Origin of the sequence: Celeribacter baekdonensis (assembly GCF_900102315.1) — a bacterium.
GTDB lineage: Bacteria > Pseudomonadota > Alphaproteobacteria > Rhodobacterales > Rhodobacteraceae > Celeribacter > Celeribacter baekdonensis.
Genome location: NZ_FNBL01000001.1, coordinates 489,356 through 600,388, shown reverse-complemented (window position 1 = coordinate 600,388; position 111,033 = coordinate 489,356). Strand labels below are relative to the sequence as shown.

General features: G+C 58.4%; 114 protein-coding genes and 1 tRNA gene (1 of these 115 running past the window's edge). 62 read left to right on the top strand and 53 right to left on the bottom strand.

Annotated features, from left to right (window positions below; translation table 11 throughout):
- Positions 1-149: 149 nt before the first annotated feature.
- A complete protein-coding gene (locus BLT54_RS02970) occupies positions 150-1,010 on the bottom strand; it encodes an aminoglycoside phosphotransferase family protein (protein WP_074640868.1) in 861 nt (286 codons plus the stop codon).
- Between the two features lie 83 nt (positions 1,011-1,093).
- Between BLT54_RS02970 and BLT54_RS02965 the strand changes: the two genes are divergently transcribed.
- Positions 1,094-1,576, top strand: a complete 483-nt coding sequence (locus BLT54_RS02965; RefSeq protein ID WP_074640866.1) for an MmcB family DNA repair protein — start codon at positions 1,094-1,096, stop codon at positions 1,574-1,576.
- A 3-nt stretch (positions 1,577-1,579) separates the two neighbouring features.
- On the opposite strand, the gene BLT54_RS02960 is transcribed toward BLT54_RS02965, so the two are convergent.
- Positions 1,580-1,768: a DUF6324 family protein gene (locus BLT54_RS02960; RefSeq protein WP_009572740.1), complete on the bottom strand. Its 189-nt coding sequence runs from the start codon at positions 1,766-1,768 to the stop codon at positions 1,580-1,582.
- A gap of 187 nt (positions 1,769-1,955) precedes the next feature.
- On the opposite strand from BLT54_RS02960, the gene BLT54_RS02955 reads away from it, so the two are divergent.
- Positions 1,956-2,032, top strand: a tRNA-His gene (locus tag BLT54_RS02955).
- Positions 2,033-2,803: 771 nt separating this feature from the next.
- Here the strand turns inward: BLT54_RS02955 and BLT54_RS02950 are convergent.
- From BLT54_RS02950 to BLT54_RS02940, 3 genes are read right to left on the bottom strand one after another with little or no spacing between them, the layout of a single operon-like run.
- Positions 2,804-3,217, bottom strand: coding sequence for a hypothetical protein (locus tag BLT54_RS02950; protein ID WP_074640864.1), 414 nt, complete (start codon positions 3,215-3,217; stop codon positions 2,804-2,806).
- Positions 3,218-3,243: 26 nt separating this feature from the next.
- The gene (locus tag BLT54_RS02945; RefSeq protein WP_074640862.1) at positions 3,244-3,615 is read right to left on the bottom strand and encodes a hypothetical protein; all 372 of its coding nucleotides are present in this window, start codon (positions 3,613-3,615) and stop codon (positions 3,244-3,246) included.
- Entirely contained in the window at positions 3,612-3,938 is a 327-nt protein-coding gene (locus tag BLT54_RS02940) for a hypothetical protein (RefSeq protein ID WP_074640860.1), read from the bottom strand. The genes BLT54_RS02945 and BLT54_RS02940 overlap by 4 nt, the downstream gene beginning before the upstream one ends.
- 95 nt (positions 3,939-4,033) lie before the next feature.
- Between BLT54_RS02940 and BLT54_RS02935 the strand changes: the two genes are divergently transcribed.
- A complete protein-coding gene (locus BLT54_RS02935; protein ID WP_074640858.1) occupies positions 4,034-4,291 on the top strand; it encodes a helix-turn-helix domain-containing protein in 258 nt (85 codons plus the stop codon).
- Positions 4,292-4,555: 264 nt separating this feature from the next.
- Entirely contained in the window at positions 4,556-6,508 is a 1,953-nt protein-coding gene (locus BLT54_RS02930; RefSeq protein ID WP_074640856.1) for a tetratricopeptide repeat protein, read from the top strand.
- A gap of 164 nt (positions 6,509-6,672) precedes the next feature.
- On the opposite strand, the gene BLT54_RS02925 is transcribed toward BLT54_RS02930, so the two are convergent.
- The 8 genes from BLT54_RS02925 to BLT54_RS02890 form a co-directional block, all read right to left on the bottom strand.
- Complete coding sequence (locus BLT54_RS02925) at positions 6,673-6,885, bottom strand: hypothetical protein (protein WP_143026720.1); 213 nt, start codon at positions 6,883-6,885, stop codon at positions 6,673-6,675.
- Positions 6,882-8,768 (bottom strand): DUF927 domain-containing protein, encoded by a 1,887-nt coding sequence (locus BLT54_RS02920; RefSeq protein ID WP_074640852.1) that lies wholly within the window; start codon positions 8,766-8,768, stop codon positions 6,882-6,884. The genes BLT54_RS02925 and BLT54_RS02920 overlap by 4 nt, the downstream gene beginning before the upstream one ends.
- Complete coding sequence (locus tag BLT54_RS02915; protein WP_074640850.1) at positions 8,765-9,664, bottom strand: DUF7146 domain-containing protein; 900 nt, start codon at positions 9,662-9,664, stop codon at positions 8,765-8,767. Before BLT54_RS02915 ends, BLT54_RS02920 begins: the two co-directional genes overlap by 4 nt.
- Positions 9,657-9,914, bottom strand: coding sequence for a hypothetical protein (locus BLT54_RS02910; protein WP_074640848.1), 258 nt, complete (start codon positions 9,912-9,914; stop codon positions 9,657-9,659). The genes BLT54_RS02915 and BLT54_RS02910 overlap by 8 nt, the downstream gene beginning before the upstream one ends.
- Positions 9,914-10,126, bottom strand: coding sequence for a helix-turn-helix transcriptional regulator (locus BLT54_RS02905; RefSeq protein ID WP_009572725.1), 213 nt, complete (start codon positions 10,124-10,126; stop codon positions 9,914-9,916). The genes BLT54_RS02910 and BLT54_RS02905 overlap by 1 nt, the downstream gene beginning before the upstream one ends.
- 131 nt (positions 10,127-10,257) lie before the next feature.
- Positions 10,258-10,932 (bottom strand): hypothetical protein, encoded by a 675-nt coding sequence (locus tag BLT54_RS02900; RefSeq protein ID WP_074640845.1) that lies wholly within the window; start codon positions 10,930-10,932, stop codon positions 10,258-10,260.
- A 503-nt stretch (positions 10,933-11,435) separates the two neighbouring features.
- Positions 11,436-12,695: a site-specific integrase gene (locus BLT54_RS02895; protein WP_074640843.1), complete on the bottom strand. Its 1,260-nt coding sequence runs from the start codon at positions 12,693-12,695 to the stop codon at positions 11,436-11,438.
- Between the two features lie 294 nt (positions 12,696-12,989).
- The gene (locus tag BLT54_RS02890) at positions 12,990-13,310 is read right to left on the bottom strand and encodes a DUF6476 family protein (RefSeq protein ID WP_074640841.1); all 321 of its coding nucleotides are present in this window, start codon (positions 13,308-13,310) and stop codon (positions 12,990-12,992) included.
- Here BLT54_RS02890 and BLT54_RS02885 point away from each other — a divergent pair.
- On the top strand, positions 13,309-14,328 hold the full coding sequence (locus BLT54_RS02885; RefSeq protein ID WP_074640838.1) for an RluA family pseudouridine synthase: 1,020 nt from the start codon (positions 13,309-13,311) through the stop codon (positions 14,326-14,328). The two genes, BLT54_RS02890 and BLT54_RS02885, sit on opposite strands and share 2 nt — an antisense overlap.
- Here BLT54_RS02885 and BLT54_RS02880 read toward each other — a convergent pair.
- A complete protein-coding gene (locus tag BLT54_RS02880; protein ID WP_074640835.1) occupies positions 14,319-14,975 on the bottom strand; it encodes a DUF4386 domain-containing protein in 657 nt (218 codons plus the stop codon). The two genes, BLT54_RS02885 and BLT54_RS02880, sit on opposite strands and share 10 nt — an antisense overlap.
- Before the next feature lie 98 nt (positions 14,976-15,073).
- Here BLT54_RS02880 and BLT54_RS02875 point away from each other — a divergent pair, with 98 nt between their 5' ends.
- From BLT54_RS02875 to BLT54_RS02865, 3 genes are all read left to right on the top strand, one after another.
- A complete protein-coding gene (locus BLT54_RS02875) occupies positions 15,074-15,982 on the top strand; it encodes a LysR family transcriptional regulator (protein WP_074641478.1) in 909 nt (302 codons plus the stop codon).
- A gap of 251 nt (positions 15,983-16,233) precedes the next feature.
- Positions 16,234-17,142, top strand: coding sequence for an RNA polymerase sigma factor RpoH (rpoH, locus tag BLT54_RS02870; RefSeq protein WP_074640833.1), 909 nt, complete (start codon positions 16,234-16,236; stop codon positions 17,140-17,142).
- 114 nt (positions 17,143-17,256) lie between these two features.
- A complete protein-coding gene (locus tag BLT54_RS02865) occupies positions 17,257-18,228 on the top strand; it encodes a Gfo/Idh/MocA family protein (RefSeq protein ID WP_074640831.1) in 972 nt (323 codons plus the stop codon).
- Positions 18,229-18,539: 311 nt separating this feature from the next.
- Here BLT54_RS02865 and BLT54_RS02860 read toward each other — a convergent pair whose 3' ends face one another.
- Positions 18,540-19,718: a dipeptidase gene (locus tag BLT54_RS02860; RefSeq protein ID WP_074640829.1), complete on the bottom strand. Its 1,179-nt coding sequence runs from the start codon at positions 19,716-19,718 to the stop codon at positions 18,540-18,542.
- Positions 19,719-19,893: 175 nt separating this feature from the next.
- Between BLT54_RS02860 and BLT54_RS02855 the strand changes: the two genes are divergently transcribed.
- Positions 19,894-20,211, top strand: coding sequence for a DUF4389 domain-containing protein (locus BLT54_RS02855; protein WP_074640826.1), 318 nt, complete (start codon positions 19,894-19,896; stop codon positions 20,209-20,211).
- Positions 20,212-20,286: 75 nt separating this feature from the next.
- Here the strand turns inward: BLT54_RS02855 and BLT54_RS02850 are convergent, their stop codons facing one another.
- The 3 genes from BLT54_RS02850 to BLT54_RS02840 form a co-directional block, all read right to left on the bottom strand.
- Positions 20,287-22,119, bottom strand: a complete 1,833-nt coding sequence (locus tag BLT54_RS02850) for a M3 family oligoendopeptidase (RefSeq protein ID WP_074640824.1) — start codon at positions 22,117-22,119, stop codon at positions 20,287-20,289.
- Between the two features lie 63 nt (positions 22,120-22,182).
- Positions 22,183-23,133, bottom strand: a complete 951-nt coding sequence (locus tag BLT54_RS02845) for an alpha/beta fold hydrolase (RefSeq protein ID WP_074640821.1) — start codon at positions 23,131-23,133, stop codon at positions 22,183-22,185.
- 5 nt (positions 23,134-23,138) lie between these two features.
- Positions 23,139-23,429, bottom strand: a complete 291-nt coding sequence (locus BLT54_RS02840) for an SCP2 sterol-binding domain-containing protein (RefSeq protein ID WP_074640819.1) — start codon at positions 23,427-23,429, stop codon at positions 23,139-23,141.
- 95 nt (positions 23,430-23,524) lie between these two features.
- Here BLT54_RS02840 and BLT54_RS02835 point away from each other — a divergent pair, with 95 nt between their 5' ends.
- From BLT54_RS02835 to BLT54_RS02810, 5 genes are all read left to right on the top strand, one after another.
- Positions 23,525-24,103, top strand: a complete 579-nt coding sequence (locus BLT54_RS02835) for a tetratricopeptide repeat protein (protein WP_074640817.1) — start codon at positions 23,525-23,527, stop codon at positions 24,101-24,103.
- A 50-nt stretch (positions 24,104-24,153) separates the two neighbouring features.
- Complete coding sequence (locus BLT54_RS02830; RefSeq protein WP_074640815.1) at positions 24,154-27,192, top strand: helicase-related protein; 3,039 nt, start codon at positions 24,154-24,156, stop codon at positions 27,190-27,192.
- Between the two features lie 26 nt (positions 27,193-27,218).
- On the top strand, positions 27,219-27,614 hold the full coding sequence (locus BLT54_RS02825) for an RNA-binding S4 domain-containing protein (protein WP_074640812.1): 396 nt from the start codon (positions 27,219-27,221) through the stop codon (positions 27,612-27,614).
- Between the two features lie 53 nt (positions 27,615-27,667).
- The gene (gene fdxA / locus BLT54_RS02820; protein ID WP_009572708.1) at positions 27,668-28,006 is read left to right on the top strand and encodes a ferredoxin FdxA; all 339 of its coding nucleotides are present in this window, start codon (positions 27,668-27,670) and stop codon (positions 28,004-28,006) included.
- A 473-nt stretch (positions 28,007-28,479) separates the two neighbouring features.
- On the top strand, positions 28,480-28,995 hold the full coding sequence (locus BLT54_RS02810; RefSeq protein WP_009572707.1) for a CarD family transcriptional regulator: 516 nt from the start codon (positions 28,480-28,482) through the stop codon (positions 28,993-28,995).
- Between the two features lie 85 nt (positions 28,996-29,080).
- Here the strand turns inward: BLT54_RS02810 and cobS are convergent, their stop codons facing one another.
- Complete coding sequence (gene cobS, locus BLT54_RS02805) at positions 29,081-29,857, bottom strand: adenosylcobinamide-GDP ribazoletransferase (RefSeq protein WP_074640808.1); 777 nt, start codon at positions 29,855-29,857, stop codon at positions 29,081-29,083.
- Positions 29,858-29,996: 139 nt separating this feature from the next.
- Here cobS and cobT point away from each other — a divergent pair, with 139 nt between their 5' ends.
- Positions 29,997-31,001 carry a nicotinate-nucleotide--dimethylbenzimidazole phosphoribosyltransferase gene (gene cobT, locus BLT54_RS02800; protein ID WP_074641476.1) on the top strand — a complete coding sequence of 335 codons (1,005 nt, stop codon included), beginning with the start codon at positions 29,997-29,999 and terminating at the stop codon, positions 30,999-31,001.
- A 35-nt stretch (positions 31,002-31,036) separates the two neighbouring features.
- Here cobT and BLT54_RS02795 read toward each other — a convergent pair whose 3' ends face one another.
- From BLT54_RS02795 to BLT54_RS02785, 3 genes are all read right to left on the bottom strand, one after another.
- Positions 31,037-32,950, bottom strand: coding sequence for a monovalent cation:proton antiporter-2 (CPA2) family protein (locus tag BLT54_RS02795; RefSeq protein WP_074640806.1), 1,914 nt, complete (start codon positions 32,948-32,950; stop codon positions 31,037-31,039).
- Between the two features lie 166 nt (positions 32,951-33,116).
- Positions 33,117-36,026 carry a hypothetical protein gene (locus BLT54_RS02790; protein WP_074640804.1) on the bottom strand — a complete coding sequence of 970 codons (2,910 nt, stop codon included), beginning with the start codon at positions 36,024-36,026 and terminating at the stop codon, positions 33,117-33,119.
- Between the two features lie 167 nt (positions 36,027-36,193).
- Entirely contained in the window at positions 36,194-37,198 is a 1,005-nt protein-coding gene (locus BLT54_RS02785; protein ID WP_074640802.1) for a hypothetical protein, read from the bottom strand.
- A 107-nt stretch (positions 37,199-37,305) separates the two neighbouring features.
- Here BLT54_RS02785 and BLT54_RS02780 point away from each other — a divergent pair, with 107 nt between their 5' ends.
- Positions 37,306-37,731, top strand: coding sequence for a hypothetical protein (locus BLT54_RS02780; protein WP_074640800.1), 426 nt, complete (start codon positions 37,306-37,308; stop codon positions 37,729-37,731).
- A 7-nt stretch (positions 37,732-37,738) separates the two neighbouring features.
- Here the strand turns inward: BLT54_RS02780 and BLT54_RS02775 are convergent, their stop codons facing one another.
- Positions 37,739-38,464, bottom strand: a complete 726-nt coding sequence (locus tag BLT54_RS02775; RefSeq protein ID WP_074640797.1) for a phytanoyl-CoA dioxygenase family protein — start codon at positions 38,462-38,464, stop codon at positions 37,739-37,741.
- A gap of 74 nt (positions 38,465-38,538) precedes the next feature.
- The gene (locus BLT54_RS02770; protein WP_074640795.1) at positions 38,539-39,315 is read right to left on the bottom strand and encodes a glycosyltransferase family 32 protein; all 777 of its coding nucleotides are present in this window, start codon (positions 39,313-39,315) and stop codon (positions 38,539-38,541) included.
- Positions 39,316-39,642: 327 nt separating this feature from the next.
- Here BLT54_RS02770 and BLT54_RS02765 point away from each other — a divergent pair, with 327 nt between their 5' ends.
- The 6 genes from BLT54_RS02765 (at position 39,643) to BLT54_RS02740 (ending at position 46,544) form a co-directional block, all read left to right on the top strand.
- On the top strand, positions 39,643-40,545 hold the full coding sequence (locus BLT54_RS02765) for a LysR family transcriptional regulator (protein WP_074640793.1): 903 nt from the start codon (positions 39,643-39,645) through the stop codon (positions 40,543-40,545).
- A 90-nt stretch (positions 40,546-40,635) separates the two neighbouring features.
- On the top strand, positions 40,636-41,130 hold the full coding sequence (locus BLT54_RS02760) for a formate dehydrogenase subunit gamma (RefSeq protein WP_176832812.1): 495 nt from the start codon (positions 40,636-40,638) through the stop codon (positions 41,128-41,130).
- Positions 41,127-42,644 (top strand): formate dehydrogenase beta subunit, encoded by a 1,518-nt coding sequence (locus BLT54_RS02755; RefSeq protein ID WP_074640791.1) that lies wholly within the window; start codon positions 41,127-41,129, stop codon positions 42,642-42,644. Before BLT54_RS02760 ends, BLT54_RS02755 begins: the two co-directional genes overlap by 4 nt.
- Positions 42,641-45,574, top strand: coding sequence for a formate dehydrogenase subunit alpha (fdhF, locus tag BLT54_RS02750; protein ID WP_074640789.1), 2,934 nt, complete (start codon positions 42,641-42,643; stop codon positions 45,572-45,574). Before BLT54_RS02755 ends, fdhF begins: the two co-directional genes overlap by 4 nt.
- A 32-nt stretch (positions 45,575-45,606) precedes the next feature.
- On the top strand, positions 45,607-46,344 hold the full coding sequence (gene fdhD, locus BLT54_RS02745) for a formate dehydrogenase accessory sulfurtransferase FdhD (protein WP_245707936.1): 738 nt from the start codon (positions 45,607-45,609) through the stop codon (positions 46,342-46,344).
- Positions 46,341-46,544, top strand: a complete 204-nt coding sequence (locus BLT54_RS02740) for a formate dehydrogenase subunit delta (RefSeq protein ID WP_074640785.1) — start codon at positions 46,341-46,343, stop codon at positions 46,542-46,544. Before fdhD ends, BLT54_RS02740 begins: the two co-directional genes overlap by 4 nt.
- 15 nt (positions 46,545-46,559) lie before the next feature.
- Here the strand turns inward: BLT54_RS02740 and fghA are convergent, their stop codons facing one another.
- Positions 46,560-47,399, bottom strand: coding sequence for an S-formylglutathione hydrolase (gene fghA / locus BLT54_RS02735; protein WP_074640783.1), 840 nt, complete (start codon positions 47,397-47,399; stop codon positions 46,560-46,562).
- On the bottom strand, positions 47,399-48,508 hold the full coding sequence (locus BLT54_RS02730; RefSeq protein WP_074640781.1) for an S-(hydroxymethyl)glutathione dehydrogenase/class III alcohol dehydrogenase: 1,110 nt from the start codon (positions 48,506-48,508) through the stop codon (positions 47,399-47,401). The genes fghA and BLT54_RS02730 overlap by 1 nt, the downstream gene beginning before the upstream one ends.
- A 292-nt stretch (positions 48,509-48,800) precedes the next feature.
- On the opposite strand from BLT54_RS02730, the gene mnmH reads away from it, so the two are divergent.
- On the top strand, positions 48,801-49,850 hold the full coding sequence (mnmH, locus tag BLT54_RS02725) for a tRNA 2-selenouridine(34) synthase MnmH (protein WP_074640778.1): 1,050 nt from the start codon (positions 48,801-48,803) through the stop codon (positions 49,848-49,850).
- A 6-nt stretch (positions 49,851-49,856) separates the two neighbouring features.
- Here the strand turns inward: mnmH and selD are convergent, their stop codons facing one another.
- Complete coding sequence (selD, locus tag BLT54_RS02720; protein WP_074640776.1) at positions 49,857-52,052, bottom strand: selenide, water dikinase SelD; 2,196 nt, start codon at positions 52,050-52,052, stop codon at positions 49,857-49,859.
- A 157-nt stretch (positions 52,053-52,209) separates the two neighbouring features.
- Here selD and BLT54_RS02715 point away from each other — a divergent pair, with 157 nt between their 5' ends.
- On the top strand, positions 52,210-53,439 hold the full coding sequence (locus BLT54_RS02715) for a glycerate kinase type-2 family protein (protein ID WP_074640774.1): 1,230 nt from the start codon (positions 52,210-52,212) through the stop codon (positions 53,437-53,439).
- A gap of 74 nt (positions 53,440-53,513) precedes the next feature.
- Positions 53,514-53,882 carry a hypothetical protein gene (locus tag BLT54_RS02710; protein ID WP_143026719.1) on the top strand — a complete coding sequence of 123 codons (369 nt, stop codon included), beginning with the start codon at positions 53,514-53,516 and terminating at the stop codon, positions 53,880-53,882.
- A gap of 186 nt (positions 53,883-54,068) precedes the next feature.
- Here BLT54_RS02710 and BLT54_RS22095 read toward each other — a convergent pair whose 3' ends face one another.
- The 5 genes from BLT54_RS22095 to BLT54_RS02685 form a co-directional block, all read right to left on the bottom strand.
- Entirely contained in the window at positions 54,069-54,710 is a 642-nt protein-coding gene (locus BLT54_RS22095; RefSeq protein ID WP_143026718.1) for a hypothetical protein, read from the bottom strand.
- A 124-nt stretch (positions 54,711-54,834) separates the two neighbouring features.
- Positions 54,835-55,887, bottom strand: a complete 1,053-nt coding sequence (locus BLT54_RS02700) for a YeeE/YedE family protein (protein WP_074640768.1) — start codon at positions 55,885-55,887, stop codon at positions 54,835-54,837.
- A gap of 36 nt (positions 55,888-55,923) precedes the next feature.
- Positions 55,924-56,253 (bottom strand): ArsR/SmtB family transcription factor, encoded by a 330-nt coding sequence (locus BLT54_RS02695; protein WP_074641471.1) that lies wholly within the window; start codon positions 56,251-56,253, stop codon positions 55,924-55,926.
- Positions 56,254-56,307: 54 nt separating this feature from the next.
- On the bottom strand, positions 56,308-56,814 hold the full coding sequence (locus tag BLT54_RS02690; protein ID WP_074640766.1) for a GlcG/HbpS family heme-binding protein: 507 nt from the start codon (positions 56,812-56,814) through the stop codon (positions 56,308-56,310).
- 20 nt (positions 56,815-56,834) lie between these two features.
- The gene (locus tag BLT54_RS02685) at positions 56,835-57,242 is read right to left on the bottom strand and encodes a thioredoxin domain-containing protein (protein WP_074640764.1); all 408 of its coding nucleotides are present in this window, start codon (positions 57,240-57,242) and stop codon (positions 56,835-56,837) included.
- Positions 57,243-57,403: 161 nt separating this feature from the next.
- On the opposite strand from BLT54_RS02685, the gene BLT54_RS02680 reads away from it, so the two are divergent.
- From BLT54_RS02680 to BLT54_RS02630, 11 genes are all read left to right on the top strand, one after another.
- Positions 57,404-58,159 (top strand): cytochrome c biogenesis CcdA family protein, encoded by a 756-nt coding sequence (locus BLT54_RS02680; protein ID WP_074640762.1) that lies wholly within the window; start codon positions 57,404-57,406, stop codon positions 58,157-58,159.
- Between the two features lie 2 nt (positions 58,160-58,161).
- Positions 58,162-58,761 (top strand): thioredoxin family protein, encoded by a 600-nt coding sequence (locus tag BLT54_RS02675; protein ID WP_176832811.1) that lies wholly within the window; start codon positions 58,162-58,164, stop codon positions 58,759-58,761.
- A gap of 162 nt (positions 58,762-58,923) precedes the next feature.
- Positions 58,924-59,397, top strand: coding sequence for a sulfur oxidation c-type cytochrome SoxX (gene soxX, locus BLT54_RS02670; protein WP_074640760.1), 474 nt, complete (start codon positions 58,924-58,926; stop codon positions 59,395-59,397).
- A gap of 38 nt (positions 59,398-59,435) precedes the next feature.
- Entirely contained in the window at positions 59,436-59,852 is a 417-nt protein-coding gene (gene soxY, locus BLT54_RS02665; RefSeq protein ID WP_009571534.1) for a thiosulfate oxidation carrier protein SoxY, read from the top strand.
- Positions 59,853-59,879: 27 nt separating this feature from the next.
- A complete protein-coding gene (gene soxZ / locus BLT54_RS02660) occupies positions 59,880-60,209 on the top strand; it encodes a thiosulfate oxidation carrier complex protein SoxZ (protein ID WP_009571533.1) in 330 nt (109 codons plus the stop codon).
- A 67-nt stretch (positions 60,210-60,276) separates the two neighbouring features.
- Positions 60,277-61,143, top strand: coding sequence for a sulfur oxidation c-type cytochrome SoxA (soxA, locus tag BLT54_RS02655; RefSeq protein WP_074640758.1), 867 nt, complete (start codon positions 60,277-60,279; stop codon positions 61,141-61,143).
- 122 nt (positions 61,144-61,265) lie between these two features.
- Positions 61,266-62,963, top strand: coding sequence for a thiosulfohydrolase SoxB (soxB, locus tag BLT54_RS02650; RefSeq protein WP_074640756.1), 1,698 nt, complete (start codon positions 61,266-61,268; stop codon positions 62,961-62,963).
- 75 nt (positions 62,964-63,038) lie between these two features.
- Entirely contained in the window at positions 63,039-64,325 is a 1,287-nt protein-coding gene (gene soxC / locus BLT54_RS02645; protein WP_074640754.1) for a sulfite dehydrogenase, read from the top strand.
- Complete coding sequence (locus BLT54_RS02640; RefSeq protein ID WP_074640752.1) at positions 64,306-65,391, top strand: c-type cytochrome; 1,086 nt, start codon at positions 64,306-64,308, stop codon at positions 65,389-65,391. Before soxC ends, BLT54_RS02640 begins: the two co-directional genes overlap by 20 nt.
- Before the next feature lie 77 nt (positions 65,392-65,468).
- Entirely contained in the window at positions 65,469-65,906 is a 438-nt protein-coding gene (locus BLT54_RS02635) for a DUF302 domain-containing protein (protein ID WP_074640750.1), read from the top strand.
- Positions 65,907-65,937: 31 nt separating this feature from the next.
- A complete protein-coding gene (locus tag BLT54_RS02630) occupies positions 65,938-66,594 on the top strand; it encodes a Crp/Fnr family transcriptional regulator (RefSeq protein ID WP_083351654.1) in 657 nt (218 codons plus the stop codon).
- A 4-nt stretch (positions 66,595-66,598) separates the two neighbouring features.
- Here the strand turns inward: BLT54_RS02630 and BLT54_RS02625 are convergent, their stop codons facing one another.
- Both BLT54_RS02625 and BLT54_RS02620 read right to left on the bottom strand, forming a co-directional pair.
- A complete protein-coding gene (locus tag BLT54_RS02625; protein ID WP_074640745.1) occupies positions 66,599-66,802 on the bottom strand; it encodes a YgaP family membrane protein in 204 nt (67 codons plus the stop codon).
- Between the two features lie 181 nt (positions 66,803-66,983).
- Complete coding sequence (locus BLT54_RS02620; RefSeq protein WP_074640743.1) at positions 66,984-68,483, bottom strand: CoA-acylating methylmalonate-semialdehyde dehydrogenase; 1,500 nt, start codon at positions 68,481-68,483, stop codon at positions 66,984-66,986.
- A gap of 179 nt (positions 68,484-68,662) precedes the next feature.
- On the opposite strand from BLT54_RS02620, the gene BLT54_RS02615 reads away from it, so the two are divergent.
- From BLT54_RS02615 to coaD, 3 genes are all read left to right on the top strand, one after another.
- On the top strand, positions 68,663-69,556 hold the full coding sequence (locus BLT54_RS02615) for a LysR family transcriptional regulator (protein WP_074641467.1): 894 nt from the start codon (positions 68,663-68,665) through the stop codon (positions 69,554-69,556).
- A 70-nt stretch (positions 69,557-69,626) separates the two neighbouring features.
- On the top strand, positions 69,627-70,061 hold the full coding sequence (locus BLT54_RS02610) for a CBS domain-containing protein (protein WP_074640740.1): 435 nt from the start codon (positions 69,627-69,629) through the stop codon (positions 70,059-70,061).
- A gap of 117 nt (positions 70,062-70,178) precedes the next feature.
- Positions 70,179-70,673, top strand: coding sequence for a pantetheine-phosphate adenylyltransferase (gene coaD, locus BLT54_RS02605; RefSeq protein ID WP_074640738.1), 495 nt, complete (start codon positions 70,179-70,181; stop codon positions 70,671-70,673).
- Between the two features lie 108 nt (positions 70,674-70,781).
- Here the strand turns inward: coaD and BLT54_RS22480 are convergent, their stop codons facing one another.
- From BLT54_RS22480 to tkt, 7 genes are all read right to left on the bottom strand, one after another.
- Positions 70,782-70,940, bottom strand: coding sequence for a hypothetical protein (locus BLT54_RS22480; RefSeq protein ID WP_176832810.1), 159 nt, complete (start codon positions 70,938-70,940; stop codon positions 70,782-70,784).
- A 141-nt stretch (positions 70,941-71,081) separates the two neighbouring features.
- On the bottom strand, positions 71,082-71,732 hold the full coding sequence (locus BLT54_RS02600; RefSeq protein WP_074640735.1) for a MarC family protein: 651 nt from the start codon (positions 71,730-71,732) through the stop codon (positions 71,082-71,084).
- Positions 71,733-71,894: 162 nt separating this feature from the next.
- Positions 71,895-72,896: a type I glyceraldehyde-3-phosphate dehydrogenase gene (gap, locus tag BLT54_RS02595; RefSeq protein WP_074640733.1), complete on the bottom strand. Its 1,002-nt coding sequence runs from the start codon at positions 72,894-72,896 to the stop codon at positions 71,895-71,897.
- A 173-nt stretch (positions 72,897-73,069) separates the two neighbouring features.
- The gene (locus tag BLT54_RS22475) at positions 73,070-73,213 is read right to left on the bottom strand and encodes a hypothetical protein (protein ID WP_176832809.1); all 144 of its coding nucleotides are present in this window, start codon (positions 73,211-73,213) and stop codon (positions 73,070-73,072) included.
- Positions 73,214-73,351: 138 nt separating this feature from the next.
- Positions 73,352-74,350, bottom strand: coding sequence for a type I glyceraldehyde-3-phosphate dehydrogenase (gap, locus tag BLT54_RS02590; protein ID WP_009571519.1), 999 nt, complete (start codon positions 74,348-74,350; stop codon positions 73,352-73,354).
- A 259-nt stretch (positions 74,351-74,609) separates the two neighbouring features.
- Positions 74,610-75,152 carry an NADPH-dependent FMN reductase gene (locus BLT54_RS02585; RefSeq protein ID WP_074640730.1) on the bottom strand — a complete coding sequence of 181 codons (543 nt, stop codon included), beginning with the start codon at positions 75,150-75,152 and terminating at the stop codon, positions 74,610-74,612.
- Between the two features lie 108 nt (positions 75,153-75,260).
- Positions 75,261-77,282, bottom strand: coding sequence for a transketolase (tkt, locus tag BLT54_RS02580; RefSeq protein ID WP_074640728.1), 2,022 nt, complete (start codon positions 77,280-77,282; stop codon positions 75,261-75,263).
- 361 nt (positions 77,283-77,643) lie between these two features.
- Here tkt and BLT54_RS02575 point away from each other — a divergent pair, with 361 nt between their 5' ends.
- The 3 genes from BLT54_RS02575 to BLT54_RS02565 are packed head-to-tail and all read left to right on the top strand — an operon-like array spanning position 77,644 to position 78,968.
- Positions 77,644-78,201 carry a hypothetical protein gene (locus BLT54_RS02575; protein WP_074640726.1) on the top strand — a complete coding sequence of 186 codons (558 nt, stop codon included), beginning with the start codon at positions 77,644-77,646 and terminating at the stop codon, positions 78,199-78,201.
- A 1-nt stretch (position 78,202) separates the two neighbouring features.
- Entirely contained in the window at positions 78,203-78,610 is a 408-nt protein-coding gene (locus tag BLT54_RS02570; protein WP_074640723.1) for a cell division protein ZapA, read from the top strand.
- Positions 78,600-78,968 (top strand): MliC family protein, encoded by a 369-nt coding sequence (locus BLT54_RS02565; protein ID WP_083351653.1) that lies wholly within the window; start codon positions 78,600-78,602, stop codon positions 78,966-78,968. The genes BLT54_RS02570 and BLT54_RS02565 overlap by 11 nt, the downstream gene beginning before the upstream one ends.
- Before the next feature lie 113 nt (positions 78,969-79,081).
- On the opposite strand, the gene grxD is transcribed toward BLT54_RS02565, so the two are convergent.
- The 5 genes from grxD to BLT54_RS02540 form a co-directional block, all read right to left on the bottom strand.
- A complete protein-coding gene (gene grxD / locus BLT54_RS02560; protein ID WP_074640721.1) occupies positions 79,082-79,441 on the bottom strand; it encodes a Grx4 family monothiol glutaredoxin in 360 nt (119 codons plus the stop codon).
- Between the two features lie 47 nt (positions 79,442-79,488).
- Complete coding sequence (locus BLT54_RS02555) at positions 79,489-79,719, bottom strand: BolA family protein (protein WP_074641462.1); 231 nt, start codon at positions 79,717-79,719, stop codon at positions 79,489-79,491.
- Between the two features lie 77 nt (positions 79,720-79,796).
- Entirely contained in the window at positions 79,797-80,279 is a 483-nt protein-coding gene (locus BLT54_RS02550; RefSeq protein WP_074640719.1) for a hypothetical protein, read from the bottom strand.
- Positions 80,280-80,350: 71 nt separating this feature from the next.
- Complete coding sequence (gene purL / locus BLT54_RS02545) at positions 80,351-82,510, bottom strand: phosphoribosylformylglycinamidine synthase subunit PurL (RefSeq protein ID WP_074640716.1); 2,160 nt, start codon at positions 82,508-82,510, stop codon at positions 80,351-80,353.
- A 450-nt stretch (positions 82,511-82,960) separates the two neighbouring features.
- The gene (locus BLT54_RS02540; protein ID WP_074640713.1) at positions 82,961-83,869 is read right to left on the bottom strand and encodes a LysR family transcriptional regulator; all 909 of its coding nucleotides are present in this window, start codon (positions 83,867-83,869) and stop codon (positions 82,961-82,963) included.
- A gap of 267 nt (positions 83,870-84,136) precedes the next feature.
- On the opposite strand from BLT54_RS02540, the gene BLT54_RS02535 reads away from it, so the two are divergent.
- The 14 genes from BLT54_RS02535 to BLT54_RS02480 all read left to right on the top strand — a co-directional run bounded on the left by BLT54_RS02535 (position 84,137) and on the right by BLT54_RS02480 (position 94,604).
- Positions 84,137-85,093, top strand: coding sequence for a lysophospholipid acyltransferase family protein (locus BLT54_RS02535; protein ID WP_074640711.1), 957 nt, complete (start codon positions 84,137-84,139; stop codon positions 85,091-85,093).
- A 28-nt stretch (positions 85,094-85,121) separates the two neighbouring features.
- Positions 85,122-85,934 (top strand): glutamate racemase, encoded by an 813-nt coding sequence (locus BLT54_RS02530; protein WP_074640708.1) that lies wholly within the window; start codon positions 85,122-85,124, stop codon positions 85,932-85,934.
- 123 nt (positions 85,935-86,057) lie between these two features.
- Positions 86,058-87,086: an N-acetyl-gamma-glutamyl-phosphate reductase gene (gene argC, locus BLT54_RS02525; protein WP_074640706.1), complete on the top strand. Its 1,029-nt coding sequence runs from the start codon at positions 86,058-86,060 to the stop codon at positions 87,084-87,086.
- A 49-nt stretch (positions 87,087-87,135) separates the two neighbouring features.
- Positions 87,136-87,579, top strand: coding sequence for a cytochrome c maturation protein CcmE (gene ccmE, locus BLT54_RS02520; RefSeq protein ID WP_074641460.1), 444 nt, complete (start codon positions 87,136-87,138; stop codon positions 87,577-87,579).
- Positions 87,580-87,674: 95 nt separating this feature from the next.
- Positions 87,675-88,277, top strand: coding sequence for a thermonuclease family protein (locus BLT54_RS21940; RefSeq protein WP_245707935.1), 603 nt, complete (start codon positions 87,675-87,677; stop codon positions 88,275-88,277).
- Between the two features lie 143 nt (positions 88,278-88,420).
- The gene (locus tag BLT54_RS02510) at positions 88,421-89,032 is read left to right on the top strand and encodes a holin-associated N-acetylmuramidase (protein ID WP_074640703.1); all 612 of its coding nucleotides are present in this window, start codon (positions 88,421-88,423) and stop codon (positions 89,030-89,032) included.
- Positions 89,023-89,619 carry a holin family protein gene (locus tag BLT54_RS02505; RefSeq protein ID WP_074640701.1) on the top strand — a complete coding sequence of 199 codons (597 nt, stop codon included), beginning with the start codon at positions 89,023-89,025 and terminating at the stop codon, positions 89,617-89,619. Before BLT54_RS02510 ends, BLT54_RS02505 begins: the two co-directional genes overlap by 10 nt.
- Positions 89,612-89,788, top strand: coding sequence for a hypothetical protein (locus BLT54_RS22470; RefSeq protein WP_176832808.1), 177 nt, complete (start codon positions 89,612-89,614; stop codon positions 89,786-89,788). Before BLT54_RS02505 ends, BLT54_RS22470 begins: the two co-directional genes overlap by 8 nt.
- A gap of 4 nt (positions 89,789-89,792) precedes the next feature.
- On the top strand, positions 89,793-89,930 hold the full coding sequence (locus tag BLT54_RS22465) for a hypothetical protein (protein WP_176832807.1): 138 nt from the start codon (positions 89,793-89,795) through the stop codon (positions 89,928-89,930).
- A complete protein-coding gene (locus BLT54_RS02500; protein ID WP_074640698.1) occupies positions 89,927-90,349 on the top strand; it encodes a hypothetical protein in 423 nt (140 codons plus the stop codon). The genes BLT54_RS22465 and BLT54_RS02500 overlap by 4 nt, the downstream gene beginning before the upstream one ends.
- Positions 90,350-90,509: 160 nt before the next feature.
- The gene (locus tag BLT54_RS02495; protein ID WP_074640696.1) at positions 90,510-92,483 is read left to right on the top strand and encodes a heme lyase CcmF/NrfE family subunit; all 1,974 of its coding nucleotides are present in this window, start codon (positions 90,510-90,512) and stop codon (positions 92,481-92,483) included.
- Positions 92,480-92,929: a cytochrome c-type biogenesis protein gene (locus BLT54_RS02490; protein ID WP_074640693.1), complete on the top strand. Its 450-nt coding sequence runs from the start codon at positions 92,480-92,482 to the stop codon at positions 92,927-92,929. Before BLT54_RS02495 ends, BLT54_RS02490 begins: the two co-directional genes overlap by 4 nt.
- Positions 92,930-93,164: 235 nt before the next feature.
- Positions 93,165-93,725 carry a DUF2087 domain-containing protein gene (locus tag BLT54_RS02485; RefSeq protein WP_074640691.1) on the top strand — a complete coding sequence of 187 codons (561 nt, stop codon included), beginning with the start codon at positions 93,165-93,167 and terminating at the stop codon, positions 93,723-93,725.
- Between the two features lie 102 nt (positions 93,726-93,827).
- The gene (locus BLT54_RS02480; protein ID WP_009571498.1) at positions 93,828-94,604 is read left to right on the top strand and encodes an enoyl-CoA hydratase-related protein; all 777 of its coding nucleotides are present in this window, start codon (positions 93,828-93,830) and stop codon (positions 94,602-94,604) included.
- 318 nt (positions 94,605-94,922) lie between these two features.
- Here BLT54_RS02480 and gltA read toward each other — a convergent pair whose 3' ends face one another.
- Entirely contained in the window at positions 94,923-96,221 is a 1,299-nt protein-coding gene (gene gltA / locus BLT54_RS02475) for a citrate synthase (protein ID WP_074640688.1), read from the bottom strand.
- 296 nt (positions 96,222-96,517) lie between these two features.
- Positions 96,518-97,975: a glutamate--tRNA ligase gene (gene gltX, locus BLT54_RS02470; protein ID WP_074640685.1), complete on the bottom strand. Its 1,458-nt coding sequence runs from the start codon at positions 97,973-97,975 to the stop codon at positions 96,518-96,520.
- A 91-nt stretch (positions 97,976-98,066) separates the two neighbouring features.
- On the opposite strand from gltX, the gene BLT54_RS02465 reads away from it, so the two are divergent.
- On the top strand, positions 98,067-100,217 hold the full coding sequence (locus BLT54_RS02465) for a ComEC/Rec2 family competence protein (protein ID WP_074640682.1): 2,151 nt from the start codon (positions 98,067-98,069) through the stop codon (positions 100,215-100,217).
- A gap of 141 nt (positions 100,218-100,358) precedes the next feature.
- On the opposite strand, the gene lexA is transcribed toward BLT54_RS02465, so the two are convergent.
- The 5 genes from lexA to BLT54_RS02440 form a co-directional block, all read right to left on the bottom strand.
- Positions 100,359-101,072 (bottom strand): transcriptional repressor LexA, encoded by a 714-nt coding sequence (gene lexA, locus BLT54_RS02460; RefSeq protein ID WP_074641456.1) that lies wholly within the window; start codon positions 101,070-101,072, stop codon positions 100,359-100,361.
- Positions 101,073-101,471: 399 nt separating this feature from the next.
- Positions 101,472-102,644 carry a molybdopterin molybdotransferase MoeA gene (locus tag BLT54_RS02455; protein WP_074640679.1) on the bottom strand — a complete coding sequence of 391 codons (1,173 nt, stop codon included), beginning with the start codon at positions 102,642-102,644 and terminating at the stop codon, positions 101,472-101,474.
- Positions 102,641-103,120 carry a cyclic pyranopterin monophosphate synthase MoaC gene (moaC, locus tag BLT54_RS02450; RefSeq protein ID WP_074640677.1) on the bottom strand — a complete coding sequence of 160 codons (480 nt, stop codon included), beginning with the start codon at positions 103,118-103,120 and terminating at the stop codon, positions 102,641-102,643. Before moaC ends, BLT54_RS02455 begins: the two co-directional genes overlap by 4 nt.
- Positions 103,121-103,131: 11 nt before the next feature.
- Positions 103,132-103,938 (bottom strand): indole-3-glycerol phosphate synthase TrpC, encoded by an 807-nt coding sequence (trpC, locus tag BLT54_RS02445; RefSeq protein WP_074640674.1) that lies wholly within the window; start codon positions 103,936-103,938, stop codon positions 103,132-103,134.
- Between the two features lie 52 nt (positions 103,939-103,990).
- The gene (locus BLT54_RS02440; protein ID WP_074640672.1) at positions 103,991-105,175 is read right to left on the bottom strand and encodes a cytochrome P450; all 1,185 of its coding nucleotides are present in this window, start codon (positions 105,173-105,175) and stop codon (positions 103,991-103,993) included.
- A 107-nt stretch (positions 105,176-105,282) separates the two neighbouring features.
- Here BLT54_RS02440 and BLT54_RS02435 point away from each other — a divergent pair, with 107 nt between their 5' ends.
- The 5 genes from BLT54_RS02435 to BLT54_RS02415 all read left to right on the top strand — a co-directional run.
- A complete protein-coding gene (locus BLT54_RS02435; protein WP_074640669.1) occupies positions 105,283-107,097 on the top strand; it encodes a sensor histidine kinase in 1,815 nt (604 codons plus the stop codon).
- Positions 107,094-108,338 carry a sigma-54-dependent transcriptional regulator gene (locus BLT54_RS02430; protein ID WP_074640667.1) on the top strand — a complete coding sequence of 415 codons (1,245 nt, stop codon included), beginning with the start codon at positions 107,094-107,096 and terminating at the stop codon, positions 108,336-108,338. The genes BLT54_RS02435 and BLT54_RS02430 overlap by 4 nt, the downstream gene beginning before the upstream one ends.
- Positions 108,339-108,451: 113 nt before the next feature.
- Complete coding sequence (locus tag BLT54_RS02425; RefSeq protein ID WP_074640665.1) at positions 108,452-109,462, top strand: DctP family TRAP transporter solute-binding subunit; 1,011 nt, start codon at positions 108,452-108,454, stop codon at positions 109,460-109,462.
- Between the two features lie 329 nt (positions 109,463-109,791).
- Positions 109,792-110,796 (top strand): DctP family TRAP transporter solute-binding subunit, encoded by a 1,005-nt coding sequence (locus tag BLT54_RS02420; RefSeq protein ID WP_074640663.1) that lies wholly within the window; start codon positions 109,792-109,794, stop codon positions 110,794-110,796.
- Between the two features lie 106 nt (positions 110,797-110,902).
- A protein-coding gene (locus tag BLT54_RS02415; protein WP_074640660.1) for a TRAP transporter small permease crosses the window boundary here: on the top strand, positions 110,903-111,033 show its start. The gene runs 571 nt beyond the window's last position; 131 of the gene's 702 nt are visible here — the first part of the coding sequence; it begins with the start codon at positions 110,903-110,905; the stop codon falls past the right edge of the window.

Sequence of the window (111,033 nt, the reverse complement as noted above, 5' to 3'; positions counted from 1 at the left end):
GCTCCCGAAGCCTGAATATTCAGGTGGGCGCCAGATAACCAAACCACGGTCTGGACAGAGCCAGCCCCCTTTCGGTTGCTTAAGGCCACCGGAGTCTTGCACCCATATGTACGAAACGAGCAGATCCCGCCACCGCAGGAGATAGTCCGTCAGCGGGCCAAAGACAAGGGGCCGCCCCGCGATAGGCGCAGCAGGCGCGGCAGGCGGATCAGGTCAAGGCGCGGCGGCTGGGCGGCTGGAGCGGCCAAGGTCCAGCAGATGGAGAGCGCGCATTTGACCACTGCCCAGTCCAAAAGCCGCTGACGATCCAGACCGGTTTCATGGGCATAGGCTTCGGCCATCCGTGCGAAACGCGCAACGGACAGGGTTTCGTCCTTTGCCCCCTTTGGATTGCGAAAGGCATTGGCGGGCTCATAATGCGGGTCGCCACAGATCACTTTGGGATCAATCACCGTCCAGTGGCCGGGCGTCCCAATCACATTGTCATGATGCAAATCGCCATGCAGCGGTTGCACCCGTTCCGTGCTGATCAGCAGGGTTTCGATCAAGGCCTTGGCGCGCATCATTGCGGCATGTTCCGAGGCCCGGAGGCGTGGGTCGCCGGCAAAGCGCCTGAGCGCGCGGGTATAGTCGGGCAGGGCGGCAAAGCCTTGGGCCTGTTTTGGTGCGGCGCGCAGAAGAGCGGCGGTCAAACACGCCAACTCTGACGTGGCCCGGTCATCGTGACCGTTTCGCGACAGATCGCCCAAAGGCGCGCCCTCGACCCAGTCGAACAAAAGCGCATCCGAATGGGCCGCGCGCAACCGGGCGATGAGACCCGAGGCCCCAAAGGCGCGGTCCCACGGCTCTGCCGCCCGTTCGCTGCCACCTTTGCCGGGCTGAAACAGTTTGAGCGCGGCGGCTTGCCCTTTTGCGTCCATCACGCGCCAGACATGGGCATGGCCCTCTGTCTTGAGCGGGAGGGGCGCATGTAAAGACCAAAGCGTGAGATAGGGGGACGGATCAAGCATGGGTGAACAATAGAGGGACTGCGGAAACGGGAAAGAGTGAATTTTCGCTTGCGATTTGTTTACGGTTTGTTCACCTTTGGGCTATGCAAACCGATGATCCCGCCCATTTTCCCTGTCCACCCGTTCACACCAAACCCGGCCAGGTTCTGGCGCGCGGGGTCTGTCGGTATTTGCGCACGCTTGATGTCACCTGCGTCGAGGAAATGGTGCCCACACGCGGATTGCGCGTTGATGTGATGGGGCTGGGGCCGAAGGGGGAGATCTGGGTGGTTGAGTGCAAATCAAGCCGCGCCGATTTCATGTCGGACAGCAAATGGCAGGGCTATCTGCCTTGGTGTGATCGGTATTTCTTTGCGGTGGATCAGGTGTTTCCGACGGAGATTTTGCCCGAGGAGACCGGGTTGATCCTTGCTGATGGCTATGGCGCGGAGATTGTTCGGATGCCGGATGAAAACAAGCTGCCCACAGCACGGCGCAAGGTTTTACACCTGAGTTTCGCGCGCCAAGCCGCGCTGCGGTTGCAAAGCTACCGCGATCCGGGCGTGGCGGCGCTGTTTGGTGGTTGAGGCCTATTTCGCCAGTTTGCGCGCTTGGGCGGCGGCGGCGCAAAGCTCTTCGGCGATCTCTTCGGCCTCTTCGGGTTCAAAATCCATCGGGATTTCAACGCCCTTGGCCTCGATGAACAAACGCACCATGCCAAGCGAGGTTGGCCCGATTTGCAGATTTGCTTCGATATCTTGTTCCGAGTTGATGCCCATGCGCTTGGCTCCTTTTCGACCCAAAAGGAAGTACGACTTTGGGCTCTGGATGACAAGAGGGCGCAGGGTCAGCTTAGCCAAGGCGCACCACCTTGGGCGTTTGATCACAAGCCGCTTTGATTTGGGTGGATATTTTCGTAAACTGCCCTTGCATTCAGGTGGAGGGACAGGTAAATCCCCCGCCAGTGCCGCCATAGCTCAGTAGGTTAGAGCGCCTGATTGTGGATCAGGAGGTCCCCCGTTCGAGCCGGGGTGGTGGTACCATTAAAATCAATGACTTACACGATTTGGGCGATGATCCAAAAAACTCTGGCTACCACCGGGCTACCACCGTGCAGAATTTCGCGGTGATTTGAGCCTATAGAATCCCCGCGCCCCGGATGGGCAGGGGGAGAGGTCGCGCTTGCTGTGATCGTGTTCAAGACATGAAGCGGAAAGGGCAATCCGGTCGGGGGGAGATCCCACTTGGTTGACGGGCCGCGCCGGGTGGCGGCGTTCGAAATTCAGACAGGGGGATGCGCCTCAGGTCTGACCCTCAGCGGAAAACCAAATCCGGCGTGACTAAAACCCCTGTTACTTCTGTTACTCTGTTACCTATTCTATAAACTATTGTTATTATTATATTTTATTTGGTTTGGGTGGTAACAAAACCCAATTTAACTTTTGTTACCCTGTTACGCATAACTCATTGAAAATAAACAAAAACTAATTTCACCTTGGTCTTTTTTCCCTATTTACACACTTGCGAAAATAATAGTCCTCTCTCCGGTTCCTAGCCTAAATCCGAGATTTTCAGCATACCCCCCCCCCATATGGCGCAGAGCGGTCAGCCGATGCCCCGAGGGCGCGGACCGCATGGGCTTTTTTGTCTGGGCCTTGGCCTTTCGCGGCAATCCGTGCCGCGCAGTGCTGTAGCCGGATATTTTGGCGCGACAGTGCCACATGCCCTACCGGGGCGCGGGGGATACAGAAAAGGCCCAGAGCGCTTGCCCTAGGCCGTGTTCAATCAAATGGGGAATTTAGGCGGTTGCCGCCTTATCCAATGCCGATGGGCGTCCGAAGCGCCGTGTTCATATGCTCAAGCTCGCCGTGAACCTGTAGAAGGGCATCCGATACCCGCTCAGACACAAAAATCGCCGCGTCTCTTTCTGGGCCAACGCACCCCAACGCGTTCCCGTCCTTTTTGATCATCGCGCCCAGAGCAATAGAAAGGTGCAGGGCCTCAAGAAAGCCACCGCGTTCGTCGGGTTCAATGAGGTCAGAGAGAACCGATATAGCCTCGCGGTTTGCGGCCTCAACCGATGTGGGGAGAGACGCACGATAGGCCGCTTGCCGTTCCCGCAACCTGTCGATCTGTGCAATCTCAGAGGTGTAAACAACATCAGCGGCCAAAGCCAAACCGTGCGTCTCCTGATTTGCGGTGTATGGGATGGGGCGGAGCTTGGTCATGCGCGTTCCTTTCGTTCGCTTGTGGGTTATGCGTCGCCGATCAGGGCGCGGGCTTCATTCCAGATTTGAGTTTGGCCGATGGTCTCAGGCAGGGCGAACAGGCCGAAATTGGTATAGGCGGCAATCTTGCAAAGGAGATCTCGCGGCGTTTGGCTGGGCGTGTCCATGAGCCTGTCCTCAAGCGCTGTGCGTCCCTTCAAAAGCCGCGCGCAAACCTCGTCGCTCTCATCCGCATCATAGGCCGCTTGTTCTTGTGCAATCGCTGTGCGCCATTCGAGAAAGAGGCGCTGGGCGGGTGTGCCGTGGCCCTGTGCATGTCCGGGCGCGGGCAGGGCGGCGGTCACCCCAGCGGCTGGGAGGGAGATCAAGAGGGTGCGGCGGGTCACGCGTTGGGTCATGCGGCGTTCCTTTCATTGGCAAGGGCGGTGCGATACGCCGCGCGCAGGGCGGACAGGCGATGAATGCCGTCAACGCCAAGGCGGCTTTTGTTTTCGAGGCTGAGAATATCCGCGAAGATTACAGCGGCAGGGCGGGCACGTTCGGCCAGATCACGGGCCTTGCGCGCCGCCGCTGCGGCGGCAATGGCGGCGTCCCGTTTGGCGCGCCACCAAACAGACTTGAGCGCGCGGGACAGCAAGTCCCGAAGGGGTTCACCATTGCCCCGAAAGCGCCGGATGATTTTCCATGCTTCGGACATGAGGGTGGAAAGGTTGATTGTCATGGTTGCCTCCTTCACTTGGTGATAACTATATATCACTAGACTGAGGTGATAACAAGTGTATCAGTGAGAAAAAGTTACCACCAAGGAAAGACGCAATGGATCACATCAAAGCACAAATTAAAGCGGGGCGCGTTCTGGCCGGATTGACCCAAGCCCAGCTATGCGAAAGCGCGGGCGTCCCTCTCATCACATTGCGGCGTATAGAGGGGAAGCCAGAACATAAGGGGCTTGTGTCACAAGAAACCGTTGAAGCCGTCAAAGCTGCGCTAGAGGCGCATGGGGTTCAGTTTCTTGATGAGGGAGAGCAAGCGCTGGGCGGGGGTGTGGTGTTAAAGTCCGGCGAAGGAACGTAACCTAAGTCCGGAATGCTCTGCTATGATCGGCTGAAAAGAGGTTTTTTCCAACAGTAAAGGGCTGGGGTTCTTAATTTAGGTGTGGACGGACGGATTCTAATAATACTCTGTGGTGCGAACAAATCGCCCCAGAAGATGGAAAGCAGACCTTCAATGCAGCACTCGCTTCTTTCTACAAGCAAGAACTTTCCAAAAGGGAGATTGAAGCTAAAAGTCTAGACGCAGCTAGGTTAGCTTTTAGCTGAGGCTTGGGAAAATTATTTCATGATCAACGGAGCAATAGTTACAAACATGGCAGAGATAAACGCATTCGTGGGGCACAGTTTCCTGCCAGAAGATGAAGCTGTGGTGAGGAAATTTACTGATTTTTTTGACCAAATTGCCAAGAGCCACAATTTCGATTGGGTTCACGCTACCGATCCACGCCCTGATGAGGTGGCATTTAAGGTACTTGATCTCATCGAAGGCCGGAACTTGTTCATCGGCATTTGCACGCCAAATGAGTGCGTTGCAAAAGACAATAAATTCAACAGTTCGCGGTTTGGAAAACGTCTTAAAATAGAAAAAGAGGACCTCCAAACAAAAACTTCTGATTGGATCATTCAAGAAATTGGTCTGGCGATCGGGCGAAAGATGAAAATCATCATCCTACTTCAAAGGGGCGTAAGACAACCGGGCAGCTTGCAAGGGAATATTGAGTACATTCCGTTCGATAGAGACGCGATTGAAAAGTCATTCAGCAGTATTTTGGGGATGATAACGAACATGCAAGGTTCGCGTGTCGGCCGAGCACGCGCCTCTCTGAGCGAGGGCATCGCATCAGGCGAAGACCATGAAGAAGTAGTAGATCATGGCATAGAAGATCCAAACGCGACGTGGGGCGAGTGGAAGTTTGAATTCGAATATTTCAAGGCGGCGATTGTTGGGGATCAAGAACGCGCGAAGGTTATCTCAGAAGCTTGGCTCGGAAGGGTCGGATCCAATTCTGAGGCAGCGGCTGTTTGGGATGCGTCATGTCATTTAAATAAGACGCGATACACTGATGAGAACCGTTTGCCGGAAATAAAATTGATTGCCGATAAGTATCCAGATAACCCAAAAATTCAGGAAAACTTGGCCCAAGCATACGAGCATTTTGAAGATTACAAGCGGGCGAAGGAGCATTTCCAGAGTGCCTTGGACAATAGTGAAAGCAAACAAGAAAAACGGGGTGCGTTGGCTAACCTTGCAAGAGTGTACCAGACTCTCGGAGACAAAGATGGTGTAGAAACCACAATCTCGGAAATGCGCTCTTTGGTCGAGTCGTCGGAGGACGAAAAATTCCTAATTTCGACGCTGGAGCAATTGCCTGCTTGGCACGATGAAAACAAGATTCTGAAGTTAGCATTGATGGAGCGAGAGTTGGAAATCGATCCCGCAGATACGCAGAAACGGTTTCAACTTGCATATGCGCATTCCGAAAATGATAATAATTCGCTTACAATGTATCACTATGAAAAGATCCCCTATGCCCAACGCGACCCGACCACTTGGAATAATTTGGGTGTAGTTTATCAAAGTTTTTCACTGTCTGGTATGTCTGTATCTGCTTATCAAGCTGCCGCCAACCAAGGCGAGACTCTAGCGATGAGCAACCTTTCAGAGAGACTAATGTCTGCAGGCTTTTTGAAAGAAGCCCAGAACGAACTTCAACGAGCGAAAGATATAGATTCCGCACACGAAAACGTCGCGATCTCACAAGTGCGGCTCGACGCGATTCCCTCGGATGAAAAGAAAAACAAAGCAAATAAACTTGAGGGCGCACCAGAACTAAGCCAGTTTCTATCTGCGGTTGGACATTTCATATGGCAAACCATGCCTTCTGAAATCGGCAAAACATGGATCGATAACGAAGTCTCACTTGTTGTGAGCAAGGAAAATGACCGTGTCGTAGCCAAGGGAAGCTATCAAAGAAACCAAACAGACAATGCTTTTGCGATGACAGGAAGCGCCGAAAAGTCTCCAGATATCTACGATGTTACAGTTTCGGGCCAATTTATCGGATCGGTACTAGTGGGAGAGTACACATCGGAGCGGAGATGGAACAAGTTAAGTTCGGTGAGTTTATTCGGTTCCCTTTCCAACAAACAAGACTTTCTCGCGATATTCGATCCTGAACGCAGCACACTGCGTTGTTTGGTAGGCAAAGACCTAAAGGAGTTTGAGGTTCGGGATTGAACTCGTACAAGTGAAGCACCTTGCGGATAGTGTTGGGATCATGCCGTTGCAGCGAATGTCTCCTGTGACGGCCAATATACAGCATTTCGGAGGGAGTTCGAACGGCGGGTATGGGCCGCTCTCTCATTTGCCTTGGCGCTGTCATCCCTAAATGGGTAACCGCCTTACCGCCACTTGATCCCCCCAAACGCCCGCCGCTCCGCCTCCTCGCGGCTAAACCCGGCGTCGAACTCAAGGATTGCGGCGCGTTCTTCGGCCATGTCGCGGGCAATCTCAGGATCTTGCCGGGGGTCATAGAGCGGCGGTTGCGTCGGGGCGGTTGAGACGGGCGCAAAGACCCGTCTCAGGCGATCCCACTTGTCGGGCGTCATGCTCACGCTGCATCCCCCTCAGAGGCGTCTAAATCATCGCCCAGCGCCGCTGCGTTGATTTGATAGAGCCGGACCTTGCCGCCCGCGTTCGGAACGTGAAAGGTTTTGGTGGGGCCTTTGGTGGGGCCTTGGGCGACGATCACCCCTTGATCCAACAGGCTTGAAACCACGGATTTGAAATCCAACCCGCTGAGGACGGTTTTCAGGCCGCTACTGGTGAAAAACCAATCATATTCCAGCTTGCGCCACCGCCCGACCGCTTCGGCGTCCTCATCCTCTTCCCAGCCTTTGACATAGCCCCAACGGGGCGCAATGACCGCCCGGTCCCGATTGCTCCAATCCTGAAACCGCGCCTGACCATAAATCTCAATCGCCTCCGCAATGCGCCGCCGTGCGTCCGCCACCTCACCCGATCCAATACCGCCCCGCTCAGAAACCCAATCCTTGAAACACCGCAACGCCGCCTCACGCGCGGCACCTGAGGGCCAGCCCGTCACATCAAACACAGAGGCCATTTCCCCCGCAGCGGCCACCAGCGCAAAGCGATCCGCCACCCGGCGCACCTGACCGTCCGCACCGGGCGGCACGGCATCCGCGAGAAAATCCCGGCGCAGCTTTGCCAGTTCGTCACGAAAGCACGGGAGATCCCCGACCAGTTCCCGCAAGAACGCCCGTGCCGCTGTGCCATAATGTGCCCCGGATGCAGCCTTGAGGCGTTGGGAAAACTCCGCAGGGGTGACGCCGTTGGGCACTTGGTCGAAAAGGCCAAGGCCCGCCCCGGCATCGGCGCGCAGGTCGATCAAGCGCACTTCCATGCCCGCCGCCGTTTTGCTGCCCGCCTCATTGAGCTTATCGGCCAAGGACACCTCGCCGTTGCTCAGGAACAGGGTGCGCCACGTCTGTTCCTTTTTCAGGTTGCCCTCTTTGTTTTGACGACCTTTGCCCGTGCCGTTGCCCAGCATGTAAATGGCCTTGTCCGCCGCTTTGGCATCGACCTGAGAAAGCTCATCAAGGCACAGGAGCGCGCCGTTGTGCATCGCGGCCACGCCCTCAAGAGCGTTGTCTGTCGCGCGCCATGTCTTCTTATAGCCGCCCTGATTGCCGCCACCCCAAACAGACCCGGCCACCTCAAGCGCGGTGGATTTGCCAAGCGATGACCCGCCGCGCAGGTGAAACCCGCCGCTCTCATCCCCCGTGATGGTCAAGAGGGGCGCGGCAAAGGCGGCGGAGATAGCCAGCACAAGCCGGGAATTGCCCAAGGACGGAACCGAGATTGCGTCACGCCATGAGGCAAGGGTGCCCTTTTGGTTGTAGGCGTGTTCGAGGCGGGCCGTGCTTTGTAGCACAATCCGCTCTTTGCTCTCGGCATTGGAAAACACCTCATCCGGCAGGACGAAGGTTTCCCCGTGCCAGCCGATCGACCCGACACAGCGCGCCCGCTCTTCGGGGCACGCACAGACCAGGTACTCGGTCAGCCATTCTTTCCATTTGCGACTACCCAGCGCGGGGCGCATCCCAAGCCGCAAGAGTTCGGCCCGCAAGGCCTCACCAGAGGCCGCAAGGAGCGCCTGAGGCATGGGCCATTCATGTTCCTGCCCGTCAGGGTCCACAACCACCAAGAGAAGGCCCCAATCGTCGCTGTCGGGCGATCTGGTGGCGGCTTTGACGTGAACCTCAGAGACAAAGGGCAACCATTTTTTGCGGGTGCCGCCGTCCTCCGTGTTTTCGTCGATTTCGTGCCACACAAAGCCCTTTTCGACCTTGAACGGAAAGCGGCCTTTCTTGGTCCGCGTCTGGGCCTTTCCGCCCCGCCCAGCGCGTCCTTGTTTCTTGGCTTCGGCCTCTTGTGCGGCCTCTTCGACCAGCCGCGCGATGTCTTTTTCGCTCATTGGTCCGCCTCGCTCAAAAGGTCGTTAAAGTCGCTCCCCGGAGAGCGTGGATAGATCACCGACACCGCGCGGCTTTCGCGCTCAAAGCGTTCTGCCGTTTGCTCCGCCGCCGAGATCCCCGCAGGATCATGGTCCGCCGCAATCACGATCACCTCCGCCACGGGAGGCGGCGGCAGGATCAGCCCTTTGAGGCCAGAGGTGGACAAGGTGGCCCAGACCGTCAGGCGGGAGGCCTGAGACACGGACAGAGCGGTCTCAATACCCTCCGCAAGGGCGATCACCCGATTGTCCGGCCCAAAGCGCACAGCGCCCCCGGAGGACGGCCCAAGCATCATCTTTTGCGGCTCAACATCGGCTTTGCCGCTGCCGTCCGGTTTAAGAAAGGTGCGGTGTACGCCCAACGGTTCGCCTTTGGGGCCACGGATTTGCGCCAACATCGCCGGGAGACGTTGGCCGGAGGCCCCGTGAAGGGCAGAAGGATGAAAGCGCAGGGTGCGGGCGATCCGGTTGAACCGCATCCCCATAATGCCGCGCCCCTCAAGGTAGGCTTGTGCGGCGGTGCCCTCGCAAGAGACGCCTTCCGCGAAAAGATCATGGGCCGTCTTGAGGCGCTTGGCCTCGCGTTTGCGCTCTTCGGCCTTGCGGCGCAGGGCCTCTTCGGGATCATAGGGCACGCGGTCGCGCGGTGTGTCGGTCAGATTGCGGGCTTGCAAGTCCCGCAACACATCGCAGCCGCTCTTATGGCAATGCACCAAGAGCCGCCCAGCGCTATCAGAGAGAGACAAGCCCCGTTGATCGCGCCGCCCCTCAGGTTGGCAGATCGGGCAGGGCGCAAGGCCAGAAGAGCCGCGCCATTCGCCCCCAAGCGCGCGGGTAATGCGTTCGGCCTCAGTCATGGGATTTGTCCTCCCGCAGCGGAAGCCCAAGGCTTTCGTATTTTTGGATAACCGTTTCAACGCGTTCAACGGCTTCAATGAAAGCCGCAAAGCGGTTGTAAGCTTTGATTACAAACCCCAGCTTTTCCAGCATGGTTTCGTCGTGATTGGTCAGATCAAGCTTGTGAAAGCGAGTTTGATCCGCCCGCCCTAAGCTCAATTGCCCATCCGACCCGATAAAGATTTTAGGAGTTGGGACGCGGGTGGTCATTATTGCACCTCCTGAGAGGTGGACGTGACCTTGCGGGCCTCAATCCACTCACGCAGATCCCCCACGCGATAGCGGACAGAGCGGCCAATCTTGATCATCGGCGGGCCGTCACCGCGCACAGCGGAGACTTCGAGAAAGCGGCGCGATACGCCAAAGTTCAGTTCTACTTCAGAGCGAGAAAGTAGGCGATCAGGTTGCAAGAGTTCAAACATTGCACAACATCCTTTCCATTTGCGTTGCATGGAATGAAACTGTGCAAGTGCGGCACGATTGTCTTTTCCGAAAACCCTGTTCTTTTTACTGAAAAGCTCTTCTGTTTTTCGCGGAAACTATGTCAACCTGTTTAAGTTATGAAGTTTTTTAAGTATTCGGAAAGGCGATCAATTGCCGCGCGCTCACTGTTTCCAAATACAATTAGCCCGCTCTTTTCAACCCAAGTGTTATGACTTGGCGTGAAGCCAAATGTCGCCACCAGCCGTTTTGCGCACCCGTGGCGGCTTTTCTCTTCGCCGCGCCGCAGTAGATCAATGGCTAATAATTCCATGCCCACATATCGCCATGCGTATGATGGCCTCCCACCTTTGTTCCTAGGAGGCGGCGCGGTTTCCGTATTTGGTGAAGCGACCTCCTCAGGAGTGGGGCGAATAAGCGTGGGAACGACAAGGGAACGGCGCATCCGTTCCGCAGTATCCGTTAAACTATCCGAGAGAGAGGTAAGAGCGGGGAGATTTGGAATAGAAAGGCTGTTTGCGATCTGGTCAAACATCCCCTCTTGCCATTGGATGGTGTTCTTAAAGTCGATTCCTTGAAGATGCGAAGAGAGGCGTTTGGAAAAATCCTTAGGGATTGTCTCACCGATCTGCGTGCTTATGCGTTCCATCGAGCGAGCGGCCAGCGCCAGTTTAGCAGATGTGTTGTCGTCAAATTTATGTGCTGTGTTTATTCGCTCTATAGATTGAGCCACCCGCGCCATTTCCGCAAACGCGCTATCGTCAAACATTTCAAATGCTGTGTTCATGTGCCCCCACACTCCTGTACTCACGCGTTTAGAAGTGGACGACAATGGCGCGTGAGGTCTGCCATGTTCGGGAGCTACCCTAGCCGCCCACACTGTAATATCTCACATCGGAATCGGAGTTGTGAAGGCTGTGGATAAGTTTTTTGTCATCGGTTGAGCACATCGCCAAGACACTATATGTTGTGTTTCATAAAGTCGGAAAAACAGGCGATTTAAGGCGATTTTTGACACCCGCCCAGCGCGGGGCGCTCTTTCATATTCTTGCATCAGGGTGCGCTGGGCGGGTTTGGCGGCTGAAAAAGGTAACAAGTAACAAAACCCAAACTCTTGGTCACAAAAAATAGTTACGATATTTTATATTAAAATCAATAAGTTGATGGTAAGGTAACAGAGTAACAGAAGTAACACGGTTTTAGAGTGTGTATGAGAACGTAACGGCGTGGGAGTGGCCCCTAGATATTGATTGGCCGGGCAGGTGCCGCCCCCTAAATATGCCGCTCAGATCATCCTCTTTTTGGCAACGGGATCACCTCAGCGCCGCCGTCTCCGCCGCGCATTGCGTCAGAAATCCGGGAGGCGATTTGACCCGCCGCCGCCTTCTGAGGATCGTCCGCAAGGTGAGCGTATCGCTGTGTGGTTTGCGTTTCGCGGTGGCCCAGCAAAGCGCCAATCATCGGCAGTGACATGCCCCCGGTGACCGCGACCGATGCAAAGGCGTGGCGCAGATCGTGGAGGCGCACGTCCTCAAGCCCAGCCGCCGTGCGGATCATCAACCAAGGGTCTTTGAGGTTCACCAGAGGGGCCTCAGGGTTTGAGGCGTCACCGCCCCGGATCACAAAGCCTTTGCCGTTGTCGGGCCGCTTTGAGAGGTTCAGAACCTCAAGGGCCGGGGCAGGGAGTTGCAACACCTTTTTTCCGGTCTTTGAATCCGGCAAGTTTGCGCGGCCTGTTTCGGCGTCGATGTATTCCCAACGGAGGGACAAGATTTCGCCAACGCGGGCACCCGTGAAGATTAAGAGACGGATTGCGCGGATGGCTTCGGGGTTCACTCTAATCAAGCGATCCCGGCCCGCCTTTGTCTGCGTCATGGGTTCGCGTTCTGCCCGCGTCAGGGTCTCACCCAAGCGCTGGAACTCAACTGCGCTTAAAAAGCGTTCCCGCGCCTTTTCTTTGAAGCGTTCGACCTTGTAGCAGGGATTGGAGTTGTCGGGCCGCATCCCCCAGACTTCGGCAAGGTTGAACGCCTTAGAGAGTGTGGCAAGGGCGCGGTTGGCTTGGTATGGCGTGGCGGCAAGCGCGTTGTGAAATTTGGCAATGTCCGGGCGGGTCACGTCAGCCACCTTGAGCTTGCCAAGTGCGGGGACGATTATCTTACCCACCTGCCGCTCAATATCCGCCGCCGTGCTTTCCTTGTTCTTTCTTTTGACGTGATCCCTCACATAGCTTTCCAGAAGCTCTTTGACGGTGGGCGCTTTTCTTGCGTCCGCTTTGTCCGTTGCCGGATCACCGCCCTGCGCCACCTCAGAGGCCCAAACGCGGGCCGCGTCACGCGCTTGCTCAGGGGTTAGGGTTCCATGAGTGCCAATCACAGCCCACCGCACACGGCCCGCACGTCCGCCGCCGATGCGATATTTGAGGACATAGGTTTTCTTACCTGTGGGAGAGACGCGAAGGCCAAAGCCCGCGATCTCACTATCCCAGAGGATATATCGCTTTGGCTGAACCTTGGCGGCGTCAACAGTGCGTTTTGTGAGCTTGGTCATTGTCGGGCCTTTCATGTTCTGGCTACCACCGGGCTACCACGCGGCTACCACCGGGCTACCACGGTGCAAGAAAGTCAGTGCAAGCCCATGTGGTGAAAGTACGGCATTAATCTTTATAAAACAATAGGCTATGAGCCTATATGCAAGACCGTGCATTTTGGAGAAAAGTCGGGACCTAGAGATTGTGGATCAGGAGGTCCCCCGTTCGAGCCGGGGTGGTGGTACCACTTAACCCATCCGTTTTATGTGACGCATCTTTAGGTGACAGCTTCAGGGCTGTCGTGCTGTTCGGCGTTATTTCAGCGTCACCGTTTGGCGCAGCGCGCCGTTGTCGGCGTCGTAAATCAAGATCGCATCCCCGGCGACAATCGCCACCCAATCCGAGCCACGGGTAAACGCGGTGGGGGTCATGCCGTCGGGCAAGGTGATCGTTTCGGGCAGATCGAAAGAAATCGCAGGTGGGTTTGGCGCTTTCATATCAGGGAAACGGGTGACAAGCAGTCCAATCAGGACTAGAAACCCGCAAATCATCACGACCAAAAGCCCGGTGACCAGTCGACGCAACAGCGTCACTCCCGCCATGTCTTTTGGGTCCAGCTCAATCGGATCACGCATGTCTGTTACCACCGTTGCTTTCGTCATTGCGGACAACCCGCCCAAACGCCTTGATAAGGCGATTGCCCGCGATGTGCCAGAAGAAGCCACCCTGTCGCGGTCGCGTTTGGCAAAATTGCTGGCCGAGGGGGCGATCACCGTCAATGGCGTGGTCGCCACGGATCAGACCGGCAAAATCGCGGCGGGGGATCGGGTGGAGATCACCGTGGAACAGGCCGCTGAGGTCGAGATCATCGCCGAAGACATCCCTTTGGAGGTGATCTATGAGGATGACGATCTGATCGTGATCAACAAACCCGTCGGCATGGTGGTGCACCCCGCGCCCGGTTCGCCGTCTGGCACGTTGGTCAACGCGTTGATGTATCATTTTGGTGAGAACCTGTCGGGCATCGGCGGTGAAAAGCGTCCCGGTATCGTGCACCGGATCGACAAGGACACATCGGGGCTTTTGGTCGTTGCCAAGTCGGACAAGGCGCATCAAGGCCTGGCCAAACAGTTCGAAAAACACACGGTCGAGCGCAAATATTATGCGCTGGTGTATGGGATGCCCGACATCATGGACCCGCGTCTGCGCGGCGTCAAAGGGGTGAGCTTTGAGGGCTCCAATGTGATGCGCATCACCACCATGTTGGGCCGCCACAAGGCCGATCGGCAAAAACAGGCGGTGTCTTTTAGCGAGGGCCGTCACGCCATCACCCGCGCGCGGGTGGTTGAGATGTATGGCACGCCTGTGCAGCTTTCCCTTGTGGAATGCTGGTTGGAAACCGGGCGCACCCACCAAATTCGCGTGCATATGGCCCATGCTGGGCATGGTTTGGTCGGGGATCAAACCTATGGCGGGCGGCGCAAGCTCAATCACAAAGCCCTCTCAGAGGCGGCGCGCGATGCCGTCGCGGCCTTTCCGCGTCAGGCGCTTCATGCGGCCGTTTTGGGCTTTGTGCATCCTGTGACCGGCGAGGATATGTTGTTTGAGGCGCCTCTGCCCGAGGATATGCAGGATCTTTTGGATCACCTCTGAGGCGAGGTGGTGACGCTTTGGTTGGGGCGTGAGACCAGCAGCCAGAGGGCGAAAAAACTCTCAGATACCAAGGGAATGGCATAGCTCGGTGCGAGGGTCTCGGCAAAGTTTGAGCCCAAAAGAGCCAGAGTGCTGTTGACGCCATAAATCAAGGCCGATAGCATCAGCAAAGGGGGCAAAACCCGCTTGGTCATAGGCGACAGCAGCCCCGATTGGCACAAAAGCTGTGCCATCAGCGCGGTGTTGAGCGCAAAGAACAGCAAGCCAAGATCATAACCATCCGCCTGCGCCGCCATGAGCCAAGCGGCCTGATCCGGGGCGTGAATAGCGGCCAGTTGCAGCATCAAAGACCCGGCAATCACCGCCCCCTGCGTCAGGCGAAACACCATGGCAAAGAGCGATTTGACCGGATCAACCGTGCGAAACACCGCGTAGACTGTCAGTGCGACATAGATGTCGGCGCAGATCATCACGGTGTCGAGCATCGTGCTGATCCGCAGGTTTGCAATCATCTGTACCGCGTCATGGGTCGATCGGGCTGTGGCGCGAAACATCGTTTCGGAACTCATTCCGGCGAGGATGATGACCCAATAGGCCATCCCGGCTCGGCGCAGTCGGGTGGAGAGTGCAGGGGAGGGCGTTAACATCGGGGTCTCCTTCGGGAACAACATGTGATGCCCACTCATACCTATGCGTACATATGTGTCATATTGCCTATATTTGCCATTATGGTATTCATATTTGCATGGATAAACCAAACACACCCCTCACCGACTTTCGCGCCGCCCGCTTTGACTGGACCCATGCGCGCGCCTTTTTGGTCACGGCGGAAACCGGGTCCTTCTCTGCCGCCGCCCGCGCACTCAATATGAGCCAGCCGACGTTGGGGCGGCAGGTGGCGGCGTTTGAGGCGGAGCTTGGCGTGACGCTGTTTGACCGCATTCCACGCGGACTGAGCCTGACCCCGGCGGGGCTGGACCTGTTGCCCCATATCCGCGCCATGGGTGCGGCCGCGACCCAGGCGGCGCGGGTGGCCTCGGGGCAGGCCACAACGCTTGAGGGCAGTGTGACCTTGTCCGTGTCGGAAATCGTCGCGGCCTATTACCTTGCGCCCGTGCTCAGCGCTTTGCGCAGCTCGGCACCCCGGTTGCAAATCGAGGTCCTGGTCTCAAACGAGGCCGCCGATCTGCGTCGTCGCGAGGCCGATGTGGCGATCCGATCCTTTCGCCCGACCCAACCCGACCTGATCGCGCGCAAACTGCGCTCTGAGGCGGTGTATCTCTATGCCGCCAAAGACTATGCCGCCACGCTGGGCCCGAACCCCGCCGATGCGGACCTCTCACAGGCGGATTTCATCGGCTATGACAGTGGCCCGCGGCTGCGCGCCGCGCTCTCGGCGCTTGGGCTTGAGGTGGCGGAGCGCCAGTTTATGCGCCTGTCGAATTCGCATCTCGTGGTGGCGGATATGGTGCGTTCAGGACTTGGGGTTGGGATATTGCCGGAGCGGGTGGCCGCGCAGATGGGGGATCTGGTGCGGGTCGGGGCCTATCCACCGATCCAGTATGATCTCTGGGCGGTGGCGCATAGGGAGTTGCGCACTTCTGCACGGATTCGCGCATTGTTCGACTCTTTGGTGCAATATATAACGGTGTAACAGACGGCACATTGCCGTGAGAGGGATGAAATACCGTGGTGTCACGGCGGAATTTGTTTCACCCTTCGTTAGAAATCTGAATGTAGGACGTCATTGCTGCCATCATGTGCAGCCATAAGGCGCCGCCCTTGAAGGGCGCGTGGTGCGATCCTAAGTCAGGATACGGTGTTTGATGTTAAGTGTTGTAACATGGCGCGCCCCATGTTAAAGGTTGTTACATAAGGCGCAGATGACGCGGGAGAATGTGAACGATGAGCAGCTATACCAATTTGCCAGCCCCAAGCCCGGAACAGGGCCTGAACCGCTACTTGCAGGAAATTCGCAAATTTCCGATGCTGGAGCCGGAGCAGGAATATATGTTGGCCAAACGCTGGGTCGATCATGAAGACAGCTCGGCGGCGCATAAACTTGTGACTTCGCACCTGCGCTTGGCGGCAAAAATCGCCATGGGCTATCGCGGTTACGGTCTGCCGCAGGCCGAAGTGATTTCCGAGGCCAATGTCGGTTTGATGCAGGCGGTCAAACGCTTTGATCCCGAAAAGGGCTTTCGCCTTGCGACCTATGCGATGTGGTGGATTCGCGCCAGCATTCAGGAATATATCCTGCGCTCATGGTCTTTGGTCAAACTTGGCACCACCTCAGGTCAAAAGAAACTGTTCTTTAATCTGCGCAAGGCCAAAGCCCGCATCGGCGCTCTGGAAGAGGGCGATTTGCATCCCGATAACGTCAAACGCATCGCCACCGATCTGGGCGTGACCGAGGCCGAAGTCGTGTCGATGAACCGCCGGATGTCCGGGGGGGACGCCTCGCTCAATGCCACGGTCGGCAGTGACGACGAAGGGTCGGGGCAATGGCAGGACTGGCTTGAGGATGAAAACGCCAACACCGCCGCCGATTATGAGGCACGGGACGAGTTGGAAAGCCGTCGTGCGCTTTTGGTTCAGGCGATGGATGTGCTCAATGAGCGTGAAAAAGACATCCTGATGCAACGCCGTCTTGAGGATCAGCCGGTGACGCTTGAGGAACTGTCAGGCCGCTATGACGTGTCGCGCGAACGCATTCGTCAGATCGAAGTGCGCGCCTTTGAAAAGTTGCAAAACCGGATGCGTGAGCTGGCCAGCAAGGCCGGCATGGAGACCGGGGTTAGCGAAGACGCCTGATCGCCGCGCAGGGTCATAATTGAAGAGATTAAAAAGGGGTGGTCAAGGCCGCCCCTTTTTCTTTGCGTTGGTTTGCGCCATGATGGCGCTAACAGTTTGAGAGGGGAGACAGACATGAGCAATCCAATCCGGTTTGGCGTTTTGGGCGGGGCGAAATTTGCCCTCGACCATATGGCGCGCGCGATCCATGAGGCCGAAGGGGCGCAATTCACCGCTCTTGCCACCTCATCCTTGACCAAAGCCGCGCCGTTTCAGGCGTTTTGTCCGGGGCTTAACGTCTTTACCGATTATGACGCCATGCTCGCCTCTGACGAGATCGACGCGGTTTATATCCCGCTGCCCAATCACCTGCATATCGAATGGAGCCTCAAGGCGCTCGCGGCGGGCAAACATGTTTTGTGCGAAAAGCCGATTGCGATGAAAGCCGCCGAAATTGACGCGCTGATCGCCAAACGCGATGAGAGCGGGTTGATGGCGGCGGAGGCGTTCATGATCGTGCATCACCCGCAATGGGCGCGGGTGAAAGAGATGCTGTCGGCGGGCGAGATCGGCGATCTGATCCGCGTTGATGTGGCGTTTTCCTTTGACAACCCGGACCTCGACAACATCCGCAACAAACCCGGCACAGGCGGCGGCGCGATGGGCGACATTGGCGTTTATGCGATCGGATCAGTGCGCTTTGCCACGGGCCAAGAGCCAGATGTGATCACCTCCGCAAATATCACCTATGAGAATGGCGTCGATGTGACCTCCGCCTTCACCGCGCGCTTTGCGGGCTTTGACTATAGCGCCTATGTCTCCATGCGGATGTCGCCATTCCAAGAGGTGCGGTTTCATGGCCGCACAGGCGTGATCACCGTCAAAACGCCGTTTAATGCCGGCACCTATGGCAGCGCGGAGCTGCATATCCGCACCGCCAATGGCATCACCCGGATCGAGACCTTCCCGACCGTGCGGCAGTATGTTGTTCAGGTTGAGAATTTTGTGCGCTCTGCGCGCGATGGGGCGGACTACCCGTGGAGTTTGGAAAATGCGCGCGGCACACAGGCGATGATTGATGCGGTTTTTGACGCGGATCAAGGCTAACCAAGGCGACTCGGGCTATAGTTAAGATGTTGGAAAGGCAAGGAAAGGAGGGTGACATGAGACTGTCCCGAGGTTCTGGCCAAGACGACACAGGCGATCCGCCCGACATGTGAGGCGGTCCGGGATTTTGGAGGGAAACCGGGCTGCGACCATCAGGGGATGACCCGCGTGGGATGCCCTTCGTGCGATGTCAGGGAGGATTCGGCAGGGAGGATTTGGGGAGGTATATATGTGATGGGCGCCCGTTTGGGCGCCCGTGTTTGTTTTGGGGTGTTGTCGCTTTGGCGCGGCTTACTGCGGTAAAACGCGGCTTACTGCGGCAAAATCTGCCCCAGCACCCGCATCATATTGCCGCCCATGACCGCCGCGATGTCCGTATCGCTCAGCCCCTCATCCATCAGCGCCTGCGTCACCGCGGCCAATTCCGCGACGTCAAAATGGGTCTCCACCGCACCATCAAAATCCGATCCCAGTGCGATGTGATCCACCCCCACCACGCCAATCCCGGCTTTGATCGCGCGGGCGATGCCTTTGGGCGTGGCGTCACAGGTCACATCCTCCCAATAGCCAATGCCAATCACCCCGCCCGTGGCCGCAATCGCGCGCATCAGATCATCCTCGAAATTGCGTTTGACCGCGCAATGGGAATGGATGCCGGAATGGGAGACAATCACGGGGATATTTTGATCCGCGACCATCGCCAAAACATCCTGCGCCATCTGTGGCGACGCATGGGCGAGATCAATGACCATGTGCTTGTCCATCATTTGCGACACCACGTCGCGGCCAAAGGCGGTCAGCCCGGCATTGCCCTCGCCATGCAGCGAGCCGCCAAGTGCGTTGTCAAAGAAATGCGTCAGCCCCATCAGGCGAAACCCGGCGTCATAGATCCGATCCAGATTTTCAATCTCGCCCTCAAGCACATGCCCGCCCTCGGACCCAAGCAGGGCGCCGACCACCTTGGACCCGCCTGCGTGGGCCTCCAGAACGGCGTCCAAATCTTCTTTGGTCAGGATCATATGGACCTGATCAGGGGCTTTTTCGGCGTAGCCCTCCAACCTGTCGGCCATGTAAAGCCCGCGTTCGGTCAGGTCGAACCAGCTTTTGATCGGCCACATCTCGGCCATCGCCAACAAGGTGATGTTGTCGCGCGCATCCGTTGAATTGTGGTCATAATTCTGCCCTGCCGGGCTTTTGGTCACCGTGGTGAGCACCTGCACCGCCACATTGCCCTCACGCAGACGCGGAAAATCGACCTGACCGCGATCACCGCGCTGCAACAGATTGCGGTTCCACATCAGGCTGTCGGCGTGCAAATCACCGATGATCAGGCTGTCATGCAGCGCCTGTGCTTCGGGCGAGACCGGGTAGGGGTCATGCGCCACCACCGGGTTTTGGCCCTTTTCGACAAGACCGGGGAGCACCCCGAAAAACACAATCGCGCCCGCGACCAGCAGCACAGCAATTCCGCGCCCAATCCATTTGATCATTTGAAATCCTCCCGTTTTCGCGAGCCTACGAGCGGGCAGACACGGGCACCAAGCGAAACCTCACGTCAGTTTGCGCATTCCCTTTAAACACCTGTTTATGCTGCAGATGCGTGAAGCGATTTTTGTCTTCGGCCAAACCCTGTAAACTGTCTGGTGAAACATAAAGGAATCACCCATGGCCGACCCGCATGAATTTGATCACGTCATGCCCAATATGTCGTCTTCCGCGCCCAAACGGTTGGAAGAGGTCCAAGAAAACATTGGTGCACGCATTCTGTTTTCGGTGCTGATCTGGATGATGATGAGCTTTGCTTCGACCATCATCGGGTTTTTGGCGGTGCTACAGGCGATTGTGCTTTTGACCACAGGCAAAAAACCAAACGCCCGCATCGCCGGATTTGGCACCGATGTCGGCATCTGGTTCGCCAAAGCGACGCGCTATATCACCGCCGATTCCGAGGAAAAACCTTGGCCTTGGACCGAGTTGGATTGACGAAAACATCCTGAAATCACGCATAAAAAGCCCCCGCGCCATCTGGCCGGGGGCTTTTTCGTAAAGCGGGGGCGATTACTCCATCGCTTCCAATTCATCAATAAAGCCTGAGATCATCGACAGGCCCTTGTCCCAGAATTTGGGATCAGAGGCATCAAGCCCGAAGGGTTTCAACAGCTCGGAATGGTGTTTCGATCCGCCCGCTTTGAGCATGTCGAAATACTTGTCCTGAAAGCCCTCGGGGGATTCTTGATAGGCGGCGTAGAGCGCGTTGACCAAGCCGTCGCCAAACGCATAGGCGTAGACGTAGAACGGCGAGTGGACGAAATGCGGCACATAGGCCCAGAAGGTCTCGTACCCGTCCATGAATTCAAACGCCGGGCCCAAGGATTCACCCTGCACCGACATCCAAAGTTGGCCGATGGCCTCCGGGGTCAATTCGCCGCCTTTGCGCGCCTCGTGGAGTTTGCATTCGAAATCGTAAAAGGCGATTTGGCGCACGACCGTGTTGATCATGTCCTCGACTTTGCCGGCCAAAAGCACCTTGCGCTGTGCCGGGTTGGTGGTGTCGGCCAACAGTTTTTGAAAGGTCAACATTTCACCAAAGACCGAGGCGGTTTCCGCCAAGGTCAGCGGCGTGTCGGCCAAAAGCTCGCCTTGCTCGGCGGCCAGAACCTGGTGCACGCCATGGCCCAATTCATGCGCCAATGTCATGACATCGCGTTGTTTTCCAAGGTAATTGAGCATCACATAGGGATGTGCATCGGTGACGGTCGGATGGGCAAAGGCCCCCGGTGCCTTGCCCGGTTTCACACCCGCATCAATCCAGCCGCGCTCAAAAAACGGCTTGGCGATCTCGGCCATTTTGGGATCAAACCCGGCATAGGCGTCCATCACCATGGCGCGTGCGGTGTCCCAATCGACCACGCGGGTTTCTTCCATCGGCAGCGGCGCGTTGCGGTCCCAGACCTGTAATTTGTCATAGCCCAACCAACCGCGTTTGAGTTCGTAATAGCGGTGCGACAGTTTTGGGTAGGCGGCAACCACGGCGTCACGCAGCGCTTGCACGACCTCGGGTTCGACATCGTTGGACAGGTGCCGCCCGGTTTGCGGCGTCGGCATCCCGCGCCACCGATCCTCGACCTCACCCATTTTGGCCAAAGTGTTGTGAACACGAGAGAAAATCTTAATGTTCTGGCCCAAGACACGGGCCATTTCGCGGGCCGCCGCCTCGCGTTTGTCGCGGTTTTGATCCATCATCAGGGTTGATGTGGCCTCAAGCCCAAGCTCCTTGCCCTCCACCGTAAATTTCAGATCGGCGATGGTTTCGTCAAACAGTTTGTTCCACGCGGAGGCCCCGACAATCGACATATCGTGCTCATAGCGCTCCAACTCATCAGAAAGCTGGTGCGGGCGCATTTTGCGCATCCGCTCAAAGATCGGGCGATAGCGCGACAGGCCCTCATGGGTCAGCATCGCCTCAATCGTCTCATCCGGGATGCGGTTCACTTCAAGCGAGAAAAACACCATCGGCGCGGTGTAGGTCGTCAGCTTGTCCTGAATGTCGGAAAAGAACGTCGCGCGCTCGCTGTCGACGGTGTTTTGGTAATACAAAAGCCCGGCAAACGATCCCAAACGCCCGGCCACCTGCGAAATCCGTTCGTTGCGCAGGATGCAATCATACATGCCCGCACCGTCGAGACCGGCCAGTTTGCCCTCATAATCGCGGGCAAAGGACAGGCAGGCCTCTTCAATCCAATCGAGATCGCGTTTGACCTCGGGGGCGTCGGGGGCGGGATAGAGATCGGTCAGGTCCCATTCCGGCAAGTCTCCAAAGGCCGCGTCACCTCCGGTGGCATTGGCGTCGAAAACCATGTTTTGGGCGAATTGGGGCTGCGTGAACCGCATTGCGTCTCTCCGTTTTGTATCTGTGACACAGAGATAGGCACTCCTGCGCCGTGATGCAAAGGATCAGGCGCTTTGGGCGGCAAAAACTGCGGCCAGACGGTCATAAAACAACGCGCGAGAGGCCGGAGCCTCCATCGGGATCTCGTGGCGACCATGGGCCACCGGCACCAACTCACAAGACGGCCAGCGCGCGACCAGATCTTTGACCGCAGCGGTGTTGACGATTTTCTCATCGGTGCCCAAGAAACACAGCACAGGCACATCCGGCAGCGGTTGCTCGCGGGCCCAATCATTTTCCGCAATCGCTTCGCTCACCCAATGGGTCGAGGGCCCGCCAAGGCCCAGATCGGGCTGGGCGATGATTTGGTCGGTCATATAGCGGTACGTCTCGGCGTCGGAGGTCAAAAGATTGTCCTCAAACGGGTGCCAAAGCATATAGGTCTGGGCTTTCGTGCCCGGTGCACGGCGGTTTTGCAGGCCAAGCGCATGCATCACCGGCGAGAGAAAGCGCACCATGGCCTTTTGGATCGGGGTCAGGCCAATCCCCCACATCGGCGCGGAGAATCCGGCGGCCAGAAAGGGTTTGCCCTCCATCAGCGCGCGCAATCCAATCGCCCCGCCCATCGAATGGCCGAGGATAAACCACGGTTTTGGCATGGTTTTTTCCTCTGCCAAGGTGATCACCGCGTCGAGGTCTTTTTGATAATCCGGGAAGGTGCCGACATGGCCGATGTTGCGATCCGCCAAAAGCCGGTCGGCAATGCCCTGACCCCGCCAATCAATCGCCAAAGAGGCAAAGCCGCGGGCGGCCAAATCCGCCGCACCGCGCCCATATTTTTCAATGCATTCGGTCCTCCCCGGCAGGATGAACACCGTGCCTTTGCACGTCCCATCCCCCTGATAGGGCCAAAGCGCGGCACGGATTCGCACCCCATCCGATGTGGTCAGCCAATAGGCCGATCCACCCTCAGGCCCTTCGGCCAGATCTGCGAAATAGGGGGCGGTTTCCGTCATCGCACTTACGACAGCACGGAGCCGAGTTGCATCGCCAGACCCATGTCGCCGTCGACGGACAATTTGCCCTGCATAAATGCGGCGGTCGGGTTCACGTCGCCCTCGATCATACCTTGAAAGGTTTCAAGATCGGCGGTCAGGGTCACGTCGGCCGCATCGTCAGAGGCGCGCGCGCCCTCGGCGTCGACGACAATCGCGCCTTCGCCTTCGATGACGAATTTCGCCACGCCGGCGTCGAAACCACCGCCCATTTTTTCATTCAGAGCCTCTACCGCTTTGGTGATGACGTCGCTCATTTGGTCTTCCTCCGAAAAATATTATGGCGCGTTTTGTGTGAACGCGGATTTGTGACTTTGACCACGCGCGCCAGAAAGCTACAATCCCAACTGTTATGAAAGCATTACGACAGTTTCTCAAATGTGCCGTTGCGTCCGGGCTGTTTTTTGTCGGGATCGTTGTTTTTTGCACCAGTTCGGTCGCTTTCGCGGCGGATGCGGTGCGCCTGGATGATCTGTTTGACCAATTGTCACAGGCCGACCCCTATGAGGCGGGCCGGATCGAACAGGACATCGTCGTTGAAATGTCACGCTCTGGATCAGATGCGATGGATTTATTGTTGGAGCGGGGCCGGGCGGCCACTCAGGCCGGCGATTTTTCCAGCGCAATCGGTCATCTGACCGCGCTTGTCGATCATGCGCCTGAGTTTCCTGAGGCCTATAACGCCCGTGCCACCGCCTATTTCATGGCGGGGCTGTATGGCCCGGCGCTCAAAGACATCGGTACGGTGCTGACCCGTGAGCCACGCCATTTTGGCGCGCTTTCTGGGCTGGCGGTGATTTTGGAGGAAACCGGAGACGAGGCGGTGGCGTTGGAGGTGCTTTATAAAATCCGCGAGATACATCCGCAGATGGAGGGGCTCAGCGCACGCATTGCCGCTCTGGAACTGGCGCTTGGCGGAACAGCGCTTTAAACATCCCTGACACAGACGCCCATTTGGGGCCAAACAGAAAGACCAAAGCGATGAGCGGCGCGATGGGGACGGGGGGGCGCATCACTGCGGTGCTCGGGCCCACCAATACAGGCAAAACCCACTATGCGATTGAACGCATGTTGGCCTATCGCACCGGCGTGATAGGCCTGCCGTTGCGGCTTTTGGCGCGGGAAGTCTATGACAAGATCGTCGCGCGGCGCGGCCCCTCCGTGGTGGCGTTGGTGACGGGCGAAGAGCGGATTGTCCCCGCGCGGGCGCAATATTGGGTCTGTACTGTTGAGGCGATGCCGACGGGCATGGGGGCGGATTTTCTGGCCGTTGATGAAATTCAACTTTGTGCCGATCCTGAGCGCGGCCATGTGTTCACCGACCGGCTTTTGAACGCGCGCGGCCTGCATGAGACGCTGTTTATGGGCAGCGATTCGATGCGCTCGGTGATTGCCAATCTGGTGCCCAGAGCACAGTTCATGCACCGGGATCGATTCTCACGACTCACCTATTCAGGGTCAAAAAAGATCAGCCGCATGCCCGCGCGCGCCGCCATCGTCGGGTTCTCAGTCGATGATGTCTATGCCATTGCCGAACTGCTCCGCCGTCAAAAAGGTGGTGCGGCGGTGGTTATGGGGGCGCTGAGCCCGCGGACACGTAACGCCCAGGTTGAGATGTATCAAAACGGCGATGTCGATTATCTGGTCGCCACCGATGCGATTGGCATGGGGTTGAATTTGGACGTCACCCATGTGGCGTTTTCCTCATTGATCAAATTCGATGGCCGCCGGATGCGGCATCTCGCGCCCAATGAGTTGGCCCAGATCGCAGGCCGTGCCGGGCGCTATCAAACCGATGGCACATTTGGCGTGACAGGCGAGGCGGAGCCATTTGACGACGAGGTGACCCTCGCCATCGAAGAACATCGGTTTACCCCGATCAAAAAGCTCAATTGGCGCAATTCACGGCTTGAATTCGGCTCTGTCGAGGCGCTCATTCAGTCGCTTGAAAAAATGCCCACCGATCCGGCCTTGGTGCGCGCGCGTGATGCCGATGATCTTTTGTCGCTCAAAACGCTCTCGGATCTCAAATCGGTGCGGCCGCGGGTGCGCACCGGGCGCGATGTGCGGCTGTTGTGGGACGTATGCCGAATCCCCGATTTTCGCGGAATCAGTCACGGCGAACACACGACTCTGCTTGAGCGGATTTATGAATTTTTGCACGAATATGGGCGGGTTCCCGACGATTGGTTGGCCCAGCAGATCAAACGCATTGACCACACGCAGGGCAATATCGACACTTTATCCAAAAGACTCGCCTATATTCGGACTTGGACCTATGTTGCTCAACGCGAAAACTGGGTTGATGACGAAAGCCATTGGCGCGGCGAGACGCGCGCTGTAGAAGACCGTTTGTCGGATGCGCTCCATGGTGCACTGACGCAGAGATTTGTGGACCGGCGGACGAGTGTGCTCCTTCGGCGGCTCAAACAGAAGGAGGGCCTTGTGGCCGACGTGAACGACAAGGGTGAAGTGACGGTTGAGGGCGAGTTCATCGGCCGTCTTGAAGGGTTCCAGTTTATTCAGGACAAATCCGCAACGCCGGATGAGGCAAAGACGTTGGCACAAGCCGCGTTGGCCGCATTGGCACCGGAATTTAGCCTGCGTGCCGACCGGTTCTATAATGCGCCGGACACAGAAATGGATTTCACCGATCAAGGTGGCCTGATGTGGGGCGAACATGCCGTGGGCAAACTGGTTGCAGGCGATGACATTTTGAAACCGCGCGCGGTGGCATTTGTCGCCGAGGGCGCAAGCGTTGATGTGGCTGAAAAAGTCCAACGCCGGTTGCAGCATTTCATCGACCGCAAAATCGCGACCCTGTTTGAACCGCTGTTGAATCTGACCCGCGACGAGACCCTGACCGGGTTGGCGCGTGGCTTTGCCTTCCGTTTGGGCGAAAGCTATGGCGTGATCCCGCGCGATCAGGTGGCAACAGAGGTCAAGGAACTGGATCAAGACGCCCGTGGCGCGCTGCGCAAACATGGTGTGCGCTTTGGTCAGTTCACGATCTTTCTGCCGCTTTTGTTGAAACCCGCGCCGACCCGGCTGCGGCTTTTGCTTTGGGCGTTGAACGCGAAATTCGACGAATTCCCCGACAGCCCGCCCGCAGGTCTGGTGACCATTCCCGCCGTTGTGGATGCGCCAGAGGGCTATTATGTCACTTCCGGCTATCGTTTGGCCGGTGCGCGTGCGATCCGCATCGACATGTTGGAACGTCTGGCCGATTTGCTGCGCGGACAAGACAGCCGGGGCGGCTTTGAGGCCAACCCAGACATGTTGTCGATCACCGGCATGACATTGGAACAATTCGCCGATCTTATGGTGGGTCTGGGCTATAAGGCCGAAAAGGGCGAACGCCCCAAGGTCAAAGCCGTTGATAAGGTGATCCCGACTGACGCCGCACCAACTGACGCTGCACCGACCGACCCTGACGCGAGCGACGCAGTCACCGACACGCCGGTGTTTGACGCCGGGACGCCGGCTGTGGTCAATGTGGGCGCTGTGACCGAAGAGGCTTTGCCTGCTGCGGATGCTGTGGCTGAGGCGGCTGAAATCATCGACGAGGGCCTTGCGCCAAGCGCCGAGATCGCGGCTGATCTGGCTCCGGCTGATGCCATTTCCGAGGTCACAGATGCCGAAGTGCCAACAGGTGAGGCCGCAGATGCGGCTTTGGCTGGCGCTGAGATGGAAAGCTTTGTGACCTTCACTTGGGGCGGCAATCGCGGTGGAAACCGTGGCGGCAACCGGGGTCAAAACCGTCAAGGTGGTGATCGTCAGGGCGGGGATCGCCAAGCTGGCGAACGCCAAGGCGGTGAGCGTCCGCAGGGCAAAAAATCCGGCGGCAAACCACATGGTAAACCCGATGGCAAAGGTGGCAAACCGCGCCGGGATGGGGGCAAAGGCAAAGACGGCAACAAGCCGCAAAGCTTCTCCGCCCGCCCGCCGCGCAAAGAAAAGCCGATCGACATGGATAACCCCTTCGCCGCTGCGCTGATGGGTTTGAAAGACAAAAAGTAAGAGGCCCCAATGTCTACGGTGCGCCTATGATGGAAAAGCGGGACAGCCTTCGCCTCGACAAGTGGCTTTGGTATGCCCGCTTTTTCAAAACCCGCAGCTTGGCCGCCAAGATCGTCACCGGCGGCCATGTGCGGGTCAACGCAAACAAAGTGTCGAAAGCCTCCACCGCCGTTGGGGCAGGGGATGTTTTGACCTTTGCACAGGGCAATCACGTCCGCGTTGTTAAACTGATCGCCTGTGGCACCCGCCGCGGACCTGCCCCCGAAGCCCAAGCGCTGTACGAGGATCTCAGCCCGCCGATGACCCATGTGCCGGGAGATAAGGATTATGTTCCGCCCGCGCCAAAGTTTGAGGGAAAAGGGCGTCCCACAAAGAAAGATCGTCGCACTGGTCTCCTTTCTCGCTCCGATATGCTTGAATGATCGCGCCTATCCAGTTAGCAAAGGCGCGAGATATTAGATTTGGATGAGCCGACATGACCTACGTCGTTATCGAGAACTGCATCGCCTGCAAATACACCGACTGTGTCGAGGTATGCCCTGTGGATTGTTTCTACGAGGGCGAAAACATGTTGGTGATCCACCCGGACGAGTGCATTGACTGTGGTGTCTGCGAACCGGAATGCCCCGCCGATGCGATCCGCCCGGACACTGAGCCGGACATGGAAAAATGGGTCGAGTTCAACCGCAAATATTCCGAAGCCTGGCCGGTCATTTTGGCCAAAAAAGACCCGCTGCCGGGCTACGAAGAAAAAGACGGCGAAAGCGGCAAGATGGAGAAATATTTCTCCGAAGCACCGGGTGAAGGTTCCTAAAGCGTTCGGCCTTTCCGCTGTCTCAGGTTAAGGGCGTGACGCTTTAAACCACGCGCCGACCCCGCCTTGCGGCACAGATGCAGATTTCTATAGATGATTCGCGGTGTTCATGGTTTCGATTTCGGAGCCGTTTTCGTCTTTAGAGTCGGCTCATCCTCTTAAAAACAAGGGGAAGGGGCCTGAAAACCGGGTGGATATCCGATCCGGGCTGCGCGCCGCGCTTTCTTTGGCCCTATTTTTGTGCTATATTGATCAAACCACATCAGGGCATATCAACCTCAACCCCCAAAGCTTGCTTTTCAGGGGATTGGGTTTTTCGCGCCAAATTTAGACCCAAAAGCTCCCTCGGGGCCAGATGGTTCCCGACCGTAGGCGTTTATGGTGCCGGATTGGGTGAGGCAATGTGAGACCCGCGCCGAGGATAAGCGCCCGATGATGTGCCTAAAAGGTTCCTGCGAGGAAAAAGACTGCAAATGAGCAAGACCAGAAAATTAGACTTCCGCCCCAGTGATTTCGTTGTTTACCCCGCCCATGGCGTGGGTCAGATCGTGTCGATCGAAGAACAGGAAATCGCGGGCATGTCCCTCGAGCTTTTCGTCATCTCCTTTGAAAAGGACAAGATGACGCTGCGCGTTCCGACCAACAAAGCGACCGAAGTGGGCATGCGCTCACTCAGCTCGCCCGATGTGGTCAACGAAGCCATGCGTACGCTTAAAGGCAAGGCCAAGGTCAAACGCGCCATGTGGTCACGCCGGGCGCAGGAGTATGAGCAAAAAATCAACTCCGGCGACCTGATCGCCATCGCCGAAGTGGTCCGCGACCTGCATCGCACCGACGATCAGCGCGAGCAAAGCTATTCTGAGCGTCAGCTCTATGAAGCCGCCCTCGACCGCCTGACCCGCGAATTCGCGGCCGTGTCCGGCTCGGATGAGACCGAGGCGCAAAAGAAAATCTCTGACGTGCTCGTCGGCCGTGTGGCCGCCGCCTGATCACGCCTGTGATGTAGACATGATGACCGCCGTAAGGGAAACCTTGCGGCGGTTTTTTATCGGCATACAAGTTAAGTCAGCCAAGTTAAGTCAGCGCCGTAAACACCGTCAGGGCCGCAATCTCGCAAAGCACTTGGGTTGCGCCCAAAACATCGCCGGTTTGTCCGCCGATTTTGGACCGCGCGATTTTGCCCGCGACAAAGCTGGTCAGCATGACGACAGAGGCCGCAATCACGGTCGGGACAAAGCCGACCACAATCCAAGACAGCGCCAAAGCCACCATGGCCCCAAGACTCGCCGCATCGCGCGGTGGCCGCCCGGTTTTGACGGAGAGACCATCCGCGCGGGCATGGGGCAAAAGCAGCATCACATAGGGCAGAGAGGCGCGCGACAGCACGGCAGAGGCGATGAGCGCGGTGACGATCACATCCTCATGCGCCAAAACGGAGAGCGCCGAGAACCGCAACAGCAAGGCCAAGCCAAGCGCCAAAACCCCGTAGGTGCCGATGCGGCTGTCATGCATGATCTCAAGGCGCCTAAGGCGCTCCCAGCCGCCCCAAAACCCATCGGCACAATCGGCCAAGCCGTCTTCGTGCATCGCGCCCGTGACAATCACCGCCGCCGCCATGGCGAACCCGGCGGTCAGGCTCGCGCCCAATCCAAACCAACCGGCAATGGTTGCCACGGCACCGGCCACAAGCCCGACCGCAAGCCCGGCCACAGGAAAGGCCCAAGCCGCCTGTGCCGTGCGGGTGAACCCGGCCTTGACCGGGATGCGCGTCAGAAGGGCGAGGCTGGTGGCGATGTCCTCGGCCCGTGGTTTAAAACGCGGTGTGAAACGTGGTGTGTCGGCTTTGGTCATGGACGTCTCCTTTGCGGCAAATCGGTCCTGTCCTTGGTCTGTCTCTCGGGATAAAACCCCAGAGACACGAATACAATGCCAGACAAAGACAATGCCAGACAAAGACAATGCCCAGACAAACAATGAGGGAGCGCGGTACATGGCTTTTTCCGATCTTGCCGGATTTGAACGGATTCTGAAACAGGCCCCCGGCCCGGATATGGAGGCGCAAGCCGCAGCGACCGCGCGCAATGCGCAACTGACCAAACCCGCCGGCAGCCTTGGCCGTTTGGAAGAGATCGGCATTTGGTATGCGGCCTGGCGCGGTGAGGGCCGTCCCCGGATTGAAAAGCCTCAGGTGGCGATTTTTGCCGGAAATCACGGTGTGACCGCGCGCGGCGTGTCGGCCTTTCCGGTCGAAGTGACGGTGCAAATGGTCGCGAATTTCCAACAGGGCGGGGCGGCGATCAACCAATTGGCGCGCAACGCAGGCGCGTCGATGTCGGTGCATGCGCTTGATCTGGACCGCCCAACCGGGGATTTCACCGAGACCGTGGCGATGTCTGATGAGGACTGCGTGCGCGCCCTCAAAACTGGCTGGGACGCGGTCGATCCAAAGGCCGATCTTTTGGTCGTCGGCGAAATGGGCATCGGCAACACCACCTCGGCGGCGGCGATGGCCAATGCTTTGTTTGGCGGCACTGCGGCGGATTGGGTCGGGCGCGGCACCGGCGTGGATGACGCCGGGCTGAAGATCAAAGAAGAGGTCTGTGCCGCGGGCGTGGCCCTGCATGGCGGCAAAGCCCCGCTTGCGATCCTTGCGAGTTTAGGCGGGCGTGAAGTGGCGGCGATGGCGGGCGCGATCGCGCGGGCGCGGGTCCTGCGCATCCCGGTGATTTTGGACGGGTTCATTTGCTGTGCGGCGGCGGCTTGTCTTGAAAAGGCGGTGCCGGGGGCTTTGGACCATTGCATCGCCGGGCATCAGTCCGCCGAAGCGGCCCATCGCGCCGTCCTCAAGGAGATCGGCAAAGAGCCGTTGGTGTCACTGGGTCTGCGCCTTGGCGAAGGCTCGGGCGCGGGCTTGGTTATCCCTTTGGTCAAAGGCGCGGTCGAATGCCTGTCGGGCATGGCGACCTTTGCCGAGGCTGGCGTGTCGGCGGGGTAAACGGAGCGTCGGGTGTCACGGCGCGCGTGGTTTGACTACGCGCGCTCCTGAGGCTCTTTGCTTTTATCCTTAATTTCCGCGCGCTTCTTTTCCAAAAGCGCAATCAATTCCGCCTCAAAATCGGTGGCCAAACTGCGCGAGCGTTCGATATAGGCGGTGTTCTCCGCCGTCGGAATATTCGGGTCCCAAAGCTGTGCCATGATCCGCAACGCCTCGCGGTCATGTTGGTAATAGGCCTGTTCGGTGACCGAGGCATCGTATTCGGAAAACCCCATCTGTTCCAAGACATAGCGGCCCGCACGCAGGGAACTGTCGAACATTTCGCGCACGATTTTATCGGCCCCGGCTTGGTATAATTCATAGACATGGATGCGGTCGCGGGCACGGGCGATGATGAACAGGTCGGGCCGCTGTTTGCGAGCATAGGCGACCAAATGCACCGCCGCTTTTTGATCATCAAGCGCCACCACCAAAATCTTTGCCGTCTCAAGCCCGGCCGCATGCAAAAGTTCGGGGCGGGTCGGGTCGCCAAAAAAGCCCTTAAAGCCAAATTTGCGCATCAGTTGAATGGTTTTCAGATCATGATCCAACACCGTGGTGTGAAAGCCTGAGGCCTGCACCAAGCGGTTCACCACCTGGCCAAACCGCCCGATCCCGGCGATGATGATGGAATGTTGTTCGTCGATCTTGTCGTCAGGCTGATCCTCGACCCGGTCGGCCAATTTTTGGCGCAGGGTATCATGCAGCATGAAAAACAGCGGCGTGAACATCAAGGACAGGGCAATGACCAGCAACACGCGTTCGGCCAAATAGGTCGACAAAACATGCTGTTGCAGGGCGAAAGTGGTCAAGACCATGCCAAACTCCCCGGCCTGCGCCAGCGAGAGGGCAAAGAGCCATTGCGCCTGTTTGCGCAGCGCAAAAATCCGCCCGATGACAAACAGGATCACCCCCTTTGACACCATCAACACCACGGTCAGCCCGATGATCAAAATCGGATCGCGAAACAGCACCGTAAAGTTGATACCGGCGCCGACCGCGATGAAAAACAGCCCCAAAAGCAGACCTTTGAACGGCTCGATTGAGCTTTCCAATTCATGGCGAAATTCGGAGTTGGCCAAGACGACACCGGCCAGGAATGTGCCAAGGGCGGGGGAGAGACCGACGGAGCTCATCAACAGTGCGATGCCGATGACGATGAGCAGGGCCACCGCCGTGTAAATCTCGCGCATATTGGCGGCGTGGATATAGCGAAATACCGGACGGGTCAGAAAAATCCCGGCCAATATGATCGCCGCAACGGCACCCAAAGTCACCAAGGTGACACCCCATGCGGGCAGGCCTTCGACCAAAGACACGCTATGTTCGCTGGCCACTTTCGCCAAATCCGATGGACGGCTGATCGAGCCATCCGGGTTGATCGTCAGGAGCGATCCCGTGGCCAAAAGCGGCATGACGGCCAACATCGGGATCACCGCGATGTCTTGGGTCAAAAGCACGGAAAACGCCGCGCGCCCACCGCCCGTATGGATCAGTTTCTTTTCAGAGAGGGTCTGAAGCACCACGGCAGTCGAGGACAAGGATAAGATCATCCCAAGCGCCAGCCCGGTCTGCCATTCCAGCCCGGCCCAGACCGAAGCCCCGGTGATCGCGGCGCCAGTGGCGATAATTTGCAGCCCGCCCAGACCAATCAACCGATGGCGCATCTCCCAAAGGGCACGCGGGTCAAGCTCAAGCCCGATAAGGAACAGCATCATCACCACGCCAAATTCGGCAAAATGCATCAGATCGGTGCTCTGCGAATGCTGGACCAAACCAAGCACCGGCCCAATCATCATCCCGGCAATCAAATAGCCCAACACAGACCCCAACCCGAGCCTGCGCGCCAGAGGCACGGCGACAACAATGGCGGCGAGGTAAATGACGGCTTGGGCCAACATGCCTTGCATCCGGGGACTCCGATCTGGGGTGTGTCTGTTTGATCTAAGAGGTATAGGCCTGCGCGCGCGCGACAAGAGCGCGTGGCCATTTTCCAAAAGATTGTTGCGCTGAGGGCATTTAAATCGTCGCAAACCCGCCAAATGTCCGCAATCGGGCAAACGGCGCTGCTGTGCCTTAGCCCGCAACCTCAAGTGTGATCGAACGGCCGTTTTTCACATAGGTCAGAGAGTCAGAGCCAATGGATTGCACCCGTCCGCCGTCGATCTTGTCACCGATCTTGACCTTGGCAAAACGCCCAGATGGCAGACGCACAAGGGCGCGGCGATCTGAACTGGAGCCATAGACGCCCATCAGGTTCAAGGCGCGCAGGTTGATCGCATTTTTCACCGTCGCGGCGCGCGCCACGGTGGTGGGGGCGCTGGACGGGATTTTGCTATCGGGTACACGCGCCGTGACGGTCGAGGCGGCGGAGGTTTTCGTTGTGCCCTCATCGGTGGCAATGGCGGCGGCAGCCGCTGCGGCTGCGGCGGCAGCGGCGAGTTTTGAGAAATCTTTTGGGCGCTCTTTCGGGATCAAAGAGGCAACCACGACCGGCGCGGTCGGTGCGGGGGCGTTGGCCCCGGCCACAATCGCCTCTTGGGCGGCTTGTTCCTGAGCGGAAGCCGGGCGGAATTTTGGCCGGAACCCACCCAGTTGCGCGCGGGTGATACCACCCAGATTGGCCTTTTCATTGTTCTCAACCAAGGCCTCGGGGCGCAATTTGGGGCGGAATTCAGCAAGCGCCAAACGCACCGGATCATCCGCCGCCACAGGGGCCGGATTGAGTGCGGTTTCCACCGCCTCATTCACGGCGCTGCCGGGGCGGGCACCGGGGACAATTGCGGGACGTCCGGCATAAATCACCGTGCCATCCGGTGTCACGGTCCCCTCGGGTGTGGCACGGATAAACCCGGCATCATCATAGTCATAGCGTGTGCCAAAAGGCGCAGGCGTGGGGGCCGCGCGTGGTGGCACGTCGCCTTGATGGCGGGCCACATCGACCAAAGCCCCCGCATCTTGCGACTGGATGCCGGGATCGATCGAGGCGACGTAGACGTCATCCACGCTGTCTTCCACAACCGCGCCGTCCCCCGCATCGGGGGCCAGCGGCCAGATGCCGGTCGCGGCATAATCAGCAGTGAGATCCGCCAGATCGGTTTGGGGCGCCTCATCCACAGTGCCAAGCGGGGCAGGGCGGGAGGCCTCTTCCAAAAGCTCAGGCGTCAATTCCGCCTCTTCGTCAGCCACATCGGTTTCGACCGTCCCCACCGCGTCAGATGCGGGAGCCGTCCCCGCCGTGTCAGACGCGGGATCGGCTTCGACCAGAGCCGTGTTGGGTACAGTTGGCTCGTCGTCGGGGAGAGACTCCGTTGCACTGGTCTCGGCGGGTGTCTCTGAGGTTTCAGACGTTGGCAAAAGCCCGGCAATCAGACCAACCAACAAGAGCAACGCCACCAACGCCCCGGTCAGGATCAACCCAAGGCGACGCGGTTTGCGCGCGGCCTCGCGGTTGCGGCGGCGGGCACCGAAGACGGTCATCGCCTCGGCTTCATCGCGCGTGTTGTCAACCGAGTCGAGACCCGCGGCGCGATCTGAAAGCGGCCTCATCGCCGTGTCGTCACCGCCGTTCTGAGCGACAGGTGCAGTGAGGATATCGGTGGTGCTAAAGCCTTTGGTGCTTTTCTTCGCGGGGGTCGCAAGCTCGGTTTTGGCCTTTGTGACGGCAGGTTTTGCCTTTTGCGCGGCGCGCACTGAGAGGGTTTTGAGCTTGCCAAGGGTCGCGGCCGCTTTGCTGGGTTTATCAGAAGGCGACGCGGGGGACGGTCGCGTCTGTGCAGGCAGGGGCGCGGGCATGGGGGGCGGTTCCGGCAAAGGCCCGGTTTTGCGCGGCTTGATCGGTTTGGGTTTGGGCGCGCTGTCGTCCGGGGCCAAAGGCAGGTCGCCCGAGGTCACAGGCACATGCACCGCGATATGCGGATGGTCTTGCGGCGCGGGGGCAGGGGTAGGGGTAGAGGCAGGGGCCGCCACGTTGGGCATCTGTGCGGATGTGACCTCAGGGGATTTGTGCACATCGGCCAGGACCCGCAGCGGCTGGGCCGACACACGTGGCACACCCGACAGGGCCTCAGGATTGTCAGCCGGTGCGGCACCCAAAGCGCGACGGGATTGAAACGAAGAGGGCGCTTCGGGCGTCGCGGCTCTGAAAGCGTCAGCTGTGTCTGGCGTATCAGGCGGGGTGACCTTTGGCTCTTGTGCCTCGGGTGTAAGCAGATTGGCCTCAAGCCTGTCGGGGGCCGTCACATCCTCAGGCTCAAACGCGGGTTCCGGCTCGTGTCGCGGGGCAGGTGTTTCGATCTGCTCTGCCTGTTTGGGGGCAACATCAGCCGTCTCTTCAGCCGTCTGGCCCTCGTCTATATCGGCAATCGCTGCGGGTTCGGGCGCAGGGGCAGGAACGGGCGCAGGAACAGGTTCGGGAACGGGCGCAGGCTCCACCTCGCGATGCGCCAAAATCGTAATCGCGTCAACGTCCGGTTCAATCCGTGTCTTTGCCCCGACCAAATCGTCGGCGGCTTTGGCGCGGCCAAAAAACGGCTCGCCCAGATAGGATTCAGCCGCGGGCAGAGCGACAAAAGACACCGGGTTGAACCGATGCTCCGTTGCGAAATATTCAGCTTCTTCAAGGGTTTCCTTGGCAACGATCGCGACTTGGATGGTGCCGGATGTCACCACCCAATCCCAAACCAAATCGGTCAAGTCATAGGGGGTCGCGCCCTCAAGAGAGGCGCGAATAGCGGTCTCGCGCGCTCTGTCTGAACCGCCGGGATCGGGCAGGCTGCGATAGAGGATTTGACTGTTCGGGATGACCAGTTTGGTGGCCAGACCGGCGGTCGAGACAGCGGTGGCGGTGCGCCGCAGCTCGGCCAGCTCTTTGGCCATGTCGGGGGCGTCCAGTGCGACCTCGCCCATCTGATGCCACCCGGCGGAGGCGCGGTGCAACAGAACGATGCCATCATGGCTTAGGTTGAGGGCAAAATTCGGTTTCATTTCCGGGGACTGGCTCGGTTTGACGCGGTTCGAGAGGCACCCTAACGCAGCTTTTGGATGGTGCAAAGCGAAACCGACCCCGGATTTGGCCGTGGTGCTGCGGCGGGCGAACTCTTGCCGCCCCGCCGGGAGGACCGTGCCTCAGCCCCGCCCGAGTCAAACCCGCCTTAGCGCATCCAAAGCCCGGCTTTTTTGATTTGATTGCGGATCATCTGTTCGCGCCGGGGCAAATGGTCGCGATCAAACATGGCGCGGATTTTTTCGCCTTTGGGCTGATAGACCAAGCGTTTGATTGGCTCATATTCTTTGAGCACCTTTTTGATCCAGTTGGGCGAAGAAATCTCGCGCAGCACGTCAACCGCGTGATCGCTTTCGCGGGCAAAGAGCAGCGGGAAAGTGCGGTAATGGCACGAGATCGCGCCATCGAGCGTGTTCTCTGGCAAGGTGGTGCGCGCACCGCCAAAGGAATGGATCACCAAGGGCAAAGCGACCTGATCGAGCCAAGGATCAAAGGTCTGAAGCGCTGCGGCTTGGGGCGGATCATCGCGAATGGCGAGGGCGTAGTCCAAGAACCGCTGACCAAATTCATGCGGACATGAGTAAAAGAAAAAACCCGCGTTGAAATAGAGGTAGCGGCGCCAATATTCGTCCGGTTGATCGAGATCGAGCGTGGTTTCAAACTCCAACCCGAATTTGTCATAGAGCGATTTCCAAATCTCGCCATAACCCGGCCCGTAGAGTTCGATTTGTGGCCAGGTGCCTTCGACCTTTTGACTGGCGCAGGGACGGTCAAAATCGAACGGCACTGCGGAGAGCGGCCCGGTGATCAGCGTGTCACTGTCGAAAAACACGAAAGGCTCGCCCTTGGGCAAGGCAAACAGCGCCTCGATTTTATTGCCATAGGGGTAGGCCTGGCCGAAATGGCGCGATTCAAACGGCAGGATCTCCGCATCAAGGCGTTTGAACGCCTCCAGCGCATCGGATTGTTTCATCCGCGGATCGCCATTCCAAAGCGCGCCCGGTTGCGGTTCGGCGATAAACAGCCGGCCTTTGAACTCCGGGTCCGAGGCACGCAGAGAGGCCGCGAACAGCAGAGCCTCATACATCAAGCGACCGTTTTGGCCGACGATGACAATATTGAATGGAGTGGGATTTTGAGGCTTACTGGTCATACGCACTACTTTGATCTGATCGGGAGGGCACCTGTTCGTCGGACTATACGGTGGTTCGCTGTGTATCAAAAGGTGCTAATTCCCTTGTTTGCAAAAGGATTGTTTCCATGAGGCCCGTCATCACCACTCTTCTACTTTTCGCGGCCACCTTTGGTGCCCACGCCCCCGCAATGGCTGAAAATTTCACCACAGCGGCGGAAGTTAAGCCGATTTTGCAAGCGACCAAACCGCAATGGGTCGCGGTGCGCAGCTATGACGGCCAAGACCTTTTGTATTTCACCAATCTTTTGTCGTGGCGTTGCGGTGTGAGCGAGATTTTTTATGCGGTCAATGGCGGTGACATGGTGCCGTTCAAGGCCGAACCTTGTTACGGTGATACCGCGCAACCGAATGCTCTGAAGGCGGAAAGCCTCGACAGCATTTTGGTGATGTTCGCGCCCGGATCGGTGCAAACCGTGTCGGTGAATGTGATCTTTGACGATGGCACATCCGATCAGGCGCAATATGAGCGCAAGATGATCGAAATTCCCTAAGCGCGGCTCATAGCAAATGCCGCCGGTCCCAATCGACCATGCGATGTGCGTTTCCAACCTGAATGGCCTGCGAGAGGGGGGAGGAGAGCGGCGCGAAAACGGTGGACATCAGGATTTTCGATTGCGCCCCTCCTGCCGTTGCCGCCATTTCCTCGTCGGTGGAGCCGCGATGCAATGCCCTCAGGTCCATCATCACCACGTCACCGGTTTCAAGTTCAAGCCGATCGACAGTCTCAGATTGGGCGAGCTGTTCGAGAGCCGCGTCATCAAGCGGCGTGGGAGAGAGGTGGGACCCACGTACAATGCGCAGGCTTTTGCCGGGCTGTAAATAGAGCAACACTTTGATGCAGGGGCCGACAGTGGGCGCCCAAGGATCGATGCCTTCTAAATGCTGGGCGTAAGGGCCGCGCAATAAATCTGTGTGCCAATGTTGCGAGCGATTGACGGTGATGTCGCTCAGACCGATCGAAAGATACGGGTCTTGATCAAAGACGTGTGACAGAAATGCCGTGACGGTCGGATGGGTGGCCAATTCCGCGTGAAGTTTGGCAAAGGTGGGAAACCGATGAAACCCCGCGAGGTGGTGCGAATGGCTGGCGCTTCGTGTTCGTCCCATCTGATCTAGGTTTTGCAAAACCTTATCGCGAAAATGGGCGACCTCGTCTGGACGGAAGACTGCCTTGAGGCAGCACACCCCATCTTGCTTCAGTGCGTCTACAGAAGGATTTGGCATATCACATCCCCTTTTTGAGCCATTTTATCCGGCAAGTGTAGCCCGAAGGTGCCGCAGTGTCGAAAGACTTTGTTTTAAGGACGCCCTAAATGCCGACTGGGTCCGCGTTTAAACAGTCCCGGTTTGCTGCGGTCGCCCCAGATTTGCCCTTTCTTCCACAGCCGCGCGTAGTTGTTCGCATGGCCCTCGACCATTTCGTCGATAGACGAGTCCTTTTCCTTATTGCGCAGGGAGACAATGGCACCGCTGGGCATCATTTTGACGATATTGGCGCGTCCCGATGGTTCGCGCGAGATCAGGCGGGACTCTCCGAATTGCGTTGTCGTCCAATCCTCCCCCTCCGAAAGCACACGGCCAAACAGGTAGGGCCCGGTGACATCCAGGGTCGATTGCCCGTGATACCCTGATCGATGATGCGAGACGATCCGCTCAATAGCCCGCTGGAACACCGGAAGGTTCGGGGCCGCATGAATAAGTGCATTGCTGGTGGCCCATGACGGATGTCCCATGATGTCGCGAAACACCACAAGGGTTTTGCCAGAGTCTGGTTCAATGGCTCGCATGTGCAAATGCGAGAGATCCGAATAAATCCCGCCTTTGTCATACAAAAGACAGTAGCGGGCGAGGTCGGCCTTGAACGCAAAGGGGATCAACGCGTGATAGGCCTCAGCCACCTCGGCTGGAAAGGCGGAGGCCAGATAGTCGGAAATCTCTTCATGCGTGTAGAGGTGATAGCTGGCCTGAGGGTAGATCGTTTTGAATGAGGCGATGTTTTGTGTCAGCGAGGGCGAAAAACGCTGGTCATCCACGGGGCCATCGGTGATGAGAATTTGGAAAATTTGCGTACTCATAGTCAATTGTCCCGTGTGTCTCTTTAAAAGGTCGCACCTCTGCTACTCGGTGTCAAACGGGGGCGCTCAGGTCTATCTGAAGACCTCAGAGAGAAAATTCACCATCGCCCGCCAACTGCGTGCCGTGCATTGACGTCAAAGCCAAATCCCGGCGGCACCCCCGGTTTCGCCGGTTTCGCCGCCGGAATGGTAAACGCATGGCCTGATTCCTGACACGCGCGGTCAAGCTGAGGGATTTTCATGGTCTCGGGATTTTGTCTTGGGATTTTCATTGTCTAACGGGGTGTTTTCCATCACTTTAGCGCAAAGCGATTGGAAATTTCTATCATGCTGGACAAGCTCGACATGTTTATCGCGGTGGCGCGCGAACATCATTTTGGCCGCGCAGCCGTGAGCCTTGGCATCACCCAACCGACGCTCTCGGCGGGGATCAAACAGTTGGAGGATCAACTGGGTGTGCAACTGATCTTTCGCGGTTCGCGCTATGGCGGGTTGACGCCGGAGGGAACGCGGGCCTTGGATTGGGCGCGGCGGATCACGGGGGACGCGCGACAGTTGCGCGAGGAAATGCGCTCGACCCGGCATGGGCTGTCCGGTCAGCTTCGCATTGCGGTGATCCCAACGGCGCTGAACCTGGTTGCCAAATTGGCCGATGCGGTCAGTCGCAAACACCCGAAAGTGCGCTTTGTCATCCTGTCGCGCCCCTCGCGGGATATTTTGGCGATGTTGGAGAATTTCGAGATCGACGCGGGCCTGTCTTATCTGGACAACGAACCGATGGGCCGGGTCGAAACCGAGGCCTTGGGCCAAGAGCGCTTGATGTTGGTCTGTGCCAAGACGTCACCCTTTGCCAGCCGCATAGAAGTGGATTGGGGTGAGCTGAATGGGCAAAAACTGGCGCTGATGACCCCGGACATGCAAAACCGCCGGATCATCAACCAAGCCTTCATGCGCGCGGGCATTGCGCCCGAAGCGCAGATCGAATCCAACTCGATCCTCGCCCTGATCGCCAATGTGGCGACGGGGGAGTGGATCACGGTCCTGCCCGATGACATCGCGCGGTTTTTGGCGGTGGGCAAGGGGCTGTCCTTGGTGCCGATGAGTGGGAAAGAGGGCCGGGAGAGCCATACGGTTGGCCTCGTCGTGCCACAACGCGCGCCCCACACACCAGTGATTGAGGCGCTGTTGGCCGAGGCGCGGCGGATACGGGCGGAAACGGGGGCAGTTTGATAGGAAATTTCTATCAGTTGACGGAATAGCGATATTGACCTTTTGTGTGTCGCTCGGGTCTTGTGGTGGAAATGACCAAAGAGGCCAGCCATGCGCACCCGAATGCCAGCCCAGTCCGATCTGACGCCGCCTGATGCATCCGAAATTGAGGCGGTGATCCGCCCGTTTTTGACGCTCGAAGGCCCGCTCTTGCCAATGCTGCATGCGCTGCAAGAGGTCTATGGCTATGTCCCCGAGACCGCTCACGCGCCGCTCTGTGCCGCGCTCAAAATCACCCGCGCCGAACTCAAAGGCGTGCTGTCGTTTTACCATGATTTTCGCGCCTGCCCGTCGGGCAAACATGTGTTGAAAATTTGTCGGGCCGAGGCCTGTCAAGCGATGGGGGCGACCGCCATGGCGGAGCGGTTGCTCAAAAAACTGGGTGTGGACTGGCACGGCACCACCGCCAATGGCGCGGTCACCGTTGAGCCGGTCTATTGCCTTGGTCTTTGCGCCTGCGCGCCCGCCGCGATGGTGGACGGCAAGGTGATCGGTCGGGTCAGTGACACCCGTTTGGATGTGGTTTTGGCGGAGGTCGGCGCATGAGGATTTATGTCCCCCGAGACAGCGCCGCCAAGGCGTTGGGTGCCGATGAGGTGGCTGACGCGCTCATGGTCGAGGCGCAAAATCGCGGTCTTGAGGTCGAGATCATCCGCAATGGTACGCGCGGCATGATCTGGCTTGAACCGCTTGTTGAGATTGAGAAAAACGGTGTGCGTCTGGCCTATGGTCCGATTGCCCCAGATGATGCGGCGGCTCTTTTGGACGGTCGCGTTGAGGCGCTGGGTTCGGTTGAAGACATCCCGTTTTTCGCCCGTCAAACCCGCCTGACCTTTGCCCGATGTGGCGTCATCGACCCGCTTTCCATCGCGGATTATGAGGCCCATGGGGGCCTCGCCGGCCTCAAGCGCGCCATTGCCATGTCGCAAGACGCGATCATTGATGAGGTCAAACTCTCCGGCCTGCGCGGACGTGGCGGCGCGGGCTTTCCGACCGGGATCAAATGGGACACGGTGCGTTTGGCCCATGCGGCGCAAAAATATATCGTCTGCAATGCTGACGAAGGCGACAGCGGCACTTTTGCCGACCGGATGATTATGGAAGGCGACCCGTTTACCTTGATCGAAGGCATGGCCATCGCCGGGATCGGCTGTGGCGCCACCAAAGGCTATATCTACATCCGTTCCGAATACCCGGACGCCATCGCCGTCATGTCCCGCGCGGTCGAAATTGCGCGCGCTGCGGGCGTTTTGGGCGTGGACATCCTCGGCTCTGGCAAGGCGTTTGACATGGAGGTCCGCACTGGGGCTGGGGCTTACGTGTGCGGCGAAGAGACCTCGTTGCTCAACTCGCTTGAAGGCAAACGTGGCGTGGTCCGTGCCAAGCCGCCTTTGCCCGCGTTGGAGGGGTTTTTGGGCCGCCCGACCGTGGTCAACAATGTGATCTCTCTGGCCACAGTGCCGGTGATTTTTGCCAAGGGGGCCGCGCATTATGCGGGGTTTGGCCTTGGTCGCTCAAAAGGCACGATGCCGATCCAGATTGCAGGAAATGTGCAATTTGGTGGACTGTTTGAAACCGCATTTGGCATGCCATTGGGCGAATTGGTCAATACAGTTGCGGGGGGCACCGCCTCTGGACGGCCCGTCAAGGCGGTGCAGGTCGGTGGGCCTTTGGGGGCCTATCTGCACCCGGATCAGTTTGACACACCCTTTGGTTATGAAGAATTCGACGGGCAAAAGGCGCTCATCGGACATGCCGGGATTGTGGTGTTTGATGACAGCGCCGACATGCTGTCGATGGCGCGGTTTGCGATGGAATTTTGCGCGGTGGAAAGCTGTGGCAAATGCACGCCCTGCCGGATCGGTGCGGTGCGCGGTGTTGAGACGATTGATCGGATTGCCGAAGGCGACGCGGGTGCAATCGCGTTGCTCACGGATCTCTGCGAGGTGATGACCGATGGCTCGCTTTGCGCCTTGGGCGGCTTCACGCCCTTTCCGGTGATGTCCGCGCTCAGACATTTCCCCGAAGATTTCGCCCCGCACAAGGAGGCCGCAGAATGAAAGATTTCATCATCCCCGGACAGGCTGGGGCGTGGGGCAATGGCATTCAGGATGAGACGGATCGTGGCACCCCCGCCGCCACCGGCGCGCCGGTCACTTTGACCATCGACGGCATGGAGATTACCGTGCCTGCGGGCACATCGGTGATGCGCGCGGCCAGTGAGGCGGGCATCCAGGTGCCGAAATTATGCGCCACTGACAGTCTTGAGGCCTTTGGGTCTTGCCGCCTCTGTGCGGTCGAGATCGACGGGCGCAGAGGCACGCCCGCGTCCTGCACCACGCCGGTTCACGCCGGGATGAAAGTCCACACACAAACCGCGAAACTGCGTAAGCTGCGCAAGGGGGTGATGGAGCTTTATATTTCCGATCACCCGCTGGATTGTCTGACCTGTGCCGCCAACAATGATTGTGAATTGCAGGATATGGCCGGGGCTGTGGGCCTGCGCGATGTGCGCTATAAAGCGCCGGAAAGCGCGCCACTGGCCAACCATTTCGAGGCGCGCGATACGTCGGGGGCGGCCAATCCCGAATGGCTGCCAAAAGACGACAGCAACCCGTATTTCACCTATGACGCCTCCAAATGTATCGTCTGCAACCGCTGTGTGCGGGCCTGCGAAGAGGTTCAGGGGACATTCGCCCTGACCATCGAAGGCCGGGGCTTTGACAGCCGCGTTGCGGTCGGCGCGGAGAATTTCATGGCCTCCGATTGCGTGTCCTGCGGTGCCTGTGTTCAGGCCTGCCCGACCGCGACCTTGCAGGAGAAATCCGTCATTGAACTGGGCACGCCGGACCGTTCGGTGGTGACCACCTGCGCCTATTGTGGCGTCGGTTGTAGCTTCAAGGCGGAGATGCAGGGCGATCAATTGGTCCGCATGGTGCCCTATAAACATGGCAAGGCGAACCGGGGGCATTCCTGTGTCAAAGGGCGCTTTGCCTATGGCTATGCCTCGCATTCGGATCGCATCCTCAACCCGATGATCCGCGACAGCGTTGATCAGCCATGGAAAGAGGTGTCCTGGGAGGAGGCGCTTGGCTTTGCCGCCAAGAAACTCGTCGGGCTTCAGGCCAAATACGGCCAAAAGAGCATCGGCGTGATCACCTCGTCACGCTGCACCAATGAGGAAACCTATCTGGTGCAAAAACTCACCCGCGCGGTGTTTGGCAACAACAACACCGACACCTGCGCGCGCGTGTGCCATTCGCCAACGGGCTATGGGTTAGGCCAAACATTCGGCACCTCTGCGGGCACGCAGGATTTTGATTCCGTTGAGAAATCAGATGTGATCATCGTCATCGGCGCAAACCCGACGGATGGCCATCCGGTCTTTGCCTCGCGCCTGCGCAAACGTCTGCGTCAGGGCGCGAAACTGATTGTGGTGGACCCGCGTCGGATTGATCTTTTGCAGACGCCACATATGGGCGAGGGGCATCACCTGCCGCTCAGACCCGGCACCAACGTCGCCGTGGTCTCGGCCCTCTCGCATGTCATCGTGACCGAAGGGCTGATGGACGAGACGTTCATCAACGCGCGCTGTGATCTTGACGCTTGGGAGGATTACAAAGCCTTTATCAGCGAAGATCGCCACGCGCCCGAAGCCACAGAGGCGCTCACAGGTGTCTCCGCCGAAACGCTGCGGCAGGCTGCGCGGGCTTTTGCGACGGGTGGCAATGGCGCGATCTATTATGGGCTTGGCGTGACGGAGCACAGCCAAGGGTCCACCACCGTCATGGCCATCGCCAACCTCGCGATGATGACCGGCAATATCGGCCGCGAAGGCGTGGGGGTGAACCCGCTTCGCGGTCAAAACAACGTTCAGGGCTCCTGCGATATGGGCTCTTTCCCGCATGAATTTCCGGGCTACCGCCATGTCAAAACGGATGAGGCGCGGCAGATGTTTGAACGGGTGTGGGGCGTCAGTTTGGACGCGGAACCGGGCCTGCGCATTCCGAATATGTTGGATGCGGCGGTCGATGGGACCTTTAAGGGGCTTTATTGTCAGGGCGAAGACATCCTGCAATCGGACCCGGACACCAAACATGTGGCAGCGGGGCTTGCGGCGATGGACTGTGTCATCGTGCATGATCTGTTCCTCAACGAAACCGCCAATTACGCCCATGTGTTCCTCCCCGGATCGACGTTTTTGGAAAAAGACGGCACTTTCACCAACGCCGAACGCCGGATCAACCGGGTGCGTAAAGTCATGGCGCCGAAAAACGGCTATGCCGATTGGGAAGTCACCCAAATGCTGGCCAATGCTGTGTTGAAGGAAACCGGTGGCGGGCGCTGGACCTACACGCATCCGGCGGAAATCATGGATGAGATCGCCGCCACCACGCCCTCTTTTGCCGGTGTTGATTATGCGCTTTTGGAGGCCGAAGGCTCGGTGCAATGGCCCTGTAATGAGGAGCATCCGATTGGGACGCCTCTGATGCATGTCGACGGGTTCATGCGCGGCAAGGGGCGGTTCATCGTCACCGAATATATCCCGACCGACGAGAAAACCGGGCCGCGCTTTCCGCTGTTGCTGACCACCGGGCGGATTCTGAGCCAATATAACGTCGGCGCGCAAACCCGGCGGACCAAGAATTCGCTTTGGCATGACCAAGACCTGTTGGAAATCCATCCGCATGACGCCGAAAATCGCGGCCTCAAGGATGGCGATTGGGTGCGCTTGGCCTCGCGGTCGGGCGAAACCTCGCTGCGCGCCAAAGTGACGGATCGGGTCAGCCCCGGCGTGGTCTATACCACCTTCCACCACCCCGACACACAGGCCAATGTCATCACCACGGAGTATTCCGATTGGGCGACCAATTGCCCGGAATATAAGGTGACAGCGGTGCAGGTTGCGGCCTCAAACGGGCCGAGCGAATGGCAACAAACCTATTCGGCACAGGCGGAAAAATCCCGCCGGATTGCGGCGGCCGAATGAGTGGCGTCACCACCTCCAAGTCCGGGGCCCCCATGACAGTGGATGCCCTGCCGGAGGAACAACCCGTGGCGCTGGTGTTCAATGGCTCGACGGCGGCGGTGATGATGGCATCGCCGTTTGATTTGCCGGATTTCTTGCGCGGATTTGCCTGCTCTGAGGGCATCGTGACCCGCGGCTCAGAGGTCACAGAGGTGACGGCGATCCGGCATGAGACCGGCTTTGAGGTGCGTGGGCGCATCCCTGAGGAGCGCGCGCAGGCCGTGGATGCGCGCCGTCGCGCCGCCGTTGGTCCCGTCGGTTGTGGCCTTTGTGGCATCGACAGTCTGGCGCAGGCGAGTGCCTTTCCCGGACAGGTTGCACCGATGGAGCCGGGCCTGATGGATCACGCCCGTGCGGCGCTTGCGGCGTTGACCGCCGGACAGAAACGGCGCGAAGACGTGGGCGCGATGCATGCGGCGGGGTTTTTTGACGCCACGGGATTGGTGACGCTGCGCGAAGATGTCGGGCGGCACAATGCGTTGGACAAACTCATCGGCGCGCTTGGGGATCGCGATCTGAGCAAAGGCGCGGTGTTGATCACCTCGCGGCTTTCGGTCGATTTGGTGCAAAAATGCGCGCGCGTGGGCCTGCGCGGATTGTTCAGCCTCTCAAGCCCGACACGGGCGGCGGTCGATTTGGCCGGGCGTTGTGGCATGACGCTTTGCGTGATCCGGCGCGAGGCGATTGTGCCCTATGCCCATGCGCAGACAGGAAAGGAAACCGTTCTGTGACCAATGATAAAATGATCTTGATGGCCAATCAAATTGCCGCGTTTTTCAACACCCAACCGGGGGTGGATCAGGCGCGCGGCGTGGCACAGCACATTAAAGATTTTTGGGAACCACGGATGATTGCGCAACTGCGCGCCTATTTGGCCGAAGGCGGGCAGGGGCTTGATCCGTTGGTGATTGAGGCCGCAACCGTGTTGTGATGCGGCCCCAAAACGTTACATCCGCGCGGCGTGCCACGCGACGTGATCGGCCATGAAAGTTGAGATGAAATAGTAACTGTGATCATAGCCCTCCTGCATCCGCAGGGTCAGCTTTTGACCTTTGGCGTCACAGATCGCTTGTAGCAACTCGGGCTTCAACTGACCTTCGAGGAAATTATCCCCGGTGCCCTGATCGACCAGAATATCGCGGACAGAGGCGCCATCTTCGATCAAAGCGCAGGCATCATAGGCGCGCCAATCGGCGCGATCCGCACCGATGTAGCCCGTGAGCGCCTTTTCGCCCCAAGGGCAATTCAGCGGCGAGACGATCGGCGCAAAGGCGGAGACGGATTTGAACCGATCCGGATTGCGTAGCGCGATGGTCAACGCGCCGTGCCCGCCCATCGAATGGCCGGTGATGCCCTGACGCGTCATATCGGCGGGGAAATTGGCCGCGATCAGATCGGGCAGTTCAGTTTCGATATAGGCCTGCATCCGATAGTTTTTGGCAAATGGTTCTTCCGTCGCGTTGACATAAAACCCCGCGCCCAGACCAAAATCATAAGCGCCATCGGCATCGTCCGGCACGCCCTCGCCACGAGGGCTGGTGTCGGGGGCAACGAAAATCACGCCATGTTCAGCACAAGCCGCGCGAAACTCACCCTTTTCGGTGACATTGGCATGGGTGCAGGTCAGGCCCGAAAGATACCAAAGCACCGGGAGTTTTTCCCCCGGCGCGTGATCTGGCACGAAAACGGAAAAGGTCATTTCCGTTCCGGTCTCGGTGGACGGGTGGGTGTAAACCCCCTGCGTGCCACCGAAGGCCGTGTTGGTTGAAACGGTTCCAAGCGTCATCAGAACACCACGACCGAACGGATCGATTTGCCCGCATGCATCAGATCAAAACCTGTATTGATCTCATCCAAGGTCAGAACATGGGTGATCATCGGGTCAATCTCGATCTTGCCGTTCATGTACCAATCGACGATTTTCGGCACATCGGTGCGCCCCTTCGCGCCACCAAAAGCCGAGCCTTGCCACACGCGTCCGGTGACCAATTGGAACGGGCGGGTGGAGATTTCCTTGCCCGCTTCGGCCACGCCGATCACGGTCGAAACACCCCAACCGCGATGACAGGCCTCAAGTGCTTGGCGCATCACCGTGGTGTTGCCGGTGCAATCAAAGGTGTAATCCGCGCCGCCGTCGGTCAACTCAACAAGGTGTTGGACGATGTCGCCTTCGACTTTGAGCGGGTTGACGAAATGGGTCATGCCAAAGCGTTTGCCCCATTCTTCTTTGTCGTCATTGATGTCGACGCCGATGATTTTATCTGCGCCAACCATGCGCGCGGCTTGCAACACGTTCAGGCCGATGCCACCCAAACCGAACACGATCACGTTCGACCCGACTTCGACTTTCGCGGTGTTGGTTACTGCCCCGACGCCGGTGGTCACGCCGCAGCCAATGTAACAGGCTTTGTCAAACGGGGCGTCGTCGCGGATTTTCGCCAGCGCGATTTCCGGCAAAACGGTGAAGTTCGAAAAGGTCGAACAGCCCATGTAATGGTACAGCGTTTCGCCTTTGTAGCTGAACCGCGAGGTGCCGTCGGGCATCACCCCCTTGCCTTGGGTGGCGCGGATCGAGGTGCAGAGGTTGGTTTTGCCAGAGAGGCAAGATTTACATTCGCGACACTCGGGCGTGTAAAGCGGAATGACGTGATCGCCGGGTTTCACGGACTTAACCCCCGCACCGACTTCACGCACAATGCCCGCACCTTCGTGCCCCAACACGCAAGGGAACAATCCCTCGCTGTCCAATCCGTCGAGCGTATAGGCGTCGGTGTGGCAAATGCCGGTCGCCATGATTTCAACCAAAACTTCGCCGGCCTTCGGGCCTTCAAGGTCAAGTTCAACAATTTCCAACGGTTTCTTGGCCTCAAAGGCCACGGCTGCGCGCGTTTTCATGGGGTCTCCTCCCGGTGCGAATGTATCTATCGCGTTATGTCACAAGGGCACGATGAGCGAGGCCTGCCCCGCACATCGAAAAACAGCAGATTTCCCATATTTCATGGGAAAATCGTCCTGTTCAGGTTGCGGTAAAATGCCTCTGAGGTCAAACGCTTGGGGGGCATTTTTGCACAAAAGGGGTGTGTTTTTTCGCCTCTATTTCGGACTTGACCCCAAGCGATGCGGCAGAGGTCAAACGCCGCACGATCTTGTCGCTGTTCTCGCCCTTGATCTGGCGCTAAAAGGGGGAATGAATAGCCCATTTTCCAGTCTCAAGACACTCTTGGATACGCCGTTTGACACGGTCATCGACGTGCGCGCGCCCTTGGAATTTGCCGAGGATCACATCCCAGGCGCGATCAATTTACCCGTGTTGAATGACCTTGAACGCGCCGAAGTGGGCACGATTTACAAACAACAGTCGCCGTTTTTGGCCCGCAAACTCGGTGCTGCCATGGTCGCGCGCAATGCCGCCAGCCATATCGAAGGGCCGCTTGCGGACAAGGACGGCGGCTGGCAACCGCTGGTCTATTGTTGGCGCGGCGGGCAAAGATCGAACTCTTTTGCCTCGATTTTAAAACAGATCGGCTGGCGGGTTGAGGTGTTGGAGGGCGGCTATAAAACCTGGCGCAGGCTGGTGGTGGAGGCGCTGTACGATCATGCCTTACCGCACCGGATCGTCTTGTTGGATGGCAATACGGGGACTGCGAAAACGGATATTCTTCAAAGGGTTGAGAGGCGAGGAGGGCAGGTTTTGGACCTCGAATCTCTGGCTCATCATCGCGGGTCTATTTTTGGCACGATGGGGGCGCAGCCCTCGCAAAAAGGCTTTGAAACCGCGCTGGCCACTGCGCTCGCTGCGCTTGATCCGAGCCGCCCGATCTTGGTCGAGGCGGAAAGCTCGCGCATTGGCGCGCGCAACCTGCCGTCCATGCTTTGGGCCGCCATGTGCGCCGCTCCCCGGATCGAGGTAAACGCCACGCTGGCCGCGCGGGCCGGGTATTTGGCCGCGGCCTATGCCGATCTTGTGGCGGATCGCGATCAGATGGATCAGCGCCTGGATCAGCTTGTGCCGTTGCAGGGCTATGAGCGCATTGATGCGTGGCGCGCAATGGCGCAGGACGGGGCATTTGTCGAACTGGCGGAGGCGTTGATGGCGCATCATTACGACCCGCGATATGAGAAATCTCGGGCGCGCTATGCCCATGAGAGTTTGGCGCAGATTGATCTTTTGGACATGAGCGAGACCGCGCGGTCGGCGGCTGCCGCGCGGATCGTTGCGCGGCTCAACGCGCTCTGATCAGGGTCACTCCGTCACCGAGAGGATGCCCACAGTTTCCGTGATTTCGCCAATGATCGCAGCGGGATAGCCCGCCTCGCGCAAAGCGCTGAGGATTTTCTCCGCCCGCATCGGCGACACGGTTGCCAACAACCCACCCGCCGTTTGCGGATCAAACAACAGATCGGCACGGGCGGTCTCTGGCCCTTGATACTCCACGGCATAGGCGCGGTTGGCGGGGAAAATGGTCGAGCGCATCCCGGCTTTCGCCAGTGCCAAAGCCCCCGGCAAAAGCGGCACATCCGAGAGCCGCAGATGCGCGCCAACATGTGAGGCGCGGCACATGCCAAGCAAATGCCCGGCCAGTCCAAATCCCGTCACATCGGTCATCGCATGGGCCGCATTCAAAATCCGCGAGGCGGCGCCCGAGCTTTGCACCATCGAGGCATAGGCCCGTTCCATGTCGCGGCCATGGGCCTGCATCGCCATGTCCGCCGCCAACATCACCCCCGTGCCAATCGGTTTGGTCAGAATAATCTGATCGCCCGGACGCGCACCTTTGAGTGTGATCGGACGGTCCAAAAGGCCGGTGACGGTGAAGCCCATCGACAGTTCCGCCCCCATAGATGTATGCCCGCCGATGATCTGCGCGCCCTCCGCGGCAAAAATGTCCTGCGCCACCTGCATGATCTCAGTGAGCCAGCGTTCCTGTAACGCGGCGCTCAGAGGTGGCAGGGTGATCGCGGTCAAAGCCGCCTGAGGTGCTGCCCCCATCGCCCAGATGTCACCCAGCGCATGGGTGGCAGTGATGCGGGTCATCAACACCGGATCGGAGACAAAGGCGCGCAGGTGATCGACCGAGGCCACTTGCCAAGTGTCGCCATGGGTCAAAATCGCGGCGTCATCGCCGGGCAAATGCAAAATGTCACCGCGATCCGGGCGCGGATCTGTGCCATCCGAGGCGTGCAAAACGCGGGTCAAAATATCGCCCCCGACCTTGGCACCGCAAGCGCCGCACATCGGCTTTTTGCCCTCCACCTCATCGCGCAACCCCAAGGCCACGCGGTCTGGTAAGGGTTTTGCGATCATCGGAGATAAGTCTTTGAGTTTAGACATGAATGCGCGATCAATATGGTTTTTCCACCGCCACATCATTGGCCCAGACATACGGATGCCAGACTTATCGGCAAGCGCCGATTTGGACCCCAATGAGATCAGTTTGAGATAGTCGTTTTGCGGATGATAGGCGCGCAGATCGGCGCGCTCGGTGGGCTCCGACAAAAGCGCGCGCAGGTTGTCGAACAACACAGGGGCCTGACGCACGGCGAACACCCCGGCTTTGGGACGTGGGTCATGGGCCATATGGGCGCAATCGCCCGCTGCTAAGATCATAGGGTCGGAGCTTTGCAAGCTCGGGCCAACGGTGACGAAACCGTCGCTCAAATCAAGCCCGGTCTGTGCCAACCAGTCATAAGGCCGCGCACCCGCCGCCCCCAAGGTAAAGCGGGAGGGCAGGGTGGACCCGTCGCCCAGGGTGAGCGTCTCTGCACCGATTTCGGCCACCTCGGACTGCGGACGCAGGACGACGCCGGTTGTGGCCAAAGCGTCCAAAAGGACACGGCGGGTGCTGCGGCGCAACTCGGACAGGATCTCGCTGCGGTCGATGAGAGTGACTTTGGCCGAAGGGAGCGCGCGCAAGGCATGGGCCATGGCCATGGCCAATTCTGCGCCGGCCACCCCGCCGCCGATCACCGCCACCTCTGGCACCACCTCGCCACGCAACGCGCGGGCGCGAAACGTGTGCCACCGGCTGGCGAAGGCCTCAAGCGGCTTGGCGGCGATGCCATGATCGGCAAAGCCCGGCAGATCGGGCATGGCGGAGGTGATGCCGATGTCAATGGAGGCGACATCATAGGCGATGGAGGGGCGGCCTTCGACATGGATCAGCTTGGCCGCGCGATCAATGCCAGTGGCGCGCCCCAAAACCGCCCGCGCCCCGGCAAACCGGGCCAAGCGCAACAGATCAAGTTCCAAATCCTGCCGTTGATAATGACCGGCGACAAACCCCGGCAACATGCCGGAATAGGCGGCAACCGCGCCCGGATTGATCACCGTGACACGCACACCGGGCAGGGGCTTCATGCCCCACCGTTTGAGGATCAACGCATGGGTGTGGCCGCCACCAATCAGGACCAAATCGCGAGTGAGGGGAAGCTCTTGCATGGCGGGGTCCGTTCTGTGTTGTGTTGGGGGGAATCTGGTCTGATCCGGGCGTCTTGGCAAGGGTGCTGGACGCCGCAGTCTGATCGTGACACCATCCGCCTATGCAGATGCAGCACAGACATTCCCAAACAGACAATCCCAAACAGAGACCCCAGCCATGACAGAACTGGACCAGATGCGCCGGCAAGCCCGCGAGATTTTCCTCACAGGTGTCGCGAGCGCCGATCCCGCCCATGCCGTTGAAGACGCCCTCAAGGGGCGCAGGTTCAACGCGCCTTTGATCATCGCGGTTGGCAAGGCGGCGCGCAGCATGGCCGAGGCGGCGATGCGGCAAGTCAATGCGGCGCGGGTGATCGTGGTGACCAATTACGAGAATGCCAAACCTTTGGAAGGGGCCGTGGTGCGTGCAGCCGGGCATCCGGTGCCCGATTTCGAAGGCGCCCGCGCCGCCCTTTTTATTGAGGACGCGCTGGCCCATGCCAAGGGCGATGTTTTGGCGTTGATTTCGGGCGGCGGCTCGGCGCTTTTGCCCGCCCCCGTGCCCGGTGTCTCGCTTGAGGATAAGGCGGAGGTCAATCGGCTTTTGCTGGGTTCGGGTGCGGATATTGTGGCGATGAATCTGGTGCGCCAACAGCTTTCGCGGCTCAAAGGCGGTGGTTTTTTGCGCGCGGCGGCGCCCTCAAAGGTGACGGCGCTGTTGCTGTCCGATGTGGTGTCAGACGATCTGCGCGCCATTGCCTCGGGGCCGACGGTTTCGCCCATTGGCACCCGCGAAGAGGCGGTTGAGATGTTGCAAGAGCTTGATCTGTGGGACAAATTGCCCGCCGCCGTGACGGATTATCTGGCCCGCCCACGTCCCGATCTTGGGCCTTTGCCCGAGAGTGAAGTGGCGTTGATCGGGTCGAATAAAATATCGGTGGCGGCCATGGCGCGCGAAGCGGGCGGCGGCGCGACGCATGGGGTTCATGTCTTTCCGATCCCGCTTGAGGGCGATGTCGCGGATGCGGCGCGCACCATTGTTGAGAGCGCGATCGAGCCGGGGATTTTCCTGTTTGGTGGCGAAACCACGGTGAAATTGACCGGAGACGGCATGGGCGGGCGAAATCAGGAACTGGCCCTGCGTGTGGCGGTTTTGGCCGAAGAACAGGGACTTAGCGACTATGTGTTTCTCTCGGGCGGCACCGATGGGCGCGATGGTCCAACAGATGCGGCGGGCGGCATGGTCGATCCCGGCACGCTGGATCGAATGCGCGCCTCTGGGCTTGATCCGCAAGATGTTCTGGCCCGCAATGACAGTTATCATGGGCTAGAGGCCGCAGGGGATTTGTTGCAAATCGGCGCGACCGGGACGAATGTGGCCGACCTTCAGGTGTTGATCCGGGGGTGAGGGGGCGTCCAAGCCCCGTTTGCAGTCAACGGCCCTAAGTTGATTAGTCGCAATCAAGCAATTCGGGTTCAGCTATGTTTCATATTTTCTTTGATGGTAAGCTTATTGGTCGTTCTGCATTAGAAGAAGGCGATCCGGCCATGGGGTGCGCAGAAGGCCGCTTCATGCCATGCGAAGGGTTTTCAGAGTTTCTAGCGAGGGTTTCACCGGAGCAAGACAATGATCCTGCGCTAAAGCGTTGGGTCGGGTTGACCGTTTTCGACCATGAAGGTGCTCAAATCGAATGTTTGGATGTCGTACTGTTTGCGTGCGAGTTTGATGGTGAGCGGGACCTTTGGGTTGATGCGTTAGGTATTGGCTTTCCTCTCTATGAAGAGTTGTTCCCGGGGCGCTATGCAACTTATGCAACCCGCGTCGATCAGATAAAAGACGAGACGCATTAAAGGCAGCGAAGTCCGCACTCGAACCTTCGCATAGGCGCGCTGACCGGGACGAATGTGGCCGACCTTCAGGTGTTGATCCGGGGTGAGGGGGGCTGAGCGTTCCTCTGACTTGGGGGCATGTGAATAGGGATCATCGACTGGTCTGTGATGTGCTGTGAAAGTCCGGTTTGAGACCAGCGCAATCAGTCAGTGCGTGTCGTTATGATAGCTGAAATTTGCGCTTTCGCAGATAAAATATCCGTCCCACCATTGGATCATATATCCAGTTGCAAATCTGTTTTCTGATCTCGTGGTTGTATGCCGCACTCCTTGCTGCGCAAGAGCTTCGGAGACCACGTCACATATTGCGCTTGGCCCTTTTGCAATTTCGAAAGAGGCAGACTTGGTCAGATCAACGAAACCATTGATCGTTTCGCCGCAATTGAAAAATTCCGAACAATCAAAGGGACATCCGCTCTCCATCAAAAAACCTTCAAGGGCTGCGAAGACTGAGATGGGGTCGCGCACTGGCTCCGAACAGAATACGCTAGAAATATTCCCTTTATTCCAAGACACTTGATCCAGTTGAAATATTTCAAATGTGTCAAGATCTTCGCAAAAAACATCGCGATTTAAGCAGTGTCCCGTCAGATTCGCTCTGGATACAGACGTGAATTCGATCGTTGCCGACATGGTGTCCTTTGAATTGGCGTCTCCGGATGGAAGCCACCATGGAAATCCAGTCAGGTCCATAGTAATTGTGCCATTAGATACTGTGATCTGGCGAACAACAGTCGGATGGAGTATTGGATTTGTCTTCAGCAACGAAAAGAGTTGTTTTGTAAGCATAAATGAAATCTTTCGAGAGGTAGAAACGAGAGGCAGTTTGGCAGCCTTCCTCGCGAACCGTCAACGGCGGTTTCGTCCCACACCTCGAACCTCCGCATAGACCGCGACGAGCGCCCGGGCCGTCTCAGCGGCTAAACGCAAACCCATAGATCAATTGCCGCAACCCGATGGCAGCGCCGATGATGATGGCGATGATGGTCACGGGGGCGGAGAAGGCCAGGACGGAAAAGGCCGAAAGGCCTTGGCCGACGGTGCAGCCAAAGCCGACCACAGCGCCGACGCCCATCAAAGCCGCGCCGCCGATCTGGCGTTTCAATTCGCGCGGGTCTTCGCAGGCTTCCCAGCGGAACTGGCCTTTGATCAGCGAACCGATGGCCGCGCCCAAAAGCACACCGATGACCGAGCCCACGCCAAAGCCGGGCGATGAGGCAGACGAGGTCATCAGGTAAAACAACGTGTCACCGATGGGGGCGGCGAAGGTGTGGGAGGCAACGGGTTCGGCCTCGAATGTGGCCAAAGAGAGCCAGCTTGTCCCGGCCCAACCGGAGACGATGGCCAGACCCACGGCGCTTCCCCAGAGGATCAAGCGCCGCTGTGCGCGAAAGGCACGAGAGGAGAGGGCGAGGGTGAGGATGGCAAGACCTGCGACAATCCCGGTGGCCACGGTTGGCAGGCCAAGCGTCGCTGAAACCGCCTGGGCAAAGCCGGGCAGGGCGGAGGCCGGGCGGGGCGGAAACAGGGTGACGCGCAATTCGGCCAGTGGGCCGTTGAGCGTGACATATGTCGCCAGCCCCATGACCAAAACAATGACGAAATTGCGCAGATCGCCACCGCCCAAACGCGCCAATGCGCCAAAGCCGCAATTGCCCGCCAGCGCCATGCCATAGCCAAACATCAAGCCGCCGGTGATCGAGGCCATGGGATACCATTTAAGGGCCAAATAGGGCGACATGGCGGGATCGAACAGGCCGAAACCGATGAGGGTGAAGGTGCCAATCAAGGCCACACCAAGCGCCACGCCCCATTGCCGGGCACGCAGATCGGAGCCTTGGTACAGGGCGTCTTCGATGGCGCCCATGGAGCAAAATCGCCCCAAACGCGCGGCCAGCCCCAAGACAAGGCCGCCGACTCCACCAATCAGAGCTGCAAGCAGCCCCGGGTCTAATAGATCAAACATGGGGTCTCCCTCCCTACCGGGAGCGTGAAGGGGGCTTTAGCCGCGCTTCATTTTCCCGCCATCCACCGAACAGAACATGTCGTAGATGACTTCAAGGATGCGTTTGGGGCGATCATCCGTCAAGGAATAGTAAATCGCTTTGCCGTCGCGCCGGGGCGTGACCAGACCTTCGAGACGCAGCCGGGCAAGTTGTTGGCTCACGGCGGCTTGGCGGGCGGACAAGAGGTCTTCCAACTCGGTGACGGATTTCTCGCCCGTGACCAGATGACAGAGGATCATCAGGCGACCTTCATGCGAGAGCGCTTTCAAAAGCTGAGACGCGTCACAGGCGGAGGCCATCATGACGTCCATGTCGTGGTCCGACATGGTCTCAGAAATTACCGGCAAAGGCGAATTCACTGTGTCCACCCCTTTTGTCCTTTAGAAGGCGATTTCATCCATAATCGCGTCAATGCCCGCTTGGGCACACTCTGCGTCGATATCCGGGCCGGGGGCACCAGAAACGCCGATGCCGCCCACTATAGAGCCTGCTGCTTCAATCACAAGACCTCCGCCTAAGGCAAGGGGTTCTGTCAACTCGCGAATCCCGGCCATCATTTGGCCGGGTTCTGTAAGGTCGCTCAAAGACATCGTATCGGTGCGAAAAGACACGGCGGTCCAGGCCTTGCGCCGCGCAGTTTCAAACACATGTAGCCCGGCATAGCGGTCACGCAGATAGACCTGAGGAATGCCAAACCGGTCCACGACCATGACACCGACCTGATAGCCCGCCTCGCGACAGCTTTGCATCGCGGCCATGGCGGCGGTTTGGGCGATCTCGGGTTTGAGCACTTTGAAGGTGACAAACGCGTCGTCGCTGTCCTGAGCAAAGATCGGGGTTGTGAGTGCACAAGTGGCTGTTATAGCGGCGAAAATAAGGGTTTTCATTGGATCTCCTCCCAAGAGATTTAGGGCTTTGGTGTTTGTGTGGTGTGAGTGGTCTCGATCTCAAAATCACTCATCTCAAAATCACTATGATCGCGTAGGGTGATGGTTAGCATCGCCCAAAAGAGTTCGTCACCAGCATAGCCTTCAATCCGCCCCTGTTCGACCCCGTCCTCCACGAGAACGAAAGTGGGCGTAAAGATCACCGGGCCTGTGAATGTCAGGTCCGCAGGCAGCGGCGCGTGCAGATCCACCCGACGCAAGGGGGCAAATTTACCCTCAGGCGTTTTTGGATAAATTTCAGAAATTTCCGCATCCCAGCGGGCGCAATAGGCACATCCGTCTTGCTCCACCATAACCAATTCGGTGGCAAAGGCGGAGAGAATCGATGCGAGCAGGGCGGCGGTTGAAGCCAGAATTTTTGTCAACATATGTATACCAATTGACGGGTGTGACATAAACAACCTAATTTGAATATGTGAATGACACAAGTCACGGATCACTCGTGACACGGGAGGGAAGGGGTCGCGCCATGGAAAAGCCCAAAGGGCAGATCCGGCGATGGACCCCACATTCACATAGGGAGGACTGAATGTTCGATGTTAATTTTATCTCGGCCCTTTTGGGCGGGTTGGTGGTGTTTTTCTCACCCTGTATCCTGCCGATCGTGCCGTTTTACCTGTCCTATATGGCCGGGGCCTCGATGGGCGAAATCAACGCCGAGGGCGATTTGGCTCCGGGCGTGCGCCGCCGGGCCGTGTTATCAAGTGTGATGTTTTCGCTCGGAATCATCACGGTCTTTGTGCTTTTGGGCGCGGCCGCTTTTTCTCTGTCGCAGGCGTTTCGCAGCCATCAGGACATTTTTCGCTTTGCCTCTGCTGCCATTGTGTTTGTCATGGGGCTGCATTTTTTAGGCATCATCCGAATCGGATTTCTCAACCGCCAATTCCAAATGCAGGCCGGTGACACCAAGAACATGAACATCTGGTCGTCCTATGTGGTCGGGCTGGCCTTTGCTGCCGGGTGGACACCCTGCGTGGGCGGGGTTTTGGTTGGCGTGGTGATGATGGCGTCGAATGAAGCGACGGCGCTGCGCGGGTTGATCATGATGGTGGTGTTTGGGATTGGGATGACGGCGCCCTTTGTGGTGGCGGCGTTTTTCATTAAACCTTTCCTCAAATTCGCCGCAAAATTCCGTCGCCATTTGCCGAAAGTGGAAAAGGTGATGGGGCTGTTCCTGATCCTGTTCGCTCTGCTGATCGTTACAAATTCGGTCAATGTGATCGCGGCATGGCTTTTGGAAGCCTTCCCGAGCTTTGCTAAAATCGGATCAAAAGGGAGTCTTTAAAAATGATGAAAATCGCACGGCGCACAATGATGGCCGCAACCCTCTCTGTACTCGCCTTTTCTCCCGCTCTGGCGGTTGAAATGGGCGATGACGGGCTACACAAAACCGCGTGGCAACGCGACACGTTCAAAGATTTGCGCGATGATTTGGCCGAGGCCAATGCGGAAGGCAAACGGCTTTTGGTGATGATCGAACAGCGCGGCTGTATCTATTGCACCAAGATGCACGAAGAGGTTTATCCCGATCCCGAGATCACCAAGATGATCGAAGACAACTTTTTCGTCATTCAAATCAACATGTTTGGCGACATCGAAGTGACCGATTTTGACGGCGAGACCTTGCCGGAGAAAGACATGGTGCAAAAATGGGGGGCGCTGTTCACGCCGACGAATCTCTATTTCCCCGAAGAGGTGGCCGAAGGTGTCTCCGCCAAGGATGCGGCGGTGGTAACCGTGCCCGGCGCCTTTGGCAAATACACCACGTTCAACATGATGAGCTGGGTGTTGGAGCATGGCTATGAGGGCGATGAGCCGTTCCAAAAATACCATGCGCGTCAAGTGGTTCTTCAGCAGGAAGCAGGCCATTTGAAGCTGAAGGAATAGGGGGATATGATGGTGTTACACCTGCCGCAGCGCAGAAAAATTCGATTTTTTGAATTTGTTCTTGCCCTGCGACAAAATGGTGCGCTACGGTATGCAAAACCAATACCGCAGAAATGCGGAAGGTCGCACAGTTTAGGACACACAAGTCTTTTGGGAGGAGACATGAAACGTATCGCAACTTGTTTTGTTGCGCTGGGCCTTACGGCAAGCGCAGCGATGGCCGAAGTGGCCCCGGGTAGCATTCAGTTTGAGGAAGGCGCCGTGGCGCAGTCTCTGACCGGTACTGCGGGCAACCCGGCCGAAGGCCGCACGATCATGACCACGAAATCCGTTGGCAACTGCGTGTCGTGTCACGCCGCCACAGATTACGCCGATGTGCCGTTTCCCGGCGAAGTTGGCCCGCTGTTGGACGGGGCGGGATCGCGTTGGACCGAGGCGGAATTGCGCGGTCTGGTGGTCAATCCGAAAATGACGTTCGACGGCACTGTTATGCCTGCCTTTTATAAGGTCGACGGGTTCACCCGTCCGGGCGACGCCTTTACGGGCAAAGCCGCACCGGCTGATCTGCCGCCGCTTTTGTCGGCGCAACAGGTCGAAGATGTGGTGGCCTATTTGATGACGCTGAAAGACGAGTGATCGCCTTTTCGGCCCCCTGAATTTATGAGGAGCAAACCATGAATCTCACACGACGTGACGCTCTGGCTCTTGGCCTTGGTGCGACGGCTGCGGCATTTTTGCCCTGGCGCGCCACGGCCGCAGCCGAGGATGAAATGGCCACCTTTACCGGTGGTGCAGAGGCAGGCAGCGGGGACATCACCCTGACCGCGCCGGAAATCGCCGAAAACGGCAACACTGTGCCGGTCTCGGTCAACGCGCCGGGCGCAGTCGCCATTGCGGTGTTTGCCACGGGCAACCCGACTCCGGGCGTGGCCACGTTCAACTTCGGCCCGCTGGCCGGATCGCAATCCGCCTCGACCCGCATTCGTCTTGCTGGCACGCAGGATGTGGTGGCCATCGCCAAACTGGCGGACGGCTCCTTTATCAAAGCGGCGTCGACCGTGAAAGTGACCATCGGCGGCTGCGGCGGCTAAATCGACTTATTCTAGGAGACAAAAACAATGGCATCTGGTGTCAAACCCCGCGTGAAGGTCCCCAAGTCGGCTGCTGCTGGCGAGGTGATCACGATCAAAACCCTGATTTCGCATCCGATGGAATCGGGTCAGCGCAAAGACGGTGATGGCAACATCATCCCGCGCTCGATCATCAATCGCTTTACCTGTGAGTTCAACGGTCAGTCGGTGATCGACGTGACCATGGAACCGGCGATTTCCACCAACCCGTATTTCGAATTCGATGCGCAGGTCCCCGAAGCAGGTGAATTTAAATTCACCTGGTACGATGACGATGGCTCCGTCTACGAAGACGTGAAACCGATCGCAATCGGTTGACCAAGGTCAGCCTATGCGCCCCGGACGATCGGGGCGCATAGGGCACACCCAGGGAGGAGAGAAACGCATGAACATTAAAAATACGCTCACCACCAAGCTCTGCACGGCTGCGGTCCTGACCGCTTTTGCTGTTGCGGCCCCCGCATTCGCCGATGAGGATGCCGAATTGGTGATCAACGGCGAGATTGAGATCGTCACCAAGACGACGGCACCCGCGCATCTTGATGGCCACCTCACCGAAATCATGTCGGGGTGGCGCTTCCGTTCTGATGACACTCAGGCGATGGAAATGGACGATTTCGACAACCCCGGCATGTTGGGGGCCGAAGAGGGTCTTTCCCAATTCGAAACCGTGATGGGGACGGAGGGCAAAGCCTGCGTCGATTGTCACAATGGTGTGGAGAGCCTTGCCTCTGTGCGTCCGACCTATCCGAAATGGAATGACGCCAAAGAGGCGGTTTACAGCATTCAGATGCAGATCAATGACTGTCTGACCGAGCGGATGGGCGCGGAAGCTGAGAAATACGACAGCAAGAAAATGCTGAATTTCGAAGCCATTCTGGCCTCTGTGGCCCGCGGAACGCCGATGAATGTCGCCATTGATGGTCCGGCCCAGTCGACATGGGAGCAGGGCAAAGAGATGTATTACACACGCTTTGGCCAACTTGATCTGTCCTGTGCCAATTGCCACGAACAGAACTACGGCAACATGATCCGCGCCGATCACCTGTCGCAGGGTCAAACCAATGGGTTCCCGGTGTACCGGATCAAGGACAACAAGCTGACCGGTGCACAAGGCCGTTTCAAAGGCTGTATCCGCGACACCCGCGCCGAGACTTTCGCGCCGGGTTCGCCCGAATTTTTGGCGCTTGAGCTTTATGTTGCGTCGCGTGGCAACGGCCTGTCGGTCGAAGGTCCGTCTGTCCGCAACTGATCTGACAATGCCCCGCCGGCTGTGCTGTGCGGGGCTTTGTTTTCCTCAATATATTCAATTTTACGCATGAAACTTGGCCGCAAATGCGCCGGTTTTGGCAAAAATGCAACGGAGCAACACGCATGATCTCTCGTCGTGACTTCCTTCAGGTCTCCATGGCCGCCTCCGCTTTGGTGGGTGCCTCGGGTTTTGGCAATTGGTCCCGTTTGGCGGCGCAACAGGCGCTGACCCAAGATCAGCTTTTGGACTTTGACACCTTTGGCAATGTCTCCCTGATCCACGTCACCGACATTCATGCCCAGCTCAAGCCGATCTATTTCCGCGAACCCTCGATCAACATCGGGGTGGGCGGCAACAAAGGGGCTGTGCCCCATGTCACCGGCGCCGATTTCCGCAAACTTTACGGGATCGAAGAAAACTCGCCCTCGCATTATGCGCTCTCGGCGGGTGATTTCTCGGCGCTGGGTCAGGCCTATGGCAAGGTCGGCGGGCTGGACCGTATGGCCACGGTGATCAACGCGATCCGCGCAGCGCGTCCTGATGCGTTGCTCTTGGATGGTGGCGACACATGGCACGGCTCCTACACCTGTTATCACACCGAAGGCCAGGACATGGTCAATGTGATGAACGCGCTCAAACCCGATGCGATGACCTTCCATTGGGAATTCACGCTGGGTTCGGAGCGGGTGCGCGAGATTGTTGGCGATTTGCCCTTTGCCGCGCTCGGCGCCAATATTTTCGACGCCGAATGGGACGAACCAAGCGAGGATTTCGCGCCTTATCAGTTCTTTGAACGCGGTGGCGTGAAGATTGCCGTGATCGGTCAGGCCTTTCCCTATATGCCGATCGCCAACCCCGGTTGGATGTTCCCGGAATACTCTTTCGGCATTCGCACCGAACGGATGCAGCAAGTGGTGGACGAGGTCAAAGCCATGGGCGCGGAGCTGGTCGTGCTCTTGTCGCACAACGGGTTTGACGTTGATAAAAAGATGGCGGGTCTGGTCAGCGGTATTGACGTGATCCTGACGGGCCACACCCATGACGCGCTGCCCGAACCTGTGCTGGTCGGAGAAACGATCCTGATTGCCTCCGGGTCAAACGGCAAATTCGTCTCCCGTGTCGATCTGGACGTGCGCGATGGCCGGATGATGGGATTCCGGCACAAATTGATCCCGATCTTCTCGGATGTGATCGAGCCGGACAAAGAGGTCGCGGCGCTGATCGACGAACAACGCGCGCCCTATGAGGCCGATATGTCCGAGGTGATCGGCCAGACCGACAGCCTTTTGTACCGTCGCGGCAATTTTAACGGCACATGGGATGACCTGATCTGTGATGCGCTGATCTCTGAGCGCGAGGCGGATATTGCCATGAGCCCGGGCGTACGTTGGGGGCCCTCGCTGCTTCCGGGCGATGACATCACCCGCGAAGACATTTGGAACGCCACCTCGATGACCTATGGCAAAGCGTACCGCTCCGAGATGACCGGCGAGTTCATCCGTACGATCATGGAAGACGTGGCCGACAACATCTTTAACCCCGATCCCTATTACCAGCAGGGCGGCGATATGGTGCGGATGGGTGGCCTTGGCTACCGCATCGACATCACCAAACCACAGGGCGAACGGATTTCCGAGCTGACGCTGTTGAAAACCGGCGAAAAGCTCGACCCGGCGAAAAACTACGTCGTTGCCGGCTGGGCCTCGGTCAATGAGGCCACCGAAGGGCCGCAGATTTGGGACGTGGTCGAAGATCACATCCGCAAACAGGGCACGATCACCTTGCAACCGAACACCTCGGTTCAGGTCATTGGCGCCTGATCGCATTTGAACATGTCGCCCGGGCTGCACAGTGGCCGGGCGGAAACGTCACAATCTCAAAAGGGAGCACGCACCATGAGTGACACCCAAAAGGACATAAGCCCCTCGCGCCGCGCGTTTTTGCGCGGAGCTGCGGCAACGGGGGTCGGTTTGGCCGCAGGGTCAGCCGCCGCACAAGGCACGCCCGATCCGTTGATCACTGAAAAACAGGACTGGGCCATGACCACCGGCGCGGGCGTTGATGAAACGCCTTATGGTCTGCCGATCAAATACGAAGGCGATGTGATCCGGCGCAATGTGCCATGGCTCACCGCCGATCCGATTTCCTCGATCAACTTCACGCCGATCCATGCGCTTGACGGAACCATCACGCCGCAGGGCTGTGCCTTTGAGCGCCATCACTCCGGTGCGATTGAAGTGAAGAAAGAAGATTATCGTTTGATGATCAATGGTTTGGTCGATCAGCCGCTGGTCTTCACCTATGCCGATCTGGAGCGTTTCCCACGCGAAAACCGTACGTTTTTCTTGGAATGCGCGGCCAACACCGGGATGGAATGGGCGGGGGCGCAATTGAACGGCGCGCAATTCACCCATGGCATGATCCATAACATGGAATATTCCGGTGTCTCCCTGCGCACGTTGCTCGAAGAGGCCGGGCTGTCTGCCGCTGGCGATTTGTCGGACAAATGGGTCTATGTCGAGGGCGCGGATGCGTCGTCAAACGGGCGCTCCATTCCGATGGAAAAGGCGCTTGATGATGTCATGGTGGCGTTTAAGGCCAATGGTGAAGCGCTGCGCATGGAGCATGGCTATCCGGTGCGCTTGGTTGTGCCCGGTTGGGAAGGCAACATGTGGGTCAAATGGCTGCGTCGGATCGAAGTGACGGCGCAGGCCGTGGAAGGTCGCGAAGAGACCTCGAAATACACGGACACTCTGGCGGATGGCACCTCGCGCAAATGGACATGGGTGATGGATGCGAAATCCGTCGTCACCTCGCCCAGCCCGCAAAGCCCGATCACCCATGGCACCGGGCCTTTGGTGATCACCGGTCTGGCGTGGTCCGGGCGCGGCGCCATCACCGGCGTCGATGTGTCGAAAGACGGTGGCAAGACCTGGGAAAAGGCGCGTTTGGCCAAGCCCGGCGAGAAAATGGCGCTCACCCGCTTTTATCTCGATACCGATTGGGACGGCTCGGAGATGTTGCTGCAAAGCCGCGCGCATGACGACACCGGCTATGTTCAACCGACCAAAGCGCAGCTTCGCGAGGTGCGGGGCGAGAACTCGGTCTATCACAACAACTGTATTCAGACATGGCATGTCAAAGCCAACGGGGAGGCAGAGAATGTCGAAGTTTCTTCCTAAACTCATGACGGCGACGGCGCTGGCCGCCACGTTTTCCATCCCGGCTTTTGCCGAGGGCTTCGGTCTGGGCCGTCCGGCTTTGCCCGAAGAAATCACCGCATGGAACCTTGATATTTCGCCCAATGGCGATGGGCTTCCTGTCGGGTCCGGCTCGGTTGAAGATGGCGAAATGATCTTTTCGGAAAACTGCGCGGTGTGTCACGGCGAGTTTGCCGAGGGTGTGGACAATTGGCCGAAACTTGCGGGCGGCGACGGCACTTTGGCGGACAAAGATCCGCTTAAAACCGTCGGTTCCTATTGGCCGTATCTCTCGACCGTCTATGACTACGTCCGCCGCTCCATGCCCTTTGGCAATGCGCAGACCATGTCGGATGATGATGTCTACGCGATCACCGCCTATATCCTCTATTCGAACTACATCGTTGAGGATGATTTTGTGCTGTCCAACGAGAACTTCCTCGATGTCGACATGCCCAATGCCGACGGGTTCATCATCGATGATCGTCCTTCGAGTGAATACACGATCTTTACCGAGGAAAACGCCTGTTACGAGAATTGCAAAGACAGCGTTGAGATCACCAAACGGGCGACTGTTTTGGACGTGACCCCCGATGAGGCGGGCACGGATCAGGCGGCCGCCGAGCCTGCGCCCGAGGCCGCGCCTGTCGAGGTCGCCGTGGCAGAAGAAGCGCCGGTTGAGGCCCCGGTTGAGGCCCCCGCCGAGGTCGTGACCGCGGCCTTTGACGCCGATCTCGCGGCCAAGGGCGAAACGGTCTTTAAAAAATGCAAAGCCTGTCACCAGACCGGCGAGGGCGCGAAAAACAAGACCGGTCCCATTCTCAACGGCGTGTTCATGGCCAAAGTCGCGCATGTCGATGGGTTCAAATATTCCAACGATATGTTGGGCGCGAATGAGGCTGGAGCGGTTTGGGATGAGGCGCATCTGGCGGAATTCCTGGCCAAACCCAAGAGCGTCTATTCCAAGACCAAAATGACCTTTGCGGGGCTGAAAAAAGACAGCGAAATCGCCGCAGTGATCGAATATCTCAAATCGGTGTCGCAGTAAGCGACGCGCATCGGAAAGGGCGGCCTATGGGTCGCCCTTTTTCTGTGGTAGACTGAGATCAAAGGGAGGAAAATCACATGAAAACAATGATAAAGGCAATTGCGGTCGGTCTCATTTGCGCATCCCCGGCTTTCGCGGAAGATCAGGCCATCACCTTTGACTATGACGGCACATTTGAGGACGCGACCTTTGCGATTGAAGATGCCATTGTCTCGAAAGGTCTGGTCATCGACTATCGCTCGCACACCGGCGAAATGTTGGAGCGCACCCGCGCGGATGTTGGCTCTGACGTCGTGCTGTTCGATGCCGCTGACGTGTTTTTGTTCTGCTCTGCCGTGGTGTCGCGTCAGGTGATGGAGGCCGATCCGGCCAATATCGTCTATTGCCCCTATTCCATCTATGTCGCCGACCAAGCCGGCAAAGTCACCATCGGATTTCACGATTATCCCGATGGCCCGATGCAAGCGGTCGAAGATTTGCTGACAGAGATTGTCGAAGAGGCCACAAGCTTCTAGATGTAGCCTCTGAACCAAAGGGATGAGGCCTATGGACTGGATCGACCGATTTGCGGGGTTATCATCCCTTGAGCCGCGCGTGCGAGAGCGGCTTGTGGCGCAATCGCAGATCGTCCATTTGCCGCTGGGTACGGTGTTGTTTGGGCCGGGCAAAAGCCCCGAAAACCTGTTGTTGTTGCTTGAAGGTACGGTGCGGGTGCAACAAACCACCGAAGGCGGGCGCGAGATTGTGCTCTACCGGGTCCATGCGGGCGAAAGCTGTGTTTTGACCACGGCGTGCCTCCTGGCCTATGAGGATTATTCCGCTGAAGGCATCGCCGAAACCGAGGTGGAAGCCGTGGCCATTCCGCGCCGGGTGTTTGACGATCTGGTGGCGAAATCGCAAAGTTTTCGCACCTTTGTCTTTTCCGCCTATTCGCGCCGGATCACCGATCTGTTTCATGTGATCGAAGAAATCGCCTTTCAAAAGGTCGATATTCGTTTGGCGCAAAAGCTGTTGGAATTGTCGAAAGGGGCGGGCCGGTTGAAAGCCACCCATGCGCAACTGGCCGCCGAATTGGGCACTGCGCGCGAAGTCATTTCGCGTCAGTTGCAGGAATTTCAACGCCGGGGCTGGGTTGAAACCGCGCGCGGCGAAGTGACTTTGGTCAACCCCGCCGCATTGAGAAATCTGTCAGAAGCGGCGTAACGCCTTACTTCTTCATCGGGCAGGTCGAGAACCCAAAGAGAGAATAGAGCGGGCAGCTCGACATCAGGCCCGTGGCCAGCGGGATGATCCCGAGCAGGTACAGCCAGCGCATCGACGCATCCGGATTCATGAAAAAGCCGAGGATAAGGGCCGCGCCGACGACGATCCGCAAAATGCGGTCGATCTGACCGATGTTCTTTTTGAGCATGGGACTCTCCATTTATGACACTGATTTAACCATAGGCGGTTTTCGCCGCTCTGTCTGTGACAAACTCACAAGCGGCACGGCGCGGGTTTGATCCGCGTGAAAACGAAGACTGTTCGATATGTGCAAAAAAAACGGGAAATCCGAAGATTTCCCGTTTAAATTGGTTCGGTTTGAAGAGGCTTTAGTCCATCGCTTTGAAGTTCAAAGCCGCCCCGTCTTTGATGCCGGAGAACCAGCGCGCCGTGACGGTTTTGGTTTTGGTGTAGAATTTGAACGCATCGGGTCCGTATTGGTTCAAATCGCCAAAGGAGGATTTTTTCCAGCCGCCAAAGGAATAATAGGACAGCGGCACCGGGATCGGGAAGTTGATGCCGACCATGCCGACATTGACGCGCGCGGCAAAATCGCGCGCCGTGTCACCATCGGCGGTGTAGATCGCGGTGCCATTGCCATAATCATTGGCGATGATCAGTTGCAGCGCCTCTTCATAGCTGTCCATCCGCACGGTGGAGAGCACGGGACCAAAGATTTCCTCTTTGTAGATGTCCATGTCGGGGGTCACATCGTCAAATAGCGAGGCCCCGGTGAAAAAGCCGTTTTCATAGCCTTGAATGCTCAGGCCACGACCATCGACCAAAAGCTTTGCGCCCTGTTCGACACCGGAGGCAATCAGGCCCTCGACGCGGGTTTTCGACGCGGCGGTGATCAGCGGACCGAAATCGACATCCGCGCCCGCGGTGTAGGGCCCGACTTTGAGCGCTTCGATTTTGGGGATCAGTTTGGCGATCAAACGATCTGCGGTCTCTTTGCCCACCGGCACGGCCACGGAAATCGCCATGCAGCGTTCGCCAGCGGCACCATAGCCCGCACCGACCAGCGCATCGGCGGCCATGTCCAGATCGGCGTCCGGCATGATGATCATGTGGTTTTTCGCACCGCCAAAACACTGTGCGCGTTTGCCATTGGTTGCGGCGCGGCCATAGATATATTGCGCGATCGGGGTGGAGCCGACAAAGCCCACGGCCTGAATGGTGTCATGGTCCAAAATGGCGTCCACGACCTCTTTGTCGCCATGGACAACCTGCAACACGCCCTCGGGCAGCCCCGCCTCGGTGAACAGCTCGGCCAGCATCAAAGAGGTCATTGGCGTGCGTTCAGAGGGTTTGAGGATCATCGCGTTGCCCGCCGAAATCGCCGGGGCCATTTTCCACAGCGGGATCATCGCCGGGAAGTTGAACGGCGTGATGCCTGCGACCACACCCAGCGGTTGACGCATGGCATAAAGGTCGATGCCGGGACCCGCGTCGCCGGTATATTCGCCCTTGAGCATCGCAGGCGCGCCCATGCAGACCTCAACCACCTCAAGCCCGCGTTGCACGTCGCCTTTGGCATCGGGGAGGGTCTTGCCATGCTCGCGCGACAGGCATTCGGCCAGCTTGTCCATGTTGTCGTTGATCAACTGACCAAAGCGCATCATCACCCGCGCGCGGCGCTGCGGGTTGACCTTGGCCCAAGCCTGTTGCGCCACAGCGGCTTTTTGCACCGCTGCGTCAAGCTCGGCGGGGCTGGCCAGCGGCACGCGCGCGATCACGTCGCCGGTGGAGGGGTTCAGCACATCGGAAAACCGACCAGAGGTTCCGGCGACCAAGGCACCGTTGATGTAATGTTGCAGCTCTTGCATGGGGGTCTCCTTTTCATTTGCACCACGGTAGCCTTGCGAAAATGAGTTAAAAAGAGGGAAGATTTCAAAAACGTTTTGCAGTATTGCAAAAGGCGCGCGGTGAGACATCGGCGCGCTGGTATCCAGTACAGGTCACGAGGTTCGACAACTCACATCAGGGGGGAGACACGCCTATGAGCATGAATTGGGACGATTTAAAGGTGTTTTTGGCGGTGGCGCGCACCGAAAGCCTGTCGGGGGCAGGGCGTCAGTTGAAAATTGATCCGGCGACGGTCGGGCGGCGGATTGCGCGGCTGGAAGACGGGCTTGGTGTGGCGCTGTTTGCCAAATCGCCCCAAGGCTATGATCTGACCCGCGACGGCGCACGGTTGTTGAGCCATGCGGAGGCGGCGGAACAGGCGGTGGCCTTTGGGGCCGAAGATATGAGTGGCGAGGGAGACCGGGGCCTGAAGGGCGTGATCCGGGTCGGTGCGCCGGATGGCTGTGCCAATTATGTGTTGCCGCGTGTGATTGCGCGAATCGCAGAGGCGCACCCGGACCTTGAGGTGCAAATCGTGGCCCAGCCCCGCCTTTTCAACCTGTCCAAACGCGAAGTCGATTTTGTGGTCAGCGTCTCTGCGCCGACCTCCGGGCGGCTTTTGGTGCAGAAGATCACCGACTATCACCTCTCGCTTGCCGGGATGAAATGGTACATGCGCCAACATGGCGAGGTGAGCGGGCTAGAGGATCTGTCGACCCATAAGATGGTCGGCTATGTGCCCGATCTGATTTTCGACAAGGAACTCGATTATCTTGAGGAAATCGGGGTTTCAAAGGTCGATTATACGTCAAATTCGGTTTCGGTTCAGCTGAACATGATCCGCGCCGGACTTGGATTGGGGGTCGTGCATGATTTTTGCCTGCCCTATGTGCCGCGTTTGACACGGCTTTTGCCCGATCAAATCCGCCTTAAACGGGCGTTTTATTTGGTCCGCCATGCCGATGATCGCAAGGTCGAGCGGCTGTCGCGTTTTGCCGATATGTTGGCGGTGGACATGCGCGCTGTGGTTGAAAGTCTTGAAGCCGAGACTTGACAGATATGGCCCGCTCAGTGGACGCTGAGGGCAGGGAGTCGATTGAACTCAAACACATAAGGGAGGGCCTATGCTTGTAGGACAAATTCTGAAATCGAAAGTCATTGGCGAAGCCATCACGATCCGCCCGGATATGACCGTGGGCGATGCGGCCGCTCTTTTGTCGGTGCGCAAAATCGGTGCGGTGATTGTGGCCACAGACCCTGAGCGCCCCGAAGGCATCCTGTCCGAGCGCGATATTGTGCGCGAATTGGGCAAGACCGGCGGCGAGAGTCTTGGGCATCATGTCAGTGATTTCATGACCCGCAAACTGGTGAGCTGTGAGCCGACCGATACTGCGCTTGCCGTGCTTGAGCGGATGAGCCAGGGCCGGTTTCGCCACATGCCGGTGATGGAAGGCGATAAGATGATCGGCATCGTCTCGATTGGCGATGTGGTGAAGGCGCGTCTTGATGAATTGGCGATGGAAAACAACGCTCTTGAAGGGATGATCATGGGGCATTGAGCCCTCTCATCGCGGTTTGGTGTGATTATGACGGGGTGACGGGGCGTTCGCGCCCCAATCCCCTTGATTTTGCACCCGCAATATAGTTGCGTGCACCGCAGAAAGAGGAGGACCCCCATGCGCATCGGACTCTATCCCGGCACATTTGACCCTGTGACCCACGGCCACGGCGATATTATTCGCCGGGCCTGTGCTTTGGTCGATCGTTTGGTCATTGGCGTGGCAATCAACCGCGACAAAGGGCCGTTGTTCACGCTCGAAGAGCGGGTGGAGATGCTGAAACAGTACACAAGCCGTATTGCCAATGAGACCGGCTGTGAGATTGTGGTGCATCCGTTTGAAAACCTGTTGATCCAATGCGCCCGCGATGTGAACGCGTCGATCATCATCCGAGGTCTGCGAGCCGTGGCAGACTTTGAGTATGAATATCAAATGGTTGGCATGAACCGCGCCCTTGATAGCAATATCGAGACCGTATTTTTGATGGCGGATGCCAAACATCAGGCGATTGCATCGAAACTGGTCAAAGAGATTGCGCGTCTGGACGGCGATATTTCCAAATTCGTGGCCCCCGATGTGGCAGACCGGCTTTTGGCAAAATTCAAGAGGTGACCAGTTCTGCCGTCGAAAGGCGGCCCTGCGAGATGATAAAAGCCCGAGATGATAAAAGCCCCGCCGGGAGAACCCGTGGGGCTTTTTCATGAGAAACTGTTGGGGCGCTCAGCCGTAAATGGCTTGGCGGGCAAGGTCGCAGGCGCGGCCATGGTCCATGGCGAGATCAGTTTTGACCTTTTGCGGCAGGGCGTCCAATTCGGCCAGTGTACGACGATAAGCGGCCCGTTTTTGAGCGGCGTTTTTCAGGTTGGCGAGAAGTTTCATGGTGCCGATCCTTTCTGGGCTATGATGAATTTCTGCCCCCTATATGCGCCTGAATTAGCGCTAACACCAATGCCGGTTCGCCAAAGTCGTCATGCGATTTGCGCATGGGTCAATGTGAAACTGCATGGCTTTTGAGGGTGCTCAGAAACTTGGGATGACGCCAATGGCCACAAAGCCTTTGAGAACGGTGTCCACCGCAACAGCCGCCAAAATCATTCCCATCACCCGGCTGACCACAGCCGCGCCGGTTTCGCGCAGCACCTTGAGGATGGGGGCGGCGGCCAGAAGGATCAGCAGAGTGATCAACAGGACAACGGTCATGATCGAGGCGGTCATGGCCTGATGCGCCATGGAAAACCGATCATTGTCGGTGAGCATGACCACGGCCAGCATTGCACCGGGGGAGGCGATGGAGGGCATCGCCAGTGGAAAAACGGCCACGCGGCGGGCCTGCACCTGTTGGTCGGAGAGCGGTTTTTCGACCTGTGCGACCTCATGCGAGGGTTTGCCATCGCCAAAGATCATGGTGAGCGCAAAGAGGAAAAGCACCAGCCCGCCAGCGATTTGGAATGAGGGTAGGCCAAGGCCCAAAGCGTCCAAAATCACCTGACCAAACAGGATGAAGAGCAACAGGATGAGAAAGGCCGTCAACACCGCGCGCGCCGCAACCATGCGGGCCAATCGAGGCTCCAGGCTGGCGGTTGCGCCGATGAACACGGGCAGGGTGCCGATGGGATCAATGACGACCCACAGGGTGATGAATTCGCTCAGGAGGGTGGAGAAATTGAACATGGGCACGCGCGTTTGGAGGGTTTGTTTTGAAATAGCCGCAGGACATTAGAACACAAGAGGGGGTGGCTCTGATTTGGCGGTAAAGCGGAAAAAAGCGCCCCGAACCCAAAGGCTCGGAGCGCCCACCTCCCGTTCGCGCGGGATAGCTGTGGTTTCGTTGGCTTAAAGGAACTTACCCATAGCGACGGCTGTGTCTGCCATACGGTTCGAAAAGCCCCATTCGTTGTCATACCACGTCAGAATACGCACCATGGTGCCCTCCATGACTTTGGTCTGATCGCAATGGAAGGTCGAGCTGTGCGGATCATGGTTGAAATCCGTGGACACCAGTTTGCGATCCGTGTAGCCAAGGATGCCTTTGAGCGGGCCGTCTGCAGCGGTGCGGATCAACGCGTTGATCTCTTCGACCGTGGTGTCGCGCGCGGCTTCAAAGGTCAGATCGACGACAGAGACGTTCGGGGTCGGCACGCGGATGGCAACGCCATCGAGTTTCCCATTGAGTTCCGGCAAAACCAGACCCACGGCTTTGGCAGCCCCGGTCGAGGTCGGGATCATCGACAAAGCGGCGGCACGGGCGCGGTAGAGGTCTTTGTGCATCGTATCCAACGTCGGCTGATCGCCGGTGTAGGAGTGGATGGTGGTCATAAAGCCCTTGATGATACCGATATTGTCGTTGAGCACTTTGACCACCGGCGCGAGGCAGTTGGTGGTGCAAGAGGCGTTGGAGACGATAATGTCATCGGCACTCAGTTGGTCATGGTTCACGCCGTAAACGATGGTTTTGTCAGCATCGGTGCCCGGCGCGGAAATCAGCACGCGCGAGGAGCCGTTTTCGAGATGCGCCTGGCATTTTTCTTTCGAGGTGAAGATGCCGGTGCATTCGAGCACGATGTCGATGTGCGACCAAGGCAAATCCGCCGGATTGCGGATGGCGGTCACTTTGATCGGGCCACGGCCGACGTCAATGGAGTCTTCGGTGAAGGTGACTTCCACCGGGAAACGGCCATGCACCGAGTCGTATTGGAGCAGGTGAGCGTTGGTTTCGACCGGGCCCAAATCGTTGATCGCGACCACTTCGATGTCGGTACGCCCCGACTCAATGATCGCGCGCAAGATATTACGCCCAATTCGTCCAAATCCGTTGATTGCAACTTTTACGGCCATATCAGCACCTCCTATGACGCTTTGGCAGGAAAGAGGGCGATGGGAGAGGGCCCTCTCAGATGGGATCCATGATGGTGCGCTGTGGCAAATCCCGCCATGGAGAAATTCGTGAGTCATTCGCTGTTATCGCTAACATCGCGATCCGAGCGAAAAGGTCAACCGGAATGCGACTTTCATCGCCAAAAGGCGACCAATTGCAGCAATTCAAGAAACTTACGGGTCAGGAAAAGAGAGGCGTGCCCTCCGTTCAGCCCAAAATCAAGACCGAGCGCGATCAAAATCACAATGGCGAGCCCGACGGCAATTTGGTTGGTCATGTGTAGCGCTAACTGTTTCTTTGACCGAACAATGCGTCAGAGAGGTAAAGAAAAAAAGGGTTCAGATCAAAAAAACAAAAAAAGGCCCGGCAAAGCCATGCCGGACCCCAAAACTTTGGATTAATCGGCCCCAAGCACTTAGTGCAGGCGGCCCATCGCAGCGGCGACATCGGCCATACGCGCCGAAAAGCCCCATTCGTTGTCATACCAGGCCAGAACCCGCACGGTGCGACCGACGACTTTGGTCTGATCCGGGGCGAAGATCGAGGATTCGGTGGTGTGGTTGAAGTCGATCGACACTTTCGGCTCCGGGTCATAGCCCAGCACCGCGCCCATGTGACCGGCGGCGGCTTGGCGCACGACTTCGTTCACATCCGCAACGGTGACGTCTTTGCTGGCCTGGAAGGTCAGATCGACAGCGGAGACGTTCGGTGTCGGCACGCGGATCGAGGTGCCGTCCAATTTGCCCGCAAGTTCCGGCAGGACCAGACCCAGCGCCTTGGCGGCCCCGGTCGAGGTCGGGATCAGCGCCATGCTGGCCGCGCGTGCCCGGTAGAGGTCTTTGTGGCGACGGTCATGGGTGGATTGATCGCCGGTGTAGCTATGGATCGTGGTCATGATCCCGCTTTCAATGCCGATGGCGTCGTTCAACACTTTGGCCAAGGGCGCGAGGCAGTTGGTGGTGCAAGACCCGTTGGAAATGATCCGGTCTTCCGCCAAAATATCACGGTGGTTCACTCCGAAAACCACGGTGCGCGCCACGTTGGTCGCAGGCGCCGAGATCAACACTTTGCGCGCGCCGCGCTCAAGGTGAACGGCGGATTTCAGGCCGTCGTTGAATTTGCCGGTGCATTCGAGCACGACGTCAACGCCCTCCCAATCGAGTTCCTGCGGATCGTAGGTGGACATGACTTTGATCGGGCCGTGGCCCAGATCCATCGTGTCGCCCTCAACGCGCACGGTGCCACCAAAGCGACCATGGACAGAATCGTATTTGAGCAAATGCGCGTTGGTTTCGATCGGGCCGGTGGCGTTGATTTTCACCACTTCAACCTCATTGAGGCCGGCCTCGGCGATATGTGCCAAGGTGCAGCGACCGATGCGGCCAAAACCGTTGATCCCAAGTCTGATGGTCATTCTTGCGTCTCCCGAGCTCTCTGTTGGCGGGGCATTGCCCGCCGTCTGTGCGGTTCCGTGCGGTCTCTCGTGTCGTGTCACATGCGGCGCGTGGCAGGGATCGCGGTTCGCAGACCGGCAGGATGTTGAGCGTGGTATACGGGCGTATGCTGCATAGGAAAAGTCTTTAGCGCCAACATGTTAGCGAAAACATAAGGGTTAGCGCAAACACTGCACAGTGATTTGGCGATGATTTGGCGATGATTTGGCGATGGCGTGGTTAACGGGTGGGGGCGAGGCTATGTGCCCACTCGGAAAAGCGGATCAAAAAGGCGCGGGCGTCTTGGGCTGTGTCTGGGTGGGTCACCAGCGCATGAATGTCCTCAGGCGATGATTTCATCACGGGGACGCGCAGAAAAATATCCGCCGCAAAGCCGGTGGACAGGGTCGAGAGCACCCGCCTCAGATCGGTCAGCATGTCATCGCCACGATGGGAGGCATGGGCCAAAGCGATGGGTTTGCCGATCAATTCTTCGCCGGAGACCAACCAATCCAGAGCGTTTTTCAATCCGCCGGGCAGGGCGCGAACATATTCGGGGCTGGCGATGATCACCCCGTCGGCGGCTTTGATCCGGGCGATGAAATCCGACACGGCTTTGGGGCGATCAGGCCCCTCAAGATCAGGCGAAAAGATCGGCAACTGCCCCAGCCCGTCACATATGGTGATCTCCATGCCCTCAGGCGCAACGGCTGAGAGGGCTTTGAGCAGGGAGGTGTTGGTGGAGGCGCGGCGATTGCTGCCGGACAGGGCGAGGATATGCATGGGCGTATGAACATCACTGTGCGCCAAAACGTCAATTCACAGAGGCGTCAGACCATAAAAAAGCCCGCGCATGTGGCGCGGGCTTTTGTGATCTTGATGTGGGGCGGTTTAGCCCAACAGTGCTTTGACCTGAGCCACGACATTTTCCGCGCTGAGGCCGAATTTGGCGTAAAGCTCCTCGGCGGGTGCGGACGCGCCAAAGCGGGTCATGCCCACGAAGGCCTGTTTCGCTTCGCGGCCACGTTCGCCCAAAAGCCAACGATCCCAACCGCCATCGCGCACAGCCGCCTCAACGCCGACGCGCACCGGACCAGCGGGCAGGACCTTGCGGCGGTAGGCTTCGTCTTGCTCGGCAAACAGTTCCATACAGGGCATGGACACCACACGAGTGCCGATGCCGTTCTCTTGCAGGATTTTGCGCGCCTCCATGGCGATCTCGACCTCAGAGCCGGTGGCGATGAGGATCGCATCCCGTTTGCCTTCCGCTTCGGCCAGCACATAGGCGCCTTTGGCCACGAGATTGGAGGTTTTATGCTCGACACGTTGCGTTGGCAGGTTTTGACGGGTCAGCACCAAGACAGACGGTGTCTTCTGCGAGGTCAGCGCGATTTCCCAGGCTTCCGCGGTCTCGACCGTGTCACAGGGACGGATGGTCAAAGTGTTCGGCGTGGCGCGGCAGATGGCGAGATGTTCGACCGGCTGGTGGGTCGGACCGTCTTCGCCAAGGCCGATGGAATCATGGGTCATCACATAGGTCACCGGGATCTGCATCAACGCCGACAGGCGCATCGCCGGGCGGGCGTAGTCGGTGAAACAGAAGAAGGTGCCACCATAAGGACGGATACCACCATGCAGCGCCATACCGTTCATCGCGGCGGCCATGCCGTGTTCGCGGATGCCGTAATAGACATAGCGGCCTTTGCGATTGGCCTCGTCAAACACGCCCATATCTGCCGTCAGCGTGTTGTTGGAGCCGGTGAGATCGGCCGAGCCGCCGATGGTTTCCGGCATGATCGGGTTGATCACCTCAAGCACCTTTTGCGAGGAGGCGCGGGTGGCAAGGCTTGGTTGCGAGTCGGAGATTTGTTTTTTGAACGCCTTGATCGTGGCAGAGAGCTTTTTCGGCACCTCGCCTGCGAACACCCGGTTGAATTCGATCTGACGGCGTTCGGATTGCTCGTCAAAACGGGCTTTCCATGCGGCGTGATCTTCGTGACCGCGTGCACCAATGGCTTCCCATTCGGCTTTCACATCGGCGGCCACTTCGAACGGACCCCAAGTGACGCCGTAAGCGGCCTTGGCGGCAGCCAACTGATCGGCATTGGTCAAAGCCCCGTGACCTTTGGAGGTGTCTTGTGCGGCGTGACCCAAAGCGATGTGGGTTTTGCAGGCAATCATCGACGGTTTTTTGGACTTTTTCGCGGCTTCGAGGGCGGCGTCGATTTGTTCCGGGTCATGGCCGTCAATGGACTGAACATGCCAGCCAGCCGCCTTGAAGCGCATCACCTGATCGGTGCGATCGGACAGATCGACGGGGCCGTCGATGGTGATGCTGTTGTTGTCCCAAAAGACGATGAGCTTGCCAAGTTTCTGGCGACCTGCCAGTGCGATGGCCTCTTGGCTCACGCCTTCCATCAAACAACCGTCACCGGCCATGCAATAGGTGTAATGGTTCTGAAGTTTTGACCCAAAGCGTGCGCGCAGGGCTTCTTCGGCCATGGCAAAGCCGACAGCATTGGAAATGCCCTGACCCAGTGGGCCGGTGGTGGTCTCAACGCCCTCAAGCAGGAAGTTTTCCGGGTGACCGGCGGTTTTTGCGCCCATCTGACGGAAGTTTTTGATCTCCTCCAGCGGCATCTCTTTGTAGCCGGTGAGATAGAGCAGGGAATAGACCAACATCGACCCGTGGCCCGCAGACAAGATGAACCGGTCCCGGTCCGGCCATGTCGGGGCGGAGGCATCGAATTTCAGGTGTTTGCCAAACAAAACAGTGGCGACATCGGCCATGCCCATCGGCATCCCGGAGTGACCGGAATTGGCGGCGGCAACGGCATCGAGGGTCAACGTGCGGATGGCGGTGGCGCGCATCCAATGGTCGGGGTGCGCCTCGCGCAGGGTTGCGATGTCCATAAGCGGATCTCCTTGCTCTCCCAAAACAACCAAGTCGCGCGCGTAAGCCCCGCATTCCTTGGCTTTTCCGGTTTCGTGATAACGATGTGACAGCAAAGTGCAAGGCGGCGCGGGCGTTTGAGCGGGACATCTGCCCCTTTTCGCCTGTGTTTGGGGCTAACTTGGTCAGACATATTGGTAAAGCCTGCCCCATGCGCTAGGCTCTCGAATCAAGTGCGATAGGATGAGGCCCGTGCGCTTCGCCTTTGATGCCAAAGGAAGTTTCTGGTTTTGGCACCAAAGCGGGGCGGAGAAAGGTCCAGCCTGTCACTTGGACCAAACAGAGCAGAGACAAAGAAAGTCAAAGTGTGAGTGAACGGCGATGAATGATATTTCTGAATTCGAAGCCCGGATCACCGCGGCGCTGGAACGCATTGGGCGGGCTGTGGCTGTGGCCGAGGAGCGTGCCGAGGCGACGACGGGGGGAATCGCTTCTGAAGAGATGGAGGCGGAACTTGGGCGGTTGACCGATGCGTTGGAGGCGGAAAAAGTCGCCAACAACCAGCTCGAAGAGCGGGTGCGGGCGATCCATGATCGGCAAGAACATCATGTGGCAGCCCTCGAAGAGGAGGTCGAGACGCTGCGCCGGCAATTGATGGACCATGACCGCGAGATGCAAAAACTGCGGCTGATGAACACGCAATTGCGCGAAAACAACGCGGGGCTTCGGGCCGCCAATGCGCAAGGGCTGGGCGATGCGGCGCTGATTGACGCCGGGATGCGCATTGAACTTGAGGCGCTCAAAGTGGCGCGGGAGGCGGATGTGACCGAAATGGACGCGATCCTGACCGAGCTGCGCGCGGTGATGGCGCGGGTGGCCAATGGGGCCGTGCCAACCGACGCGCCCGCGCCGTCTGACCTGTCCAACGAGGAGGTGTGATATGCCCGAAGTGAAAATCTCCATCGGGGGACGCGAATTTGAAGTCGCTTGCCAAAGCGGCGAAGAGCATTTCCTCAAATCCGCAGCTCAGCTTTTGGACAATGAGGCTTCGGTTTTGTCGAGCCAGATCGGGCGCTTGCCCGCCGAGCGGATGCTGTTGATGGCGGGCTTGATGTTGGCGGATAAAACCGCAGGGTTGGAAGAACAGATGCGCGCGCTTGAAGCCAAACTTGGGGCACAAGAAGCCTTGATCGAAGAAATGCGCGCCCGTCCCACCCCGGCGCCCGAGCGGGTTGAAGTGCCTGTGGTGCCCATTGAGGTGACCGATACTTTGGCCGAAATGGCGGCGCGGGCGGAAAGCATGGCCGCCGCGTTTGAAGAGCGGTTGGGCGTCAAAGATGCGATTTAAGGATCTGATCTCGCTCACGGGGCTTGTGCTTTGTGCGGGCGGAGCGATGGCACAGACGGATGCGATGCCGCAGATGGCCGCCGCGCCGGAGATTTTTCACTACGTGTGCGAACGCGGTGTTGGCATTGATGCGGTGTACACAGGCACAGATGCCGCCCCTGCGGCGGTGATCCACGCCGAAGGGCGGTTGATCGCATTGTCACAGGCGGTGTCGGCCTCAGGAGCGCGTTATGCAGAAGCTGCAGGGGGCTCTGGCTATGAGTGGTGGACCAAGGGCGATACGGCAACACTGAGTTACTTTGACGCCAACTACGGCGAATCCGTGACGCTTTTTGCCTTTTGCACCGTGGCTGAATAGAGCGGGTGCGAAAGTCCTTAACAGCATAAAAAAGGCGCGCGGGAGGCCCCGACGCGCCTTTCTATTTATTTATATGGCCCAGTTATATGGCTCAGTGTGGCTTCGGCTGTAGCTTAGACGTTGGCCGCGCGGATTTGTTCGGCTTTTTCCGGATCAAAAACAACGCCTTTGTCCGCGAACATTTGATCCAACTCGCCCGAAAGCGTCATTTCGATCACGATGTCACAGCCGCCAACAAATTCGCCTTTGACGTAAAGCTGCGGGATGGTCGGCCAGTCGGAAAACTCTTTGATGCCTTGACGAATATCGGCATCGGCCAGCACGTCGATATCGGCATAGTCCACACCCATGAAATTGAGAATGCCCGCAACTTTTGACGAAAAGCCACATTGCGGCATCATTTTCGTGCCCTTCATAAACAGCACAACGTCATTATGGGTCACGGTTTTTTGGATGGTGTCTTGGGCAGTCATTGGATGGTCCTTTCGGCTGTCGCTCAGCACGGATGTGGGTGAGGGACTTATTCGGGGGCGCGGGTGGTCAAGGCGAGGGCGTGCAATTCACCGCTGTCGAGTTTTTCACGGATCGCGGCATTGACGGCGCGCTGTTGCTGCACCCGGTTCATCCCCGCAAACGATGCATCAACCACTTCGGCGGCGAAATGTTGCCCGTCATCGCCTTGCACAACGATATGGGCGTCGGGAAAAGCCTCGCGGATCAGGTGTTCGATGTCGGTGGCAGTGATGGCCATGAATGGCGCTCCTTGATCTTTGGTGTTGGGCCAAATGTAAGGGCGCGGGCGCGGCGCTGCAAGCGGGTTTGGTGAGATCACTCAAAGCCACCTTGACGCAGGGCCGCGATAAAGGCGTCAAACTCCGCCGCCATTTTGTCCGTGTCGGACCAGGCGCGCGACAGGCGGGTCAAAAGTGCGAGGCGCTCTGTTTCAAGCGCGGGCGGGAGGGCGAGGTCTTTGGCGGCCACAAGTTGCGTCATGCGTTCGTGCAGCGGGCGCAGCCGTTCAAAATCACGGATCATGGCTGGCAAAAGTTCCGGGGCGTCGCGCCAGCTTTCGCCGTTAAAGCGCATCTGCGTCACCCGTTGCCCGGCACCGGCACAGTCATAAAGCACACAGCCAGGATTGCCGATGTCATTGAGCGTGGAATGCACCGAACAGAGGTGACCTTTGAGATTGGGGCAAGGGGTGCCTGCCGGTTTGTCAAAGGCAAAGAGATCGCCTTTGTCGAGCGTCAGGCCAACACAGCACAGCGCCGCGCAATTGGAGCAATCTGAGGTGAGGTCGGGCAGGTCCATCCGAGGTCCTTTGACGTAAAAAGGCCCGCGATGATGCGGGCCTGATCGATGCGTTTACACAGCGATAAGGCTTAGCCGAAAATCTCGCCAAAGCTGTTGCGATAGATCGTGGAAAGCTCTGCGAGAGGCGCGGAGGCAGCGCCCATGCTGACCGCGTCACCGCCGAATTTGCCAACGGTGGAGATGACAACCCCGGCCTGACCCGCCGCGACCATGAGGGCTTCGGCTTGATCAAAGGTGCAGGCCACGAGGTAGCGCGCCTGGTCTTCGCCAAAGAGCGTGGCGGTGTCGTCGCTGTCCAGATGCACGCCAACACCGGCCGCATCGGCCAGTTCAAACGCCGCCAAAGCCAGCCCACCGTCCGAGAGATCGGTGACCGCGTGGATCAGCTTGCCATGGGCGCGCAGGAATTCGCCATTGCGCTTTTCCGTTGCCAGATCGACATGTGGCGCATCGCCATCTTCGCGGTGAAAGACTTCGGCCAAAAGCGCGGATTGGCCAAGGTGGCCCTTGGTTTCGCCAATCAAAACAGCCACATCGCCATTTTGTGCCAGACCGGAGATGAGGTCCTCTTCGGAGGCGATCAGGCCCACAGCGCCGATGGTCGGGGTCGGCAGAATGCCCTCACCGTCGGTTTCATTGTAAAGCGAGACGTTGCCCGACACGATCGGCATGTCGAGGAACGACACGGCCTGACCGATGCCATCGAGCGCGCCGACAAACTGGCCCATGATTTCGGGCTTTTCCGGGTTGCCGAAGTTGAGGTTGTCGGTGGTCGCCAAAGGCGTCGCGCCGACGGAGATCAGATTGCGATAGGCTTCGGCCACCGCCTGTTTGCCGCCCTCAACCGGGTTGGCCTTGACGTAGCGCGGGGTCACGTCGGAGGTGAAGGCCAGCATTTTGCCGGTGCCATGGACGCGGATCACGCCCGCACCAAGACCCGGCGCGCGCACGGTGTCGGCCATGACCTGGGTGTCGTATTGTTCATAGACCCACGCTTTGGACGCGTAGTTCGGCGAGGAAATCAGGCCCTTGAGACCATCAATCGGGTCGATCTGTGGCACATCCGCGACCTGTTCGGCGGCGGGGGTCGGCACCCAAGGGCGATCATATTCGGGGGCAGAGGAGGCCAGCGTGGAGAGCGGCAAGTCGCCTTTGCATTCGCCGTTGTGCATGATCAAAAAGCGGTCTTCGGCAATGGTTTCGCCGACGATGGCGAAATCGAGGTCCCATTTTTCAAACACCGCGCGGGCCTCGGCCTCTTTTTCAGGCTTGAGCACCATCAACATGCGCTCTTGGGATTCGGAAAGCATCATCTCGTAAGCGGTCATGTTGGATTCGCGCTGTGGCACGTTTTCGAGATCAAGACGAATGCCAAGGTGTCCCTTGTCACCCATTTCAACCGCAGAACAGGTCAGACCCGCCGCGCCCATATCCTGGATCGAGATCACAGCGCCCGTGGCCATCAGCTCAAGCGTGGCTTCCATCAGGCATTTTTCGGTGAACGGATCGCCGACCTGAACGGTGGGGCGTTTGTCCTCGATCGTGTCGTCAAATTCGGCTGAGGCCATGGTCGCGCCGCCGACGCCATCGCGGCCGGTCTTGGCGCCCAGATAGACCACGGGCATACCGACGCCGGAGGCGGCAGAATAAAAGATTTTGTCGGCATCGGCGAGACCGGCGGCAAAAGCGTTCACAAGGCAGTTGCCATTATAGGCGGCATGAAAGCGGACTTCACCGCCCACGGTGGGGACGCCGAAACAGTTGCCATAGCCGCCGACACCTTCGACGACGCCGTGAACCAACTGTTTGGTTTTCTTGTGATCTTTGACGCCAAAGGAGAGCGAGTTCATCGCCGCAATCGGGCGCGCGCCCATGGTGAACACATCGCGCAGAATGCCGCCCACACCGGTCGCAGCCCCTTGGTAGGGTTCGATGTAGGAGGGGTGGTTGTGGCTTTCCATTTTGAACACCACAGCCTGACCATCGCCAATATCGACGACACCGGCGTTTTCGCCCGGGCCACAGATCACTTGCGGGCCGGTTGTGGGCAATCCGCGCAGATGTTTTTTGGAGGATTTATAGGAACAATGTTCGTTCCACATCGCCGAGAAAATCCCAAGCTCGGTAAAGCTCGGCGCGCGGTTCAGAATACGCAGAATTTGTGCGTATTCGTCCGGCTTGAGCCCGTGGGCGGCGATCAGGTCCTCGGTGATCATTGGCTCGGTCATAGTGTGTCCCTCGGCGGCAGCTGTCTTTCCCGCGTTCTCTTAGGGCAAGTGGGGCCAATGGGGAAGGGGCTAAACGGGGCTGTGGGGCATCGGAGCGGTGCTTTGAGGGGAAGTATTGGGGGAGTGTTGGAGGGGAAATGTTGGAGGGGGCGCGCGCATGTGTCAAATCCGCGAGAGACTCCGAGAGACAGAGCATGGCGGCGGTCCCAAAAAGTCGGGGTCAAAAAAGGCGGGGGGCAAAAAAAAGGCCGAGCAAAAGCTCGGCCCAAGTCCAACAGGGAGGTAAAGCCGCTAGGAGTTGCCTCATTCGGCGGCTTCATTGATGCATTTAGGGGCGGTTTGTGAACGGTTCAAGGTATTTTCATCACATTTCACGCAATGCCGATATGCTGATTGCGCATAGCTTGCGTAACTGCGGCAAAACATTGACCAAAAAGTCAAAGATGCGGATCAGTGTGATCCCTCGTCGTCGCGCATGTTTTTGCGATGGGCGCTGATCTCTTCGGTGATGAAGTCGCGAAACACTTCGATCCGTTTGGAATGACGCAATTCTTCGGGGTAGGCGAGGAACACCGGCACTTCGCCACTTTCCAAATCGGGCAGCACGCGCACAAGATCCGGCGCGCTTTCGACCAGGTAATCGGGCAAAACACCGATGCCCAAATGGTTGAGCACGGCCTGAAGCACGCCGAAATAGTTGTTCACGAAGAGTTTCGAGCGAATGTCATGTTCATTCAACTCTTCGACCAACCGCGCGCCAGCGGCGACTTGAGGGGCGTTCGGGTTTTGGCAGATCAACCGATGCGTGGAGAGGTCGTCCATGGTGAGCGGTGTGCCGTGTTCGGCCAGATATTCCTTGGTGGCAAACAGACGCATCCGGATGTTCATCAGGCGTTTGCGGATCAGATCGGCCTGAGACGGCTCTTTCATGCGGATCGCCACATCGGCCTCGCGCATCGGCAGGTCCAACACGCGTTCTTCAAGCATCAGGTCGATTTTGAGTTCGGGATATTTGGCATAGAGTTTGGAGAGGCGTGGCGCGAGCCAGAGCGTGCCAAAGCCGGTGGCGGTGGTGACACGCAATTCGCCGTAAACCTCTTCTTCGCTGTCGCGAATACGCGCGGCGGCGGCGTCCAGACGTTTGGCCATGGAGCGGGTGGCATCAAACAGCAACTCGCCCTGTTCGGTCAGGATCAGCCCACGGGCATGTCGGTGAAACAGGGTGGTGCCGAGTGATTCTTCGAGCGAGCGTATCTGTCGCGACACGGCCGATTGGCTCAGATGCAGGGTATCCCCCGCATGAGTCAGCGATCCCGCGTCTGCCACGGCGTGAAAAATTCTAAGTTTGTCCCAGTCCATACCCGTCACCTGTTAAAAGACCACACATATTTAAGTCTCGCACATCTATCCTACGCTAACATGATGTGGATGTGAGGTCATTTGGGCGTTTCATTCGCGTTTTTCGCACAGACCGCAAGAGGAATGCATTGCGCTAACGCAAATTGGCAGAGACGAGTGAAGGAAATGCAAATTTTTAAGGCATTACATTGGCGGGTTCGTGCCGATTGGCCTTTGGGTGTGGACGGGATATAGTCGTGGACCGCGAACGGGAGGGGCAGTAGGGCCATGCAAGAGCAACTGAGGCGCAGTCCGACGGCCAAATGGCAGACGGCCAAATGGAGCGAGCGGCAGGTGGCGCGCGATATTTCCTATGCCAGTTCGGCGGGCACGCGCACGGGGCGGGTTCTGATCCGGTTGATGGAGAATGCAACGGGTCGCTTGTCACTGATCCGGCGGGCGAAGGGGTATAGCCTTGATGTCGCCGAAGGGCGCGATTTCTGGGCGGTGATGGTTGAACGCTATGGGTTGGAGCTTGAGGTGATCAACGGTGCGTTGGATGCGATTCCATCCACCGGACCTTTGATCGTGGTGGCCAATCATCCTTATGGCATTTTGGACGGGTTGATGTTGGGGCATATCCTGTCCGTGGTGCGCGGTGATTTTCGGATTTTGGCCCATAGCGTGTTTAAACGCGCCGAGGACATTGATCGGATGATCCTGCCCGTGTCGTTTGAGGAGACGAAAGAGGCGGTGGCGCTCAATCTGGCGACGCGCAAAGAGGCGCTGTCCTATTTGGACGCAGGCGGGTGTATTGGGATTTTTCCGGGCGGCACGGTGTCGACGGCGGCGCGCCCGATGGGACGACCGATGGACCCGGGCTGGCGGGCGTTTACGGCAAAGATGGTGGCAAAATCTGGGGCGACGGTGGTGCCGCTCTATTTTGACGGGGCCAATTCGCGGTTGTTTCAATTGGCCAGCCACCTGCACACGACCCTGCGGATGGGGCTTTTGATCCGGGAATTTCGCGCCAAAATCGGCGCACCCGTGCGGGTGTCGGTGGGAGCACCGATCGGGCCGGAAAAATTGGCACAATTTAAGGGTGACCCGAAAAAGTTGATGGATTTTCTGCGCGCCGAGACCTATGCCTTATCCTCAACCCCGATGCCAAATCCGGCTTTGGGGTATGAGTTTGAAATCAAACACGGGGCCAAACCCCGCAAGGGTCTTAAAGACCGATATTAAACAAGGGTCTAAAGGACCGGTATTGAACATGGCAGTGGGTATTTTTGACAGCGGGTTGGGTGGTCTGACGGTTTTGGATGCAGTGTCCAAGCGGTTGCCGGACGTGCCTTTTGTGTATTTTGGCGACAATGCCCACGCCCCTTACGGCGTGCGCGACGCGGATGATGTCTACAACCTGACCACGGCGGCGGTGGAGCGGCTTTGGGCGGCGGGCTGTGATTTGGTGATTCTGGCCTGCAACACGGCCTCTGCGGCGGCGTTGCGGCGGATGCAGGAAAGCTGGATTCCCTCGGACAAGCGTGTTTTGGGCGTCTTTGTGCCGCTGATCGAAGCGCTGACCGAACGGCAATGGGGCGACAATTCGCCGCCGCGCGAAGTTGAGGTCAAACATGTGGCGCTGTTTGCCACCCCCGCGACCGTGGCCTCACGCGCTTTTCAGCGCGAATTGGCGTTTCGCGCCATTGGCGTGGATGTCGAGGCGCAGGCCTGTGGCGGTGTCGTGGATGCGATTGAAGACGGCGATATGATCCTGGCGGATGCTTTGGTGCGCTCGCATGTGGACGCGCTCAAACGCAAAATGCCGCATCCGGGCGCGGCGATTTTGGGCTGTACCCATTATCCGATCATGCAAGACGCGTTCCAAGATGCGTTGGGCGCGGAGGTGAAAGTCTATTCTCAGGCCAATCTGGTGGCCGCGAGCCTTGAGGATTACCTCAAACGCCACCCAAAGATGATTGGCACCGGCACCGAGTCGATGTTCTTGACCACGGGTGACCCGGCCAAGGTGTCGCGCGGGGCGACGCAGTTTTTGCGACGACCGGTGACGTTTCAAAAGGCGTGATCGCCAAAGAGTGACCCGTATGATGCCCCGCGCGGTCCTGTCGCAATTGCGGCGGGGCGCGTTCCTCCCTAGATTATAGTTCAACCGAGCCTCTCAGAGGCTCGATGCACGAAAGAGACACTGATGACCCATAAAATCGCCATTTTGGGCGCGTCTGGCTACACTGGGGCCGAGCTTGTCCGTTTGATCGCCACCCATCCGTCAATGGAGATCGTGGCGCTGTCTGGTGATCGCAAGGCGGGCATGGCGATGGCCGATGTCTATCCGCATCTGCGCCACATGGACCTTCCGGCGCTGTGCAAGATCGAGGATATTGATTTCGCACATGTCGATCTGGCCTTTTGCGCGCTGCCCCATGCAACCTCTCAGGCGGTGATCAAAGAACTGCCTGCAACGACGAAAGTGGTGGACCTGTCTGCCGATTTCCGGCTGCGTGACCCGGCGGAGTATGAGAAATGGTATGGCAAACCGCACTCTGCGGTCGAGCTGCAACAAGAGGCAGTGTACGGCCTGACCGAATTTTACCGCGAGCAGATCAAGACGGCGCGGCTTGTGGCCGGGACCGGCTGTAACGCCGCGACCGGGCAATTCATCCTGCGGCCTTTGATTGGCGCCGGGGTGATCGACCTTGAGCAGATCATTTTGGATCTCAAAGTGGCGGTCTCCGGCGCGGGGCGGGCGCTGAAAGAGCATCTTTTGTTCGGGGAGCTTGAAGACAACAGCTTTGGCTATTCGGTCGGTGGAAAACATCGGCATTTGGGCGAATTTGATCAGGAGTTCTCCCTGGTCGCCGGGCGCGATGTGCGCATTCAATTCACCCCACATCTGATCCCCGCCACCCGCGGCATCTTGGCCACCGCCTATGTTCAGGGCGAGGCGAGTGCGGTGCATTACGCGCTGGCCGATGCCTATATGAACGAGCCGTTTATCAAAGTGCTGCCACTGGGGCAGGTGCCGGCGATGAAACATGTGCGCGGCTCAAATTTCTGTCATATTGGCGTGGTGGAGGATCGTATCCAAGGCCGGACCATCGTGGTGGGGGTGATCGACAACCTGACCAAAGGCTCGTCTGGTCAAGCGATCCAAAACGCCAACCTGATGCTTGGGCTGGATGAGACCGCCGGTCTTATGAACGCACCGATGTATCCGTAACACCGAATTTACCCGTAACATTGTCTCACAGGAGGACGCCATGGCCGGTTTGAAGACCCTGAAAAAGACCCGTCGCATTCAAGTGATTGCGATTGCGGCCGTGGCCCTTGTGGTGGCGGTGTCGCTGATCGGCTATGCCTTTCGCGATGGCATCAACCTGTTTCGCTCGCCCACGCAAGTGGTCGAAGAACCGCCGCGCGCAGGCGAGGTTTTCCGCATCGGCGGGTTGGTCGAAGAGGGCAGTTTGGTGCGCGGTGAGGGCACCCATGTGACCTTTAGTGTGACCGACACCAATGAAACGATCCCGGTGCGCTTTGAGGGTGTTTTGCCGGATTTGTTTGATGAAAATCAGGGCATGATCGGCACCGGCAGCCTGCAAAACGGGGTGTTTGTGGCGACCGAGATCCTAGCCAAACACGATGAGTCTTATATGCCGAAAGAGGTTGTGGACGCCCTCAAGGAACAGGGACTCTATAAAGAGCCGGAAAGCTAAGCCCTTTTTTAAAAGGCGAGACGCGAAGCTGTTGGCCTCTTGAATTCCTAGCATCTGTGAACTCTAATCCTCTTTGTTTTTGGGAGGGTTGGTATTTGGCTGAGTTACTTTTTATTATCGCTCTTATAGCGGGCGCTGCATTTATGCGTCATGCGAAGAAAGAGGTGAGACGCGCCGCACGTCACGCGTTGAAACCATCTACTCCACCTAATCGAAGCAAACCTGTTTCTCCCGCCAACGCATTCAACGAAAAGGCCTCACGAGAGGCACTGGAAAAACCTGTTCTGCGGGGGAGTGCCTATGTCGTTGATGGCGACACGATTGTGATCCAGAAAACCCAAATACGTCTCTTCGGTGTCGATGCGCCGGAGATGAACCACCCCTATGGGAAAAAGGCGAAATGGGCATTGGTCCGTCTTTGCAAAGGGCAATCTATTCGTGCCGAGGTGACTGATGTGGATAGCCATGGTCGCACCGTTGCGCGGTGTTATTTGCCGGATGGGCGCGACTTATCTGCGGAAATGGTCAAGCAAGGCCTTGCGATTGATTGGCCCAAGTTTTCTGGCGGTCTCTATCAGTCTATGGAAGTCCCAGATATACGCAAAAAGCTCTGGCTCGCCGATGCGCGCCAAAAAGGGCGAATGCATGTTTGGAAGCAATTCGAGGTGAAACAGGATGAGCGCCAAGGGGGCGGCTAGATTTCTTTCATTCCGGATAAGGGGCCGGATATTCTTCACAAGATATTGTAATAATGTGGTAAATTTTGACACGCGCGCTCAGGTCCACGGGCGTTAACCTTTTTGCGCAACCTTGATCCCATCAATTGGTGGGATTGAGGCATATGAAAACAGTACAACAGATCGCAGACGAGATCATTGCCCGTGAGGGCGGATACGTCAATGACCCCGACGATCCGGGCGGGGCAACCAAATATGGCGTCACCATCGGCACGATGCGCACGCTGGGCGTCGATGTGGATGGCGACGGGCGGGTGACGACATCCGACCTGCGCAAGCTGACGCGGGTTCAGGCGCGCGACATTTTTGTCGAACATTACTTTCACCGCCCCCGCATCGACGAATTGCCCCCGGTTTTGCAAGCCAGCGTGTTCGACATGTATGTCAACTCGGGCGGCACTGCCGTGCGGATTTTGCAGCGGCTTTTGACCGATATGGGGCAGAGGATTGCGGTGGATGGGGCGATTGGGCCACAGACCATCGAGGCCGCGCATATTGCGCAATCTTTGGCCCCGCATCACTTGGCCGACGCTTACGGCATTGCCCGGCGCAATTACTATTACGCTCTGGCAGATCGCCGCCCGACCTCACGCAAATACGCGCGCACACGCAAGGGCGGCAAAGGCGGTTGGATCATCCGGGCCGAGGACTTCATTTCCCCACGCTATCACCTGACAGATTCTGAGCATGCAGCGCGGGTGGCGTCATGGGGATAATCGGCAAGTTGTTTGATGCGATCTTTGGCGACGGGCGCAATCTGGTCAAAGACACGGCCGAAGTGTTTTTCGAGAACAAAGAGGCAGGAGCTGTGCGCGAGGCCAATTACCGCAGCTCCGCGATGCAACAATTCGCCGCCGAATTTGCGGTCGAACGCAAAGGCGCGTTTGATCGGCTGATGGATGCGCTCAACCGCGTGCCGCGACCATTGATGGCCTTTGGCACCATCGGATTGTGCGTCTCGGCCATGGTCGATCCGCTTTGGTTTGCCTCAAGGATGCAGGGGGTCGCGCTGATCCCGGAGCCGCTTTGGTGGCTGTTGGGCACGATCGTGTCGTTTTACTTTGGTGCGCGCTATCAGGTGAAATCGCAAGAGTTTCAACGCTCTGTCGCCGCCACCGTGGCGCAAGCGCCGATTGTGACGGCCAATATCGCGGCGCTCAAAGCGCTTGAGGCGGGGGCGCAGGGGCAGGGTGTTCCGCCTGTGGCATCAGCGCCCTCTTGGGAGGCCAAGCCGGTCTATGTGCCGGGGGCGACGGCGGAGAATCCCGCTCTTGAGGCCTGGAAAGGGGGGCGGGATGAGTGACGCATTGATTGCCGCTGTCTCTGAGCACGGGCCTTGGGTGTTGATGGTGTTTTTCCTGCTCTACCGCGATGCGCAAAAAGATCAGGCGACTCGCGATGTGCTGAATAAAAACACGCAGATTCTGGTGGAAATGACCACGATGATCCGCGAACGGCTGCCGAGGGGATGACGTGATGACACATCCTTTTCGCAAGATTTGGACCAAACTTCGCGGACTCTGGTGGGGCGAAGCGCTCGCCACGGCCCTGCGCCAAAACCGAGAGGCAGCCGCCGCATTGGACGCTGTCGTCAAGGAGATGCTTGAACAATGAAACAGGTAGCAATTCTTTACGCGGCGGTTGTCGTGGCGGCGCTTTTGGCGGTGCAGACCGTCGGATATGATCAGGCGGTGTTGATCGCTTACGGGGCCATCGCCTTGATGGCGTTGATGATCTCGGTGACGTTTTTGTGGCTCTGGGTGGTGCGCGCAACCCCTTTGGCGCTTGGCATGTCGCTGTCTTGGGCGGGGTCTGGATTGACCATCGGGTGGTGGTGGCTGATGCAGATTGCCGGGAATCCGGCTTGGGGCGCCGAAGCGGCGGCGCTGTTTTTGTTCCTCTCGCTGCTGATCTCGGGGGCGGTGCTTCACTTTTCGGTGATCCAAGGCTCCTTTGGCTTGCACGGTGTGGCCTTTCTTTGGCCGGTGTTTGGCGCAATGCTTGTCTCTCTTGGGGCCCTTTTGTTGCTTTAGCGACAAGGGGGAGTGGGGTGAGACGGGAAAAGGGGCCGCTTTGGCCCTTTTTTCTTGTGCTTTGGTCGCAGGTCTCATTGCATCCGCTTGCGACATGCGCGCGCAGCCCATTGGCGGGTCGCCCACAACCGGGTAGAACAGTCGCAAAAGGGAGACGCACATGCTCGTAGAACTAGGACATTTTGCCCTTGTCATGGCCTTTGTCGTGGCCATCGCTCAAACCGTTTTGCCGCTTTGGGGCGCGCAAACGAGTAAACGCGCCTTGATGGCCGTGGGCGAACCGGCGGCTTTGGTGCAACTTGTGTTGATCGCCTTCTCTTTTGGCGCGTTGACCTACGCCTTCGTCACCTCGGATTTCTCGCTTAAAGTGGTGGTGGCCAATTCGCACACGCTCAAACCGATGCTGTACAAAGTCTCCGGCGTTTGGGGCAACCATGAAGGGTCGATGTTGCTTTGGGTGCTGATCTTGGCGCTGTTCGGGGCGGCGGCCGCACTGTTTGGTTCCAACCTGCCGGACACATTGCGGGCGCGGGTTTTGGGCGTTCAGGGCGCGATTGGCTTGGCGTTTCTGGCCTTTATCCTGTTCACGTCCAACCCGTTCACCCGTCTGGAATTTCCGCCGATGAATGGCGAAGACCTCAACCCGCTGTTGCAAGATCCGGGTTTGGCCTTCCACCCGCCGTTCCTTTATCTTGGCTATGTTGGCCTCTCCATGACCTTCTCCTTCGCCGTCGCCGCGCTCTTAGAGGGCCGTGTGGACGCGGCTTGGGGCCGCTGGGTGCGTCCCTGGACTTTGGCCGCGTGGATTTTCCTCACCATCGGCATCGGCCTTGGGTCGTGGTGGGCCTATTACGAACTCGGCTGGGGCGGTTTTTGGTTCTGGGACCCGGTCGAAAACGCGTCCTTCATGCCGTGGCTCTTTGCCGCCGCTTTGCTCCATTCCGCCATCGTTGTGGAAAAACGCGAGGCGCTCAAAAGCTGGACCATTTTGCTGGCCATCTTGGCTTTCGGCTTCTCGCTGATCGGCACCTTCCTCGTGCGCTCGGGCGTGATCACCTCGGTCCATGCCTTTGCCAATGACCCGGAACGCGGCATTTTCATCCTGATGATCCTGGCCTTTTTCATGGGCGGCGCGTTGATCCTGTTCTCCTTGCGCGCCAATGTGATGAGCGCCAAGGGCGTGTTCTCCATGGTCTCGCGTGAAAGCGCTTTGGTGGTGAACAACATCCTGCTCGCCGTTGCGGCACTGGTTGTCTTCACCGGCACGATCTGGCCCTTGGTCGCCGAAGCCTTCTGGGCGCGCAAACTCTCTGTCGGCGCGCCGTTTTTCAACGCCGCCTTCACGCCGTTTTTCACCATGCTGGCCGTGGTTTTGCCCATTGGTGCGATCCTGCCGTGGAAACGCGCGCGCCTTGGGGTGGCAGTGAAAAAACTCATCCCGGCGCTGATCCTTGCGCTTGCGGTCATGGGGCTGATCTGGTCGATGCAAACGCAAAAGACTCTGCTGGCACCTATTGGCCTTGGTCTTGGCACATGGGTGGTGGCTGGTGCGATCCAAGACATTGTTCTGAAGCTTGGTCAAAACCGCACCCTGTCGCGCCTGTTCCGTTTGCCGCGCGCCGATTGGGGACGTCTGTTTGCCCATGGTGGCCTTGGCATCACCATCGCGGGCATCGCCGGGCTGACCGCCTGGACCGTCGAAGACATCCGCATCGTGCAGGTCGGAGAAACCTTTGATGTTGCGGGCTACACCATCACGCTTGATGCGGTTGAACGCAAACAGGGGCCGAATTACCTCACCACCATGGCCACCATGTCTGTCTTTGAAGGCCCTCAAAAAGTCGCCACGTTGCACCCCGAAAAACGCTCCTACCCGGTGGCGCAAATGCCGACCACCGAGGCCGGGATCGACAACGGCTTTTGGCGCGATGTCTATCTGGTGATCGGGGATGTGCAATCCAACGGCGGCTGGGCCGTGCGCACCTATATCAAACCGCTGGCCAACTGGATTTGGGGCGGCACTTTGATCATGGCCTTTGGTGGGCTGTTGTCGCTCACCGATCGTCGCTACCGGGTCGCGGCCGGTGCCCGCAAATCTGCCGCCTCTGCGCCGAAAGGAGTGCCGGCAGAATGAAACGTTTGATCCTTGCCCTCACCCTGCTCCTTGCCACGCCGCTTTATGCCGTGCAGCCTGACGAAGTTCTGACCGATCCGGTGATGGAATCGCGGGCGCGGGATATTTCCCAAGGGCTGCGCTGTCTTGTGTGTCGCAATGAAAACATCGACGAGAGCAATGCGACGCTGGCCAAAGACCTGAGGCTTTTGGTCCGCGAACGTCTTGTCGCGGGCGACACGAATGAGCAAACCGTGGCCTATATCGTCGACCGCTACGGCGAATATGTGCTGTTGAAACCAACCCTGACCGGGGCCAATAAATTGCTGTGGATTGCGGGCCCCGCCATGTTGATCATCGCGCTTGGCATCGGTTTTGGCTTTCTGCGTCGTCGGCAATCGGAACCCGAACAATCCGATTTAACCGAGGACGAAGAAAAGCGGCTACAGGCACTTTTGAACGAGTAAAGCACCCTCTTTTTTGGCCCAGATCCAAATACTCAAACCCCGCCGCTTGCCATCGCAGGGCGGGGTTTTGTATACCCGCGCCACGGTCCGCAGTTCACCGAGTCGCTGTCGTTTCCACATGGAAATATGCTGAACCTGTTTAAGCCTTTGAACACTCCCGGTTTCCCGCGCGTCTATAAGCGTGGCAAGGACAGCTCCCGCACGATGTAACAGACGCGATCAACGGAGAGAACCGATGACTCGTGACGTGATTTCACTCACCCTTCCCGACGTGTCCGCCTTTGCGCGTGCGCTCAAATCCGATCTGGGCGAAGCCGCCCCGCCGCATCAATCGCTGTTGAATGCGATTGCCCGCGCCGGAGGATATCGCAATTTTCAACATCTCAAAGCCACGCAAATCGGCGCGGAACCGATCATGGCCGCCGAAGGACGGGCCGTGTCACGCGCTTTGGCGCGGTTTGATGAGACCGGGCGTTTGACCTCATGGTCTACCAAACGCAAGGTTCGTCAACACGGGCTTTGGGCGCTTTGGGCCCAGGTGCCGCCGCGCCATGTGTTCTCTGAGCGCGAGATTTCCGATCTGTTCGACAGCATGACCACCTTTCGCGATGCCGCCCAAATCCGCCGTTCTTTGATTGAGGACGGGCTTTTGGAACGCAACCGCGATGGTTCACGCTACATCCGCCTTGAGGCGCGCCCCGATGCAACCGCCTTGGCGGTGATCCGCGCCGTGACGCGCAGACGGCAGGCCAACCCCGAGGTGCCGGACCGAAGTTCTGCGCTCTTTGGCCTGTAATGGGACTCATCTCATGATTCTTACGCGATGACGGAGCGTCTCTCTTCCTTTTGGCCCCGCGATGCCTATCTTTGGGGCAACCAATCAGGGAGAGAGACGTCCATGCAGTACGACACAATTCGCTTTGAGCAGGCGGACGACATTGCCGTCGTCACCCTCAATCGCCCCGAGGTGATGAATGCGCTCAACACCCAGATGCGTGCCGAAATCACCCATGCGGTGCGCGATGCCGCCAAATCGGCGCGGGTGGTTGTGTTGACCGGCGAAGGCCGCGCCTTTTGTTCCGGTCAGGATCTGGGCGATGGGGTGAATGCCGCCACCGCCGATCTTGAGCGTACGCTGCGCGATGAATATGAGCCGATGCTCCACGCCATTCATGACAGTCCGGTGCCTACCATCGCCGCCGTCAATGGCGCGGCGGCAGGGGCAGGGGCCTCTTTGGCGCTGGCCTGTGACGTGGTGATCGCAAGCCAATCCGCCGTCTTCGTTCAGGCCTTTTCGCGCATCGGCCTGATCCCCGACGCGGGTGGCACCTATGTCTTGCCACGCTTGGTCGGGCTGGCGCGTGCTATGGGGGCATCGCTGTTTGCCGATGAAATTTCGGCGGCTCAGGCGATGCAATGGGGCATGATTTACGAGGCCGTGCCTGACGCCGATTTCGACGCTCATTGGCGTGCGCGGGCCGGGTATCTGGCCAAGGGGCCGACCGTGTCCTATCGCCACCTCAAAGAGGCCATGCATGCCTCCTATGACAACACTCTGGCCCAGCAATTGACCCTTGAGGCGAAGTTGCAAAACCATTGCGGCCAAACCCGCGATTTCAAAGAGGGCGTCATCGCCTTTTTGGAAAAGCGCAAACCCAAATATGAAGGCCGCTAAAGCGTTTCGCGATAAATTTGCCCTAAAGCGTTCCGCCATAAACCTGACTCACGGGTTTATGGTGGAACGCCCACACCATTGATATGTCTGGCAGCGTCACACCTTTCCCCTGTCTCAGGTGAAAGGCGTGACGCTTTAAGGTTTGTCAGGCGACGCGGACATCTTTGTGATGTTATGCGCGTTTCGAAAGGCAGGCGTGTCTTGCCTGTGTGGCGTACTGGTCAAACCTCTTGCTCCTGCCTGCGTTAGACAAAAGAAAACCCGCCCGAAAGGGCGGGTTTTGCATGTCGTATTTTGCATGTCGTATAACGGCTGGAATCAGCCGCGGTCTTCGACGTTCACATAGGGACGCTGCGTTTCGCCGGTGTAAAGCTGACGCGGACGACCGATTTTCATTGCCGGATCTTCGATCATCTCTTTCCACTGCGAAATCCAGCCGACGGTGCGCGAGAGCGCAAAGATCGGGGTGAACATCGCAGTCGGGAAACCCATGGCCTCCAAAATGATGCCGGAGTAGAAATCGACGTTCGGGAACAGTTTCTTGTCGTGGAAATACGGATCGGCAAGCGCTTGTTTTTCCAACTCTTTTGCGACCTGAAGCGTCGGGTTGTTTTCCACGCCCAAGAGTTCCAAAACCTCATCGGCGGATTGTTTCATCACCGTCGCGCGGGGATCGAAGTTTTTGTAAACGCGGTGACCAAAGCCCATCAGGCGGAACGGATCGTTCTTGTCTTTGGCACGGGCGATGTATTCCGGGATACGGTCCACGGTGCCAATTTCGCGCAGCATTTCAAGACAGGCTTGGTTGGCGCCACCATGCGCCGGACCCCAAAGACAGGCGATGCCCGCGGCGATACAGGCGAACGGGTTGGCGCCCGAAGAGGAGGCCAAACGCACGGTCGAGGTCGAGGCGTTTTGTTCGTGATCGGCGTGCAAGGTAAAGATCCGGTCCATGGCGCGGGCCAGGATCGGGTTGACCACATATTCTTCGGCAGGCACCGAGAAACACATGTGCAAGAAGTTGGAGGCGTAATCCAAATCGTTGCGCGGGTAGACCATCGGCTGACCGATTGTGTATTTATAGGCCATAGCCGCGATGGTCGGCATTTTCGCCAACAAACGGATGGTCGCCACTTCGCGCTGATGCGCATCGGCGATGTCGATCGAATCGTGGTAGAAGGCGGACATCGCACCGACAACACCGACCATAATGGCCATCGGATGCGCGTCACGGCGGAAGCCGGTGAAGAATCTGTGCATCTGCTCATGCACCATGGTGTGGCGGGTCACCAGCGCCTCGAAGTCTTCCATCTCTTTCGCGGTCGGCAGGGCCCCGTACAGCAACAGGTAGCACACTTCGAGGAAATGCGATTTTTCAGCCAGTTCACCGATGGTGTAGCCCCGGTGCAAAAGAACGCCTTCGTCACCGTCGATAAACGTGATGGCGCTGTCGCAGGCGGCGGTGGAAGTATAGCCCGGATCGTAAGTGAAAACACCGGCCTGGCCGTAGAGTTTTCGGATGTCGATCACGTCAGGCCCCACGGTGGGCGAATAAATCGGAAGATCGAAAGTCTTGCCGTCAAGCGTCAGGGTCGCGGTCTTTTGAGTGTCTGCCATGGTCGTTCCTTCGGTTGGCAACGGTGCCCTTTTGATCTGCTGCCTGCAGACGCCAAAGGGCCGTTGGTGATCAGGCGAGCGCCCAAGAAGCTCTCGGGCACCGTCTTGGCTTGGGAACCTCATATCTGGTTCCAATTCCGATCCCGTGGGCGAGGGGCGCGCATATTTGCGATGCCTTACCCTATGGGCGTCCGAAGCCTGTCCAGCCTCGGCATAAATCTCATGTGACCGTCACCAAAACGTTTCGGTCACCACATGCCGAAGTGACCCTGATCTCAGGCAGTCTTTCGGCCAAATCAAGCAGTCCCGCCCGTTTGTTCGGGCTCACTTGCCATAAAATCTGCGATCCGGGCGAGGCTTTCGTCGCGGCCCAAAACCACCATCATATCAAGCACGCTGGGGGTTGCACTGCGGCCAGCGAGGGCGGATCTCAAAGGTGCGGCCACCTTGCCAAACCCGATCTCTTGCGCCTCCATAACGCGGCCGACAGCCTCCTCCAACGCGTCGCGCTCCCAGCTAACACTTTGCAGGTGCGGCGTCAATTCTTCCAGTATACCGTTGGATACTGAGCCCACCAGTTTTTGCGCCTTTTCATCCATAGAAACAGGCCGATCCACCAAGGAAAACCGTGCTTTTTCAATGAGTTGTGGATAGGTCTTTGCCGAGCCTTTGAGAAACGGCAGAGACGCCAAAAGCCGCGTTTCCTGCGCATCCGTCAATTTTGTCTCACCGGCGGCGGCAAGATAGCCGATGATTTCGCCCAAGATTTCGGCATCTTCCATCACTGCAAGATGTTGACCACAGATATTCTCAAGTTTTTTGGTGTCAAACCGTGCCGGAGCCTTATTGATTCCATCCAGTTCAAACCACTCTTGCGCCTGCGCATCGGTGAAAAACTCATCATCGCCATGGCTCCACCCCAGCCGCGCCAAATAGTTGCGCATCCCGGCGGCGGGGTAACCCATGGCCTGATATTCCTTGACCCCGGTCGCGCCGTGGCGTTTCGACATTTTCTTGCCATCAGGCCCAAAAATCAAAGGGATATGGGCATAAACCGGGAGGGGCCAGCCCATCGCAGTATAGATCGTCATTTGGCGTGCAGCGTTGCTCAGGTGGTCATCTCCACGGATCACATGGGTCACGCCCATGTCGTGATCATCCACGACCACGGCCAACATATAAGTGGGTGTCCCATCCGAACGTAACACGATCATGTCATCAAGCAACTCGTTCTTGAACGTGACCTCGCCTTGCACCGCGTCTTGCACCACGGTGACGCCCTCGCGCGGGGCTTTCATGCGGATCACATAGGGCGCATCGGGGTAGGTGCTTGGGTCGGCGTCACGCCACGGGCTACGGTAGAGCGTCGATGCGCCTGTCGCCCGTGCTGCCTCGCGAAAGGCTTCGATCTCCTCTTGGGTGGCGAAACATTTATAGGCGGTGCCTGCCGCCAACATCTGATGCGCGACCTCGGCGTGGCGCCCGGCCCGCTCGAATTGGCTCACCGCTTCGCCATCATAGTCCAAGCCCAGCCAAGCCATCCCGTCCAAAATGCCCTGCGTTGCCTCAGGCGTCGAACGCGCCCGATCCGTGTCCTCGATCCGCATCAAAAACGTGCCGCCATGGCCGCGCGCAAACAACCAGTTGAACAGCGCGGTGCGGGCGGTGCCGATATGCATGTCGCCGGTGGGCGAGGGGGCGATACGGGTAACAACAGGAGAGGTTTTGGCGGATGCGGAAGAGGTGGCGGACATGCGAGAATTAACCCTTTGGTAACCAAGATTGCGCCATGATGGCAGACAGGTGTTGAGCACGGAATAAGGGAACGGGGATAGGGAAACAAGGGTGCGCCTCTTCACGCTCATTGCACAGGTCCCTCTCGATATCGTCGACGCGCAACGCGGGCGGCTTTTCCTTTGGCTGCCGGTGTGTTTCGGCATCGGCATTGGCGTGTTTTTCGCCCAACCTCTGGAGCCCTCGGTCACCCTGCTGGGCGTGATCCTCGCCGGGGTCATCCTGGGCCTTTTGGCCCTGATCAAAACCCCGCCGCGCGTAGCCCCTCTGTTGATCGCGATGCTGACGGTTTCAATGGGTTTTTTCGCGGCAGGGTTGCGCAGCCATATGGTCTCTGAGCCGGTGTTGACCTTCCGCTATTACGGCCCGGTCGAGGGGCGGGTGGTCCATATCGACCGCTCCGCCTCCGACGCCCTGCGCCTGACTTTGGATCAGGTCACGTTGCGAAATTTTGCCCCGGACCGCACGCCGCATAAAGTGCGTATTTCGCTGTATGGCGACCAAAGCTTTGTCGCCCCCGAACCCGGTATGCGCCTCGCACTGACCGCCCATTTGTCGCCACCCTCCGGCCCCTCTGAACCCGGCGCGTTCGAGTTTCAACGCATGGCCTGGTTCGACAAATTGGGCGCGGTCGGTTACACTCGCGTGCCCGCGCTGCGCATCGCTGATACCGATCGCTCGCTTACGCTCTGGGTCCATCGTTTGCGCCAAACCCTGTCCTTTACCCTCCAATCCCAAATCCCCGGCCAACCCGGCGCCTTCGCCGCCGCCATCCTCACCGGCGACCGATCCGGCATCACTTTGGACACGGCCGAGGCCCTGCGCGGGGCCAACCTGTCGCATCTTTTGGCGATTTCCGGCCTGCATATGGGGCTTTTGACCGGGTCCGTGTTCTTTGCCCTGCGCCTCTGTCTTGCCATGATCCCCGGCGCAGCACTCACCTGGCCGCTCAAGAAAATCGCCGCCTCCGGCGCATTGGCCGCAGGGCTGTTTTACCTCGCGCTCTCCGGTTTCAACGTCGCCACCGAACGCGCCTTTGTCATGGTTGCAGTCATGCTTGTCGCCGTGCTGTTGGACCGCCAAGCCATCTCTTTGCGCGCCGTCGCCATTGCTGCCCTTTTGATCCTCGTGTTGCGTCCCGAAGTCCTGCCTGAACCCGGCTTTCAAATGTCTTTTGCCGCCACAACTGCCCTTGTCGCGGTCTTCAGCATCGTGCGTCGATTGCGGTTGATGTCGGGCTGGCCCAATTGGCTGCGCGGGGTCGCCACGGTCGTTCTGTCCTCTGCCGTCGCGGGGATCGCCACCGCTCCGGTTGCTGCTGCGCATTTCAATCGCATCGCGGATTTCGGCCTGTTGGCCAATGTGATTTCCGTGCCGATGATGGGCGCTGTCATCATGCCCGCCGCCATTTTAGCACTTCTGCTGACGCCCTTGGGGCTGCAAGGCCTTGCCCTTGCCATTATGGGCGGTGGCATCCGGTGGATTTTGGCGGTGGCCCATATGGTCTCGGGCTGGGACGGCGCGGTCAGTCACCTTGCCGCCCCGCCGCCCGAGACCTTGCCGCTCATCGCGATCGGCGGGATTTTTGTTATCCTTTGGCGTGGGCGTGGCCAGCTTTTGGGCATCTTGCCGGTGTTGGCCGGGTTTGTGCTTTGGTCCATGGCGGATCGGCCCGCGCTTTTGATCTCGGATGATGGCAGTTTGGTCGGTCGGATGGGGGCTGAGGGGCGGGTGCTGAACAAAGCCAAAGGGGCCGGGTTTGTCGCCTCCGTCTGGTTGGAAAATGACGGCGATTTTGCCGATCAAATCACGGCCGCCGCTCGCGACATGCCGGTTTTGGACCTGTCTGGCCTGCGCATTGCCCATGTCAGCGGACGGGGGTGGCAGGAGGCCACGCGCACGGCCTGCGCCAGCCATGATTTCGTGGTGGTCAATCAGCTTTGGGAGGAGGCGGTGCCGGAGGGCTGTCTGTTGATTGATGTTGGTTTCCTCCGTCAAAGCGGTGCTTTGGCGCTCGCGCCTCGGGGCGATACGGTGGAGATGCGCACGGCCTATGCCACCTCCGGTGTGCGTCTGTGGAACACGCCCGCCTTGCGTGGGCCACGCGCGGGCGAGGCGCGAGAGGCGCGCGATGCATTGCCGCCCATGGTTTTGGGAACACGGTTCACCCCCGATGCGGTGCGTTTGGCGAACAGGCACTAAGCTGACGGAAACGAAAAACATGACGGAAACGAAATCACAAAAAAACCGCCACCAAAGGTTCCTTTGGCGGCGGCTTCACATCTAAAGCGTCACCCTTTCACCTGAAACAGGGAAAGGCGGAACGCTTTAAGCAATGCGCGATCAATAGCTGCGGATCAGACCCACAAGCTTGCCCTGTACCTCAACCTGATGGGCGGGCAGCACGCGGGTTTCAAAGGCCGGGTTTGCCGCCTCCAAAGCCACCATGTCGCCTTGACGCTTGTAGCGTTTGAGCGTGGTTTCATAGCCTTCGACCATCGCCACAACGATGTCGCCATTGTTGGCATTTGAGGTCTCGCGGATGACCACAATGTCGCCGTGGTTGATCCCGGCCTCAATCATGGATTCGCCTTTGACTTCAAGCGCGTAGTGATTGCCGCGGCCCGAAAGCATCGACCCTGGCACAGCCACGTTCATCGCCCCGTCAGAGACCGCTTCAATCGGCACGCCCGCGGCAATTTTGCCCATGATCGGCAGGTTGATCGCAGAGACCACCTCGACATCCAAAGCATGGCTTGGCGGCGGGCTGTTGGGGCGGTCGCCGTCGATCACGCGCGGTGAAAATCCGGCGGAGGTTGGTGCAGTGGATGGACCACCCATGGATTCGGGCAGTTTCACAATCTCGATGGCGCGGGCGCGGTGGGCGAGGCGGCGAATAAATCCGCGCTCTTCCAAAGCGGTGATCAAGCGGTGAATGCCCGATTTCGAGCGCAGATCCAGCGCTTCTTTCATTTCATCAAAGGAGGGTGGTACGCCGTCCTTGTGCATCCGCGTGTTGATAAATTCCAACAGCTGGAGTTGTTTGCGTGTCAGCATCTGCTCGGTCCTCTTCCCCGGTTCGGGATCGTTTGGTCCCGACTGGATCGGGCCGTGGGTCACGGCATCCCCCGAAAGCGTTTTGACCCAATGCACCGGCACGGACGGTATCGCGCCCGAAATCCGCATCATTGATCGGTCATCACGCCCACTCTGACCCTTTTGTCCAAAGGCGACAGGTCCGCCATTGTCCGCAAGTCCCCAGACGGGTTTTGCACCATGTTCTGACAATGTTCTACCGTCGTTCCCGAAATGTGTCAACGTTCCTCTCCTTTTGGACCGCAAGGTTTTGGACCTGTTGAGCAGAGAAGACGGGAGCTTGGTTAATTCGGAGTTAAAACGTGCGGTGGATTTGGAAAATTTTATGAAAAGGCGTCAAAGTGACATGTGGTACGCGATTCAGAGCGCAATATAGTCGACGATTTCTCCGCATATGCGCGCCGGGTCAAGCGGCGGGCGGACCAAAAGCACATTGGCCGAGGACAGGATCGACATTAGAGAACTGTCTTGGCGCTCAAAGGGGCGAATGCCGCCCATCTCAAGCCGCGCCCGCATATAATGGGCCCGCGGGCCGTTGGCGGAAATATCCTGTAAAAGCGGGGCTTTATGACGCGGGGCAGGGGCGGCGGGCAGGCCTTGCATCGCGCAGAGTGCGGGGATCAAAAACAGCTTGGCCGTCACCAAAGAGGACACCGGATTGCCCGGCAGGCCGATCATCACAGCGCCCTGTAAACGCCCCGCCATCAAAGGCTTGCCGGGCCGCAGCGCCACTTTGTAAAACGCCCGATCCAAGCCCATGTCAGTGGCGACCTTGCCGACCAAATCATGATCGCCCACCGAGGCCCCGCCGATGCTGACGATCACATCCGCGCCTTGGGCCAACTCGAAAGTCGCGCGCAACGCGGTCTCATTGTCGGGTGCAATCGGCAACATCCGCGCGATCCCGCCCGCCTCTTCGATCATCGCGGCCAAGCCAAACGAATTGGAGGCGATGATTTGCGACGGTCCCGGCGTCTCGCCCGGCATGACCAATTCGTCGCCGGTCGCGATCAGCGCCACGACAGGGCGGCGGCTGACCGTGACCTCGGGAATGTTCATCGCGGCCAAAAGCGCCACATCCTGTGCACTCAGGCGACGGGGGGCGGAGACGATGTCGCCGACGCGGAAATCGCCGCCAAGGGGGCGGATGTTGGTGTTCTCTGACAAGGTCTCGGTGACGGTGATGACATCGCCCTCGCGGGTCACGTCCTCTTGGATGATCACGCGGGTGATGCCCTCTGGCACAGGTGCGCCGGTGAAGATGCGCACGGCATCCCCTTTGGACAAAGTGCCGTCAAACCCGTGGCCTGCGGCGGATTCACCGATAACGGTGAATTGCATCCCCACAGGCACATCAAGGTCCAAAACCCCGTAGCCATCCATCGCCGAAGAGGCAAAGGGCGGCTGGTCGCGTTTGGCCACGGCATCCTTGGCCAAGACCCGGCCATGGGCGCGGCGCAGGGGCACGGTTTCCACATCAAGCGGGGTACAAAGCGCGAAGACCTTTTCAAGCGCGTCCGCGACAGAAATCATTGATCTGCCTCATACATCCCGGATTTTCCACCCTCTTTGCGCAGCAATCGAGTTGGCCCGATTTCCATGCCTTTTTCAGCGGCTTTGAGCATGTCGTAAATGGTCAGGGCGGCAATCGAGGCGGCGGTCAGCGCCTCCATCTCGACGCCGGTTTGCCCCGAGGTCTTCACCGTGGCGCGGATGCGCACGCCGGGCAGGGTCTCGTCCGGTTCCAAATCCAAGGTCACTTTGGTGATCGGCAAAGGATGGCACAAAGGGATCAGATCAGCGGTCTTTTTCGCCCCCATAATGCCCGCCAGCCGCGCCACGCCCAACACATCGCCCTTTTTCGCCGTGCCCTGCGTGACCAAGGCCAGCGTCTCAGGCGTCATCGTGATCGAAGACTCCGCCACGGCCAAACGGTCGGTCACCGCCTTGCCGGAGACATCGACCATATGGGCGTTGCCGCCGTCGTCGAAATGGGTGAGATCGGCCATGGGAGCCTCCGTTACAGCTTGGCTGGGGCAGGGTTCGCCAAAAGCGCGCGGGTTGCGGCCTCGACATCCTCTTGCCGCATTAGGCTTTCGCCAATGAGGAAACAGCGCGCGCCAAAACCGGCCATATCGGCCAGATCCTCGGGCGTGAACAGCCCGCTTTCGCAAACCAGTGTGCGTTCGGGAGGGGCGAGTTTGGAGAGGGTGCGGGTGGTGTCCAGCGTGGTTTCAAAGGTCTTGAGATTGCGGTTGTTGATGCCCAAAAGCGGCGATTTCAACACTTGTGCCCGTTCCAATTCCTCGGCGTCATGCACCTCGACCAACACATCCATGCCCCAGGCAAAGGCCGCGTCTTCCAACTCAACCGCTTGTGCGTCAGACACGGAGGCCATGATGATCAGGATCGCATCTGCCCCCCAAGCCCGAGCCTCGGTGATCTGATACGGGTCATACATGAAATCCTTGCGCAAGACGGGCAGGGACACCGCCGCGCGCGCTTGCACCAAAAACTCCGGTGCGCCTTGGAAGGACGGCGTGTCGGTCAGCACCGACAGACAGGTTGCGCCGCCCGCCTCATAGGCGCGGGCGATGCTGGGCGGATCGAAATCCGGCCGGATCAAGCCCTTGGAGGGGGAGGCCTTTTTGACCTCCGCGATCAACCCATAGCCGGTCGTCGCGGCCTGTTGTAACGCCAAGCCAAAGCCGCGCACGGGGCTTTGGGCCTTGGCTGTCGCCTCCAACTCCGGGAGCGGCACGGCGGTTTTCGCCGCAGCCACTTCTTCGAGTTTATAGGCTTTGATTTTATCGAGTACGGTTGCCATGGGGCTTGGAATACCTTGGGTTGGGGTCAAAGGAAAGATGTCAAACGTGCCATCAGGTTCGCACCATGAGCCGCTCCAGCCCATGAAAATGCCAGGTCGGTGCATAGCGCGGCGGTTCCGTCAGGCGCAGGTTGGGACAGCGGGCAAACAGGATCGGCAAGGCCACCCGCAGTTCAAGCCGCGCCAAAGGCGCGCCGACGCAAAAATGGAGACCGGCGCCAAAGGCCATGTTTTGTTTCACCGGACGGGTCGGATCAAACACATTCGGATCGTCCCATGCGTCATCATCACGCCCCGCAGCGCCGAGCAAAAGCCCGATCTTGTCGCCACGTTTCAGCTCTTGGCCCAAAAACCTGGTGTCCTCATACACCCAGCGCTGAAACAGATGTAGCGGCGGATCAAAGCGGATCACCTCTTCGATCACCCCGTCGATGCGCGCGTCCATGATCATCTCTCGCGGTGTGTTCTGCTCCAAAAGCGTCTTCACCGCGATGCCAAGGCTGTGCACCGTCGCCTCATGGCCGGCGTTCAGCAACAGAATGCAGGTGGTGATCAACTCATCGGTCGAGAGTTTTTCCCCCTCTTCCTCTGCGGCAATCAGGCTGGTGATCAGATCATCGGCGGGGGAGGAGCGACGTTCGTCAATATAGCCGCGCATAAAGGCGGCAAACTCTGTGGCGGCGGTTGCTGCCGCCCTCTCGATCTCAATCGTGCGCCCCGGCGTGTAGACCGCGACCATGGCGTTGGACCAGGCCAAAAGCTGTTCGCTCATTGCCTCGGGCACGCCCAAAAGCCGACAAATAATCCGCACTGGCACCATCTTGCAAAACAGGGGCAAAAGATCAAAATCCGCGTCTTGCGGGAAGTGGTCAATCAAATCATTGGTGATCTCTTCCAGATCGGGCACCAAGCCCTTGATCCGCCGCGACGTAAACGCCCGCAGCACCAGCCCCCGCAACCGCTTGTGCCGATCGCCCTCAAGCTCCAACATCGAATGGTCTTCGATGTCATAAAACGGGCGCAGATGCGCCGGGATGTCGGGTTCAAACCCGCTTGGCGCCTCGCGGCCAAACCGCGCGTCACGCAGCGCCATTGACACGCCGTCATAACCTGCAATCACCGGAAGGCCCAAGTCTTCCCACCACACCATGCGACCCGCCTCACGCAGTTGATCGTAAAACGGATAAGGGTTTTGGACAAAACCGGGATCGGTGGGGGCGCAGCTGAGTTTTTTCATTGGCTGTGTTTTTTCATTCTTCTGTGTTTTCGTGATCTGTTTTTCATGCCGCGAACTTGTCGGGAACCGCTTTCCTTTGCAAGACAGGTTTTCTACTCTCGGCCAAGATGACCACAGAGCCCAGCCCAGCCCTTGATCCGGCCACCCCCCCGGCCCACCCCCGCCTGTCTTTGGCGTTGGGGATGTTTGTCGCTGTCGTAGCCTTTGGGCTTTTGGTCTTTGGCTTGAGTTTTCGGGCGGGATTGGATCAGGCGTCTGCACGGGGCGCATCTGATTTGGCCTTGGCCTCTGATCGGTTGACCACCGGGTTACAACGCTATCGCGAATTGGCAGTGTTCCTGTCGGATCACCCCACTGTTTGGGCGCGCGCGCTCAGCCCCGATCAATCTGCGGACGTCGCCCGCGCCACCACCAATGTGTTGCAAAATCTGGCCGATAAAACCGGTGCGCATTCACTGATGTTGGTGGCCCGCGATGGCACTGTTCTGGCTGCGGCGGGCGAACAGACCCTGCCCAAAGGGGCCCAAGCCGCCTTTAACCGTGCCATGAGCGGGGCTTTGGGCGTGGCGCATTTTGTCGATACAGACCAGCAGCGCCGTTATGTGTTCGCCGCCCCGGTGTTTGATCCGGGTGGCCCGGCCCGCGCCGCCGTGATCGTCAACGTCAACATCGGCCTGTTGGAATGGGGCTGGCCGACGGAACCCTCGGCGATTTATTTCACCGATGACTATGGCGTGGTCTTCGTCTCCAACCGCTCCGAATTGGTGCTGCGTGGCGGCTTGGCCGGGCCGATGCCGGTCACCGCGCGCCGTCAGATTTCGGGCCATGATCTTTGGATGCATGAGGCCGGGCCCTATATTCCCTCGCCCGCGCTGCACATCACCCGGCCCTTGCCTGTCATCGGCTTGGAGGCCGAATTGCTGATGGATCTCAAACCGGTGATCGCGCTCTCAAGCCTTCAGGCCGGGATGGCGGCGGCGCTGGCTTTGGTCTTTGCGACGTTTTGGTTTTTCGCCCGCGAACGCAGACGCACCTTGGCCGAGGCCAACACACGGTTGGAGGCCCGCGTGGCGACCCGCACCCAAGCCCTAGAAATTGCCAACCGCGACCTGACCCGAGAGGTCACAGAACGGCTTGAGGCCGAAGCCCGCCTCAAACGCGTCCAAGCCGATTTGGTGCAGGCCGGGAAACTTTCGGCCTTGGGCGAAATGTCGGCAGGGATCAGCCACGAATTGAACCAGCCGCTGATGGCGATCCGGTCCTTTGCCGAGAATGCACAGGCATTTTTAGAGCGCGACAATGCGGCCAAGGCGGCGGAAAATCTGGGCCGGATTTCCGAACTCGCGCGCCGCATGGGCCGGATCATCAAAAACCTGCGCGCCTTTGCCCGGCAAGAATCCGAGACCATCACCAATGTCGAACTGACCGCAGTGGTTGAGGCAGCCTTGGAAATGACCATGGGCAAGGTCGCGCGGGCGGGGGTCACTTTGGACTGGACGCCGGGGGAACCGGTCTGGGTGCGTGGCGGCGAGGTGCGGCTCCAACAGGTGGTGATGAACCTGTTGTCCAATGCGGTGGACGCGATGTCGGACAGTCCTGATAAACGGATCGAGATTCGCATATTTGCGGGCCAGGAGGGGGGTACACCCACCCGGCTGACCGTGGCCGACACCGGGCCGGGCATCGCCGAGCCGGACAAAATCTTTGATCCGTTCTACACCACCAAAGAGGTTGGCGCGTCCGAGGGCATGGGCCTGGGCCTGTCGATTTCTTACGGCTTGATCCAATCCTTTGGCGGGCGTATTCGCGGTGCAAACCGCGCCAAAGACGGTCAGTCTCCCAAGGGGGCGATTTCGGGCGCGATCTTTACCATCGAGTTGATCCCGGCGCGTATAGATAGGACACAGGAGACCAGTGAATGAACCGGGCAGGGCGCGTGGAGCGGGTTTTATTGGTCGATGATGACGCCTCGGTGCGTGAGGCTTTGGGGCAGACGCTGGAGCTGGCCCATCTCGTGCCGACCTTGGCGGGCAGCTATATCGAGGCCAAAGATCACATCACGCCCCGCTTTGAGGGGGTGATCGTGTCCGACATTCGGATGCCCGGCAAAGACGGTTTTGCCTTATTGGAGTTTGCCCAATCGGTCGATGCGGAATTGCCGGTGATCTTGTTGACGGGGGAGGGCGATGTGCCGATGGCGGTGCGCGGCATTTCGTCTGGAGCTTTTGATTTTTTGGAAAAACCCTGCGCCCCGAAAGACCTGATTGCCGTGGTCGAAAAGGCACTGAAAACCCGTGCCTTGGTGTTGGAAAACCGGCGGTTGAAACGGCAAGTGGCACAGGGTGACGCCGCCGCACGGCTGTTGCGCGGCACCTCCGAGTTCTCCAAACGGATGCGCGAAGAGGCCCGCGCCGTGGCGCGCTCCGCCGCCGATGTGTTGGTCACGGGCGAGCCGGGCGTGGGCACCGCGAAAATGGCCGAGGTGGTGCATTTGCTCTCGGCGGGCTCCATGGCACCGTTTTTGAAATTTCCGGCGGTGTCGCAAACCCCCGAAAGCCTCGCCGCTGCCTTTGAGGCCGCCAAAGATGGTTCGGTGTTTTTGGATGAAATCGTTGCCCTGTCGCGCCCGACGCAATTCGCGCTTTTGGAACTGCTCGAAGGTCATGATCGCCCGCGCCTGATTGCGGGCACCTATGCCGATCTGCGCCATGAGACCATTGAAGGGACGTTTTCGCCCGATCTGTTTTACCGGCTTGAGGCGGCGGTGATCCGCATTCCGCCTCTGCGCGAACGGCGCGAAGACATCCCGACCTTGTTCCGTCATTACGTTGATATTGCTTGCGAGCAATCCGACCTGCCTGTGCCTGAGATCACGCCTGAGGTGATTTCCAACCTGATTGCACAGGATTGGCCGGGCAATGCGCGCAGCCTGATGAATGCAGCGATGCGCTTTGCCATGGGCCTGTCCGAAGGCGAGGCGCAAGAGGATGAATTGGGGCTGGCCGAACAACTGGCGCAAGTCGAACGCTCGCTTTTGATCGCCGCCCTGCAACGTCACGGCGGCAATGCCACTGAGGCCGCTAAAGGGTTGAAATTGCCGCGTAAAACCTTTTACGACAAACTCGCACGCCATGGTGTGCGGGCGGAATTGTATCGCGGTTGAGACCCTTGCGGTGCCTCAAAAGCATGACCTGATACCTTGCATAAAACACGCCGCCTTTGTTTCTTGCCCGTGTCCCGACCGAAAGCACGGGACGAAATACGGGAGGGAAATCCATGAGAAATTTGACCTGCGCTTTGGCCGCTGGACTGTTGACGCTGTCCGTCTCTGGCGCATTCGCCGGAACCGAAGGCTGTGATCCGGGTGAGATGGTGATCAAGTTCAGCCATATCGTGAACACAGACAAACACCCGAAAGGCATCGCCGCGACACTTTTGGTGAACCGGGTGAACGCAGAGATGGACGGGACCGCCTGTATGGAGGTTTACCCCAACGCCACGCTCTATAACGATGACCAAGTGTTGGAGGCGATGCTTCAGGGCGATGTCCAACTTGCGGCCCCGTCCTTGTCGAAATTCGAATCCTTCACCAAGCAATTCCGCATTTTCGATCTGCCGTTCATGTTTAAAAACATGGAGGCCGTGGATGCGTTTCAGGCCTCGGACACCGGGCAGGCGATGAAAGAAGGCATGGTGCGGCGCGGGCTTTTGGGCCTTGAGTTTTGGCACAATGGCATGAAACAAATCACCGCCAACAGGCCGCTTATCATGCCAGAAGATGTGGCCGGACTCAAAATGCGGGTTCAGCCCGCCGAGGTGATCATTGAACAGATGCGCGCCCTGAACGCCAACCCGCAACCGCTGGCCTTTCCTGAGGTGTATGGCGCGTTGCAAACCGGCGTCGTGGATGGTCAGCAAAACACGTGGTCGAACATTTATGGCCAAAAGTTCCATGAGGTTCAGGACGGGGCAACCGAGACCAACCACCTGTTGCTTGACTATATGGTCGTGACCTCGGTCGATTGGTGGGAGAGCCTCGATGCGGATGTCAGGGATCAGTTTGCCACCATCCTTCATGAGGTGACCGTGGCGCGCAATGGCGAGTCTGAGCGGGTCAATCAGGAGGCCAAAGAGGGGATTTTGGCAGCAGGCGGTGTCGTGCGCACCCTGACGCCCGAACAGCGCCAAGCCTGGGTCGATGCGATGAAACCCGTTTGGAAAATGTTTGAGGCCGATGTGGGCGCTGACAACATTGCCGCCGCGCAGGACTTCAACGCGCGCAATTGAGCGCAATTGAGCGTGATGTGTGCGACGCGGCAGGGGCTGAGTCGCGCGGGTGGCGATGTTTTGAATATCTGTGATGTGTGCGGATTTTCGCACGTCTGAGAAAGTTGGGCGTGTGGGGAACCGCACACCATGCAGATGCGGCATGGCTGCTATGCGCTTGATCTGTGCTGCAACCAAATGAAAAATAAAGGGAATTATAAAATTTTCACGCCCCTGTCACGAAACCTTGTTCCAAATCTCTTGCCCCTGTTTGGTCTGCCCCAGAGGTGCACGGAGCAAAATCATGTGCGCCGCGACTGACATTCGATTTCATGACAGGGAGGAAACCCATGAAATTTCTCGCAACCGCTGCCACCGCACTCGCGCTCACCGCAACCGGGGCTTTTGCCGATACGATGGGCTGTGATGCTGGCGAAATGGTGATTAAATTCAGCCACGTCACCAACACCGACAAACACCCGAAAGGCATTGCCGCGAACCTGTTTATGGAGCGCGTGAATGCCGAGATGGACGGCAAAGCCTGTGTCGAGGTCTACCCGAACTCCACGCTCTATAACGATGACCAAGTGTTGGAGGCGATGCTTCAGGGCGACGTTCAAATGGCGGCACCGTCGCTGTCGAAATTTGAATCCTTTACCAAAGTCTACCGCATTTTCGATCTGCCCTTCATGTTCAAAAACATGGATGCCGTCGAGGAGTTCCAAAGCTCCGAAGTCGGTCAGAACATGAAAGAAGTCATGGTGCGCCGCGGGCTTTTGGGCCTTGGGTTCTGGCACAATGGTCTGAAACAATTCTCTGCCAACAAACCGCTTTTGTTGCCCGAAGATGCCGCAGGCCTGAAATTCCGGGTGCAGCCCTCCGACGTGTTGGTCGCCCAGATGGAAGCGCTCGATGCCTCGCCGCAACCGATGGCCTTTTCCGAGGTCTACGGCGCGTTGCAAACCGGCGTTGTCGATGGTCAGGAAAACACATGGTCCAATGTCTACGGCCAGAAATTCTTTGAGGTTCAGGACGGCACCACAGAAACCAACCACGGTGTGCTTGACTATATGGTCGTGACCTCCGTCGATTGGTGGGAAGGGCTGGATGCCGACACCCGCGATCAATTGGCGACGATCATGAACGAAGTGACCGCAGAGCGGAACGCGGCGATCGCCGAAGTGGACGCAGACAACCGTCAGGCTGTGTTGGCGGCAGGCGGTGTGATCCGCGAATTGACCGACGAGCAACGTCAGGCCTGGGTCGACGTGATGAAACCGGTTTGGGCACAGTTTGAAGCCGATGTCGGCGCAGACAACATCGCGGCAGCGCAAGAGATCAATGCCAAAAACTAAGGCTTAAGCCTTTGAAAAACAACGGTCTCCGTGCATCTGTCGCGGGGCCGTTTTCCGCATCCTTTGCCCGGGCTTGGGCATCTGGGGCCAAAAGAGGGGGCCAGTGATGACACAATCTCAAGACAACCTGCCTAAACCGCCCATCGCCGGGTTTTTCGACGCTTTGGAAGAAAACCTGATCGCTTTGATTTTGGGTCTGATGACGCTGGTCACTTTCGTGAATGTGGTGATGCGCTA

Bases quoted from the DNA above. Each gene is read 5' to 3' on its own strand.
- BLT54_RS02970 (WP_074640868.1), bottom strand. From the start codon at position 1,010: ATGCTTGATCCGTCCCCCTATCTCACGCTTTGGTCTTTACATGCGCCC.
- BLT54_RS02965 (WP_074640866.1), top strand. From the start codon at position 1,094: ATGCAAACCGATGATCCCGCCCATTTTCCCTGTCCACCCGTTCACACC.
- BLT54_RS02960 (WP_009572740.1), bottom strand. From the start codon at position 1,768: ATGGGCATCAACTCGGAACAAGATATCGAAGCAAATCTGCAAATCGGG.
- BLT54_RS02950 (WP_074640864.1), bottom strand. From the start codon at position 3,217: ATGACCAAGCTCCGCCCCATCCCATACACCGCAAATCAGGAGACGCAC.
- BLT54_RS02945 (WP_074640862.1), bottom strand. From the start codon at position 3,615: ATGACCCAACGCGTGACCCGCCGCACCCTCTTGATCTCCCTCCCAGCC.
- BLT54_RS02940 (WP_074640860.1), bottom strand. From the start codon at position 3,938: ATGACAATCAACCTTTCCACCCTCATGTCCGAAGCATGGAAAATCATC.
- BLT54_RS02935 (WP_074640858.1), top strand. From the start codon at position 4,034: ATGGATCACATCAAAGCACAAATTAAAGCGGGGCGCGTTCTGGCCGGA.
- BLT54_RS02930 (WP_074640856.1), top strand. From the start codon at position 4,556: ATGATCAACGGAGCAATAGTTACAAACATGGCAGAGATAAACGCATTC.
- BLT54_RS02920 (WP_074640852.1), bottom strand. From the start codon at position 8,768: ATGAGCGAAAAAGACATCGCGCGGCTGGTCGAAGAGGCCGCACAAGAG.
- BLT54_RS02915 (WP_074640850.1), bottom strand. From the start codon at position 9,664: ATGACTGAGGCCGAACGCATTACCCGCGCGCTTGGGGGCGAATGGCGC.
- BLT54_RS02910 (WP_074640848.1), bottom strand. From the start codon at position 9,914: ATGACCACCCGCGTCCCAACTCCTAAAATCTTTATCGGGTCGGATGGG.
- BLT54_RS02905 (WP_009572725.1), bottom strand. From the start codon at position 10,126: ATGTTTGAACTCTTGCAACCTGATCGCCTACTTTCTCGCTCTGAAGTA.
- BLT54_RS02900 (WP_074640845.1), bottom strand. From the start codon at position 10,932: ATGAACACAGCATTTGAAATGTTTGACGATAGCGCGTTTGCGGAAATG.
- BLT54_RS02895 (WP_074640843.1), bottom strand. From the start codon at position 12,695: ATGACCAAGCTCACAAAACGCACTGTTGACGCCGCCAAGGTTCAGCCA.
- BLT54_RS02885 (WP_074640838.1), top strand. From the start codon at position 13,309: ATGTCTGTTACCACCGTTGCTTTCGTCATTGCGGACAACCCGCCCAAA.
- BLT54_RS02890 (WP_074640841.1), bottom strand. From the start codon at position 13,310: ATGCGTGATCCGATTGAGCTGGACCCAAAAGACATGGCGGGAGTGACG.
- BLT54_RS02880 (WP_074640835.1), bottom strand. From the start codon at position 14,975: ATGTTAACGCCCTCCCCTGCACTCTCCACCCGACTGCGCCGAGCCGGG.
- BLT54_RS02875 (WP_074641478.1), top strand. From the start codon at position 15,074: ATGGATAAACCAAACACACCCCTCACCGACTTTCGCGCCGCCCGCTTT.
- rpoH (WP_074640833.1), top strand. From the start codon at position 16,234: ATGAGCAGCTATACCAATTTGCCAGCCCCAAGCCCGGAACAGGGCCTG.
- BLT54_RS02865 (WP_074640831.1), top strand. From the start codon at position 17,257: ATGAGCAATCCAATCCGGTTTGGCGTTTTGGGCGGGGCGAAATTTGCC.
- BLT54_RS02860 (WP_074640829.1), bottom strand. From the start codon at position 19,718: ATGATCAAATGGATTGGGCGCGGAATTGCTGTGCTGCTGGTCGCGGGC.
- BLT54_RS02855 (WP_074640826.1), top strand. From the start codon at position 19,894: ATGGCCGACCCGCATGAATTTGATCACGTCATGCCCAATATGTCGTCT.
- BLT54_RS02850 (WP_074640824.1), bottom strand. From the start codon at position 22,119: ATGCGGTTCACGCAGCCCCAATTCGCCCAAAACATGGTTTTCGACGCC.
- BLT54_RS02845 (WP_074640821.1), bottom strand. From the start codon at position 23,133: ATGACGGAAACCGCCCCCTATTTCGCAGATCTGGCCGAAGGGCCTGAG.
- BLT54_RS02840 (WP_074640819.1), bottom strand. From the start codon at position 23,429: ATGAGCGACGTCATCACCAAAGCGGTAGAGGCTCTGAATGAAAAAATG.
- BLT54_RS02835 (WP_074640817.1), top strand. From the start codon at position 23,525: ATGAAAGCATTACGACAGTTTCTCAAATGTGCCGTTGCGTCCGGGCTG.
- BLT54_RS02830 (WP_074640815.1), top strand. From the start codon at position 24,154: ATGAGCGGCGCGATGGGGACGGGGGGGCGCATCACTGCGGTGCTCGGG.
- BLT54_RS02825 (WP_074640812.1), top strand. From the start codon at position 27,219: ATGATGGAAAAGCGGGACAGCCTTCGCCTCGACAAGTGGCTTTGGTAT.
- fdxA (WP_009572708.1), top strand. From the start codon at position 27,668: ATGACCTACGTCGTTATCGAGAACTGCATCGCCTGCAAATACACCGAC.
- BLT54_RS02810 (WP_009572707.1), top strand. From the start codon at position 28,480: ATGAGCAAGACCAGAAAATTAGACTTCCGCCCCAGTGATTTCGTTGTT.
- cobS (WP_074640808.1), bottom strand. From the start codon at position 29,857: ATGACCAAAGCCGACACACCACGTTTCACACCGCGTTTTAAACCACGG.
- cobT (WP_074641476.1), top strand. From the start codon at position 29,997: ATGGCTTTTTCCGATCTTGCCGGATTTGAACGGATTCTGAAACAGGCC.
- BLT54_RS02795 (WP_074640806.1), bottom strand. From the start codon at position 32,950: ATGCAAGGCATGTTGGCCCAAGCCGTCATTTACCTCGCCGCCATTGTT.
- BLT54_RS02790 (WP_074640804.1), bottom strand. From the start codon at position 36,026: ATGAAACCGAATTTTGCCCTCAACCTAAGCCATGATGGCATCGTTCTG.
- BLT54_RS02785 (WP_074640802.1), bottom strand. From the start codon at position 37,198: ATGACCAGTAAGCCTCAAAATCCCACTCCATTCAATATTGTCATCGTC.
- BLT54_RS02780 (WP_074640800.1), top strand. From the start codon at position 37,306: ATGAGGCCCGTCATCACCACTCTTCTACTTTTCGCGGCCACCTTTGGT.
- BLT54_RS02775 (WP_074640797.1), bottom strand. From the start codon at position 38,464: ATGCCAAATCCTTCTGTAGACGCACTGAAGCAAGATGGGGTGTGCTGC.
- BLT54_RS02770 (WP_074640795.1), bottom strand. From the start codon at position 39,315: ATGAGTACGCAAATTTTCCAAATTCTCATCACCGATGGCCCCGTGGAT.
- BLT54_RS02765 (WP_074640793.1), top strand. From the start codon at position 39,643: ATGCTGGACAAGCTCGACATGTTTATCGCGGTGGCGCGCGAACATCAT.
- BLT54_RS02760 (WP_176832812.1), top strand. From the start codon at position 40,636: ATGCGCACCCGAATGCCAGCCCAGTCCGATCTGACGCCGCCTGATGCA.
- BLT54_RS02755 (WP_074640791.1), top strand. From the start codon at position 41,127: ATGAGGATTTATGTCCCCCGAGACAGCGCCGCCAAGGCGTTGGGTGCC.
- fdhF (WP_074640789.1), top strand. From the start codon at position 42,641: ATGAAAGATTTCATCATCCCCGGACAGGCTGGGGCGTGGGGCAATGGC.
- fdhD (WP_245707936.1), top strand. From the start codon at position 45,607: ATGACAGTGGATGCCCTGCCGGAGGAACAACCCGTGGCGCTGGTGTTC.
- fghA (WP_074640783.1), bottom strand. From the start codon at position 47,399: ATGACGCTTGGAACCGTTTCAACCAACACGGCCTTCGGTGGCACGCAG.
- BLT54_RS02730 (WP_074640781.1), bottom strand. From the start codon at position 48,508: ATGAAAACGCGCGCAGCCGTGGCCTTTGAGGCCAAGAAACCGTTGGAA.
- mnmH (WP_074640778.1), top strand. From the start codon at position 48,801: ATGAATAGCCCATTTTCCAGTCTCAAGACACTCTTGGATACGCCGTTT.
- selD (WP_074640776.1), bottom strand. From the start codon at position 52,052: ATGCAAGAGCTTCCCCTCACTCGCGATTTGGTCCTGATTGGTGGCGGC.
- BLT54_RS02715 (WP_074640774.1), top strand. From the start codon at position 52,210: ATGACAGAACTGGACCAGATGCGCCGGCAAGCCCGCGAGATTTTCCTC.
- BLT54_RS02710 (WP_143026719.1), top strand. From the start codon at position 53,514: ATGTTTCATATTTTCTTTGATGGTAAGCTTATTGGTCGTTCTGCATTA.
- BLT54_RS22095 (WP_143026718.1), bottom strand. From the start codon at position 54,710: ATGCTTACAAAACAACTCTTTTCGTTGCTGAAGACAAATCCAATACTC.
- BLT54_RS02700 (WP_074640768.1), bottom strand. From the start codon at position 55,887: ATGTTTGATCTATTAGACCCGGGGCTGCTTGCAGCTCTGATTGGTGGA.
- BLT54_RS02695 (WP_074641471.1), bottom strand. From the start codon at position 56,253: ATGTCGGACCACGACATGGACGTCATGATGGCCTCCGCCTGTGACGCG.
- BLT54_RS02690 (WP_074640766.1), bottom strand. From the start codon at position 56,814: ATGAAAACCCTTATTTTCGCCGCTATAACAGCCACTTGTGCACTCACA.
- BLT54_RS02685 (WP_074640764.1), bottom strand. From the start codon at position 57,242: ATGTTGACAAAAATTCTGGCTTCAACCGCCGCCCTGCTCGCATCGATT.
- BLT54_RS02680 (WP_074640762.1), top strand. From the start codon at position 57,404: ATGTTCGATGTTAATTTTATCTCGGCCCTTTTGGGCGGGTTGGTGGTG.
- BLT54_RS02675 (WP_176832811.1), top strand. From the start codon at position 58,162: ATGATGAAAATCGCACGGCGCACAATGATGGCCGCAACCCTCTCTGTA.
- soxX (WP_074640760.1), top strand. From the start codon at position 58,924: ATGAAACGTATCGCAACTTGTTTTGTTGCGCTGGGCCTTACGGCAAGC.
- soxY (WP_009571534.1), top strand. From the start codon at position 59,436: ATGAATCTCACACGACGTGACGCTCTGGCTCTTGGCCTTGGTGCGACG.
- soxZ (WP_009571533.1), top strand. From the start codon at position 59,880: ATGGCATCTGGTGTCAAACCCCGCGTGAAGGTCCCCAAGTCGGCTGCT.
- soxA (WP_074640758.1), top strand. From the start codon at position 60,277: ATGAACATTAAAAATACGCTCACCACCAAGCTCTGCACGGCTGCGGTC.
- soxB (WP_074640756.1), top strand. From the start codon at position 61,266: ATGATCTCTCGTCGTGACTTCCTTCAGGTCTCCATGGCCGCCTCCGCT.
- soxC (WP_074640754.1), top strand. From the start codon at position 63,039: ATGAGTGACACCCAAAAGGACATAAGCCCCTCGCGCCGCGCGTTTTTG.
- BLT54_RS02640 (WP_074640752.1), top strand. From the start codon at position 64,306: ATGTCGAAGTTTCTTCCTAAACTCATGACGGCGACGGCGCTGGCCGCC.
- BLT54_RS02635 (WP_074640750.1), top strand. From the start codon at position 65,469: ATGAAAACAATGATAAAGGCAATTGCGGTCGGTCTCATTTGCGCATCC.
- BLT54_RS02630 (WP_083351654.1), top strand. From the start codon at position 65,938: ATGGACTGGATCGACCGATTTGCGGGGTTATCATCCCTTGAGCCGCGC.
- BLT54_RS02625 (WP_074640745.1), bottom strand. From the start codon at position 66,802: ATGCTCAAAAAGAACATCGGTCAGATCGACCGCATTTTGCGGATCGTC.
- BLT54_RS02620 (WP_074640743.1), bottom strand. From the start codon at position 68,483: ATGCAAGAGCTGCAACATTACATCAACGGTGCCTTGGTCGCCGGAACC.
- BLT54_RS02615 (WP_074641467.1), top strand. From the start codon at position 68,663: ATGAATTGGGACGATTTAAAGGTGTTTTTGGCGGTGGCGCGCACCGAA.
- BLT54_RS02610 (WP_074640740.1), top strand. From the start codon at position 69,627: ATGCTTGTAGGACAAATTCTGAAATCGAAAGTCATTGGCGAAGCCATC.
- coaD (WP_074640738.1), top strand. From the start codon at position 70,179: ATGCGCATCGGACTCTATCCCGGCACATTTGACCCTGTGACCCACGGC.
- BLT54_RS22480 (WP_176832810.1), bottom strand. From the start codon at position 70,940: ATGAAACTTCTCGCCAACCTGAAAAACGCCGCTCAAAAACGGGCCGCT.
- BLT54_RS02600 (WP_074640735.1), bottom strand. From the start codon at position 71,732: ATGTTCAATTTCTCCACCCTCCTGAGCGAATTCATCACCCTGTGGGTC.
- gap (WP_074640733.1), bottom strand. From the start codon at position 72,896: ATGGCCGTAAAAGTTGCAATCAACGGATTTGGACGAATTGGGCGTAAT.
- BLT54_RS22475 (WP_176832809.1), bottom strand. From the start codon at position 73,213: ATGACCAACCAAATTGCCGTCGGGCTCGCCATTGTGATTTTGATCGCG.
- gap (WP_009571519.1), bottom strand. From the start codon at position 74,350: ATGACCATCAGACTTGGGATCAACGGTTTTGGCCGCATCGGTCGCTGC.
- BLT54_RS02585 (WP_074640730.1), bottom strand. From the start codon at position 75,152: ATGCATATCCTCGCCCTGTCCGGCAGCAATCGCCGCGCCTCCACCAAC.
- tkt (WP_074640728.1), bottom strand. From the start codon at position 77,282: ATGGACATCGCAACCCTGCGCGAGGCGCACCCCGACCATTGGATGCGC.
- BLT54_RS02575 (WP_074640726.1), top strand. From the start codon at position 77,644: ATGAATGATATTTCTGAATTCGAAGCCCGGATCACCGCGGCGCTGGAA.
- BLT54_RS02570 (WP_074640723.1), top strand. From the start codon at position 78,203: ATGCCCGAAGTGAAAATCTCCATCGGGGGACGCGAATTTGAAGTCGCT.
- BLT54_RS02565 (WP_083351653.1), top strand. From the start codon at position 78,600: ATGCGATTTAAGGATCTGATCTCGCTCACGGGGCTTGTGCTTTGTGCG.
- grxD (WP_074640721.1), bottom strand. From the start codon at position 79,441: ATGACTGCCCAAGACACCATCCAAAAAACCGTGACCCATAATGACGTT.
- BLT54_RS02555 (WP_074641462.1), bottom strand. From the start codon at position 79,719: ATGGCCATCACTGCCACCGACATCGAACACCTGATCCGCGAGGCTTTT.
- BLT54_RS02550 (WP_074640719.1), bottom strand. From the start codon at position 80,279: ATGGACCTGCCCGACCTCACCTCAGATTGCTCCAATTGCGCGGCGCTG.
- purL (WP_074640716.1), bottom strand. From the start codon at position 82,510: ATGACCGAGCCAATGATCACCGAGGACCTGATCGCCGCCCACGGGCTC.
- BLT54_RS02540 (WP_074640713.1), bottom strand. From the start codon at position 83,869: ATGGACTGGGACAAACTTAGAATTTTTCACGCCGTGGCAGACGCGGGA.
- BLT54_RS02535 (WP_074640711.1), top strand. From the start codon at position 84,137: ATGCAAGAGCAACTGAGGCGCAGTCCGACGGCCAAATGGCAGACGGCC.
- BLT54_RS02530 (WP_074640708.1), top strand. From the start codon at position 85,122: ATGGCAGTGGGTATTTTTGACAGCGGGTTGGGTGGTCTGACGGTTTTG.
- argC (WP_074640706.1), top strand. From the start codon at position 86,058: ATGACCCATAAAATCGCCATTTTGGGCGCGTCTGGCTACACTGGGGCC.
- BLT54_RS02510 (WP_074640703.1), top strand. From the start codon at position 88,421: ATGAAAACAGTACAACAGATCGCAGACGAGATCATTGCCCGTGAGGGC.
- BLT54_RS02505 (WP_074640701.1), top strand. From the start codon at position 89,023: ATGGGGATAATCGGCAAGTTGTTTGATGCGATCTTTGGCGACGGGCGC.
- BLT54_RS22470 (WP_176832808.1), top strand. From the start codon at position 89,612: ATGAGTGACGCATTGATTGCCGCTGTCTCTGAGCACGGGCCTTGGGTG.
- BLT54_RS22465 (WP_176832807.1), top strand. From the start codon at position 89,793: ATGACACATCCTTTTCGCAAGATTTGGACCAAACTTCGCGGACTCTGG.
- BLT54_RS02500 (WP_074640698.1), top strand. From the start codon at position 89,927: ATGAAACAGGTAGCAATTCTTTACGCGGCGGTTGTCGTGGCGGCGCTT.
- BLT54_RS02495 (WP_074640696.1), top strand. From the start codon at position 90,510: ATGCTCGTAGAACTAGGACATTTTGCCCTTGTCATGGCCTTTGTCGTG.
- BLT54_RS02490 (WP_074640693.1), top strand. From the start codon at position 92,480: ATGAAACGTTTGATCCTTGCCCTCACCCTGCTCCTTGCCACGCCGCTT.
- BLT54_RS02485 (WP_074640691.1), top strand. From the start codon at position 93,165: ATGACTCGTGACGTGATTTCACTCACCCTTCCCGACGTGTCCGCCTTT.
- BLT54_RS02480 (WP_009571498.1), top strand. From the start codon at position 93,828: ATGCAGTACGACACAATTCGCTTTGAGCAGGCGGACGACATTGCCGTC.
- gltA (WP_074640688.1), bottom strand. From the start codon at position 96,221: ATGGCAGACACTCAAAAGACCGCGACCCTGACGCTTGACGGCAAGACT.
- gltX (WP_074640685.1), bottom strand. From the start codon at position 97,975: ATGTCCGCCACCTCTTCCGCATCCGCCAAAACCTCTCCTGTTGTTACC.
- lexA (WP_074641456.1), bottom strand. From the start codon at position 101,072: ATGCTGACACGCAAACAACTCCAGCTGTTGGAATTTATCAACACGCGG.
- BLT54_RS02455 (WP_074640679.1), bottom strand. From the start codon at position 102,644: ATGATTTCTGTCGCGGACGCGCTTGAAAAGGTCTTCGCGCTTTGTACC.
- moaC (WP_074640677.1), bottom strand. From the start codon at position 103,120: ATGGCCGATCTCACCCATTTCGACGACGGCGGCAACGCCCATATGGTC.
- trpC (WP_074640674.1), bottom strand. From the start codon at position 103,938: ATGGCAACCGTACTCGATAAAATCAAAGCCTATAAACTCGAAGAAGTG.
- BLT54_RS02440 (WP_074640672.1), bottom strand. From the start codon at position 105,175: ATGAAAAAACTCAGCTGCGCCCCCACCGATCCCGGTTTTGTCCAAAAC.
- BLT54_RS02435 (WP_074640669.1), top strand. From the start codon at position 105,283: ATGACCACAGAGCCCAGCCCAGCCCTTGATCCGGCCACCCCCCCGGCC.
- BLT54_RS02430 (WP_074640667.1), top strand. From the start codon at position 107,094: ATGAACCGGGCAGGGCGCGTGGAGCGGGTTTTATTGGTCGATGATGAC.
- BLT54_RS02425 (WP_074640665.1), top strand. From the start codon at position 108,452: ATGAGAAATTTGACCTGCGCTTTGGCCGCTGGACTGTTGACGCTGTCC.
- BLT54_RS02420 (WP_074640663.1), top strand. From the start codon at position 109,792: ATGAAATTTCTCGCAACCGCTGCCACCGCACTCGCGCTCACCGCAACC.